Below are 115,343 nucleotides of genomic sequence, written 5' to 3'. Positions count from 1 at the left end.
GTCATCTTCGGGGATCGCTTTCGAGCCTAACAGGACGCCCAACTTGCTGCCTCCGATCCGGGCTTTTGTAGCCCGCCCGTCATGCGAGCGTTGACGGGGTCGCCGGCCGTCCGGGTTGCCATCGCTCGCCGGGGCCCGACGAAGATCGAGCGGAGACAAGCGAGCTTGTTCTCCCGAGGTCAAGGAAGGGCTGAGGCGCGAATGCACCGGTCGAGAAAAGATAGGCTCGCTTCCCGGCAACCCGGTCGTTCGGCTCAGGACTTGGCTGCAGGACCATTCACCAACACAACCCTCGGGTACCCTGCCCAGGGCCACGATCAGCCCTGGGGACGCAGCAGCGGGAAGAGGATCGTCTCGCGGATGCCGGCGTCGGTGAACAGCATGATCAACCGGTCGATACCCATGCCCATGCCACCCATCGGCGGGGCACCCTGCTCCAGAGCAGCGAGAAAGTCCTCGTCCAATTGCATGGCCTCGGGGTCGCCCGCGGCCGCGGCCAACGACTGGGCGGTCAGGATCTCGCGCTGGATGATCGGATCGATCAGCTCGTTGAAGCCGGTTGCCCGCTCCACACCGCCGATGATCAGATCCCACGCCTCGATCAGGCCGGGCTTCGAGCGATGCCGGCGGGCCAGCGGCTGCGCCACCTCGGGGAACTCGCAGACGAAGGTCGGATTGATCAGTCCAGGCTCGACCAGGTGCTCATAAAGCTCCATGGCGAGCTTGCCGTTCTCCCACGCCGGGTCGTATTCGACCTCGTGCGCATCCGCCACTTTGTGCAGGTGCTCGACCGGCGTGGTGACCGTGATCTCTTCCCCGATGGCCTCACTTACCGACCCATAGATGGTGATCCACTGCCACTCGCCATCCAGGTCGATCACCCGGCCGTCCCCGCGGGTGATCTGATGCTTGCCCGCCACATCGGCGGCATTCATGATCATCTTCTTGGTGAGCGCGGCGATCGTCTTGTCGTCGCCCCACGACTGGTACGCCTCCAGCATGGTGAACTCGGCCGAGTGCGTCGAGTCGATGCCCTCGTTGCGGAAGATGCGTCCGATCTCGTAGACCGATTCGGTGCCGCCGACCATCGCGCGCTTGAGATAGAGCTCCAGCGCGATGCGTAGGGTCATGTCGATGTCGAAGGCGTTCAGGTGGGTCTTGAACGGACGCGCGGCCGCCCCGCCGTGGATCAGCTGCAGCGTCGGGGTCTCGACCTCGAGAAAGCCATCGCTGTCAAGAGTCTCGCGGATGCTCCGGGTGATCGCCGAACGCAGCCGCACCATCTCGCGCGCCTCGGGGCGGGCGATCAGGTCCGCGTAACGCCGGCGCACCCGAGATTCTTCGGACAGCTCCTTGTGAAGTGCCGGTAGCGGACGCAGCGCCTTGCTGGCGATCTTCCATTCGCTGGCCATCACCGACAGTTCGCCGCGCTTGGACGAGATCACCCGGCCGCGCACCCAGATGAAATCGCCCAGGTCGACGTCGGCCTTCCAATCGGTCAACGCCTGCTCGCCGACCTCGGCCAGCGAGATCATCACCTGCAGCCGCTCACCGTTGGAGTCCTGGTTGAAACCGTCCTGAAGCGTGGCGAAGCACAGTTTTCCCTTGTTGCGCAGGAAGACGATGCGTCCACCGATCTCGACCACATCCTGGGTTTCTTCCCCGGGCTCGAGATCGGGCCACCCGGCGCGCACCTGGGAAAGCGAGTGGGTGCGGTGCATATCGACGGGATAGGGTTCGCGATCAGTGCCGAGCATCCGGGCCCGCTTCTCGCGGCGCACCTGCTGCTGTTCGGAGATCTCCGCCTGCTCGGCGAGATCGATGTCTGTGCTGGCTTCGGCTGACTGGTCACTCACCCGGGTGATTCTAGCCGGGCCGTTCAGTCGCTGCGGTGCGCGTCCTGCGGACCGCGTCCGAGTTCGGGGACCCAGCCGGTCAGCCGATCGTCGATCCAGTGCGCCGTGCCTTGCTGGCCGCGGGTCAGGACCTCCGCTTGGCTGGGCGTGGCCATCAGCTCGCGTTGATGACCATCAGGAAACTGCACCTTGACCCAGTGCTGATTACCGGATTGGCCGGCGATCTCGCGCACCGAGACTATCTGGGCGCGAGACGACAAGACGCCGGCCGGCAGGTTCTTATTGCGGGAACCGACCAGCCACGCGACCGCGGCCAGCACCCCAAACCCCATGACCATGGCGACCATGACTATGAACATGACGGCCATCGTCTGCTCCCTTCCTCTTCTCGCTGACGGGTTCCCGCGCCCGAAATCGAACGACGCGCCAGGTATCTCGGGCGCGGGAGCAGATTTCGGGCGCATCTGAATCGTTGCCGCCGGGGCGGCTCCGCGCAGCCGAGGCCGCTCAGGTAAGCGAACCCCGGGTGGCCGGGCCCCGGGCAAGCCCGGCGGCTCGGCCCGCAGCACCCACCGGCGACCCAGGCCCGAACCTCAGGCGTTTGCCAGGATCAGCGCCGCGTTCTCGTCCAGCGCCGCGAGCTTCTGATCGCCGGGCATATCGACCGGACGCAACGCCACCTTCAGGCCGTAGGTCACGTCACCGGCGGCAGCGATCGTGGCTTTCACCTCGGCCGCACCGAGCAGCGAGCCCTCGGGAGCGGCCGCCGTGCCGACCAGCGGCAGATGCTGATCGGCCCATGGCCCGCCCCAGGGGCTCTCGATGCCGGCGCAGCTGGAGAAGCCGATATGGCGCAGCCACCCGGATGCGGCCGCGGTCTTGACATGCTCGAGCGGCAGAGCGGCGCCGCGTCCCTCAATCGCGCTGCGCGCCCAGTTGAGCACCAGGCCCCAAGCGATCTGCGGGGCCTCTTGGGAGACCTTCTCGAGAACCGCGATCTCCTCGTCCAGTTTCAGGTAGCCCTTCTGCGGCTCCTGACCCTCGATAAAGGCATCGCAGTGCTCCACCCACAGCTGCACGCCACCCCAGTCGAGACCGGCCAATTCGAGCAGCGACTCGGCGAACTTGGCAGCGTCCGCCTTGCCCTTGGGTGCCGAATGCAGCTGAACGGCCTTGATCGGATGCCCCTCGGCCACCAGCTCCGCGACGGCGGCTGCCTCACCGCGGGCCCATTCGAGGGCGCGCTGGCGTCCGGCCTCATCGGGCGAAGCGAGACCGAAATCGGGATCGGACGCGTTGTGGCCGGTGGTGCCGGGCACGCCGCTGACGATCGCCGGCAGGTCCGCCGGAGCACCCTGAGGCCAATCGAGCGAATCGGCATATCCCAGTTCCAGGCCACCGACCCAGTCGCGCTCGGTCAGCCCCGAGACAAAAGCCTCGCGCTCGGCCTCATCGGCCGGCCAGGTGTTATATGCGGACGAGAACAACTTCATGTGAGACTCCTCGATCTACGGTGACGCGTATTAGGCACAAGTCTGGCACGAACGCTCCGGGCCGCCGACAACCGTGTTGCCGTCCGACCCGGGCGGATTCTTGTGAGTGAGCGCTCACTCAGTTACAGTTGGACGCCGTGCGCAGAGCTCAACCCATGTCTCCCGACGAACGCCGGCAAGCAATCATCGAGGCTACCCGGCCTCTGCTGGTAGCTGGCGGCGGGCAGTTCACCATCAAAGAAGTCGCCGAAGCCGCCGGCATCGCCGAGGGCACGATCTTCCGTGTCTTCGACTCGAAGCAGGACATCATCCATGCAGTGGTTGCCGACGTGCTCGACACCGAGTCGCTTCGCCACAAGATCGCGGCGCTCCCGGACGAACCGGACTTCACGACTCATCTGGCGGCGTTGATCTCCCTGTTGACCGCCGACACCGATGTGACCCATGCCGCCTTCACGGCGGCCCGACTCGCCAACTGCGAGGCAAGCCCGGGGCTGGCGCCGCCGGCGTCCACCCCTATCCCGGCGGTTGACGGCACCTCGGCAACCGCCGACGTTCCGGCGCAGACACAGACTGAAACGCCCACGCGCACCTCTGCTTCAACCCCCACCCAAGCGTCCACGGGGAATCCGGAAACTGTCCACAACCCGAGCACCGGCCGGCACCACCAGGAGTGCCCGCCTCCCCCGGGCCACGGGCACGGCGAGATGAGCGGCTTCCAGCAGCGCACCATCGAGGTACGAGCGGCTATCATCGCGTCCCTGGAGCCCTGGCGATCCCAGCTGAGGCTGTCGATCGAACAATGCGCCTTCCTCATCCAAAGCGCCGCCTTCAGCGCGCTGCATTTCGTCTTCGACGACACACTGCTATCCGATCCAGCACTGCTGGCCGACACTCTCGCGCACGGCATCTATAAGGACTGACATGCTTTTCAAACTCATCGGCCGATACATCCGGCCTTACCGCAAGCAGATCCTCGCGGTACTGATTCTTCAGCTGGTGGCCGCCATCGCGTCCCTACTGCTGCCCAGCCTCAACGCGCAGATCATCGATGACGGCGTCGCCAAGGGCGACACCGGCTTTATCGTCAGCCACGGCGGAATCATGCTGAGCGTCGCCGCCGTCCAGGCCATCTGCCAGGTGGCCGCCGTCTACTTCGCGGCGCGCACGTCCATGGCATTCGGACGCGACATTCGCGCCGGTGTCTTCGATCGCACCTTGTCGTTCAGCATCCGCGAGGTGAACAAGTTCGGCGCACCGTCGCTGATCACCCGCAGCACCAACGACGTCCAGCAGGTGCAGATGCTCGTGTTGATGACCTGCGCATTCATGGTCTCGGCACCCATCACGATGATCGGTGGCATCATCATGGCGCTTCGCGAAGACCTCGGGCTGAGCTGGCTGATCGTGGTTGCGGTCATTCTGCTGGGTTCGGTGGTCGGGTTCATCGTGAGCCGGATGACTCCGTTGTTCCAGAGCAACCAGCGCAGGATCGACAAGCTCAACGAGGTCGTCCGCGAGCAGATCGGCGGCATCCGGGTGATCCGCGCCTTCAACCGCGAGCCGCTCGAACGCGAACGGTTCCGCGGCGCCAACGATCAGCTGATGCGCTTGGGATACGCCATCGGCGGCCTGTTCGCGGTGCTCTTCCCCTTCGTCATGCTGGTGATGAACCTGGGCAGCGTCTCGGTGATGTGGTTCGGTGGGCTGCGTATCGACGCAGGTCAGATGCAGGTCGGGTCGCTGACCGCCTTCCTGCAATACCTCATGCAGATCCTGATGAGCGTGATGATGGCGACCATGATGGCTATGATGGCGCCGCGCGCGGTCGTCTGTGCGGAACGCATCATGGAGGTGCTCAACACGGAATCCACCGTCGTGCCGCCTGCCAATCCTGTCACCGAGCTTCCGGAGTCGGGCACGGTGCGCTTCGAGGACGTCGAGTTCTGCTATCCGGGCGCCGATTCACCGGTCCTGTCGGACATCAACTTCGAGTTGCGTCCGGGCCAGACCACCGCGGTGGTGGGTTCGACCGGTTCGGGCAAGTCGACCCTGATCAACCTCATCCCGAGACTGTTCGACACGACGGGCGGACGCGTGCTGCTCGACGGGGTCGACGTGCGCGACATCGATCCCGATGTGCTGTGGTCGAGGATCGGTTTGGTGCCCCAAAAGCCCTACCTGTTCAGCGGCACCATTGCGTCCAATATGCGTTATGGACGCCCGGACGCCTCCGACCAGCAGATCTGGGAGGCCATCACCACGGCTCAGGCGGCCGACTTCGTGAGCGAGATGGACGGCCAGATCGACGCCGAGATCGCCCAGGGCGGCACCAACGTTTCAGGCGGGCAGCGGCAACGGCTGTCGATAGCCCGGGCGCTGGTCAAGCACCCCGAGATCTATGTCTTCGACGACGCGTTCAGCGCGTTGGATGTGGCCACCGATGCCAGGCTTCGCGCGGCGCTGGCCGCCCAGACCAAGAACGCGGCTGTGCTGATCGTCGCGCAGCGCATCTCGACGGTGCGAGGTGCCGATCAGATCATCGTGCTCGACGCCGGACGAATCACCGGCATCGGCACCCATTCAGAATTGCTCGACAGCTGCCAGACCTATCGGGAGATCGTCGAGTCTCAGCTCAGCATTGAGGAGGCGGCGTGAGCGCCACCGACAACCCGGGCGCCGCGAATCGTAGGCGTCCCGAAGACAAACCCGATCTAGCAGAACCGGCGTTGGCCGCCGAAAACACCACCGGCGCCCAGGCCACGAGCACCAAGGACCAGATGAGCACGCAAGCGGACGCGCCAAAGGCAACGCCGGCAAGGGCGAACAAGCGTCCCAAGAATGTTCCGCAGCATGGCCACGGACCCGGAGCCGGTGCCGCCCCGACCGAGAAAGCGGTCAATTTCGGACCGTCGCTGAAGCGCCTGCTGGGCTTCATGAAACCCGAACGGTCACGCTTCATCGTGGTGGTGGCCATGGGCGTGCTGTCGGTGATCGGCTCCGTGGTGGGCCCGAAGATCTTGGGCAAGGCAACCGACGTGCTGTTCACCGGCGTGATCAGCAAGCAGCTGCCGGCCGGCGTCACCCAGCAGCAGGTCATCGACATGCTGCGCGCGGGTGGCCAGGATCAGCTTGCCGACATGATCTCGGGCATGACCCTCACCCCTGGCCAGGGCATCGACTTCACCTCGCTCGGGCATTGGCTGATCCTCGCGCTCGGCCTCTATTTGGTCGCGGCCGCGCTCAGCTTCCTGCAGAACTACCTGCTGAACCGCGCCGTGCAGCGCACCGTGTTCCGGATGCGCGACCGGATGCGCGCCAAGCTCGACCGGCTGCCGCTGCGCTACTTCGACTCCCAGCCGCACGGCGAGCTGCTGAGCCGGATGACCAACGACATGGACAACGTGCAGCAAACCCTGCAGCAGACCCTGGGCCAGTTGCTCAACTCGATCCTGATGCTGATCGGCGTGACGATCATGATGCTGACAGTAAGTCCGTTGCTGACCCTCATCACGGTTCTGATTATCCCGTTGGCGGCCGTGGTGTCCGCATTCATCGGCAAAAAGGCACAGGTGCAGTTCGTCCGCACCTGGGACACCACCGGTGAACTGAACGGCCAGGTCGAGGAGGCCTACACCGGTCATTCGCTGGTGAAGGTCTTCGGACGCCAGCGCGAGGTCGAGCACGTCTTCGATCAGACCAACGAGAAGCTGTTCAATGCCTCGTTCAAGGCGCAGTTCATCTCGGGCATCATCATGCCGGTCAATTTCTTCATCGGGAACCTGAACTATGTGGCCATCGCGGTGGTCGGAGGTCTTCGGGTGGCGAGCGGCCAGATGCCGCTCGGCAACGTGCAGGCATTCATCCAGTACTCGCGCATGTTCACCCAGCCGATGACCCAGATCGCGTCGATGGCCAACCTGCTGCAATCGGGCGTCGCCTCGGCAGAGCGCATCTTCGAGGTGCTGGACGCCGAAGAGATGACCTATGAGCAGACCGGCAAGCTGCCCGCACCGATCCGGGGCGAGGTCGAGTTCCACGATGTCGACTTCTCGTACACGCCCGACCGCCCGCTGATCACCGGGCTAAATATGAAGGCACTGCCCGGCCGGACGGTCGCGATCGTCGGGCCCACCGGCGCAGGCAAAACGACGCTGGTGAACCTGCTGGAACGCTTCTACGACATCAACGGCGGCGCGATCACCATCGACGGCACCGACATCGGGTCGGTCTCGCGTTCGGCGCTGCGCGAGCCGCTGGGCATGGTGCTGCAAGACACCTGGTTGTTCGGCGGCACGATCCGAGACAACATCGCCTACGGCCTGCCGGGCGCCACCGATGAGCAGATCATCGCCGCCGCCGAGGCCGCGCACGTCGACGAGTTCGTGCATCGGCTGCCCGCCGGTTACGACACCGTGATCAACGACGAGGGGACGAACGTCTCCGCGGGCGAGAAGCAGCTGATCACCATCGCCCGGGCGTTCATCAAGCAGCCCGAGGTGCTGATCTTGGACGAGGCGACCTCCTCGGTCGATACCCGCACCGAGTTGCTCGTCCAGCAGGCGATGGCCAAACTGCGCTCGGGACGCACCAGTTTCGTGATCGCGCACCGGCTGTCGACCATCCGGGACGCCGACCTGATCCTGGTGATGAACCAGGGCGCGATCGTCGAGCAGGGCAACCACGACGAGCTGATCGCCGCCAAGGGCGCCTACTACGACCTCTACCAGTCGCAGTTCGCCGCGGCCATCGAGGAAGGGTAGGTCTGTGACCCGCACGCGAGCAGCGGATGTCCTGGCGCGAGGTGGGTGAAGCGATCGGCACCAGCGGTGAAGCCGCCCGCCAACGCTACAGCGCCGCCTGACCCTGACCGGCGCTCCCCACGACTGGCAGTATGGACGGCGTGGACTCACAGATCTTGATGGCGGAGCGTCAGTATTCCGCGCAACGCCGGCGCAAGGGTACGACGGGCTACTGGGGCTTGATCGCGGGGATTGCCATCGTCCCGGGCCTCGTGATGCTCGTCGTATTCCCCCCGATGGGCCTGCTCTACCTGCCCATCGTCGGCGTCGCCGCCGTGCTGGGGATCGGCGTCGCCGCGGTGATCAACAAGACCAGCACGGCTCAGCAGGCGGGTGCCGCCTCGTCCGGCCCCGTTTCGTTCGGGCAGGTCTACACCATGGCTCCGCCGGCTCAGGTCTGGCCGGCACTGCAACAGGCGGCCGCCACCCAGGGCCTGTTCGGAGGGATGATCGGCCCCACCACCATGCAGGTCAACCGTGCCATGGGTGTCGTGACGCCGAGTTCCAAGGTGCTGATCGACGTGAGGCCGTCGTACGATCGTCCGGGCATGGGCGTCGTGAGCATCCTCGCTGAGCCGACCCTGCCGGTGGCCTCGGTCGACTATGGACGCCACCAGGGCATGGTCAACGCGCTGTTGTTCGCGGTGCCACAGGCCGGTCCGGCGATCGGTCCTGGCTTCACCACGTACTGAGCCCGAACCCGCCCAGCCTCCCGATCTCGGTGAAGTCGGCGCCGTTCTGTGTGTCTGCGCCGTTGCCGTACGACGACGGTTCGTGAACTGCCCGGCACCGGCGTCCGAGCCCAACCCGGGGTGAGCGATTCTGACTGCGGTACGCGTCGGACGCCGGCTCGGCAGCAACCCGGCACATGGTTGCCAATGACCCCGGGAATCCTGGCGAACGGACGGTAATCTGGCTGATCGTGGAACCTGAAGTCCTGCGCGACGCCGACATCTTGGCCGATGAGCGCCGCCGCAACCGTAAATACAGCCGCGTCTACCGGATCATCACCGCGGTTTTGCTGCTGGCGGCAGGCATCGGGCTGGTCTACGCGGGATTCCAATCCAGTACCCGTTCGGGCTGGATCGTGCTGATCGGGCTGGTCGCCGTGATCGGCGTCGTCTGCTTCATGGTCTGGAAGATGGACCGCAAGCGGCCCGAAGATCTCGTCACCACCGGCCCGTGGTCGTGGGGCCAGGTGTATTCCGGCTCGCAGACCAGGGAGATCTGGAACTCGATGTCTCCCATCCTGATGCGTTACGGCATGGGCATCACCCGCATCACCCCCACCACCGCAATGCTCGACCGCAAGGGCAGCTTCTTGTATCGCAAAGGAATTCACCTGGTCGACGTGCGCGATTCGATCGAACATCCTGGGTGGTTCGTGGTGACCGTGCAGTCGGCGCCCGATCTGCCCACCAGCCTTACCGACCTGGGACGGGGACACGGCATCAACACCGAGCTGTTGAGCGGGATTCCCGGCTATCGTAAGCCGGACGACGCTGATCTGATGGTCGGCTGAAGCATGCCCGGCGACACAGCCGGGTGGGGCAGGATAGAAGGCATGGAATCTGAGTTGCTGGCCGGGCGCTACGAGCTCATCGCCCAGGTCGGCGAGGGCGCGACCGGACGAGTGTGGCGTGGCTTCGACACGCTGCTCCGGCGCTCCGTGGCGATCAAAATCGTCGACCTCGCCGCAGCGACCGATCCTGCCATGGCCGAGCGGTTCCGCCGCGAGGGCGTCGCCATCGCCGGGGTCAGCGATGACGCCATCGTGAAGGTCTGGGACACCGGCACCGACGACAAGCGCGGCTGGCTGGTGATGGAGCTGCTCAGCGGCCCGAACACCAGCAAATTGGTCAAAGAAGGCGGGCCGCTCAGCTATCAGGTGGCGCTGCCGATGCTGGCCGACGTCGCCGATGGCCTGCAGGCCGCCCACGACGCAGGCATCACGCACCGCGATGTGAAGCCCGCGAACATCGTCCTTGATGCGCAGCCCGACACCGACGGCACGCTTCCCGATCTGATGGCTCACCCCGAATTGGGACGCCCGGTCCTGGTCGATTTCGGTATTGCCCGCATCGTGGATGAAGCAGGCAAGCAGCTGACCCGCCCAGCCACGGCCATCGGCACGGCCGCCTATATGTCGCCCGAGCAGGCCCGCGGCATGGATGTCGGATCGGCGTCCGACATCTACTCACTGGCCTGCGTCGCCTACCACCTGATTCTCGGCAGGCCTCCCTTCGTCGCCGACAGCTCCATCGCGGTCGCGCATGCGCAGGCGTTCGATACCCCGGTCCCGCTGCTGGAACTCAGCCCCGATATCCCCCCGGCCCTCGACACCTTGATCACGCGGATGCTCGCCAAGGACGCCACCGTGCGTCCGAGTGCCCGCGAGGTGGCCCACGAATTGCGCGCCATCAGCGTGAATCCGCAGATGGCGCCGACCGTGCCGCTCGATCCCGGCGCCACCCAAATGATGGAACCCACCGCCGAGACTCAGCTCATCCCGGGGGGCCGCCGTGCGGTGACCCCGCTCGCCGAGACCCGGATGATGACCTCGGGAAAAGACCTCGCCTCGTCCCCCGACGAGTCTGCGCCGATTCCGGACACAGACTCGATCGCCGGCGAGCAGGCCGGTGACGCCCTGGAACCTTCCGGAGATGACTCCGGATCGGGCGGCCGCAAGTCCGGCATCACCAAGCATTGGGGACGCTGGCTCGTCGGCCTGGTGATTCTTCTGTTGATCGCCGCTCTCGTCTACTCATGGACGAGGACGAACGCCGAGCCGCAGTCGAGCCCCACCGTCACCCTGACCTCGACCGCGACCGCCGCCCCGAGCACAACCGCTCCGGCACCGACGACCAGCTACCCCACGACCCAGGCGCCGCCTGTCACCACCTACGAGCCGCCGCCCACGTATGCGCCGCCCACCGTCACGGTTCCGCCGACGACCATCCAACCGACAATAACGAGCAGCACTGGGCCCAGTGGGTCAACGACCACGACAACCACCAGTCCGCCCACTGAAACGACCGAAGAGGCTACCGAGGGGACTTAGTGACAGTCGCCATCGCGAGCAGCCCCGTTGCTGCCCTGTAGACCTCTGTTGACCCGCCATCCCTATGTGGCTACCCCCCTTGGGCCCGTCTGCCAAGTTCTTACCAGTCGATCCCCCCAACGCGCATGGGCTGGTGCCCGCCGCCACGCGACGACAGCGCAAACCGGTGATCGTCTGCGGTGCTCAAACAAATGGTCGGCCGAAGCCGAACTACTGGTTCCGGCTAAGATGCTGCGTGCTCGCTGATTGAAGCTGCACGCCGTGCCGGACGCGACTTTGCACTGCCGCGGGCATGACGAAAGGACCCTTGTGGAATCCCATTTGACGAACGTCTATGAACAGATCATTGCCCGCAATCCCGGCGAGGCAGAGTTCCACCAAGCGGTGCGCGAGGTCTTCGACACTCTGGGACCGGTCATCGAGCGCAACCCGCAATACACCGAGGCCGCCGTGCTGGAACGTATCTGCGAGCCGGAACGCCAGATCATCTTCCGCGTGCCGTGGACCGACGATGCCGGCAAGGTGCAGATCAACCGTGGCTTCCGCGTCGAGTTCAACTCCGCGCTCGGCCCCTACAAGGGCGGGCTGCGCTTCCACCCCTCGGTCTACCTGGGCATCATCAAGTTCCTCGGCTTCGAGCAGATCTTCAAGAACTCGCTGACCGGCCTGCCCATCGGCGGCGGCAAGGGCGGCGCCGACTTTGATCCGCACGGACGCTCGGACGCCGAGATCATGCGGTTCTGCCAGTCGTTCATGACCGAACTGGCCCGCCACATCGGCCCGCAGACCGACGTGCCCGCCGGTGACATCGGCGTGGGCGGCCGCGAGATCGGCTATATGTTCGGCCAGTATCGCCGCATCACCAACCACTACGACGCCGGTGTACTGACCGGCAAGGGCCTCACCTGGGGCGGGTCGCTGGTGCGCACCGAGGCCACCGGATATGGCCTGGTGATGTTCACCAAGCGGATGCTCGCCACCCGTGGGTTGGAGTTCGAAGGCAAGAAGGTCGCTATTTCAGGTTCGGGCAATGTGGCGATCTACGCCACCGAGAAGGCCCAGGCCCTCGGCGCAAAGGTGATCACCAGCTCCGATTCGTCCGGTTATGTGATCGACGAGCAGGGTATCGATCTCGAGCTGCTGAAGCAGATCAAGGAGGTCGAGCGTGGACGCATCTCCGACTACGCGATTCGCCGCGGCGGCTCGGCCAAGTTCATCGCCGGCGGTTCGGTCTGGGATGTCCCGGTCGACGTCGCGCTGCCCTGCGCCACCCAGAACGAGCTCGACGGGGACGCCGCCCAGACGCTGTTGGGCAATGGAGTCGCGGCCATCGCGGAGGGCGCCAACATGCCCTGCACTCCGGAGGCGATCCTGGCCTTCCAGAAGGCCGGGGTGCTGTATGCGCCGGGCAAGGCGTCCAATGCCGGTGGTGTGGCGACCTCGGGCCTGGAGATGCAGCAGAACGCCTCGCGCGATTCGTGGAGCTTCGAGTACACCGAGAACCGGCTGTCCGAGATCATGACGAACATCCACGACACCTGCGCCCAGACCGCCGAGGAATACGGTCATGCGGGCGACTACGTGATGGGCGCCAATATCGCGGGCTTCACGAAGGTCGCGGACGCAGTTATCGCCCAGGGCCTGATCTGATCGCAGGTTCCGGCGGAGCCGGTGACCGTCATCCCCGTAGTCATCGGGGGTTTCGGGGATGGCGGCCCGCGCTCTGCCGGATATGCAAAGTCATCCCCCCGGTCGCCGGGGCTTCGGGATGGCGGCCCACGCTCTGCTCCGCCCGGTATGCAGAGCCATCCCCCTGGTCGCCGGGGGTTTCACAGGCGGCAGGTCACGTCGGGACGACTGCCTGCGTCCCGCGAATGGGCAGGCTTCTTGCCAACCGAGCCGCTTCATCAGTGGCATCGGGCAATCGAAATATTCCTGCAGATTTCCCTTACACCCGGTTATCCCTTGTGGCCCCGGCGACTCGTTTGGTTAGGATGACCAGGTGATCTTCAAACGAGTCGGCGAAGACAGGCCCTACCCCGATCACGGGTACACCCAGCGCGAATGGGCATCGATCGCCCCGCAGCAGGTGCGCCTCGATCAGCTGGTCACCACCAAACGCACCCTTGATCTGGATGCTCTCTTGGAGGAAGATTCCACCTTCTTCGGTGATCTGTTCGCGCACGTCGTGTCATGGCATGGCGACTTCTACCTCGAGGATGGCCTTCATCGTGCCCTGCGCGCCGCATTGCAGCAGCGCCAGACGGTTCATGCCCGGGTCCTGGATCTCGACGATCCTTCGAGTGAAGTAAACTAACGCCAATCCACCCGGCCTGCGGGCCCCAGCATTTCAGGAGCAACTGTGAGGAGTTCGGTTCGCCGGTGGGCCACCCCGATAACTTTGCTCGTCCTTCTGGCATTGCTCGGATTCGGATTGTGGTGGGGCTGGGGGCAACTGACGAGACCGGTCGGTGACCAGCCCGAACCGTGCGTCACCCAGTCGGCATCGACGCTGACCAGTACTCAAGTGACCGTCACCGTGCTCAACGCGGGAGGGACGGCAGGCCTGGCCGGCCAGGTCACCGAGCAGCTCACCACCTACGGATTCCAAACCAAATCACCGGGCAACAGCAGCGAAGAAGCCAGCCAGACGGTCGTCGTCGGAGCCACCGCGGACGCACCGGAGGTGCAGTTGGTGACGGGGTTCTTCACCGACGCCGAGGCGCGAGGAGACGATCGGACCGACGGCACCGTCGATGTGATTCTCACCGACAACTACGCAGGTTTCAACAACGATGCACCCACCGAGATCGAGGTATCCGGCGGCGTCATCTGCGTCCAGGAATCTTCGGCGCCACCTTCGGACGAGGCGACCACCGAAGGCTGAGCCAACAGGTAGCGCTCGCATTGCGATCATCAGCGCTGCCGCTACCCGCCCCGATCAGCCCATCGGAGCGTGGACGATCGTCGGACCCGACGGGTCCCATGAGACGACGAGGCCGTCCACGATGGTCATGTTCGTGTCTCCGCCGCCGAAGTCATCCACTTCGTTGCCATCGCGATCGTAGATCTCATAGCGTCCGTACTCGACCTCGGCGGCGAGCAGTGACCCATCGGCTGACACGGCAACGACCGACCCATCGGTCGGCAGCTTATGTCCGGACGGCTGGAGGACGGTTCCGTTCGCGTAGTCGGCCACGACCGTACCGTCGGCGTCCACGGCCTGCACGGTGCCTCCCATCATGAGGTCTTCGACCGTGAAGAACACGCGATTGGTCGACGAGGGGGTCAGCGGCTCACCTCCAGGACGCACCCGGCCCACCTCGTTCTGGTTGAAGTCGAACACCGGGCGTTCTTCGTTGTCAAACCAGCCTTGTGGGAGGGTGTAGCCGTCCCAGACCCACACCACTCTCTCCTCGTCAGAGGTGTTCAGATCCTGCTGAACGGTGAACTCTCCGGTGGACGCGTCCACCACACCGAATGCCGTGCTTGTGTAGCCGGAGCAGCCGATGTGGGTGCTCAGCAGATAGCAGTCGACGCCCACCTCGGGATAGACCGTTTGCCAGTTGATGATCCCGGAGCCGTCCAGCGCAATCGACAACAGCCGTGTCCCGCCCGGATCACCTGCTGCCAAGATCACGTTGCCGTCGCGTTCTCCGAGTGGAGTGACGGAATGGATGACTATCGGCGCCGCGTAGAAGGCATCCACCGAGCCGGTGTCGAGATCGATCCGCAGCAGCGCGCTTTCGGTATCGGTGTATTCGACGCAATATGCGTTTCCGTCAATGACGGCACCGTCTCCACAGATGGCCCCGTCGACGCGCCAGAGCTCCTGCCCGGAGCTGAGATCGAGCCCGGCGAGCGCGTCATCCGACGACAGCGCGACGACCGACCGGCTGAACGAAACTCCCGCCATCAGTCCGTCCGCCGACCAGGAGGTGCTTCCTCCCGCGTACCGCTCATCGAGCCAGGCATTTGCCGGGCCATTCGGGTGAAAGATCAGGTTCTTGTCGCTGTTCCATGGACGCACAAAGGCCACCACGATCACGACCACGGCCACCAGCAGGACAGCAGCGCCGCCGAGCACGATCGTCCGTCGCTTCTTCGGGTTCGCGCCGACAGGTCCCGGCTGCTGGGGACCGAAACTAAAAGTATGCGGGCCCGGCTGCTGCTGCCAGGGCGGGGGCGATGGCTGATAGGGCTGTCCTCGGTAGGGCTGCTGAGGGCCCGGCGGTGTCTGCCCTGGGTATGGCTGTCCCGGCTGCTGATAGCTGAAGCCTTGCCTCCCCGCGGGTGGCGCCGGTGACTGGTGTTGGCCGAACCAGGGTGGCTGATCGGCAGGATACGGCGGACGCTGATCGGCAGGATACTGCGGGTGCTGATCGGACCATCGGGGATCACGGCCCTGATAGGGCGGGGGATTGCTCATGCTTACCTCCAGCTCTCCTGCCCTGATGCGGCTTCGTCACCTCATCAGAGGGCATGCCGAACATCTTATCGGTCAGGCAGGCCGCCCCTTGCCGCAGGCACCAAGGCTCAATTCGTCGGCGTGGCAGGCGCTTCGGCTTCGTGGATCATGAGGCGCGCTCGTCCGGGTCATCGGATTCCCGGCCGGGTTGCATCGCAGCCTCCCCCGGCCTGATCTCCGGCTGAGGCCCGATGGCCGGAAGCTGCTCGGTCCCCCAGATCGCCGAGGCCAGCTCCACATCGGGAGCCTTTGGGTCTTCTTCGTCCGGTTTGAAGTCGCCGGTGTCGGCGAGCACCGCGCGCGCCTGGGCCATCGACAAGCCCGTGAGTTCCAGCATGTCCACCAGGACGGCACGCAGCATCGAGGTCATCGCCGCGCTGCGCCAGTCTTCCGGGTCCTCGACCAGGGTTGAGGGTCCGAGGGTGCTGGCCAGCCGCATCGCCTGGTCGCGAGCCGATGTCGGACGCTTCCAGTCGGCGATACCCTTCGATATCTGCTCCAAGAGATCGGCGGCGTGCCACATCGGTGCGGCGATCTCCACCATCGGCCCCACCTCGGTGACCATGCCGCGTCCCTGTCTTTGCATCATCGACAAGGTGACATGCATCCGCTCGACCAACCCGAGCATGCGGTCGAGTTCAGCCAACGCGCCTCTCGACCCGAAAGCACGCGGGCTGACGGCAGCCGTCTCCTGAGCGGTGGTGAGAGCCCGCCTGCCATCATTGAGCAGCTCACGCAACGAGGCGAGACGCCCGTGCAACTGCGAGATCTCTTCGAAGTCGCCGTTCAGCAGACCCTTGCTGAGCCGGCGGGTGATCTTGGACGCCTCCAGGATCGCATAGGTAACGTAGCGCCGAGGCCTGGTCATCACGTTGGTCGGCAGGATCACCGTCGCCGAGATCGCGAATACGGCTCCCACGACCGCGCTCAGGAACCGGTCGAAAGCCGTCACGGTCGACGACCCGGAGTTCATCAAGGCGATGGTGGCGGCCACAACCATGGATTGAATGGCCATTTGGAACGCGACCATCTCGGAGCGATCGATCAGGCGTCCGATCAGGGGGCAGATCAAGAAGAGCAAGAAGAGCTGCGGCGCACCGAACCCCCAGTACTGGCCGACGAGGCCCCCGATCAGCACGCCGATGCTCGCCCCGGCACTCATCTCGACGGCTTTGCGCAGCTCACGGTTGCGGCTCAGGCCCATGGAGACGAAGGTCACGATGGGGGCAAAGATCGGCGCCGGATCATTCAGCACGTAGTAGCAGAACACCCACGACAAGGTTGCGAAGAACGCCGTCTGCAAGGTGGGAATCGCTGCACCCTTGACGCGGATCCGGCCTGCGCGGACATTCGCACCAATGTAAGACGCCCAACGGTCCCACCAATGCTCCATGCGCGATTCACTCACTGGGACAATGCTACTCGGCACGCGAGGCTCGCTGAGTCTTGCAGCAGGCCCGGCGGACGATAACGTTGGGGACGCCGGGAATCGGGGCGCGGGTCAACCATCTCGATTTCGATCAAGGAGAGAAAACAATGACACCGAGTACAGCGGGCATGGCCACCGGAGTGGTGGGAGTCATCGGCGTCCTCGCCGAGATCGCCCTATTGGCGTGGCTGATCTTTTCGTCGCACAGCACGGCCCGCAAGCTGGCCATCATCGGCATGAGCCTGTTCATCGTCGGACGAATCGTTGCCGCCTTTCTGCCGATGGCCGCCGCCTCGCTGGGGATCGGCGTGATCGCCTTGAACTCGGTGATCACCGGCGGTCTGTGGATCGCGGGAATCGTCTGCCTGCTGATGGCGTTCATGCGATTGGACGCGATGGTCACCGGCCACGAGCATCAGCCCGGATCCGCTCCCCGGCAGCAGCACTGGGCGTCCGGCCCGCAGGACAGCTACCGTCCTTATCAGGGCAACGCACCCCGAACCGACTACGGTCCCGAGCAGGGCGACAATCCGGGCGGCCCCCAGAACTATCGTCCCGGCCCCTGGTCCGGCCAGTAACAATACGGACGGCCACGCGCGCCGAGGTTCCACTGTGTATCCGGAGCACGGAAGCCGGCCGACGGCGTCCATGCTGGTTCTCGAACCGAGAAACTCCAGCGATCGAGCGTCGCTGATGGGGTTCTCGCCATCTCAGATCAAAGTGATCGGCTACCGCCGCCGAGACGAGCCTTCGCGTGGCTAGCTGTGGGCAACCGGACGAGGATGATGGGCGAGGTCTTCGGGACGACGCTTGCGGTGCACGGCGTAGCAGATGCCGAGCATGATGAACCACACGGGCGTCGCGATCAATGCGATCCGGGTATCGGGTTCAAAGGCCAAGATCACCAGCATGCCGACGAAGAACACCAGCACCAGCCACGACAACCCGACACCGATCGGCATCTTGTACACCGACGCTTCGTGCAGTTCGGGATTACGGCGGCGGAAGACGAGATAGCTGGCCAAGATGATGCTCCACACGAAAATGAAGAGCACCGACGACACCGTGGTGGCGATGGTGAAGGCGCCGATGATGGTGTCGGACAGGTAGAGCAATGCGATTCCCGGGAGCAGGCAGCACACCGAGAAGATGAGGCCGTTCGCCGGCACCTTGTGACGGGTCAGGCGTCCGAAAGCGCCCGGGGCCTTGTCGTCCAATGACAGGCCGAAGAGCATCCGGGAGGTGGAGTAGATGCCCGAGTTGGCCGATGACGCGGCCGAGGTCAGGACAACGAAGTTGACCACCGAGGCGGCCGCACCGAAGCCGACCATCGCGAAGACTGAGACGAAGGGGCTCACGTTCGGGTCGATGGACCGCCAGGGCATCACCGCCATGATCGCGGTCAGCGCCAGCACGTAGAACAACATCACCCGCAGCGGGATGGCGTTGATGGCCTTCGGCAGCGTCTTCACCGGATCCCGGGTTTCGGCGGCGGCCGTGCCGACCAGCTCGATGCCGACGAAGGCGAACAGCGCGATCTGGAATCCTGCCATGAATCCCTTGCCGCCGGTCGGGAAGAATCCGCCGTCGTTCCACAGATTCGCGACCGAGGCGTGGTAGCCCTCGGCCGAAGTGAACCCGACGACGACCATCACCACGGCGACGGCGATCAGTGCGACGATCGCGACGATCTTGATCATCGCGAACCAGAACTCGACCTCGCCGAACAGCCGGACCGCGATCAAATTGAGCCCCAGCAGCAATAACACGAGGCAGGTCGCGGGCAGCCATTTCGGGACTCCCGGCCACCAGAACTGCACATACGAGGTGACGGCGATCAGGTCGGCCATGCCGGTGACGATCCAGCAGAACCAGTACGTCCAGCCGGAAAAGAACCCGGCCCACGGTCCGAGCACATCTTCGGCGATGTCGCGGAACGACTTGTAGTTCAGGTTCGACAGCAGAAGCTCACCCATCGCCCGCATCACGAAGAAGAGCATGATGCCGATGATGGCGTAGACGAGCAGGATGGAGGGCCCGGCCAGTGAGATGGTCTTGCCGGACCCCATGAACAAGCCGGTGCCGATGGCGCCGCCGATGGCGATCAGCTGAAGATGCCGGTTGGCGAGTCCTCGCTCGAGGGTGCCATCCGATTGGTCGTCGGACGACCCGGTCCCCGGGGCCGAAGGGCTGGTCTGTTTTTGTTCTGTACTCACGTGGGCTCTCCTTTGTCTCCGATCGACCCGGTGCCGATGAAGACGGGGGTAGGCGCCTTACCTACTCGGGGAGAGATTACTCGCGTGCCTGTGAGCCGGATACAGCCACCCCGGATTCTTGCTGCGGGTCACAGGGACGAGGCGCCGGATCCAGGACGAGCCGGTCAACCAGATGCTCATGGCAATGGTTGACCGGCTGCGACCGGCGGATCGCTAGCTGCCCGGTACCGGCGGTCTCTCCCGCTTTGCGGTTTCCACGACCACTCGCAGATCGTCGTCAGTTGTCCAGGCGCCGTCCGGCTGATCGTCCCAATCGTCCTCGGTCTGCGCCGTGATATCGGCCTCTTCTGGGGCTCGGACGCCCGCGGGAGGCGCGGCGTCGGCTGCCCCATCGGCAATCTCGTCACTAAGGACGAACTCGTTCGCGAGCACCGAGTAAGGCGGCATGGTCGCAGGCTCGTGACCCTTGCGGACATCGTCGGGGTGCCGTTTGCGATGCACGGCGTAGGCGATGCCCAGGGCGATGAACCAGATGGGTGTCGCGATCAGTGCCATCCGGGTATCGGGTTCGAATGCCAAGATCACCAGCATGACCACGAAGAATGCCAGCACCAGCCACGACAGCCCGATACCGAACGGCATCTTGTAGGGCGATGCCTCGTGTAGCCCGGGGGTACGTCGCCGGTACACCAAGTAGCAGCACATGATGACGCTCCACACGAAGATGAACAGCACCGACGCCACCGAGGTCGCGATAGTGAACGCTCCGATGATCGAGTCCGACAAGTAGAGCAGGACCACCCCAGGCACCAAGCAGCAGCAGGAGAAGATGAGCCCCTTGGCCGGTACCTTGTGCCTGGTCAACTGCCCGAAAGACTTCGGCGCCTTGTCGTCCAACGACAGCCCGAAAAGCATTCTCGAGGTGGAGAAGATGCCCGAGTTGGCCGACGACGCAGCAGAGGTCAGGACGACGAAGTTGACCACTGCAGCAGCTGCGCCGAAGCCCGCCAGCGAGAACATCGAGACGAAGGGGCTCACGCTCGGATCGATGGAGCGCCACGGCGTGACCGCCATGATGGCTGCGAGAGCGCAGACATAGAAGAGCATGACTCGTAGCGGGATGGCATTGATTGCCTTCGGCAGGGTCTTCACCGGATCCTTGGTTTCGGCTGCGGCGGTGCCGACCAGCTCAATGCCGACGAAAGCGAAGAAGGCGATCTGGAATCCGGCCATAAACCCCATGCCGCCAGTTGGGAAGAACCCGCCATCGTTCCACAGGTTCGCGATCGTCGCCTGATGCCCCTCCGGAGAGGTGAACGCGGCGATGAGCATGACGACCGCCACGACGATCAACGAGATGATCGCGACGATCTTGATCATCGCGAACCAAAACTCGACCTCGCCGAACAACCGGACCGCGATCAAATTCAGGCCCAACAGCAACAGCACGAGACAGGTCGCCGGTAGCCACTTCGGCACGTCTGCCCACCAGAACTGCACATAGGCGGTGACCGCAGTCAGGTCGGCCATGCCAATGACGATCCAGCAGAACCAGTAGGTCCACCCGGAGAAGAAGCCGGCCCAGGGGCCGAGGATGTCTTCGGCGATATCGCGGAAAGACTTGTATTTCAGGTTCGACAACAGCAGCTCACCCATCGCCCGCATCACGAAAAAGAGCAACGTGCCGATGATGGCGTAGACAAGCAGGATGGAGGGCCCGGCCAGCGAAATGGTCTTGCCGGATCCCATGAACAAGCCGGTGCCGATGGCCCCGCCGATGGCGATCAGTTGTAGATGCCGGTTGCCGAGACCCCGCTCGAGGGTCTCGTCCGGCTGTGTCGAGGTTTGTGCGACCGGGGGTCTGTCTGATTGATGACTACTCACGAGGGAACTCCTTTGTTTCCAAGCAGAAATTTTCGAGGCGGCAATGTCGATCGATGCCGGCGCCCGCCCGGATGGGCCCGGGAGGAACCGTCCCGATCGCGTTCGCACAACCGGTCGTGATTAAGACGGCCTCCCGGGGCGCCTGCTCAAGGTGCCTTGGTCAAGACCCGGATTCACCGATGCCAGCGATGCGCGTGATCGAAGAGTCTTCGAATCCGATTCCGACGATTTTCGCTACTGCGTGTCCATATGGCGTGGATCCGAGCTTGGTCCGAGCCGGGTACAGACCCGATCAGGCCGCCAACACGTGTGCGGCGGAGGTGAAGCTGTGGCCCCAGGCCAGCGCAACCGGCTCGCTGGTGAGCTCGCCGGCAGCCGTCGACAGGCCGCGAGCCAGGGTCTTGTCGCGGCACAGCGCCTCACGCCAGCCGAGGTCCGCCAGTTTCGTCACGTAGGGCAACGTCGCGTTCGTGAGCGCATAGGTGGATGTGACAGGGACGGCGCCGGGCATGTTCGCCACGGCATAGAAGATGCTGTTGTGCACCTGGTAGGTCGGCTCGGCGTGAGTGGTCGCATGGGTATCGGCGAAGCAGCCGCCCTGATCGACGGCGATGTCGACGAAGACCGAACCGGGCTTGGCTGCCGCCACCATCTCGTTGGTGACCAGCTTGGGCGCCCTGGCGCCAGGAATCAGCACCGAACCGATGACCAGATCAGCGTCCGCGATTGCGTCGTTGATCGCATATGAGGTGGACGCGACAGTCGACACCGAACCATGGAATTCGGAATCGAGCTGGGCGAGCCGCTCAAGATTCACATCGAGAACGGTGACCTGGGCGCGCAGGCCGTGGGCCATCTGAGCGGCGTTGTAACCGGCCGTGCCGCCACCGATCACCACGACTTTGCCGGCCTTCACGCCAGGCACTCCCGAGATCAGCGTGCCGTCGCCGCCGTGGTGCTTGAGCAGGCATTGGGAGCCGACCAGCGTCGACAGGCGTCCGGCCACTTCGCTCATCGGAGACAGCAACGGAAGCCCGCCGCGATCGGTCTGCACGGTTTCGTAGGCGATCGATACGGCTCCGCTCGACAAGAGTGCGTCGGTCTGTGGCTTGTCGGCGGCCAAATGCAGGTAGGTGAACAAGGTCATATCCGGACGCAGGTAGCCGTACTCGGACTCGATGGGCTCTTTCACTTTCAGGACGAGGTCAGCCTGGCCCCAGGTATCGGCAGCCGAACCGATGAGTTTCGCGCCGGCGTGCTCGTAAGCCTCGTCGCTGATCGCCGATCCGAGCCCTGCACCTTTCTCGACGAGGACGTCGTGGCCATGCTGAACCAGTTGATGCACGCCGGCCGGAGTTATGGCGACGCGTGATTCCTGACTCTTGATTTCTGTGGGAACACCGATTTTCATGATCTGCCTTCCGTTACGGAGGCCTGCGCCGTTGCAAGCCCCACGTGAAAAGCGTTCTGGAAATCTGGCCTTGGTGACACCCGTGCGCGTTTTATGCTGAGGATCCTTCGAGATAAGTTTTTCCAATGAGTCGCGATGTCGATCATGCAAGGGCCAAAGCGCCGAAGGATCCGCGTCACCTAGATGCCACCGACCATCTGATTCTGCACATCCTGATGGCTCGTGGACGAATACCCAACAGCACGCTCGCGCAAGCCGTCTCGGTTGCGGAGTCGACGGCACACGCCCGGGTACGGGCATTAATGGACTCGGGAATCATCAGAGGCGTCCACGCAGACTTCGATCTATCCGCCCTCGGACGCCCCCTCGAGGCACTCGTGCAAGTTCAGATCCAACGGAGCTCTCGCGACAAAATAAAATCGGAAGCCTTACGGCTCGCCGAACGTCCGGGTGTTATTGCGATCGACTTCCTCGGAGGCGACTACGACTTGCTGGTTCGGATCGCAGCGAAGAACTCGGCCGATCTGAGCGATTTCGTTCTCAACGAACTGAATGCACATCCCGAGATCGCCAAGACCAAGACGCTCACGGTGTTGGAGCATTTTCGCGGCCGACAGCCGTTCGGCGCGCCCACGTGAAGAGCGGAGGCCATCGTCGCGGCCGCGTAACTGTTTACCACGTGCTATCGGGACCGTCACTCTAATCGTCCGGATGCCACTTGTCGTCATCGCCCTTGGAGTACTTGTCCTTGACGGCTGCCCAGGCCACACGATGAGCGGCTTCTTCGCGGGACTCCTTGCCACGGCGCTTCGATGGGCTCTCGTACTGATCCCAGGCGCTGTTGTAAGCCGCCCGGTAGATGTCTTCGGCGTGTTTGGGGAGTGCTTTGCGCACGGCTTCAGGAAGGTCTTCATTACGTGAGTACGGCATCTTCGTTCCTCCTCATCGAGCGTCCCGACAGGACCTGTGCGTCTCAAGGCTATGCCTGTCGCGCCGGCCGTCAAGTCTGCGCGATGCCACATGGAGCAGCAGTCCACGCCGGAGGCCGGCGACGCATGCGGCACCAGAACGAGAAAAGTCCCGCAACATCACGAGTCGTGATCACTGCTTGTTCTTTCCGGGTGGGCCGAGCAGAGGTTGTTCGCGGCCACCATCAGCCCCGATCGCGACTACCAACCCGGAACAACACAAATAGGGTGAACCCACTAACCGAGGGTTCACCCTATTCCAACGTCCTGCGACATCACACCGCGGTGTTCGACGCGTTGCGTCTCGACCGCTTCGTTAGCTTCGGGAAAACAAGCAAGCCTGATTTCCTCTCAGCCTTCCTCGCGGTATTCGAAGTTTCTCGACCGCTTCGTTGGCCTCGGAAGAACGAGCAAGCTCGTTCTTCTCTCGGCCTTCCTCGCGGTGACGGAGGGATTTGAACCCTCGGTGGCTTGCACCACACTCGCTTTCGAGGCGAGCTCTTTCGGCCGCTCAGACACGTCACCGTCGACTAGGGTACGGCATCGGTCGCCCCAATTTCCAATCGAGCGGGCTGACGAAGCAAGGCCGATACCAAAAGCGGGGTCGCCGTTCACGCAGTGACGGAGGGGTTTGCACCTGCGAGCGGTCGACGATCAACGGCGAGACTCGAAAAAGCCCTTCAACTGCGCCTCTGCTTCGTCCGCAAGGACGCCAGAGACCACGTCGACACGATGGTTCAACCGAGGATCTCGCACCAGATCCCACAGGGAGGTCACCGCGCCTGCCTTCGGATCGAAGGCCCCGAAGACCAATCGCTCGATCCGGGAAGCCACGATCGCCCCTGCGCACATCGCGCACGGTTCCAAGGTCACCACGAGAGTGCAACCGGGCAGCCGCCAACCGTCACCCAGCACACCGGCGGCCCGCCGCAGCGCCACGATCTCGGCGTGCGCGCTGACATCGGCATCTAACTCGCGCTCGTTGCCGCCGACAGCGAGCTCCTCCCCCGCAGCCGACAACACAACGGCGCCAACCGGTACGTCTCCGCTCTCAGCGGCCAAGCCGGCGACCGCCAGCGCGCGCCGCATCGCGCCATCCCACCTACTCACGCGGGGTCAGTTGACGGCCTGCTCGAACGCTTCCCGAACCCTCATCAGATCGACGATCTGGCGCACCAGCTGATCCGAATCCTCGTCGGGGTCACTCGCGATCTGTTCCATGTCGAACTCGCTGACCCCTTGATCGGCGAGCATGTCGAAGTCACCGACCGCATCGGAGTCATCGTCCGGGTCAGGCACCTCCATGCCGAGGTAGTCGATCACATCGCGCGCGATCGGCCAATCGTTGGACTCGATCGAATCACTCAGCAACACCTGAACCGTGCGTCCGCGCACCCGGCACAGCACGAAGAACTGTCCCGCGACCGAGACCAGCCCCAGCGCGCCGGCATCGCCGGGCAATCTGCGCAGTTGATCGCATAGTTCGTCCAGATCGTTGGCCAGCGTCCATGACAACTCGGTGGCTACCGCCACACCGTCCTCACGATAGAGCGCGACGACGAAGTCGACCTCATCTTCGGTGGCGTCTTCATAGTCATCGTCGTAATCGTCATCATCGTCATCGAAATCGCCGTCGTCCTCTTCGTCATCGAGTTCGTCGTAGTCATCGGGCACGATGCCGCCGTCGAGATCGGCATCGTGGTCGTCGAATTCTTCGCCCAGATCATCGGTATCAACGGATTCAGCATCTACGAACTGCTCGTCATCAGCGCTCATATTCTGGCTCCTCACCTGGGCGTACATCACCCATGGTGGCAGATGCAACCGCGCATCGAAAGTCAGGGGTCACTTTGCCACCCCGTCTATGACTTCTCTTGGAGCTGTGCCAAGGTAAGTGCCGTGGATCTTAAGGTACTCGACCACCCGCTGGTGGCCCATAAGCTGACTTGTTTGCGCGATATCAACACCAAGAGCCCGACCTTCCGCGATCTCGTGGACGAGCTGGTCACGCTGTTGGCCTATGAGGCGACCCGCGGCGTCCGGGTGCGTCCGATTACTATCCAGACCCCCGTCTCACAGGCCGAGGGAGTCGCTCTCCAGGACCCGAAACCCCTTGTCGTGCCGATCTTGCGGGCAGGTCTCGGGATGCTGGGTGGCATGACCCGGCTGATGCCGACCGCCGAAGTCGGCTTCGTCGGCATGGTCCGCGATGAAGAAACCCTCAAGCCGTTCACCTACGCCGAACGGCTGCCCCACGATCTTTCCGGACGCCAATGCTTCGTCCTCGACCCGATGCTCGCCACCGGCGGATCGCTGAGCGGATGCGTCGAATTCCTGGCCGAGCGCAAGGCGGACGACGTCACCTGCATCTGCCTGCTGGCCGCACCCGAAGGCGTCGAAAAGTTCCGCCAGCTGGTCGACAAGCTGAGCATCAAGACCACGCTGGTCGTCGCCGCCGTGGATGAGAAACTCAACGAGCACGGCTACATCGTGCCCGGTCTGGGCGACGCCGGCGACCGCCTCTACGGCATCGTCGACTGATCGTCGACCACCTCACAACTGCCGGCCCTGCTGAGGTGCGGTTGATCTGGCGAGCGATGGCCGATGCCGGCCGCACAACTGAGTGCGGCAGATCCGGCCACCGCTCTGGACGCCGCCCAGAACTTGGCTACCTAAGCGGTAGCCAAGCCGTCCCGCGAGCTCGCCGGACCATACCTCAATGAGGGGCCGCATTCGACCCTTCGACCGGACGATGCAGCCAACCGCAGGTCGCCGCCTCGCGATAGGCGGTCAGTTCTGGACGACGGGTTCCTCGTCCGCGGCCGCGTCAGTCTCGGCTGCATCCGCCGCATCGGCGTCCACCTCATCCTCGTCCACATCTTCGGACTCGACCGATTCCTCGGCCTCCAAGGCCTCCTCGGCTTCTTTCTTGGACGCCCAGTCTTCGGCGGTCCGGGGAGTCAGCGGGTCGATGAAGTTCTGCGGCGAACCACCGAGCGTGCCGAGCATCTGACGAACGTTCGACAGCTGCGCGGTGATCGAATCGCGCCTGGCGGTCGCAGCCGCCAACTCGCGTTCCGAATTCTGCCTGATCCCCTCGGCCCGCTGCTTGGCGTCGGCCAGCAACGTGTTGGCCTGATTCTGTGCCTCCCGGACGATCTGAGCCGCCTGTTCGCGAGCCTCAGTGGTCGCGCGCTCGGCATCGGCCCGCGCCTGATTCAGCTGCTCGGTGGCAAGCTCGACCTCACCGGTCTTCTTGTCCAGGGCCGCATTCAGTTCGGCCATCGCCTCGGTTCGCCGCTGGGTCAGCGTCTGCTCGAAATCGGTCGCGGCCTGAGCCGCCTGGGCACGCTGGGCCTCATAGACCGCCTCCGCCTCTTCAAGCCTGGCGGTGGCCTCGCCATCGGCGGCTTCCTTGAGCTGATCGGCCTGCTGCTTGGCCTGCTCCACGGTTCGGGCGGCCTCGGTCTCCGCGTCCGAGCGCAGGTCGGCGGCTTCCCGCTCGGCATTCGCCACCACGTCGGCAGCCTGCTGCGTGGCGTCCGAGGTCAGCTGTTCGGCCTCGGATTGAGCGTCGGCCCGCAGCTCGTCGGCCTCCTCCTGAGCGAGCGTCAGCATCTGCCCGATCCGCGATCCCAGGTTGTTGAAGGTCGGCGGGACGCCGTTGTCGCGCTCGGCGCGAGCGTCCTGTAGCGCCTGCTCCAGCATCTCAACTCGGGCAGACAGATCGTCGCTCGACTGGCGGAGCTTCGCGTTCTCCACCGTCTGAACGGCGTTGTCATCGTGCGCCCGGGTCAGGTCGGATTGCAGTTGCTGAATGTTCGATTGCAGCTGGCTGATCCGTTGCTCGACCTCGCTGGGCTCGTAGCCCTTACGGACAAGGCGGAATGAGGCCTCCGTCATCTTTGATCTCCTTGGCTATTCGGCGGTGTCAGGGTTATTTTCACGGTCGTCATCTGTAACCGTGGGTACAGGTACGGCCAGCGCCTCGATGACACCCGACAGGTGCCCCAGTTCGCTGGTGATGTTGTCTCTGCGGGCGGCAAGCCGCGACACTTCGGCACGTGCTTTCCACAGCATTTCGTCGGCCTCTTTGCGTACCCGGTCTGCGTCGTTGCGCGCCTCGCGCAGCAAGTGGACGGCTTCGGCCCGGGTCTTGCTGGTTTGCTCGAAGGTGTCTTGACGCAGCTTGGTGAGGTCGGTATTCACTCGCTCGCGGATTCGCTTGGCGCTGTCTTCGGCCTCCGCCTTTTGCGCCTGCGCCCTCGAGACTACGCCCTCGGCTTCTCGGTTCGCCGATTCGACCTTGTCGTTGGCGGCCTGCTCGGCCTCGGTGCGGGTGCGCTCGGCATCGGCCTGGGCAGCGCGCAAGGTGGCTTCCGCCTGAGACTTCAGGTCGACGCTGAGAGCGCGCGCGTCCCTGACCTGAGTACGCAAGGTGTGGGTTTGCCGGGCGATCAGCACTTCCAGTTTCTGATGCACCTTGCGGGAGTGCTCGGACGCCGCGGCCCGCGCGTTCTCCTCCGTTTGCACGGCCTCTGCCTTCGCACCGGCCAGCAGGTCGCTGACGACCTTCTTCGTCCAATCGAGCTGCTGCTGAGCCTCTGCCGTGATCCGCTCGTAGTCGGCCTGGGCCGCTGCCCTGGTTTTCTCGGCTTCGGCCTGGCTCACGTCGACGATCGACTGCGCCTCGGCCTTCGCCTGGGCAACCTGCTCCGCGGCCTGCGCAGTGGATTCGTCTGCTGCCCGCTGGGCGTCCTCGACGATGCGGGCTGCATCGGCCTTCGCCTGCTCGATGAGCTTGCTGCACTGCTCGTCCACCTCGGCCTTTTGAGCCGTGAGCCGCTCGTTCATCTCCCGGGTATCGGTGGCGATGGACGCACGCGCCGCGTCCAGCTCGTGTTCGGCCTGTTCGCGTAGCTGCTTCGACTCGGCCTCGGTGCGCGAGACCAGATGCTCTGCCTTGTCCTTGGCGGCCGCCGTGATCTGATCGGCCTCGGTGAGCGCCGCGGCGAGGGCGTCATTCGCCTGTTGCTCGGCGGTCGCCGTGATCTGGTTCGCCTGCGCGAGCGCGTCATCCATCCGCGACTCCGCATCGCTGCGGGCCTGATCCCGGGTGCGCTCGGCTTCTGCTTTCAGCTCGACTGCCTGCTGATGCTGACGGGAGATGTCGCCGTGCATGCGTTCGATGTCGACATTCGCGTCGTCGGCGTCCTGCTTCTTCTTGACCGCGTACTCGTCCGCCTCACGGCGCACCTGATCGGCAAAGTTCTGGGCGACTTCCAAGATGCGCGAGGCGCGACGGCCGATGTCACCTTCGAAGGTGTCCTCACCGTCTAACTCAGCCATGGGGTCCATTCTGCCATCACGCTTCGTTCCCGCTTTCATCGAGTCATCCGAATGAGCCTGCCCGGTTTCACAGGGCCAACGCGCTTCAGTGCACTCCAAATGCATCATCGGATGCACCATCACCGGTCGTAGCGCAATCTGGCGCACAACCAGGCGCGTAGATCGGCCGCCGAGGTCGGGAATATCGATTCCCTGCGGCCTTGACACGCTCCAGCGTGCGCCAGATGAACTATCCAGCGCACGATCAACGGTCGCACTGCAATCTGGCGCACAACCAAGCGCGTGAACCCTCGCAGTCGACATCGATCCTGCTCACTTCAGCACCACCAACGCGCTTCAGTGCACTCCAAATGCGCCACGAGACCCACAATCACCGTCCCCGCGCAATCTGGCGCACAACCAGGCGCGTTATGCGGCGGCCGTGGACGCTGAACTCACCGGCCCACGTACACCGGTTCAGTAGTAGTAGGGGTAGTCAGACCAATCCGGAGGCCGCTTGTTCAGGAATGAGTCGCGTCCCTCGACCGCCTCGTCGCTCATGTAGGCGAGCCTCGTCGCTTCGCCTGCGAACAGCTGCTGGCCCATCAGGCCATCATCGGCAAGGTTGAAGGCGTACTTGAGCATCCGCTGCGCTGTGGGTGACTTGCCGCAGATCTTGGCAGCCCAGGCGAGCCCTTCGTCCTCGAGCTCCGCGTGCGGGACGACCTTGTTCACCATGCCCATCCGGTAGGCGTCGTCGGCCGAGTAGGTGTCGGCCAGGAAGAAGATCTCGCGGGCGAATTTCTGGCCGACCTGACGGGCCAGGTAGGCCGAACCGTAGCCGCCGTCAAAGGACGCGACGTCGGCGTCGGTCTGCTTGAATTTGGCGTGCTCCTCGGAGGCGAGCGACAGGTCGCAGACCACATGCAGGCTATGCCCGCCCCCGGCGGCCCACCCGTTGACCAGGGCGATCACCGGCTTCGGCATAAATCTGATCAGCCGTTGCACTTCGAGAATGTGCAGCCGTCCGGCCCGGGCGCGGTCGACCGTGCTGGCGTCCTCACCCTCGGCGTATTGGTATCCGGCCTTGCCGCGGATCCGCTGATCGCCACCGCTGCAGAACGCCCAGCCGCCGTCCTTGGGGCTCGGCCCGTTTCCGGTGAGCAGCACGCAGCCGATGTCGGCCGACTGCCGGGCATGCTCGAAGGCCAGCAGCAGCTCGTCCACGGTGTGCGGACGAAAGGCATTGCGTACCTCCGGACGATCGAATGCGATGCGCACTGCCGGCACGTCCTTCGCCTGGTGGTAGGTGATATCGGTGAACTCGAAGCCGGGCACCTCGTCCCACAACTCGGGGCGGAACGGATTCGCTGTGGTCTCGTTGCTCATGGGCAGAACCCTATGCCACCAGCGGCGGCATGCGCGGACCAGTTGGCTCGACAGATAACAGCCGGGCTGCCCGGCAAAACAGCTGCTGCAACATTGATGCCCACGCCCGCAGACACCCCCATACACTGGCTGGCGAAATAGCTGATGGCTGGCGACCTGGACACGACGTTGCCTGGCACTATGGATCTGAACTGATTCCAGTCGTCTATTTCACCAGCCAACGCCGCCGAACGACCGCACGTATGGTCGTACGCGTCGGCCGCGCGAGCCGCACCACTTGAATGCACCCAAGGAGTCTTTGATGCACCGCTGCGCCGTGATCGGCAGCCCGATCGCCCATTCGCTGTCACCGCTGCTGCACCGCACCGCCTATACCGGGCTGGGCATCGCCGACCAGTTCAGCTATGACGCCTTCGAGGTGACCCCGGATACCCTCGGCGACTTCATCGCGAGCCTCGGGCCCGAATGGGTCGGACTTTCGGTCACCGCCCCCAACAAACAGGCCCTGCTGGCCTATGGCTCCCCCGATCCGATCGCCGCGGCTCTGCAATCGGGAAACACCATCATCTTCGGACGAGATAAGCTCCCCGGATCGATCGCCCCCGGCCAGGCAGGCCGGCCGACAGCGGTCGGCAAGCACGATCAGCAGGACTATCCTGCGGCACCGATCAACCGGGCAACCGGCAGAATCACCGCTCGGGCCAGCCGCGTGTACAACACCGATGTCACCGGCATGCTCGCCGCTCTTGGACGCATCGGTGTGCGCTCCGCCTCCACGGCGGTGGTGATCGGCAACGGCGCGACCGCGCGCAGCGCGTTCTGGGCGCTCGGCAAGTTGGGCGTCCGCGAGGCAATTGTGCTGGCGAGAAACCCGGAACGGGCACACGCCAGCCTGGACGAGGTAGCGCAGCTTGCCGGAATCTCATTCGAGGTGCAGCCCTACGGGCAGCCGGCACGACTCCCAGAGGCATGGGTTGAAGCGCCAACGGACCAACCCGGAGGCTCAGTGAGCGCAGCGGACTCGGCTGCACCCAAGGCCGACCTGCTGATCTCGACCGTCCCCGTCGAATCGGACGACGAGCTGGCCGCCGCGCTGGTGGCGCAGTCACGGACGGTGTTCGAGGTGGTTTACAACAACTATCCGTCGGCCTTCGACCGCGCCGCGCAGGCAGCAAAGGTGCCCTCGCTTGATGGCCTGGATCTATTGGTCGGCCAGGCGATCGACCAGATCAAGCTGATGACCGGACGCGACGCCGACCCCGAACCGCTGCTGGAGGTCTGCCGGGCCGAGGTACTGCGCCGGTCATGAATGCGGGCGATTCGTCCAACTGGTCGATCACGATCGCGGCCACGTTCATCGGCTCACCTAGAATTGGCCCGTTCGTGCACGACGCACAGACAACTGCGCTGGCTCGGACCAGGAAGCACCCGTTCGGATCGTCCGACGGAGCGCGAGTGCGCTCTCACCCGGACGCGTGGCGGAAGGAAGGCATGAAATAGATGGCCAGGACGCATAAGAAGCAGCGGCCCAAGCTCTCGTTGTATCCGTCGCCCCTGCTTGCGCTCGGCACGACCGCGGCGGCGCTCGTGTTGTTCGCGATCACGTGGCTGTCACGCGATGACGGCTGGCCGGCGCTGGTGTGGGCCATCCCCGGCGTCTTCATCTTCTGTCAGCCGATTACCGGTTGGGTGCGCGGCGAGGCCACCCAGCTCCGGGTGGGATTTCGGAAGTTCGATTTGAGCAAGCTGCACAGAGTCACGATTTTCAATCGCAAGCAGCTGGGATTCAGCTACTCGGTCATGGTGTTGAAATCCAATCAACGGGTTGATCAGGTCTCGGGCGCCTTTCTGACCAGTAAGTCATTCACCAAGCTGGTGGATTGGGTCGGTATCTCTCCGGAGGTTCTTCAGGGCACCTGGAACGATCGCGCGTTGGCCGCCACCCGCCCGGATCTGACGCAGACCCCGCTCGGACGCTGATCTCGGCCGTGAGGTCGGCACAGGGCGGGGCCAGCGCCCGGCGCACCAAAGCGCCCAGAGCTTCGGCCAGAACAAGTTCATGACCTGACCGAAGGAAGGAGCAATCGTGTTCGATGACCTCGGCGCACCGGTGGACCTGTCGTATCCACCACGCAGAGTCGTGTCCCTGGTCCCGTCGCTGACCGAGGCCATCGCGCTGAGCGTGCCGGGCGTCCTGGTGGGAGCGACCGACTGGTGCGTCCGGCCGCCGGGCCTGCAGGTCGAGCGGGTGCGCGGCACGAAGAATCCAGACCTTGCCAAGATCCGCGCCCTTGAACCAGACCTCGTGGTTGTGAACGAAGAGGAGAACCGCAAACTCGACGTCGAACGGCTGCGGGCCTCCGGCGTCGACGTCTGGGTGACCAAGATCGACAGTGTGGACGAGGCCGTGGCCAGCCTGGAACGGTTTTTCACCGAGGCGCTCGGCCTGAAGGAGACGCCTGCGTGGCTTCGAACGGCGCGCAAGGTGTGGGATGTGTCGGGAATCGATTCAGAAGGCCCGGCTTTCCCTCCATCAAATCTGGGACGGTTCAATGCGCCTACCGCTCGTCCATCGACGCAGCTGAGCTCTCCTGCCACCATCAATGGCTCCGGTCTGCGGGTGGCGATCCCGATCTGGCGCGATCCATGGATCTGGGTGGGTGCGGGGACCTATGCGTCCGACCTTGTCAGCAGGCTGGGCTGGACGAGCGCCGGCGCCGACTTCGGTGAGCGTTACCCACATGCCGATGTGGCGGAGGTGCTGCACACCTCGGGTGGGGTGGACGCAGTCCTGCTGCCCGATGAGCCTTACGCCTTCGGGCCGTACGACGGGCCTGACGCATTTCCGGAGACGCACACCGTGCTGGTGCCCGGACGATCGCTGTTCTGGTATGGGCCCGCGATGTGTGACGCGCGGCAAGCATTGGAGGCCGCCGTCAGGTCGTGACCCGCCGCCAACCCACGCATAGTGCATGACATGGCCGTGCAGAATCTTCCGTAACTTGCAGTCCGCACCGATCCGGCCAGTGCTTCGCGGCCCCGCGGCTACCGATCGCGGAAGGTTTCGCACGCTTGAGCCACAAACAGCCTTCACCCGACTGCGGCCGAGGGTTCCCGGCTATGGGACGCGATAATCAATGGTTTCGGGGATGCGGCGCAGCACCACGCAGGCCAGCGGAATCAACATCACCATCGCGATCACCGCAAGCGTCGCGAAGCTGGTCGCCGCCATCAGCGGGCCGGCCAGGAAGGCCATCGTCGCGCCACACAGATTTGCCAGGGCATCGATACCGCCCTGAGACGAGGCACGGACCTCGGTGGAGACATTCGAGGTGAACAGCGCCGAGCCGGCCACGTTGACGAACGACCAGCCGACACCGAGCAGGATGAGCGAGGCCACAACCCAGTGGCTTTCGTCCGAACGCAGCACTGCGAAGGCGAGCGAGACCACGAAGATACCGATGCCTGCCCAGATGGCGAGTCGGGAGCCGCAGCGGTCGGTGATCCAGCCGACCAGCGGTGCGAGCGCGTACATGCCGACGATGTGCAGGCTGATCGTGATGCCGACCAGGTTCACGGTGCCGCCCTGATGCACGATATGCACCGGTGTCATGGTCATCACCGTCACCATCACGATCTGCGCGACCAGGATGGCGATCACTGCGATGCGGGCGGGTTTGTTGCTGCGGATCTCTGCGAGGATTCTGCGGATTCCACCGCGCCTGCGGGTGGGCAGGGTGGACGCGTCCGCCAGGCCCGACTCGGTGAGCAGCAGCAAGGGGTCCGGACGCAGCAGCACGAAGACCACCGTTCCCGCGATGCCGAGGCAGATGGCAGCGATGAGGAAGGCTCCTGCGTACACCGACAGCCCGGTGGCGTCGCCGACGAGGGTGCCGGGCGCACCGAGATTCGGCCCGATCACCGAGCCGAGGGTGCCCACCCAGACGATCAGCGCCAGCGCTCGTGCTTTGTGCCCGGGGTTTGCCAGGTCGGTTGCCGCGAATCGCGATTGCAACGCCACCGCCGACCCGGATCCGATGAGCAGCAAACCGAGGAACAGCGGGACGACCAGTTTCAGCTGCGCGGCCGGGACGAGGATCGCGGCACCTGCCGCGGCCAGCCACCAACCGGTCGCGAGCGAAAAGCGGCGGCCCCTCCGGGCAGCGAGGTTGCCGAGCGGCAGGCCGAGCAGCGCGGCCCCCAAAGTGGCGGTGGTGCGGGCCAGACCCGCCCAGGTCTCGTTGTGCAGCACGTCTGAGGCGAGCAGCACGCCGATGGACGGCGCCACTCCCGTCCCGACCGTCCCGACGATCTGCGTTACCACCAGCACACCCATCGTCCGCCGCTGGACGCGGGCGAAGCGATCGTTCCAATCCGGTTCGACGGATCGGAGGTTGATATCGGGTGTGTTCGTCATCAAGGTCCTTCGTGGGACGCACTGCGTTGCGCCCAAATGCTGCTGTGGTCATCCCGAGTTTAGGGGCTCCCCGCCGGCCTGCCTGGCTGCGCCCACAGGAGAGGCGCCGCTCCGAGGCCGCGTCGAGCCGGTGCCGGATAGCGAGACGTACCGTCCGCCACCACGACAAAGGTCCCGAGACTCATGTCTCGGGACCTTCACTCCGCGCGCCTGGAGGGATTCGAACCCCCAACCTTCTGATCCGTAGTCAGATGCTCTATCCGTTAAGCTACAGGCGCCTATTCTCTTTTGGACGCGAGCCGCTAGCTCGCGCGATTGACCACTTTAGCGCAGTGCCACCCCAACCCCCAAAACATCGGTTGCTCGCCTTGCCGAACCTCGGCGTCCAACGAGTCCCGGTGACGGGCCGCTCGGACCGTCACCAGCGGTTCAGGGCTCGCCGACCTCCATACTCGAGCACCACGACGGACCAAGCCGCGGCGCCGCAGTGATCGTCCAACCGCTGGCAACATCTCTCTCACACCGTGCAAGTTCACACTCGCTTCCTGATGTAATATTTTTATTACGTAGTAGGGGGATTGGCATGAAACTCAACAGCAAGGGCCAGGTGACGATTCCCGCCTCCCTTCGGCACCAATACGGCTTCTTTGAGGGCGATGAGGTTCAGGTCATAGCGGACGGCAGCACGCTGCGCATCGTCCGTACCGCACCTGAGCTTGGCCGTGGAGACCGGTTGATCGAACAGATGCGCGGGCGCGCCACCACGAAGCTGTCCACAGACGAACTGATGGCACTGTTACGCGATGAGTGACGTGACCTTGGTCGACTCGAATGTACTGCTCGACATCTTCACCGAAGATCCTGATTGGTCAGCCTGGTCGGGCGCCGCTTTGCGGGATGCGGCAAATCGCGGTCTCGTCTGCATCAACCAAATCATCTACGCAGAGGTCTCGGTCGGCTTTGACACGATTGAAGAACTTGAGGATGCACTGCCTGCGAGCTATTTCGCCCGAGAAGCTCTTCCTTGGCCAGCAGGATTTCTCGCAGGCAAAGCTTTCCTCAAGTATCGGCGTCTCGGGGGCACGCGAACGAGCCTGCTTCCGGACTTTTACATCGGGGCTCACGCCGCGGTTACCGGATACCGGCTACTCACACGCGATCATGGGCGCTACTCGACCTATTTTCCAACGGTCAGACTGATCGCTCCATAAGCATGACAGCTCGACAAGGGTGACCACTACACCGGTCAGCAACGTCAACGGGAACTGGCGAGCTTTCGACACTCAGCTGAGCCTGTCCATCAATGGTCGTTGACGATTTCCTCATTGCGCTGGCCCGCGCAAGCGTCCCGAAATTCGCCGAAGCAGCACGCGGCGTGTCCGGCGGAGGTGTTCGGCGCACTTCGTGCAGCTTGACCTCGGAAGAACGAGCAAGCTCGCTCTTCTCTCGGTCTGGGCGGAGGTATTTAATTCGCTTCGCGAATCTCGACCTCACTTCTCGCCCTCGGAAGAGAAAGCAAGCTTTCTCTTCTCTCGGGCTTCGGCGGAGGTGGCGAGATTTGAACTCGCGATGGGGTTGAGCCCCAAACCCGCTTAGCAGGCGGGCGCCATAGACCTGACTAGGCGACACCTCCAGGCGGCCGGACGCACACACTCCATCCAGACGACTTTCCCAAGGGTAGCGATAACTGACCCCATCCGCAAAAGCCCGGCTTGCCTCAGCTAAAAGGTCCGGGAACGTTCACGCGTGCCTCAGATGAGAATGTCCGCTTGGTTGATCGTTTTCCCTGACCATGTGAGCAAGGAGTTGTCGATGGCTGCCCCAGGCGAGATCACCAAGAAGTACGCCCGCGACTACGCAAGGGGCCGACAGGATGGCTCACAGATGGTCCAGATGGTTAGTCGAGTACGCCCGCGACTCGCAAGAGCCGGCAAGGTGGAGAATGGCCGTCTGATAGACGCGGCATCCGCCACCCTCTCCTCCAACCCGTCCGCAACGGCTACGCATTCTGAGAAATTTTAAGCCTCTGGTCGGATGTCTGGATTCCAGCACCGGACTACCCTTCGGTAAGGTTAACTGCATTGAGCCCTCTCATTGAAGGGAAGTTTGATCTTGCCGCAGCCGGGAGACGACGAACGGCGGGCAACCCGAGCACGACGCGGATATTCCGAAGACGCGCGGGATGCCGCTAAGGCCAACTCGCCCGAGAGCCAGCCGCCACGCGCAGCAGATCCCGATCGTGCCCGTCGTGGTGCTGCGTCCGCCGACCAAACAAGTCAATCGTTCTCAAGTGAAGGCGCGCAACGCGTCCAGCGCGCCGCATCGCAATCAGAAGAGCCCGCCCCGGGTTCCCTTCCCAACGCTCCGGACGCGGCCGACCTGGCAGCAGACGCCGCTCCCCGCGCCGGCGGCACCTATGGAGCGAGCCGTGCAGAAGAACCGCCCCCCGAGGTTCCCCGGCACTCCAAGTCGCGCTCGTCCCAGTCTTCCAGCACCAAGCCACCAGCTCCTCAGAAACCCGATCGGCGATTTCGTGGCTCGATCATCCGGACGATCGGCAGCACGATCCTTCCGGGCGTTGGTCTGATAGGCACCAGAGCCCACCGACTGGGCGTCATTCTGGTGACCGCGATCGTGGCCTGTACCGCCGTGCTTGCCGTCGTCGTCCTGCGGGACCCGTTGGGCGTGGCCGGAAACATTCTGCAATCCGGCTTGATACGAACCATCGCTTTCGCACTCATCGCAGTAGCCGCGATCTGGGTCGCCATCATCTTGGGCACCTACCTCATCTCGCGTCCGTCCAAACTCACCTCGAAGCAGCGGACTCTCGGCGGCATCGCAGTCGCCTTGCTCACGTTCCTGGTGAGCGCACCGCTCGGTGTCGCGTCCGCTTATTCATTTGAGACCGCCCGCGTCTCGGGCAACGTCTTCGGCTCGGAGGGCGATTCCAAATCCCAGACCCGGCCGACGCTCGAGAAGAACGACCCCTGGGCCGACAAGCCACAGGTCAACATCTTGCTGCTCGGTGGCGACTCAGGTGCCGGACGCGATGCAGACGAGGGCGTGCGCACCGACACCATGATGATGGCGACCATCGACACCGCCACCGGCGCGACCCTCATCACCCAGCTGCCCCGCAACCTTCAAAACCCGATCTTCACCGCCGACTCCCCCCTGGCACAGGTCTATCCCTACGGCTTCGACGATGGCGGCGACTCGTTCCTGAGTTCGGTCTGGCACGATGCGCCGATCAACTATCCCGAGTACTTCCAGGACACCGACTACGCCGGAGCTGACGCCTTGAAATGGGCGTGGGAGGGCGTCACCGGCCAGAAGATCGACTACTTCGTCCTGGTCAACATCGACGGACTGGTGAACCTCATCGACGCCATGGGTGGAGTCACGGTCAATGTGAACTTCCCCATCGCCAAAGAGGGCAGTTCGTCCGACTATGACTGCGGCATCGGCGGGTATATCCCCGAGGGCCCCGATCAACACCTCAATGGCACGGACGCCATGTGGTACGCCCGCAGCCGTTGCAATTCGCCGAACGGCGATTTCGGACGCATGCAACGCCAGTCCTGCCTGGTCAACGCCGTCATCAACCAGGCCGACCCGCCGACCATGCTGACCCGCTACGAAGACATTGCTTCGGCGGCCGGGGACATGGTCTCCACCGACATTCCGCAAGAACATCTGTCGGCCATGGTCGACCTGGCCGGCAGGGTTCAGGCCGGACACATCGTCAACCGCATTTCTTTCGTCCATGAAGAGAACGGATTCAACGCCGCATACCCCGATTTCAATCTGATACAGACACAGATTTCGGACGCAATTGAGTCGACGAAAGCCGAAGCCGCGGCCAATGATGAGCCGGAGCAACCTGCTGAACCCGAAACCACGACCGCGCCCGAGCCTGCAGAGACGACCGAGCAGGCCCCGGAGGTCCCGGAGGAGACGGCGGCCGAGGAACCCACCGGCGGGCAAGCGGAGAACGTCGCCGATGCATGCGCCTACCAGCACGAGGAGCCCGAAGGCGACTGGGTGATTCCGGATACGGTGCCGGTTTATACACCTCCGGAATCAGAGCCCGCACAGACCGGCCGCTAACCGGGCGGCCACCTGCAGACTCCCCGAACCAGACTCCCCGAAGATGGTTTGCCTTCCGCGCGCAGTTGGCGGACTAGTGGCGGCTGTCGTTTCGCACTCACTCGGCCGCGAAACCGCAGGCAGATCAATCTCGAAGCAACACCGCCGGGACGTACCAGTTGACCTGACGACGTCGCTGCACCAGATCACCTGTCAACCGCTGACGCAGATCGCCCAGAACGCTCAGCAGTGCAGTCACTACACAAGCAGCCATCGGGCTTAGGACATGCGATCCAGGTCACCGGATGACGATCATGAGGCAGACCCGAATCAGCTGCCCTGCGCTCGCAGCCGGGTAGCGATGTCGTCTGTGAGCGCTTTCATCTGCTCGTCGGCGATCCCACCGGGCGCTTGAATGAAGGTGCGCTCGACGTGACCTTGTCCGATCACCAGGCGCGAACCATCAGGCGTGGTCGAAACCGAATCGACATCGATCCATGCTCCCGATTTGTGATACCCGGGTCCGCTCACCTCGAAACCGTCGGGTGACAAGGTGACATAAAGCGTGCTGTTCGACACGAAGGTGAGAGCCGCGATTCCCATCACCACACCCAGCACGGCGACGATGGACCCCACCACGATCACCACGGTATTGCGGGTGTCCCCGGCTCCGAGCCCGGCCCAGATGAGAGCTGCACCACCCAACACGAGGATGACCGCGATAACCCATGCTCGTACCGGATGCTGTGGTTTCAATGCATAGCGGCTGGTCCGATCGGTGCCGGCAACGGTGTCGCTCATGGAGTGGCATCTCCTTCCACTGCAGGTACGGGCTCCTGCGCACAGGCGATGGCGCGGACCCGGACGTCCGAGAGTCCCGCCTGCCTGAACTCTGACCGGAGCCGACAGCCAGCAGCCTCGGAAATTCCGAGGCCCTCACCGCGAGCTCCTGCGCCGGGGCGGCGAGAGTGGGATTCGAACCCACGGAGGTTTCCCTCGGCCGCTTTCAAGGCGGCTGCACTCGTCCACTATGCGATCTCGCCCGAGGCAAGACCATGGTAGCCCACCGTCCGTGGCCCGCGGTCCCCGGGCGAATGAGGACGCCGTGCCAAACCTTCCGCGATCCGCGGCACGCATCGGCGTGCCGCAACTGAAGAACGCCATACCGCGCCAAGTGCGGAAGGTTTCGCATGCACGGATCGTCTCCGGGTCCTCGTGCCGACGACGAAGTTGCCAGCGGCTCTGGTGAACCTCGGAGGAGTGAAGCCCTGACAGATGAGGTGCTCGACCACCGAAACGCTATGCAGCGATGATTCTTGGAAGGCTCAGAGAACTGGAACAATACGCATCAGTGGCCCCGACACATAAGGAATGGCAGGCTGGATACATGCATGCGATCACTCTCGAGGGTTTCGGTGGGCCGGAAAAGATGCGTTGGACGCAATTACCCGATCTCGAGCCCGGCCCGGGGCAAGTACGAATTCGAACCGTCGCGGTCGGCGTCAACCGAGCCGACCTGTTACAGCGGCAGGGCTATTACCCACCGCCCACCGGCGCGTCCGAGATTCTCGGGCTCGAGTGCTCGGGTGTCATCGACGCGATCGGCGAGGGCGTCTCCGGCTGGCAGATCGGCGACGAGGTCGTCGCACTGCTCGAAGGCGGCGGCTACGCCGAGCAGGTCGTGGTCGCGGCCGGTCAGGTGATCAAACCACCCGAGGGCATCGACCTGGTGAGCGCGGCCGGAGTCATCGAGGTCGCCGCGACCGTGCTGTCGAACCTCGACCTCGTCCATCTTCAGAAGGACGAATGGTTCCTGGTGCACGGCGGCGCCGGAGGTATCGGCACGTTCGCCATCCAGTACGCCAGGGCACTGGGCGCGCACGTTGCCACAACCGCGTCCGCGGCCAAGCTCGATCATTGCCGCCAGCTCGGCGCGGAGATCGTCATCGACTACGCGGACGACTGGCTGACCCAGCTGATGATGGCCACCGAGGATCGCGGTGTCGATGTGATTCTCGACATCATCGGAGCCAAGTATCTCGCCGACAACGTGGCCGCGCTTCGCGATGACGGACGACTGGTCATCATCGGCATGCAGAAGGGCACCAAGGGCGAGTTGAACATCCAGAAGCTGCTGAACAAGCGCGGCACCATCGCCGCCACCAGCCTGCGGCAGCGTCCGACCGAGCAGAAGGCCGAGATCTGCCGCCAGGTCGAAGAACGCGTCTGGCCGCTGATTGCCTCGGGTCAGATCAAGCTTGCGCCCGAGACCCGGGTGAGCCTGCAGGAGGCGGCCGAGGCGCACCAGCTGTTGGCGTCCGGCGATGTCATCGGCAAGGTCATCTTGACGGTTTGAGCGGCGGCAACCAGGTCAACGGGCAACCCACACAGACCTGAGCCGGACGGCCTGGTTGCCGGACAAGCGATCCTATCTTTCGCTGTTCTCGGATCGCGGCGGCAACCAGGTCAACGGGCAACCCACACAGACCTGAGCCGGACGGCCTGGCTGCCGGACAAGCGATCCTATCTTTCGCTGTTCTCGGATCGCGGCGGCAACCAGGCCGGCAGGCGACCCGAACAGCGACCCGACGTAGGGCCGATACCCGAACAGCGGTGACGCAAGCCACCGGCATAGTTATTCGTTCGCTCGAATAGTCTTGTTACTTCACTCGGTGAATCTCGGCTTTCAAATGGCATAACTTTCAGTTATTCTGGTGAATGTGTCCAAGGTTCTGACTTCACTTCCGGCCGGCGAACGCGTCGGCATCGCCTTCTCGGGAGGCCTCGATACCTCCGTCGCCGTCGCATGGATGCGCGAGAAGGGCGCTATCCCGTGCACCTACACCGCGAACATCGGCCAGTATGACGAGCCCGATATCGACTCGGTGCCGGGCCGCGCACTGGCGTATGGCTCCGAGATTTCGCGGCTGGTCGACTGCCGGGCGTCCCTGGTCGAGCAGGGACTGGTCGCGCTGCAATGTGACGCGTTCCACATCACTTCTGCCGGCAAGCCCTACTTCAACACCACTCCGATCGGACGCGCGGTCACCGGCACCATGCTGGTGCAGGCGATGGCTCAGGACGATGTCTCGATCTGGGGCGATGGGTCGACCTACAAGGGCAACGACATCGAACGGTTCTACCGTTATGGCCTGATGGCGAACCCGCAGCTGCGCATCTACAAGCCGTGGTTGGACGCCGACTTCGTCTCCGAGCTCGGTGGGCGCGACGAGATGAGCCAGTGGCTCACCGAGCGCAAGCTGCCCTACCGCGACTCGAAGGAGAAGGCCTACTCCACCGACGCCAACATCTGGGGCGCCACTCACGAGGCCAAGACCCTGGAGAGCCTGGACGTTTCACTGGAGTCGGTCGAGCCGATCATGGGCGTCAAGTTCTGGGATCCTGCTGTCGAAATCGATCCTGAGGTGATCACCGTCGCCTTCGAGCAGGGCTACCCGGTGTCCATCAACGGCGAGCGCTTCGACGATCGGGTGGCGCTGGTCATGAAGGCCAATGAGATCGGTGGACGCCACGGTCTGGGCATGAGCGACCAGATCGAGAATCGCATCATCGAGGCCAAGAGCCGCGGCATCTACGAAGCACCCGGCATGGCGCTGCTGTATATCTGCTACGAGCGGCTGCTGAACGCGGTCCACAACGAGGACACCCTCGCCAACTATCACAATGAGGGACGCCGGCTCGGGCGGCTGCTCTACGAGGGCCGCTGGTTCGACCCGCAGTCGCTGATGATCCGCGAATCGCTACAGCGCTGGGTCGCTTCGGTGGTGACCGGCGAGGTCACGTTGAAGCTGCGCCGCGGCGACGACTACACGATTCTTGCGACCGACGGCCCGAACTTCAGCTACCAGCCCGAACGTCTGTCGATGGAGCGCGTTGAGGATGCGGCGTTCGGCCCGCTGGACCGGATCGGTCAGTTGACCATGCGCAACCTCGACATCACCGATTCGCGCGGCATGCTGGAGCAGTACGTGCAGCAGGGCCAACTGGTCGGTGGCGACACCCAGGACCTCATCGGGCAGTTGGAGACCGGGGCGGCTCACAAGATTTCGGACGCCCGCCCGACCTCGGACGAAGAGGCCGCGCTCGACCGCGCCGCCATGGAGTTCGGCGTCGACTAATCGGGCGTCTGCCCACTACACCGGGATTGTGTAGATCTGGCGCCCGACACAGGCGCTGCGTCTACACAATCGGCGAGGTGGCTGATAACGCAAACAGTGCGGGGCTCTCGGGTTTTCCCGGGAGACCCGCACTGTCGTCTGCCCAGGATCGTGTAGATCTGGCGCCCGTCAGGGCCGGTCAACCTACACGATCATTCGCCGAAGGTGGCGCGGGCGAGTTCAGATGACAGCGGTCGGCAGTTCCTGGCCGGCGAAATGCGCGGTCAGATTGTCGCGCATCAGCTGGCCCATCGCCTTGCGGGTCTCGATGGTTCCGGACGCCTGGTGTGGCTGCAGCAACACATTGTCCAGGGCGACGAAGCGCGGGTTGATGTTCGGCTCGCCGTCGAAGACGTCCAGGCCGGCGGAGCCGAGCTTGCCGGATTCGAGGGCGTCGAGCAAAGCCTCCTCGTCCACATTGGACGCGCGGGAGACGTTGATCAGGATCCCGTCGGGGCCGACCGCCTCGATGACTTCCTTGTTGACGATGTGCCGGGTCTCGGCCGATGCCGACAGCGTCACAAAGAAGAAATCCGAACGCAGCGCCAGTGCGACCGGGTCGGCGATGAACTCCCAGTCGGGGGCGTAATCCTTGGCCGAGATGTCGCTGTAGGCGATCTCCATGTTGAACGCGGCGAGCCGCTTGGCCACCTCGAAACCGATGCGTCCGAGCCCGAGCACGCCGGCCCGCTTGCCGGTCACCTTGTGCTGCAGCGGGTACAGACCTTCGGAGGCCCACTTGCCGCTGCGGGCCCAGGCCTCGCCGCCCACCACGCCGCGCGAGACGGCGAGCGCCAGCGCGACTCCGAGATCGGCGACGTCATCGGTCAGCACGCCAGGGGTGTTGGTGACCCGGATGCCACGCGCCTTGGCGGCGTCCAGATCGACGGCATCGTATCCGACACCGTTGATCGCGATGATCTCCAGCTTCGGCAGTGCGGCGATCAGTTCGGCGTCCGCCCCGAGCTCTCCGCGGGTCGCGATGGCGCGGATATTCGGGCCGACCTCGGCCAGCAGCGCGGCCTTGTCGTCCGCCTCAAAGTACTTGTGCACCACATACGACTCGTCCAGCGCTGCCTGGTCCCATTCCGGGTAGGGGCCGATCTGCAGGAGTTCGGGTTTGCTCATTGATCCTCCGAAGGCTAAGACGCCGAAGCCGGCAGGGCTTCCCTGTCGGCGCTGGCGGTAAGGCTGAAACGTCCGCCCCCAAACTTATCCTGCGGCTGCGCCGCATGTCATCGGTGTTGGCGTCACTTGCCAGTGGCCCGTGAAGCCAGAGGTGTGCTGCCGGCACATGCCAAAACTGGATACATCGAGCGGCTTTACGGCAGCTGAATGGCCATTCAGAGCGCAAATGGCGCAATAGGCCTGCATCGCTCACCGCCGTCATGAAACATCTACCTTGCTGCCATCGTCCGCCCATGCATCACAGAGACCCGGGGGCTTGTTCTTCCTGCGCCTACTGATTGATACGGACTAGGTTCGAAGTGTGACACGCACTATCAATGATCCGCTCGATACCCTCACCAGCTGGCTTGCCGGCTCCCGCTCGACCGTCTTCTTCGGAGGTGCCGGAGTTTCGACGGCTTCTGGTATCCCTGATTTTCGTTCGGCGGCCGGCCTGTACGCCACCCAGCGGGGTGACGGACGCTCCCCCGAGTACATGCTGAGTCACGAGTGTCTGGTTGACGAGCCGGAGGAGTTCTTCAAATTCCATCGCACCAATCTTGTGCACCCCGACGCCAAACCCAATCGCGCCCACACCGCGCTGGCCGAACTCGAGAAGGCAGGTCGTCTCGCGGCGGTGATCACCCAAAACATCGACGGGCTGCACCAGATGGCGGGCTCCAAGACCGTCTATGAACTACACGGATCGGTTGAACGCAACTATTGCATGGGCGCCGCCCACCATTTCTATCCGCTCGACGAGATTCCGGACGAGCCGGTCGTCCCCATCTGCCCGAAGTGCGGGGCCATCGTCCGGCCGGATGTCGTGCTCTACGGCGAGATGCTCGACCCTGCGACCATCGACGCGTCCATTGAGGCGATCGAGCGAGCCGACGTGTTGATCGTCGGCGGAACGTCGCTCAACGTCTACCCCGCCGCTGGTCTGCTGCAGTACTACCGCGGACGCAAACTCGCGCTCATCAACCTGTCGACAACCCCGATGGATTCGCGTGCCGATCTGGTCATCGCCGACCGAGTGGACGAAGTGCTCGGCGAGGTATGCGATCGCGTGCTGCAAAGCTGACTCGTGGCGCACGCCACCGCGCTAGCCGCCTCTGGCTAGCACCGACAGCCGGTATTTCACGTGATTGAGAGCCCCGCCGCAGGGTTCTGAGTTGGCCGGTCGTGTTGACGTCGCCGTGGCCATAGAGGTCGATGACGGCCTGATCTTGCTGCAGGTCCTGAACCGGCCGGTTGTGTTGCCGGACCACCCAAGACAGGTGCCAAAGCCAGATGATCCGCGGACGGAGATGCCGACGAACACCTTGCCCAGGCCAAAGCGAGCTCACTGCCCCTGACCCTCACTCCGGTTAGGGTTTACCCCTAGGAGGCTCGCATGAGCGTCCCTTCTGCTGTGCTACTCACCACTGAGTACTCATACCTAGCGCATGGCGTGTACTTAGCCTTACCCCTGAAACCAGTAGTCAGACGCTATCGACAAGATAGTCATCGCTGAAACTCTAGATACATCGCGAAACCGCCGGTGAACACTCCGGTGCGATGAAGAAGGAGACAGAGATGACGACCATGACTATTACCGACGACCTGCTTGCTTGCGTCGAGAACGATGACGTGTTCCAGGACACGCTGCTGGAGGAGCCGGCAACGGTTCAGACCACCACAGATCGCCGCCGTCAGCAGATTCTGCTGAACCGAGCCGAGAGCCTCTGCCTCGATTGCCCGCTGATGATCAACTGTCTCTACCGCGCCGTCGTCCAGTATGATGTCGCCGGTTTCTGCGCCGGCACCACGGCTCGGCAGCGTCAGGAAATGCGCAAAATCTTGGGCATCCACGTCGAGCCGGAGAACCTCGACAGCTTCGCCGGCGCCAGCTCCACGCACCAGATCGATCACGACGAGGTCTTGCGGTTGCGCCGCTCAGACCCCACCGCATCACTCGAATCCATCGCTCAGCAGCTCGGCTGCTCGCTTTCGACCGTGAAGCGCCACCTGCGCAAGGCCCGTCGCGGTGAGCAGGTCGGACGCCCCAAGGTCAGCGTCGTCCCGCCGAGCGTCGAACAGGTCCTCGACGCTTACCGGATGGTCGTCGCTCGCGGACGCGCCCAGCAGCCCGTGCGCAAGGCGGCCTGACGGACACCGCGCACGTGACGGATAGGGCGCTTCACACCGGCCGACCACCCGATCGTACAGCCAATCATTCGCCGCCCGGATCAGCAGATCAGCTGATCCGGGCGGTTTCACGTGTCCAGCTTGCCGCTGGGCGAATCATCCCTCGACGACGACCGCTCCGGTCTCCACATTCACGCTCACTTCGACCTCGCGGCCGTTGTCTGCGCCGATGTCGAACTCATAGGTCGTCATTCCGTCGTCCCATTCGAGCTTCCAGCCGCTGATCGGTCCGTCGACCTCCGCGGTGGCGAGGTCCTGTGCCTGTTGCAGCGTCATAGGAGTATTGAGGTCGACCTGCTGCTCCTGATCGCTCGTCTGCTCCTGCTCGTGGTTCACGACCTCCGCCGAGTCGGCGTTGATCTCCACCTCGTGATCGACGCCATCGACCAGAATCTGAATATCCCACTCCCAGATTCCTCTGGATTCGGAGTAGTCGATCTCGATCTGATGCACGATCTGATCCGCGCCGGCCTGCTCGGTGGCGATCTGCACGGCGTCCTCGGGCGCGACGGCGAAGGTGACCTCGCGCAGATCGGCGTCTGCCTGGGTGATCGAGGCGTCCATTTCAGGGGCAGGCATGGAGGTCTGGTCGGACGGGGTGTTTGCGCCGGATGCGTCCGAGGCGCTCATCTCGGTGCTCGGTGAGGTTCGGTCCGAACCATCGCTGCTGCAGCCCGCCAGGCCGAGCGCAAGCACCGCCGCCACGATCGCTGCTGTTCGTGCCTGTCGCCATCCGCGTGCGTCAGCCATATCCATCGTTGCTCCTCTCAAGTTCCGCGCGTCGAGGCGGACGAAATCACGTCCCGTGCCCCAGCTAGGTTCGCCAGATCAATTGGGACGCGATAAGGGCATTCGTCCCTTTTCGCTTGGAGATCGGGCGGATAGATCGGCCACCGTGGTCAATCCCCCGCACGGTCTCTTGCCTCATTCGCTTTCATCCATCAAAGCACGGAACTCGGCCAAGCCTTAATGGATTCGGGCTTGAGGACGTCGGTGACTCCGGGCGGGAAGGGGCACCTCAACCTGCCCGGCGCCCTTCTCCGCCGGCCGCCGACGGCTCCGGGCGCGCAAGAGCAGCTACTTGGTTTCTGGGGGTCGGCCCAGCCACGCCGGGCCCTCATCTCAATGTCGTCGCAGCTACTTCGTTTCTGGGGGTTGGCCGGTTCGTCGCTCCGGTCAGTATGCAGCTTTCCGCTGGGCCTTCAGCCACTCCTGGACGCCCGAGCTCGCCTTGAGGAGAAGGCGCGGACTGGCAAGGACGCGTCCATCAAGGGTCATGAAGATCGTGTCGAACTCCGGATGCGCCTGATCGAGCAGCAGTGCAGCGTCCAGTCCCATGGCCAGATAGGCGGACGAGTATGCCTCGCAGGCCATCCCATCAGCGCCGCACACCACCACGCCGGCCAGATCCGTCACTGCGGGCGAGCCTATTGCCGGGTCGAGCAGGTGACTGCGCTGGCGTCCGGCGCGGATACGGCTGCCCGGATCTGCCGAAACCGAGAGCGATCCGGACGTCAGCTCAAGCGTTCCGAAGTTCTCCCAGCCTTGCCAGGGGCTCGCCAGTCCAACCTTCGCCGGTGTACCGGCTATCGCCATGGAGGAACCGCCCAGCGAGATCAGCACATCGGTGGCGCCGAGCGACACTGCCAGATCGCGTAGCTGGTCGGCCGCGTACCCTTTGGCGATCGCACCGAGGTCGATGGAGAATCCTGTCGATCTTGAGGACGTGCCGCCTGCATCACCGCCTTCCGCCGATTTGGACGCCTGCCGCGGCATCGCGGCAACCATCGGCTTTTGACGTCGGCCACCTGCGACCCCTCCATTAAGGATTCGGGCAGGGCCTCTTGCCACCGATTTTCCTTGAGCTGCTTGATCGATGCGAGACCCATGCTCGTCGGCCGGATGGCTATCGGAGAACCCTCCGGCCACCCGCGCCAAATTGCCGTGGACTTCGATACGGCCATCGGCCGGGCACGCATCAGGTACCGCGGCCAGAAAGCCTGTGGCCAACTGCTCCCACGCACGCACCTGATCGCCGAGCAGCGGATTGAACCAACCGTCCGTTTCTGTCTGCAGCCGGGACGCGGCGCGCAGCACAGTGGCGGTGTCTTCGGAGACCGAGCACCAGTTGCCGGACGAAGGATCCCGGCTATCCGGTGCAGTGCATGATGGCGAACTCGGGTCTGGTGCGGGCAGAGGCGGCGGCTTGCTGTGAGAAGCCAGCCGCGAGATCTCCGAGTCGTCCCGGAACCTGGTCAGCTTGTGCTCGATCTCGTCGGCGCGGGCCGCCAGCAGATGCCCGATGTCCAGCCCGGGCGGTGACCAGGACGCATACCCGAGAGTGCCCATCGTCCGAAATGTGAAGGACGCGCCCGGCCGGCTAGACATGGTGGCCCAGGCGGAGACGGCGGCCATCTGCGGCGACGCGACCTGCTAGAGACATCAGGGCATCACCTGGTGGCCAGCCGCGGCCGAAATCTACTCCCGCGCCAGGTATCTCGGGCGCGGCTGCAGATTTGGGGCGCGGGAACCAGTCTCGGCCAACACGGATTCCGGGATGACCGCAACAGACTTGCCTATCCGCGCGGTCTCTAAGCGTCCGCATTGGCGATGGCGTCATCGATGGCGGCGCGGAACAGCCGGTACGACAACGATGCTCCGGCGATCGACTCCACCTGCTCCTGGTCGCCGGTCTCCTCAAACTCGCTCACGTAGTTCTTTTCGGCAGCGATGGCGTTCTGGGCGCGCTGATAGAACTGCTCGTCGGCCGGAGTGCCGTCAGATCCGAGACCGTAGTTCTCGTCATGCGCGGTGCCGTCGGCGTCGTAGACGACGAAGCTGGCCGCGCTCACCGCGCCGCTCGACACGGTGAAGTTCACCACGCCGTAGGAGCCGTCGGATTCGGCCTCGGTTTGCCCGGAGTAGTCGCCGTCGGGCAGCGTGTTCGCCGCAGGGGATGTTCCGCCGCCGCAGCCGCTCAACACGATCGTCCCGATCAGCCCGGCGAGTGCCAGCCCCATCTTGGCAGGGCGAGCGTAGGCCGCAGAACGCGAGCTTATTAGTTCAAGTGAGCGACGGCGGCCACGACCGCCTGTCGATTCGCTAATGGCCTCGGATGCCGTGGTCTCGCGCTCATGCATCATGGCTGGTCACCGGCTTTCCTTTGGTGGGTGTGCTCGCCACATCGGTCACCTCGCGGGCGATGCGTCCATGCTCGAGAATGATCTGGCGCTGGCCTTGCGCAGCCACCTCGGCATCGTGGGTGACCACGATCAGCGTCGTCCCCGCCTCGTGGAGCTGGTGGAAGAAATCGATGACGATCTGCTCGTTGGCCTCGTCCAGGTTTCCGGTCGGCTCATCGGCCAAGATCACGTCCGGATGGTTGATCAGCGCCCGGGCGACGCAGACGCGCTGCTGCTCGCCCCCCGACAGTTCTCGTGGCAGGTGAGTGGCGCGATCGGCCATGCCGACCCGCTTTAGCGCATCCAGCGCCTCCTGCTCGTCCGGCAGCGAGTGGTAGTACTGAGCGAGCATCACGTTCTCGACGGCGGTCAGGTGCTGGACGAGATGGAACTGCTGAAAGACCAGCCCGATCTTGTTACGCCTGACGTTCGCCAGTTCTGGCTCGCCCATCTTGTCGAGCCGGTCACCTTCGAGCAGGACGATGCCGTCGGTCGGGCTATCCATGCAGCCGAGGATGTTCATCAGTGTGGATTTGCCCGAACCGGACGGCCCGACGATCGACAGCCACTCACCGGCGCGGATATCGAGGCTGACATTGTCGAGAGCGGCCAAATCGCCGTAACGGCGGCTGACTCCTTGCACCGAGTAGATGATCTTTTCGCCAGGCCCTGAATTGGCCTGTGCGGTCGCGGTCTGGGTCATTGTTATTCTCCACCTAACACATCGACGGGGTTGATTCGTGAAATCCGGCGGGCCGGCAGCAAGCTGCCCACCAGCGCGATGATCACCGAGAAGACCAAGGTGATCGGCACAACCCACCAGTTGACGTCCAATTGAATGGCGAATGCCTTCATCGAAACGAAATTGGCGATCCAAATGCCTGCCGCCACACCCATGGCACCGCCGAACAATCCCAGCAATATCGACTCACCGATGAATTCGCCCATGATGTCTCTCGGCACCGCTCCGAGCGCCTTTTTCAATCCGATCTCACGGGCGCGTTCAGAAACCACCGCATTCAACGTCGCCGTAATCGCGATCAGCGTCAGAAGGCAGATAATGACGCTGACAATCCAGATCAGTGTTTGCAGGGTCTGGGCGATGCCGGTCTCGGTCTGGCTGATCCTGCGCACGACTTCGGCTTCCATGCCCGAATCGGAATCATTGATATTGCCCACCAGAGCATTCAGCTTCGCCTGATCGCCGTCGATCGAATATTCGATGATGTTGAATTCGCCTGTTCCGCCGGTGAATTCGGCAAGAGTATCCAGATTCATCACGATCAGATCGTCTTCGGCGCCTCCGGTGCGCAAGATGCCCGAGACGGTCAGCTGCTTGGCGGTGCCGTTCTCGGTGGTCGGCTCGGTCAGGCCGACCTGCTCCCCGACCTCGAACCGGTAGGTTTCGGCAACACTCTCGCCCACCAGTATCTGGTCGGCACCTGCGGGCAACTCCCCGTCCACCTGCCAGTACGGACGCACGGCCAGAGCGTCGTCCGGCATGGTGCCCATCACGGTCAACGCCTGCTGGTTGTACAGCAGATTCGTGTACTGGTAGGGCGCACGGTTCAGCGCAGCACCAGCGAGGAGTTCATCTGCCGTAGCCAACTGTCCATTGGTCAGCCCATCCGAGCCGTCAGGGGTGACCACGAAGTTGGCGCCGTAGGACCGCAATTCCTTGGTCATCTGCGCGGGCACGGTGTAGGCGACCAGCCCGAGCCCCGACAAGGTTGCAGCACCCACGGCGATCGACAGCGACGCGATGATCACCCTCGACAGCCGGTGCCAGAACGACTGGGTGATCATCCGCAGGTACATCGTGCGATGGCTGTTCATCCGATCACCTCCCGTGCAGCACCTGGGCGGGCTGCAGCTTCAGCAGATATCTCATTGAGGGCAGGCATCCGATCACCACGGTCGCCAAGATGACCAGTGCCATCAGCGGCGCAACCATCGGCCGGATGGTGATCGCCGAGCCGAAGACCAGTTGGCCGATCAGTTGAGACAATCCGATACCCACGCCGAACCCGGCGAGCCCACCGATCAACGCCACGATGAACGTCTCGGTGAGGATTGTCAGCACGATCGATTTGTTGCGGGCACCGAGCGCTTTCATCAAACCGACTTCCTTCGACCGCTCCATCACCGAGGCCGTGACCAGATTCGCGATGCCCAAAGCGGCGGCAACCATCGCGAAGATCGCGACAACCGACATGATCAGTTGGGTCTTGCCCAAGATGACGCCTTCGGTGTCGGCCACCTGCCGCACCGGCTTGGCCGCCGCGTTGCTCATCGCCTCTTCGATCTGGTAGGCGATCGAGCTCACATAGGCGGTGCAGTACCAGGTCTCCCAATCGTTGATCGACAAGGTCGATGGGTCGCGGGCCGCACGCTCGGCCAGTTCGTTGTCGGGGGTGGTGATGGCGCGCACCTCTACGCGTCCGACCTCACCCGGACGAGCGGATAGCTGCTGGGCGAGCGCCAATGGCGCGAAAAGCTGCTTGTCCTCGTCCGAACCGGAGCTGAAGACCCCACTGACGGTCAGCTCGGTGTCGCCGGCCTCGGTTGACACGGTGATCTGGTCGCCAGGAGCCCAGCCGTGTTCGGACGCGAGCCTGCTGCCGACCATCACCTGATCGCTGCTGCCCGGCTCAGGCCACGACCCGGTGACCTCCCACCAGTCCCGCAGATTCTCGATGCCGGTGTTGACCTCTTCACCTGTCGGGGTGGTCATGGTCTGGTCAAACCAGGTGCCGACGACCGGAATCTCGGCACCGTCAGCGGTGGCATCGACGTCCAGGAAGGGCGCGAAATCCTCGATGTTGTGCGCCCAGAAAATGGTCTTGAGATTCGGCAGCTCGTCTTCACGCAATGCCCCGGCGTTTGCAGAGGTATCGACATCGTACATATCCGAGACGATCGAGGCCCCTTGCGGAAGAACCTGGATATTCGCTCCGAAAGAGCCGAGTTCGGCCTGTACCTTGTCGCTGACATCGAGCATGACCGCGAACATCGATGTGGTCAGCGACGAACCAAGCAGAATAGTGAGCGCGATCATCAGGCGCTTACTCAATTGCCGGCGAAGAGCTCGTCCGATCATTCTCCAAAAGAACATGTGGGCCTACTTCTTGAATACCGAGGCGTGGCTTTCGAGCTCGGCCACCGAGAAACTCAGTTTGTCGGCCGACACTTCGTAAGCGATCGGAATGGGATTGCAACCACCTTCGAATCCGATGGTCAAAATGTTCATCATGACACCGCACCGGGCACAAATCACCTTGCCCTTATCTTCGTAATAGCCGGAATCACCGCAGATTTCGCATGCATCCAAGCCCGTCCCGAAGGCGGTCTCATTCTTCTTGATAACGATGAAGCGCACCTCGGTGCTATCGGACGCCTGGTAGGCGAACCGGTGCAGATGGCCATCGCTGACCAGCTCGCGGGAGACCGTGACGTAGTCTCCCTCGACCACGGATTTCTCGATGGGCGACAGCTCGGGCACGTAGTCGGCGCGGCGTTTGCCCTCGGTCAGTGTCGCCACGAAGACAGCCGAGCCGACGACCGAAAGGGTGAGGAATTTGCGGCGCGAGATCTGGCCGGCCCTGCGCAGTCTGGCCTGAGCAGGGTTCGCGGTCGTGCCGCGAGGATGCGTCCACAGCGCGACGATGCCGGGCACCGCGATCAGGATGGCCAGCCACAGTTGAGTGGTGGCCTCGTGTGCCTGGATCCACAGCACCCAGTCGAAGATCAGGCTGGATTTCGGCACCATCCGGCGGGTTGCGAATTGCTGGTAGAGCAGCACCATCCGCGGCCCGATCATCGCGAGGAAAACAACCGAGGTGATGGCTGTGCGCACGAACCAGGGCACCCGGGCGGCCGAGACCACATAGCCCCAGGAGGCGATGATCACCAGCAGTGTGCCCAGCGCGTATCCGGCGAGCCTGAGCAGGCTCTCGGTCTCGGTGATGGTGGAGCCCATGGGAGTGACCGCGTTGACATTGAAGAAGTACGTGAAGCCGTAGAAGACCGTGGTGGCCAACAGAGCGGCCAGCGCTGTCACGGTGAGGAAGCGGTGCTTGCTGGTCTGAGTGATGTCGTGTAGGTCGCGATCCCCGAAGATCCAGACCGCGATCAGGAAGACGACGACCGCTGCGAAGGTGATCGGCCCGGCGATGGAGTTGAAGGTCGGCACATCGATCTTCGTCGAGTTGAGCCGCAGCCAGGCGATGGCTGCCGCGCTCGCGAGCCCGACGAGCGCAACCGCCCAGGTGATACGCGCGAGTGTGCGGCGTTCCCTGGGCGAATGCGCCCTGCTCGCCAGCAAGATGGCGATGGCCAGGCATAGCGGTAGCGCACTTTGAACCGATGAGACGAATAGTTGCAACATGATCTGGCGCTCGATCAGATCAGATGAGCTGGCCGTCCCATTGCCAGTTCTCGAACTCGAAGGTGAGCGGGTCGGTCCAGAAGCGTCCGGAGACACCCGAGGAGTCCTTGCCGGTGTGCAGCATGAAGTCATCGGCCGGAGACGGAACGGTCACGGTCACGTTGTAGTTGCCGGGCTCCAGCGAGATGTTGTTGCCGTAGTGCGGGCCGTCGGAGGCGATCATCGGCATCATGGTGCCCAGATCGATGTCTTCATCGGTGTCGGTGTTGTGTGCGACCACGTCGATCTGCAGGTAGGGCAAGAACTGGTCGGCCTCGTAGCCCCACTCGGTGGCCTTCTCATTGGTGGCCACGTCGATTTCGAAGTGCATATCCGATTCGGAGGCGGCGGGCATCGCCATCGAGCCGTGCTCCAGATCGACTGCCTGGAAGTAGACGAGGTCGACGGTCAGGGCGTCATTGGTCTGCGGGCCGGAGTCGCCGACGGGCAGTTCGTTGATGCCGACGGTGTCCTTGGTCTCCTCGGCCGTGGCACCGGCTTCGGTGGTGGCTGTGGAGTCGCTGGTCGATTCGGCGGTCTCGGATCCGCTGCCGCATGCGGCCAGCGAGAGGGCCAGGCCGATCGCAGCGATCAGGGCAAGAGGCTTTTTGGTCACCTTCTGTTTCCTTTCATTTTTCTGCTTGGGCAGGGGCGGCGTTGGTCACGGCCTGCTGCCTTTCTGACTTGGCTTTCCGGTATTGGAGGACGCCAAGAGTCACCAAGATGGCGATGATGATGAGCTGGGTGAGGAGGGTTTCCACTGTCGGATACAGCCCGAGTACGGTGACCTGCGGGACGCCGTCGAGTCCGTGCGCGGAGACGAGTGCCGCGTCCTGGAATTCCTTGACCGCGCCACCGGCGATGGTGACGGCCAGGATGCCCAGCAGGATCGACGTCCACTTGAAGAACTGCTTCATCGGTAGCCGAACGCCGAACACCCAAACCAGAGTGAACAAGACCGCCAGCAGCACCACGGCTGCGCCGACGCCCATCCAGATCTTGGCGTGGTCCGCGCCGGTCTTCGCGCCGGCCATGATCGGGCTGAAGAAGAGGATGGTCTCGGCGCCCTCACGCAGCACGGCGAGGAACGCTACCGAAGCCAGCGCGAAGACGCCGCCGGTGGCCGTGCCCTTTCCTGCGGTGCGCGCGATGTATTCGTCCCACTTCTTGCCGCTGGACTTCGACAAGATCCAGTTCGATACCCAGATCAGCATTGCAACGGCCAGCACGCCGGTGATGCCTTCGAGTAGTTCTTGGCCCTGGCCGGTCGCGGCAGAACTGGTCAGCTTGCTGAACAAAAAGGCGAGAGCGATGGAGACCGCGAGCGCGGCGACGACACCGACGATGATGCCGAAGCGCTGATCTTTGCGTCCGGCTTTCATCGCGTAGGTCATCACGGCGGCGACCACCAGCAACGCTTCGGCGCCCTCGCGCAACAACACCAGGAAGGACGCGACGAAGCCGCTCCAGCCGAGTTCGGCCGTCGAGGTGAGCTGGTCGAGTTTGGTGGCGTCCTCGGTGATCTTGGACGCCAGGTCGTCGGCCTTCTGGTTGTATTCGTCGACCGATACCGAGCCATCCTTGGCGGATTGGCGTAGCTGACCGAACATGGACTCGAGCTCTGAAACCCTGGCTTGGCCGAGGTACGAGATGGTCGCCTTCTCCAGGCCATCTGCCTCGTAGTGGGCGAGATAGGCGTCCTTGGCGGCATTGGCCGCGGCATCATGGTCGCCCGACTGGTAGGCCTGCTTGGCCTCATCGAGCTTGGCGACGACGCGCTCGCCGACGCGCGTCCATTGGTCGTTGAGCTCGGGGGTGGCGATCAGCTCGGTGATGTCGTCGCGCAGTAGCTGGGCGGTGTCGGCAACTGCCTGATCGACGTCTGCCTGGGCGGCGGCATCGCGCGTCAGGTCGCGGATGGATAGCAGCTGGGTGACGAACGCATCGGCGCGCTCGTCACCGAGACGGTGGTTGATCTGAGCTTCAAGGCCGGAGACCTGATAGATCTCGTAATAGGCCTGCCGAATCGATTGCTCGACGCCTTCTTGGTCGGCGTTCGCATACTGATCGGGGATCTGCTCGATGACGGCGATCATCTGCTCGCCGACGCTGGTCCAGTCCTTTTCGTCGGCCTGGGCGGGCGCACTCATCATCAGGGGAAAGATCGCGCCGAGGCAGAAGATCAGCAACAGCGCACGGACCCAGCGCGAGCCCGCCGGCGAGCGTCGCGCGGCAGACGCGCATCCCTGGACCCGGGGTACGGGGAATGCCGGCCAAGACTGTGTGACTGCAGTGTTCACGTCGTGTATCTCTGATCCTCGATTTATAAAGCTAGATCAGGATAGCCTTAGCTATTCTCGAAGTGAACAGCGACCCCCTCTTGACTTTTCAGTCCTCCGATAGATTGTGGTTTGACAAGGAATAACATCTAGCCCGATTGCCTGGATCGGCGAGATCGTTGAGGTCACCTGTTCGCGCACCGCTGAACCTCACGCGCGCGGCCAACCCTAGTGCCCACTCGTCCCGAGGACGATTTGCGGTGCGGCATGTAGTCCGGACAGAGCCCCTGATCTAGCCTTCGTCCTCTTTGATTCGGTCGTCACGTTGCCGGTGCAACGTGAGGAGCATCCGCAATTGGGCGGGAGCGATCAGGCGGGGCCTAGCGCCATCGAAAGCCGCAAGCCGAGCAACCTCTGAACTCTGCTAACGCATCGGATGCCACGCCACATTCATTCCGTCGCTGGATCGTCGGTATCCAGCAGCGCCCCGATCTCTGCGAACTAGCTGATCGCCTCGAAAACCTCGCGTCCACCCAGATACGGACGAAGCGCCTCGGGGATGGTCACCGAGCCGTCGGCGTTCTGGTAGTTCTCCAGGATCATCAGGATCATCCGGGCCATCGCGCACAGCGTGCCGTTCAAGGTGGCGAGCGGCTTCGGACCCTTCTCGTCGCGGAACCGGATGCCCAACCTGCGGGCCTGAAACTCGGTGCAATTCGAGGTGGAAGTGATCTCGCGGTAGCGCTGCTGGCTCGGCACCCAGCCATAGCAGTCGTACTTGCGGGCGGCGCTCAGCCCGAGATCACCGGAGGCGACGTCCAGTACCTCGAAGGGAATACCCAGCGACGAGATGAACTCTTTCTCGTAGCCGAGCAGCCTTTGATGCTCGGCTTCGGCGTCCTCGGGGCGGCAGTAGACGAACATCTCGAACTTGTCGAACCAGTGCACCCGGAAGATGCCGCGGGTGTCCTTGCCGTAGGAGCCGGCCTCGCGGCGATAGGCGGGGCTGAAGCCCGCATAGCGAATCGGCAGCTTCCCGCCGTCCAAGATCTCGTTGGAGTGGTAGGCCGCCAGCGGCACCTCGGCGGTACCCACCAAGTACATGTCGTCGCGCTCCAGCTTGTAGACATCCTCGGCAGCTTGGCCGAGGAAACCGGTGCCGTCCATCGCCGACGGCTTCACCAGGGCCGGCGGAATCATCGGGGTGAATCCCCACTCCAACGCCTTGCTCAGCGCGTACTGGATCAGCGCGAATTCGAGCAACGCACCCGGCCCGGTGAGGAAATAGAACCTCGAACCCGACACCTTGGCGCCACGCTCCATGTCGATGCCGCCGATGATCTCACCGATCTCCAGATGATCGCGGACTTTGATGCCCTCGGCCTCGAAGTCGCGGGGGGTACCGACGGTGTCGATGACGTAGAGGTCGTCCTCGCCGCCGGTGGGCACGCCGTCGATGACGATGTTTCCAAAGCTCTTCATGACCTCGTCAAACCGGGCCTCGGCGGCGTCCACCTGAAGCTGCAACATCTTGACCTGGCCCGACAGTTCCTTGGTGCGCGCCAGCAGGGCGGCCTTCTCGTCCCCGGTGGCCTTGGCGACCTGCGACCCCAGCGACTTCTGTTCGGCACGGGCGGACTCGAACGAGCTGATCGCAGCGCGACGCGCCTCATCGGCTTCGATAGCGGTGTCCACCAGTTCAACGGACTCACCGCGAGCCTGCTGAGAACGGCGAAGACGGTCAGGATCGGTGCGCAGCACCTTAGGGTCGATCATGAAACCAAGCCTAGCGAAATCGTCCATGGACGCTGACCGCGACCGAGCCAGGGACGGACGCTGACCCAACAGAGGGCTGAGCCGTGTCCGGTCGGTACCGGCAGCACTCAAGCACCACACCGACCAGAGATCGTCGGCGCTTTCGGCCACGTGACGAAGGATGCGCGGGCAAAGCGGGCTCCTTCGATAGTCTGTAATCACGAAGTCGAGCGGAAAGCCACTGTCTTCATCTGCGTGATCTCCATTCACCCAGTAGAAAGCCGAGAATGACGACCAGCGTTGAACCAGCCCCTGTCCCGGGGCGCCGCGCGGCCGTCGTCTATAACCCGATCAAGGTGGACGAGCGGGCTTTCCGGGCGCTGGTCAACGCCAAGGCGTGGGAACATGGTTGGCCGGAACCGGTGTTCTATGCGACCACGCTCGCCGACGCCGGTCAGGGCGCGACTCGCCGGGCTGTCGCCGAAGGAGCCGAACTCGTACTGGCGGCAGGCGGCGACGGTACCGTCCGGGTGGTCACCACAGCCCTGCGCAATACCGGTGTGGCAAGCGCGATCGTTCCGGTTGGTACGGCCAATCTGCTCGCCCGCAATCTCGGTATCTCACTCGACATTCCCCGCGCGCTCGACATCGCCTTCACCGGCGAGCCCCGCGAGATCGATCTGGCGCAGCTCGTGGTCGATGGCGATGAGGCCAATCCGGTGTTCTTCACCGGCATGGCGGGTGTCGGATTCGACGCCGCGCTGATGCGTGACACGGACGCCCGGCTCAAGAAGGTCGTGGGGTCGGCTGCCTACCTCGTCGCATTCGCCCAGCAGCTGGGTTATCGTCCTCGCCAGGTGAATTACCGGGTGGACGACGGCCCGAAGGCCGGGCGCAAGGCGGTGCTGGTTTTGGTCGGCAACACCCGCAGCCTGCAGGGCGGCATCGAACTCTTCCCGGACGCAGTCGTCGATGACGGCAAGATCGATCTGCTACTCGCCTCGCCGCGCACCCTGGCGGGCTGGGCCAGAGTTCTGGCCACCGTGCTGCACAAACTACGACGCAGCAAAGCCGTCGAATACCACGGGGGCCTGCGTTTTGTCATCGATCTCGAATCGGAGGCGCCTTGGGAAGTGGACGGCGACACCGAAGGGGTCGGCCGGCATTTCGAGTTCAGCGTGCTGCCGGGTGCGCTGCAGATCGTCACCGGCCGCTAGGCAGGGCGGGAGCAGTTCACCACCGGCCTGAACGGCCGCAGGCACTTATTGTGATTGATTTTGATGCGTACAGACGCAAAATCAATCACGATATCCGTCGTCTGGCGGCCATCGGGACAGTTGTCTGACGGTGGCCGAGGCCAGCGTTTAACATCTCGGACCTAGCTACCGGCCGTTGACGGGCTACCGGCCGTTGACGGGCACCTTTACCCCGTCGAGCGAGTGGTCATAGGGCAGCCGCGGGATCTCAGGGTTGACCTCCCGCAGCCAATCCAGAGCCTCTTGGTAGTCGAAGTCCTGGCCGCCGACCGGCACCTTCGGTTCTTTGCCGTCGGCTCTGGGATAGCTGCCCAAGAAGACCACCTGCTTACAGACCCGGTGCAGACCCATCAGAGCCTCGGCCATCCGAGCGTCCGAAACATGACCCTCGGCATCGATCGAGAAACAGTAGTCGCCCAGCGTCTTCTTGGTCGGACGCGACTCGACCCGGCACAGGTTGACACCGCGCGAGGCAAGTTGCTGCAAGATCTCGAGGAGGGCGCCCGGCTGATCCTGGCGCATGTAGGCCACCAACGTGGTCTTGTCGTACCCGGTGCGCTCCGGGCTCGGGCCGGGCGTGGTCACCAGGACGAACCGAGTCGCCGCGCGATCATTGTCGCTGATATTGGACGCCAGGCTCTCCAGCCCGTACAGCTCGCCGGCGACCTTCGCGCAGACGGCCGCGTCGAAACCGGAATCCGGGTTGGCGACGGTCTCGGCCGCACCGGCTGTCGAGCCTCGTTCCACCACGACCGCGCTGGGCAGCTGGGCGTCCAACCAGCCTCTGACCTGGGCAATGGCGTGCGGGTGGCTGATCACCCGTTTGATGTCGCTGAACTGGGTGCCGGGGCGCACGCACAGGTCGAAGGAGACGGGAATGACCACCTCTTTGACGATCTGCAGCGGCGACTCGATCCGCGCGAGATAGTCGAGGGTCGCGCTGACTCCCCCCTCGACCGAATTCTCGATCGGGACGAGCGACGCACTGACATCGCCGGCACGTACCGCGTCCAAAGCCCGGGCGACGGTCGGAAATGCGAGAGCCGGGGCGTCTCCCAAAGTCAGCAAAGCTTGATGGGTGAAGGTGCCCTCCGGCCCGAAGAATCCACGCATGCCGATCAGAATAACCCGGGCTGCTTGAACGCCGTAGAGCGGTCCACGCCCGGTGATCCGGTATCACTCCTGTCGGCCGGTAATGGTTCTTCCCACCGCACCTTGGGAGAGGAGAGCTCGCACCAGAAGTGGGCAGGCAGATGCCCGCCGGTGCGTCTTATTAATGCTGTACGGAATGGTCGGACGACGTGCGCTCAGTTACCGAGGTAATCGAGTTTGCTGGGGAACCGGCGTCGGCTCGCTTACCGCAACAGTTTGCTCATCCTGCGGTCTGCGAGGACTTTGCCCCCGGTCTGGCAGCCGGGGCAGTACTGCAGCGACGAGTCGGCGAAGTTGACCTGGGCGATCGTCGAGCCACAGATCTCGCAGCGCTCGCCGGCGCGTCCATGTACTTTCATCGCCTGTCGTTTATCGTCTTTCAGCTTGTCGGGCGGTAAACCCTGGCAACGGTCGAGTGCCTCGGCGAGCACCGCATTGATCTGGTCGTACAGCATCCGGCGGCCTTGCCCATCGAGGTTGGACGCCGGCATGAATGGGCTCAGTTTCGCCGCATACAAGATCTCGTCGCTGTACGCATTGCCGATTCCGGCGATCCGGTGCTGGTCGCGCAGCACTCCCTTGATCTGCGACCTGCCCGCGTCGTCCATGATCTGATCGAAGACCCCGAAGGTGAACTCGGACGACAGGGGGTCGGGGCCGAGTGAGGCAATCTGCTCGATGGAAGCAGGGTCATCCGCAACCCAGATCGCGAGCTTGCGCTGGGTTCCGGCCTCGGTGAGATCGAAGCCGGACCCATCGTCCAGGGTCAACCGGAAGCTGAGCGGTCCCTTGCCCGGACGCGCCGGAGCGGCAGGTTGCTCCGGTTTCCATTTCAGCCAGCCGGCTCGCGAGAAGTGGACGATCAGATGCTCGCCCTGGGCGTCGATGTCGATCATCTTGCCGTGCCTGCCGACACCATTGATCTCCAGGCCGATGAGCGCGGCCAGCGGAGGTTGATAGGTCTTGAGCGCGGAGAAGTCGGTCAGTTGGACGCCCGCGATGGCGTGCCCCGCGAGCTGGGCGTCCAACCAGCCGCGCAGTGCCTCGACCTGAGGTAGCTCTGGCATCTCGCCTCCTTGGTCCCGGTCCTGCTACCTATTATGGCCGCGCGCTGACCCTGCTCTCCACTATGGGTTCTGCTCTCGTCACCTAGCGGAAGCAAGCTCCAGAACGGGCGCGAGGAGAACGATGCATGGATACAGGTTCCTAGCCCCGGCTCCCGCTATGTACCCCGGGTCTCCATTTGGCTCTCACTATGGATGCTCGTCCCGATCCGGCTCGCACTATGTACTTTGCTCCCGCTGTAACACGAGCGAGAAGCTATAACGGAAGCCGGATTCACAACGCCAGCAACAGCGCCCATTCAGACGACCAACCAGATGAGGCAGACCGCACCGAAACCGACGAGGCTGCAGATCGCGGTGAGCAGCGTCCAGGTCTTGAGGCCGTCGGCCACGCTCAGACCGAGATACTTGGTGACGATCCAGAAACCGGAATCGTTGATGTGCGACAGGCCGAAGCCGCCGAACCCGATCGCCAGCGCGATCAGCACGATCTGAATCTGGCTGAAGCCGCCACCCTGCACCGCCGAAACCATCAATCCGGCCGTGGTCAGCAGAGCAACGGTCGCAGATCCCTGCGCAGCACGCAGCGCCAATGCGATCACATAGCCCATCAGCAGCACCGGCATGCCGAGCCCGACCAGCAGGTCTGACAGCGCGGCACCGACACCGGTCTCGACGAGAACGTTGGCGAAGACACCGCCCGCTCCGGTCACGAAGATGATGATGGCGACCGTGTCGAGCGCCGAATCAAGCACCGAGCTGCGTTTGGACAGATTCCACCTCTCTTTCGATCCGATCAACAAGTAGGCCAGGGCCACGCCGACCAGAAGCGCGGTGATCGGCGCGCCGCCCAACGACAGCGCCCGCTTGGCCAGCGAGCCGTCCTCGACGAACAGTGCACCGGTCGTCCCGACCATGATCATGGCGAGCGGAATGAGAATGATCGTCAGCACGGTACCGGCACCAGGGCCCGGACGCGCAGTGATCTCTTCGACGCTGCCACGCATGGCCGAGGCCGCCGGCGAGGCACCGATCTTGATCTTGTCGAGTTTCATCCGCTTCGATACGAGGTAGCCGACGACGGCCATCGGGATGCCACAGACGATGCCGATGATCGTCATCATGCCGAGATCTGCGTCCAAAGTGGCGGCGATCGCGACCGGGCCGGGATGTGGCGGCACCGATACGTGCACGGCCAGCAGCGCGACGCCGACCGGCAGGCCGATCTTCAGCGGATTGATGCCAGCCACCTTGGCAAAGCCGAAGATGATCGGGGCGAGAATGATGAAGCCGACATCGAAGAAGACCGGTATGCCCAAGATGAAGGCTGCCGCGGTGACGGCCATGATGACCCGTTTGACGCCGAGTTTGCCGGTGAAGGCGGCGGCCAGCCGTTCGGCGCCTCCGGATTCTTCGATCATCTTGCCCATCATCGCCCCTAGCCCGACGATGATGGCGACCGATCCGAGGGTCTTGGCCATGCCATCGGTCAGCGTGCTGATGACCTGATCGAGCGCCAGCCCGCCGGCGAGCGCGGTGCCGATCGATACCAGCAGCATCGCCACGAATGCCGACAGTTTGAGCACGATGACGAGGACGAGCAGCACGGCGATCGCCACCACCGCCAGCCCGAGAAGGTATGCCTGACTCACCGGTTCACCTCCCACGCAGGGGAATCTCCGGCCTCGAGAATCAGGAATGCGCGCGAACGTCGCTCCGGCGCCATCATCCGCCGACGGAAGCGGTGTCCATGTCTGGTCTTGCAGCCACTCATCTCATGCCTCCTCGGGAGCAACCACGGTGATCACCGACGAGTCGTCCTGGGCTGCCTTGCCCTGGGCCTCACCCAACAGGTAAAGCTGCCCGGCGGCCGCCGCGACCGGTGCAGCCAGATGCGCCGAACGGCAGGCGTCGGCGACGATACCCATGTCCTTCACGAAGATGTCGAGCCGGCTCTTGACCTCGGCGCCATCTTCGTCGTACGCCTGCAGCATCCGCTGCCCGCGGTCGCCCAGCATGAACGAGGCCGCCGCCCCCGACATCAGCGCATCAAGGGCTTTCGCCTTGTCGAGGCCGAGTTTTCCGGCGAGCGCCAGCGCCTCACCGGCGACCGCGATATGGACGCCGCAGAGCAGCTGGTTGACCGTCTTCATCTTCTGGCCGTCGCCCGGTTCGTTGCCGATGCGCACCAGGTTGGACGCGAGTGTCGTCATCACCGGCTCGGCCAGCGTCCAGCCCTGCTCGGTCGCGCCGACCGTCATCAGCAGATCGCCCTTGCCGGCGCGGACCGGGCCGCCGGAAACCGGGGCGTCGATGAGTTCGAGGCCGTCCGCGGCCAGCTTCGCCGCCACAGCTTGCACGGCCTGGATACCGACCGTCGAGGTCACGACGATCGCCGCGCCCTTATTGAGTTCGGCCGCGACCCCGGTCTCGCCCCAGAGCAGGTTCTCCAGCTGCGGCTGGTTGCGCACCGCGACCAGCACCAGATCGGCGTTCTTAACGGCCTCGGCACCGGACCCGAAGGTCGCGACTCCGGCCTTTCTGGCGAGCTCGATTCGAGCCTCGGCGATATCGAAGGCCCGCACCGGGTACCCCTGCGAGCGGAGCCAGGTTGCCATCGGCAAGCCCATGGCCCCCAGCCCGAGGACGGCGACGGTACGTGTGTTTTCGGTTGGCATGGTTGATCTCCTGTGATCGATTGCGATGGGATCGCCATCTGGCGTCCACCATTGAGGTGTTTTGTTGATGTGGATATGGCTGCAGGCCGAATTGCCGCGCCCGAAATCCGCCCGCGCGCCCGATATACCTGGCGCGGCTTCCGATTTCGTGCGCAGGAAACAACGACGAGAATGATGTTGCCCGGCCGGGCCCCCGGCTGCGCGCGGAAGCGGAAGGCCTAGCGGGAGAGCTTGTCGGTGACTTCGGCTAGCGATTCTTCGTCGCCGACGTTTCCGGCGAAGACGATGTAGGGGATGCCGCGGGCGGGGCCCTCGACCGGCTCCCACAACGACACGATGCCCGGCAGCATGGGGCCTCGGACGAATGCCTTGGCCATGCCGAGGCCGCGCGCTGCGACATCGCTGGAGGTGATGCCACCCTTGGCGATCACGAACCGCGGCGGATACTCGGCGATCGTGCGCTGGACGATCTCGACAACTGCGTCCGAGACCGCTCGGGCAATGGCCAGCGAATCCGCTGCGTCCTGACCGGTGACAAGCGTCCGTGACGTCCGGACGACGACATTCCCCTCGGCGAGCCCCGCGACGACCTGCTCGACTATGGCGTCCAGGTGCTCGTCGCGGCCGGCCGTCAGCACGACCGGCACGTCGATCTCCACCTCGAACGGCCGACGCCGGGCACGCAGCGCGTCCAATTGCCTGGTGGTCTGCTGGACGTGCGAGCCGACGACGATGAGCCCTCCGACCGCGTCCTCGGCGAGCCCGCCTTGCCGGATCTTCTCCAGATCGTCACGTTCGAGGGGCGGATGGACATCCTGGCCGATGCGAGCCCGGACGAAGGGCGGCCCGACCCGGTAGATGAAACGCTTGCCCGCGTCTTCGGCCTCCTGCAAGGCAAGCGACAACCGACGAAGGTCGTTCTCGTCCACGATGTCGGGGACGATCGGTTGTTCGGCACTGGCCCGCTTCAACCGGTCCACGACCGCCGGTAGATCGGTGCGCAACTCGGCCAGCGGAATCTCGATCACCGATGACGCAGCCAGCTCGCCGCCGCTCTTCTCTTCGACCCAGTCGGCCAACCGGGAACTGCGGTAACCGAAGGTGGCGTCGCGGGCGAACTCGGTCTCGCCGACCGGGGTGAAACCGTCGGCCATGCTGCCCGCGTAGTGAATCCCGTCGACCGTGATACGCCCGGCATCGCCGAATGCCGGTACGATCACGATGCCGTCGACGCGGGTGCCGTCGTGGTCGGCGATGCAGCCGGCGAGCACTTGGGGCTCGAGCGGGAAATGCCCGCGCAAGGTGGAGTCCGAGCGTGACACGAAGTCAACCCGGATTCGGGTGCGATCGGAGGCTTCGAAAGCCGCGGCAGCGACCTCTCGGTTGCGCTGGGCGGCGTCGTCCGGATCGAGGCTGCGCGAGTTCGTCATTACGTAAACGGCCGGACGATCCTGAGTGAGCGCCCACTCCATGGACTCGGGAGTCCAGTCGGTGAGCACCGGCAGGTCGGCGACAGACTGTGTGCCGGTCGGATCATCGTCGAGGACGACGAAAACCCGGGACGCATCGCCTGCCGCGTCGCGAACTTCTTGCGCTGGGGTTTGGGCGGTCGGCGGCTGGCCGGCCAGCAACCGTTCGAAACTGATGGGCATCGACTCTCCTATGAGTTAATCATCAGATATCTGATGTCTGGATCATAAGGGACGCGGCAGTCATGCGACAAGAGCGCGGCGCGATACAGCAACGCGCCTGAGCGTGCGCCAGATTGCAATTGGCCGGCGAGCCACGGTCCAGTCCGAAATCTAGAGTGCACTGAGGCGCGTTCCCACACCTTGCCGAGACAGAACCTCAGCGCGACAGCACGTAGGTTTCCAGGTCGCGCTGGGTCTGATCCATGTGGGAGGTCATCGCGCGGCCAGCTGCCTCCGGATCGCGGGCGACGATCGCGTCCAACACGCCTTGGTGCTCGGCGATCGCATGCTCGCGAATGTCGGCGACCGACGAGGTCTGCGTCCGGGAGAACTCCAAGGTCGGGCGCATCGGGTCGAAGATCGCGGCGACGAAAGGGTTTCCCGTTCCTTGCAGGATCGTGTCATGAAAATCGATGTCCGCGTCCACGAACGTGTCGACATCGCTGTCTTCGGCGGCGGCGCGCATCTTCTGGACACAGCATTCCAGCGTTTCGAGAACCGAGTCGGGGCAACGGGCCGCGCACAATTCGGCGGCGCCGATCTCGATCATCCGGCGGACCTCGATGAGCTGGCGCGATACCCCGGTGCCCTTGGGGTCGAGGCGCTGTAGCCGGGCGATGGCATCGATGTCGCGCCAGTGCTCGGCCGGCACCACGAAGGTTCCCACACCATGGGCGACCCGGATGACTCCCCGTTGCTCCAAGCCCTTCATCGCCTCACGGACGGTCAGCCTGCTTACCCCACACTCACGGGCGAGGGCTTCCTGGTTGGGAAGTGCACCATCGGCAAAGTCACCGGCCAAGACCCGGTCGATCAGCGCGGAGGCCGTCGCGTCCACCAGGTTCTCGCGACTCATCAGGCCTCCCAGACTCTTCAACCGCGTTCAAGTGAACTCGGGTGGCCAGCGTCTCCCATCCAATGGGTCGGCCCTGGCTGAGGAAAAGATTAGCGCTCTCGCGCGAGCCCAGCTCTTCGTCATTCTGGATCAGTCCGGGCCGATACCGCGGAAGGCGTCATGCGGACGACCGAAAGCCACGTGCTTGGGCCGCCGCGGATCGGATGGAAATAGGCGAGCTATGCCGTGCGTTGCATTCGCCAGTCGCCCGGCAGCCTCAGGGCAGACCATACGGTTTGCGGCTCCTGCAGGGCGACATCCAGGCGTTCGAGGTAGTCGGCGCGCGATATCTCGCTTGCGCCGAGGCTCGCCAGGTGATCGGTCAGCCACTGCACATCGAGCAAGGCGGTGCCGTCGGGCCGGCCGCGCAATTCGTTGATCAACCGCACCAGAGCCACCTTCGAGGCATCGCGTCCACGCTCGGGGTCGTGGAACATCGATTCCCCGGCGAACAGCCCCCACAAGCTCACCCCATACAGACCGCCGACCAGGCGTCCGGACGAATCCCAGGTCTCCACAGAGTGGACGACGCCTTCGTGGTGGGCCTGGGTGAAGATCTCGCGGATGTCGTCGTCGATCCAGCCGAACGGACGCGACGGTTCGGCGCAGCGCTCCAGAACCTCATCGAAAGCGGCATCAATGGTCGTCGTGTAGTGGCGTGCCGATTTGAGCAGGCTCTTGGTCACCCTCAGATCGTCCAACTCGATGATGCCTCGCCGCATGGGCGACCACCATCCCATGCGGGCGTCGAAACTCGCGTCGTGTAGCGGCATCGGGAACGCGCCCGAACAGTAGGCGGCCAGTGTCATCGGCAGGTCGAACTCGTCGCTGAACGCGATGAGGTCCTGGCTCGGCCACGTACTTGGTGGACCGAAAGCCTGCATCGACATGTTTCCAGTGTGGCACCCGGCACTGACACTCAGCGTGCGTGCCGCGGCACCCACTCCCTCTTCTCGCTGCCCACATAAAGCTGGCGCGGACGATAGATCTTCTGACCGGGATTGTCGTGAATTTCTTTCCAGTTGGCGATCCAGCCGGGCATGCGTCCCATCGAGAACATGACCGTGTACATATTCAGCGGAATACCGATGGCGCGCAAAATGACACCGGAATAGAAATCGACGTTCGGGTAAAGCTTGCGTTCGACGAAATAGTCGTCGTTCAACGCGAGATCAGCAAGTTCTTGCGCCATACCCAACAGAGGATCATCGATCTTCATCGCCGTCAGCAGACGATCGGCAGCACCGCGCAGAATCTTCGACCGTGGGTCGAAGTTACGATAAACCCGGTGGCCGAAGCCCATCAGACGCCGATTATTCTTCTTGTCCTTGACCTGATTCAAGAATTCCTGGGGTGAAATACCCTCACGCCGCATCCGCTGCAGCATCGTGACGACCTCGGTGTTCGCGCCACCGTGCTTGGGGCCCCACAAGGCCACCACACCGGCCGAGCATGCCGCGTAGAGGTTCGCTTCGCCCGAGGCGACCATCCGCACGGTGGATGTCGAACAGTTCTGCTCATGATCGGCATGCAGCACCAAGAACATGTTCAATGCATGGCTGACTTCTGGGGATGCTTCGTATTCCTTGTAGGGAAGCGAGAACATCATGTGTAAGAAATTGTCGACGTAGCGCAGGTCGGGACGTGGGTAGATGATCGGCTGGCCGATGCTCGACTTGTATGAAGCAGCCGCAATCGTCCGGATCTTGCTGATCAGCTTGGCCGCGTAGATCTCCAGCGCCGCATCGTCTCCCGGCTCGATCTTCGGACGCTCATGGGTCGACAACGAGTTGATCATCGCCGACATGATGGCCATCGGATGCGAATTGGTAGGGAAAGCATCAAAGTGCTTCATCATCGATTCGTGCAGCGCCGAGTATTCGGTGAGTAAATCGCTGAAATGCTCGCGTTCGGCCTGGGTGGGCAGGTGCCCGAAGATCAACAAATAAGCTGTCTCGACAAAACTCGAATGTTCAGCGAGGGTTTCGATGGGATATCCGCGATAGCGCAAAATTCCCTCATCGCCGTCGATGAAGGTAACTTCGGACGAACACGAACCGGTATTTCCGTAGCCGTCATCGAGGGTGATCAAGCCGCTTTGGGTGCGAAGCTTGCTGATGTCGACGGCCCGCTCCCCCTCGGTTCCGGTGAGAATGGGTAGCTCATAGACGTGCCCGTCGACTTCGAGTCGCGCGTATTCAGCCATGCGGGCTCCTTTCGTTCGGTTCCATGGTGGCCTTTCAGGGGCGGGCCAAGGCACCGATATCAGACTGCGATGCATCCTAGCCGGAATGCGAGAGCGTGATCTTATCGGGCCAGGTCAGTTCCACTCGGCCATATAGGTCGCCCGACGAGGTTGAGCACGCCCGTGCGCGCACTATTCACAGTATTGGGCACAGCGATCGCGATAGCGATAGCTCGAAGAATTAACGCTACCCGCATGACTGCTCGTCCGATCTGATGAACCCGGGCGAAATCGGGGAGGCAGCATTTCGGCCCGTGGCTAGCACGTACTAGCGTGGTGGCAGTTGGACACGAGTGGGAGCATGGCCCATAACCACCTATCGAGCAGGCACAAGTCAACAGGCCATGTGGACGCAATGGCCCGCGCGGTCTTTACGAAACAGCGGGTGACGACCGCGCATGAACGGGGAGCACATCATGGCCGAGAATGACGGATTCGGGAAATCGATCATCGGCGCCGCACCCATCGACGCACCAGATGTCACGGCTCGCCTGCTCCGCACGCTCGTCGGCTTCGCCATCGACGGAACCGACTGGTTCCCCGGCGCTCGGGCCGCAGCCGGTAAGCAGCTGCAGAACAAGGGATCGGTCGAGGCCGCGATCTCGTCCGTCACGACCGGCCACGTGACCCTTTCGGGTGCGCAGGGATTCGTGACCAACCTCGGCGGCATCGCGACCCTGATCATCGGGGCCCCCGCCAACCTTGCCGGTGTCGCGTTGGTGCAGACCCGCATGGTTGCGGCGATCGCTCACCTTCGCGGCTATGATCTGGACGACTCGCGGGTCAGGCATGCCGTTGTGACGACGCTTCTCGGCCAGCGCATCGTCGATGAGCTGGTGGCTCACGGCGACCTGCCCGGCAGCCCGCTGGTGCTGGCCACCGCGCCCGGCATCGATTACCGGCTCGAACAATTGATCTCACAACGGGTGATGACCGCGCTGCTCACTTCGACCGGCGGCAAGCAGGCCATCGGCCTGGTCGCGAAGCGCATTCCGGTGATCGGCGGCGGCGTGGGAGCAGCTACAGATTCCTGGAACACCGCCGCGATCGCCCGCTACACCCGCGCCCAGTTCGTCAGCCGCCGCGGCTCGCGCTGATTTTCACTCACTGACCTTCCCGGCTGCTTCGATGACCTCGTCGATCTGCTCGCTGAGGCGCTCGGTTTCGGCCCGATGCCGGGCCACCACTTCCTCAAACGAGATCCCGTAGTAGGCCGCTTCCATCAAGATCTTCATATCCTCCAGCATCGGCATCCGCGGGTTCGCCGGAGCACACTGGTCTTCATAGGCCGCCATCGCGAGATCGTCGAGTCCGTTGATGAACGTCTCCTCGTCAACGCCCTGATCACGGAAAGAGCGTTCAATGCCGACGCGGTCGCGCAAGTCCTCCACCGCCCGCGCGTAGCTTTCGACGCCCTCGGCGGGAGTCGAGGCCGGCAGACCCAGATGGACCGCGATCTCCTGGAACCGCTCGGGGACGATATATCGCTCGTACTTCGGCCAGCTGTTGAGCTTCGTGGGTACCCTGCCGTTGTAACGGATCACTTCGGGCATGTATACGGCATTGGTGCGGCCGTGAACGAGATGATATCTACCTCCGGTCGGGTGCGACATCGCGTGCACGATGCCCAAGAAAGCGTTGCCGAAGGCCATGCCGGCGATTGATGCAGCATTGTGCATCTTCTCGCGAGCCTTGATATCGGCTGAATCAGTGCTGTTCGGTGGGGCCTTGGTGCTGCGCTCGATATTCTCGAAGATCAGCTTGATCGCGTGCAGGCAGAGTCCATCGGTATAGTCATTCGCGTAGACCGAGACATAGGCCTCGGTAGCGTGGCTGAGGGCATCGAAACCGGCATCGGCCACCAGGAATCCCGGTAGTTGTTTGGTCAGCACGGGATCGATGATTGCCACAGCCGGCGTCAGCGCGTAGTCGGCAAGCGGGTACTTCATGCCAGTCTGGTCATCGGTGATGACCGCGAAGGGGGTCATCTCCGAGCCGGTGCCCGAAGTCGTCGGGATGCAGACCAGCTTCGCCTTCTTGCCAAGTTCGGGGAACCTGAACGCCCGCTTGCGGATGTCGAAGAACTTCTCGCGCATATCGGAGAACTGGGTCTCGGGGTGCTCGTAGAGCAGCCACATGACCTTGGCCGCGTCCATCGGTGAACCGCCGCCCAAGGCGATGATCGTGTCCGGGCCAAAGGCACGGATCTCTGTCGCCCCCGCCTCCACCTCGGATACCTTCGGTTCGGCGCGCACTTGGTTCAGCAACTGTACGTGGACGTGATTCTCACGGCGGTTCAGTATGCCGGTGATCGCATCGACATAGCCGAGATCGGTCATCGTCTTGTCGGTGACGATCGTAACGCGCTCGACACCGCGCATCTCGGCGAGATAGCGGATCGCATTCGGCTCGAAGTAGGTTCTGGCCGGTACCTTGAACCACTGCAAGTTGTTGTTTCGCCGTCCCACTCGTTTGATGTTCAACAGGTTCACCGCCGATACATTGTTGGAGACCGAATTGCGTCCGTAGGAGCCGCAGCCCAGCGTCAACGAGGGCATGAAGGCGTTGTACATGTCACCGATACCGCCATGGGACGACGGGGAGTTCTCGATGATTCGGATCGCTTTGACGGCCTTGGCGAACGCGGTGATCGTCTCCCGATCGCTCGAATGGACGACGGCAGAATGACCCAGACCGTCGAAAGCGACCATGGCCGCCGATAGTTCGATGCCGTGCTGCACGCTGCTCGCGCGCAGTACCGCGAGCACCGGGGAGAGCTTCTCGCGGGTCAGTGGCTCCTGCGGGCCGACGCCGCTGACCTCGGCGAGGATGATCGAGGTGTCCTCGGGCACCCGGAACCCTGCTTGCTTGGCTATCCAAACCGGAGACTGGCCCACTATCGTCGCATTGAGCTTCGCCTGATCGCAGTCATCGCTCCCCGCGGCCACTCCGAAGATGAACTGCTCGAGCATGCGCTTCTCAGCCGCATTCACCCGATAGGCGTGCAGCCTGGCGAACTCGGCCAACGCCTGCTCGGCGATCGGCTCGTCCAAGATCACAGCCTGCTCGGATGCACAGACCATGCCCATGTCGAACGCCTTCGACAACACGATGTCGTTGACCGCACGTTCGACGTCGGCGGTGCGTTCGACGAACGCCGGGACGTTGCCGGCACCCACACCAAGTGCCGGCTTGCCACATGAGTAGGCGGCCCGCACCATGGCGTTGCCGCCGGTCGCCAGGATGAGAGCGACCCCGGGATGGTTCATGAGCTCCCCGGACGCCTCCATCGACGGCTCCTCGATCCACTGGACGCAGCCTTCCGGAGCGCCGGCCTCGATGGCCGTGTCCCGGACGATCCGAGCGGCTTCGGCCGAGCATTTCTGCGCCGCAGGATGGAATCCGAAGATGACCGGATTACGGGTCTTCAGGGCGATCAGCGCCTTGAAGATGGTCGTCGACGTGGGATTGGTGACGGGGGTCAGCGCACAGATCACACCGATCGGTTCCGCGATCTCGGTGATGCCGCTGATCTCGTCGTGGGAGATGACCCCGACGGTCTTCTGGTTGATGATCGAGTTCGTCACATGCTCGCAAGCGAAGATGTTCTTGACGGCCTTGTCCTCGAAGATGCCGCGACCGGTCTCCTGCACCGCCAGCACAGCCAGCGGGCCGTGATTGTGGAGCGCCGCAACCGACGCCTTGCGGACGATATGATCGATCTGCTCTTGGGTGAATGATGCGTATTCTGCTAGCGCACTCTGCGCCTTTGAAACCAGCGCATCGATGTCGTTTGTCATTGGGGCTCCTCCCCGATGCGGACGACTTCGTCCACATCTTTGCTGAATGAAGTCCTGACGGGAAATTACCTTGCGGCCAGCCTATCAATCACCGCCTGGGCGAAGATCTCGGCGACCTCAGGAATGATGTCCGCGAAATACGCCGGCTCGAAGGCCTCGACCTCGAGGATCTGAGGCTGGGTGCCCGCGGCCATCGCCACGTCGATCCGAGCGTAGAGCGGCGTCTGTGCATCGCTGGAGAAGCCGCGACCGCGACCGATCGTTTGGATCGCCGCCATCACCTGGTCACCCACGGCGATCTCCGCCGCGGTCGGGTGGCCGCGTGAAATGTCCTCGATGTAGTGGCCACCGATGTAGCCACCGCCGAAAGTGAGGATCGGGCCTTTATGGAAGGACGCGGCGAACTCGCCGTTGAAGTAGATCAGTGCGTTCTCGCCGTGCCGGGTGACGTGCTCGATGGCAGGCTGCACCATTACTGTCTTGCCAAGAGCGAAGATCTGGCGAGCCAACGTCAGCGCCGACGGGTCGTCGCTGGCGAACCATCCAGTGTTGGCGGAGGCCACCGAGACGGTGGGTTTGACGATCACGCTGGCGGCCTTACAGTTCGCGATCGCCTCGCCCACCTGTGCCGGTCGGGTACAGAACTCAAACGGGGCGCAGGGCACCCCGGCATTCGCCAGATCCTGCAGATAACGTTTGTCCATATCCCACTTGATCAATTCGGGCGGGTTCAAGACGCGCACCTGCTGAGTGACCTGGTCGAGCCAGTGCATGAACTCTGCATAGCGTCCCGGGTAGTCCCACGGTGAACGCATCACTGCCAGATCAAAGCCCGACCAGTCCACTTGCTGGTCGTACCAGATCGGGGTCTCGACCTCGAATCTGCGGGTCTTCAGCGCAGACACCAGCGCCTCGATATCACGCTCCTCATCACCGAGGAATTCGGCGTCGGTGGTCACCAGAGCAATACGTTCCCCGGTCATGGGTTCACTCCTGTTGCTCGCCGACTGCTGTCGTCTGCGTAGCGCCAGGATTCTTGAGTCGCCGCGAATGGAAGAAGTAGGCCACACCGATGACGACGAACCAGATCGGCGTGACGAACACTGCTTGGCGTGTTTCCGCGTCAAAGCAGAGGATTACCGTGCTGATCACGAAGAAGGCGATGACCGCCCATGCCGCCACGATGCCACCAGGCATCTTATAGATGGACTTTTGGTGCAGTTCGGGGTACTTGCGGCGGTACACCAGATAGCAGACGACGATGACCGACCAGGTGAAGATGAAGAGCACCGCGGCGATCGAGGTGACCAGTGTAAAGGCTTCGATGATGGTATCCGAGGTGTAAAGGAACGCTACGCCACCCATCAGCATCACTAGCGAGACGATTAGTGCGTTCTGCGGCACGTTACGTTTCGACAACTTGCCGAATGCCTTTGGCGCCTGCCCGTCGAGCGCTAAGCCGTACATCATACGCGAGGTCGAGTACATACCGGAGTTGTCAGATGATGCAGCAGCGGTCAGCAGGACAAAGTTCATCACCGAGGCAGCCGCACCGAAGCCGGCCAGACCGAACATCGACACGAACGGGCTGATACCGGGAACAACCGAACGCCACGGGATGACGGCACAGATGGCGGCCAGCGCCAGCACGTAGAAGAGGGCCAGGCGAACCGGGATCGCGTTGATCGCACGCGGCAGGTTGCGCTCGGGGTTTCTGGTCTCGGCCGCGGCGGTGCCGACGACTTCGAGACCGACGAAGGCGAAGAAGGCGATCTGGAAACCACCCAGGAAACCGAGAGCGCCGTTCGGGAAGAAGCCGCCGTCATTCCACAGGTTCGAGATCTGTGCGGCGTTGCCCTCCGGGGAGACGAAGCTGCTTGCCAGCAGCCAGGCCGCGACAATGATCAGCGCGCCGACCGCCACGAGCTTGATCAAGGCGAACCAAAACTCGGCCTCACCGAAGAAGCGCACCGCCAGCACATTCAGCAGGAAGAGCACGACCGCTAACGTCGCCGATGGCAGCCAGAGCGGCACCTCCGGCCACCAGTACTGGGCATAACCGGTGATGGCCGCCAGGTCGCCCATGGCCGCGACGATCCAGCTGAACCAGTAGGTCCAACCGACGATGAAGCCGCCGGCGGGACCGAGCATGTCCTCGGCGATATCGCGGAATGACTTGTACTTCAGATTGGCCAGGAGCATCTCTCCCATGGCGCGCATCATGAAGTAGAGGAAGAAACCGATCAGAGCGTAGACCAGCATGCTGGAGGGGCCGGCGACGTTGATCGTCCGGCTGGATCCCATGAACATGCCGGTGCCGATGGCACCGCCGAGGGCGATGAGTTGCAGGTGGCGATTGGAAAGGCCGCGTTCGAGTTCGCGTTCTTCGATCGAGGCTTCGGCCAATAGGTCAGCCTCAGGTGTTATCTCGGTATCACTCACGTGTGAACTCCCTTGTTCGTGCACTGCCGGAGCCTGCCGGGCGTCACCACACACGCCCGGCGAGCTATTGGTGGAGGTGGGTTCGTCTTGATGAACGGTTTTCAGCCGACCAGGACGTCGTCGGCCGGGACGTACTGGGCGGCGAGACCAAGGTCACGGGCTACCGGCAGGCTGGTGAGCTTGCCCGCGGAAGTCGACAAGCCACGGGCCAACACATGATCGGCGTTTAGTGCCTGGCGCCAGCCGTTGTCTGCCAGTTCGGTGATGTATGGCAAGGTCGCATTGGTCAGTGCATGGGTCGAGGTGACAGGCACCGCACCGGGCATATTGGCAACTGCGTAGAAGACCGAGTCGTGTACCTGGTAGGTAGGCTCCGCATGCGTCGTCGCATGGGTATCGGCGAAGCAGCCGCCCTGATCGACGGCGATGTCCACAAAGACCGAGCCTGGCTTGGCGTTGGCAACCATCTCGTTGGTGACCAATTTTGGTGCCTTGGCGCCCGGCACCAATACGGCGCCGATCACCAGGTCGGCCTCGCGCACCGCCTCCTGGATCGCATATGCCGTCGACATCCGGGTCTTGACCTGACCGTCGAACTCGGCGTCCAGAGCGACCATGGTTTCCGCGTCGATGTCAAAGATGGTGACATCTGCTCGCATACCGTGAGCCATCTGCGCGGCGTTACGTCCAGCGGTGCCACCGCCGATCACCGCAACCTTGGCCGGCGCCACACCGGGGACTCCCGGTACCAGTACGCCGCGCCCACCGTTGTGTTTCATCAATGCCTGGGCGCCCACCAACGTCGAAAGCCGGCCAGCCACTTCGCTCATTGGCTGCAGCAGCGGAAGCCCGCCGCGATCGGTCTGCACGGTCTCGTACGCGATCGCCAAAGTGCCCGCCTGAAGCAGGGCCTGGGTCTGCGCCTCGTCCGCGGCCAGATGCAGGTAGGTGAACAGCACCAGGTCATCACGCAGGAAGCCGTACTCCGAAGCGATCGGCTCCTTCACCTTCACCAGTAGCTCGGCCTCGCTCCAGGCATCGGCCGCGGTTGGGACGATGGACGCGCCAGCCGCGCGATAGTCCTCATCGGTGATCGCGGATCCGAGACCGGCGCCGGACTGGACGAGTACCTGATGTCCGCGCGCAACCAAGTGATGCACGCCTGCCGGGGTCATGGAGACGCGATGCTCCTGGTTCTTCACTTCTGCGGGAACTCCGATTTTCATCTGCCTTTTCTCCTTTGAATGGGTCTTGTTCAACTGTTTTTGGGTGCTCTGACGCGGTCTTGAGGGTTGGCTGTTCTCTCGTTCGACTCGGCTGTCAGTGCCGAATTGAGTCGTTCTGTCGGCTGCAAACCGATCGCGTGTCAGCAGGCGCGGACTGCCTGCTTGTGTACGTACGGTGAAGTGCTGGCGGCCAACAAGGCGGCGTAGTTTGGCGAGAAGCTCAGCTCACTGCCCAGCCGGACCTCGCTACTCGCGTCGGTGACGTCGAGAATCAGGTGGTCTGAGCTGGCGCCAACCACAATGATTCCTGGGTCTTGAGGGGTGAGACCGTCAGGAGACGCATCCTGACGGCCCAGATTGCAAATTGCCCGCCAGCGTGTGCCCCTATCCACCACAACGGGATACTGTCCGAAGGCGTCCTGACCTACCTCGCCGACTGGTACTGACGGCTTGCGCTCCAGTTCTATTACCTCGGCAACCACTCGTACAGCGTCTTGCCGAGTACCTCGCCAAGGTTTGCGGTCGAGAGTTTCACGGCCGAGGATGATGGACTCGCCCAGCCGAAGGTGGTTTATCTCGTCTGGCATGGCCCCGCTGGCCAGCAGATTGAGATTGGCGCTATTGCCACCCGAGAGCAGGTCCAGCGACAGCCCGGTGGCCTGGCGGCATTGCTCCCGCAGATCCACCAGCATGGCCATCTTTTCTGCACTCGGCAGCACTCCGCCGTAACACGCCAGATTGGTCCCCAAACCGGCCAGTTCGATCTGCGGCAACGACGCGGCCTTCGCAACCTCATCGATCACCCGATCGGGCCAGATGCCCTCACGCAAGTCACCGACATCAACCATCATGATCACCGCGTGTCTGGTTTTCTGCTCGACCGCCGCACGGGACAACGCAGCCACCGTCTCGGCCGATGAGTTGAGCGAGTAGTCCGCCCACCGCACAGCACGAGATGCCTCGCTTGGCGACGGTGGCCGCAGCAACAGCCGTGGCGCACGCAGCCCGAATTCAGTGACGCGCACGAGGTTCGCGATCCGCGAGTCAGCCACCATCGCCACTTCTGCGTCCGCGAATGCTTCCAGGACGACCGGATGGGCCTGCATAACCTTGCTGACCGCGGCCACCTGAATGCCGTGCGCGGCGCATTCGGCAATCAGTGCCCGAGCGTTCCCGGCAATCCGCTCCGGATAAATCTCGAGTCTGGGTGTGCAAGTAGTCATGGGTTCACTCCGTCACTTCTCCGGCGGTTTGCTCGATAGCCAGAGCGGCTCCAGATTTTCCGGTCGTCGAAGCAACCCAGTCGACGAAGGTCGCGGCGACCTCATCGTGGTAGACCTGCGCCAGCGTGCCCAGGGCCGAGAAGCGATAGTCTCGATCGATGAGAATGCTCGCCTCAGGTGGCGGCAGCAGCCGGGATCCCGCTCCGAGTCGGATACCTGCCAAGATCTCCTCGCCGCCGGGCACTCGGGTTAGCGCACCGCCCGTGCCCACGATCCAGCGCACTGCGGTCAAATCCTTGCCTCGCACGATTTGCACTTTCCCGGTGGGTGTGAACAAGTCGTTCACGCTCCCGGCGTGCCGGCGGATCCCGGCTTCCACCGCATGCTCAGTCAGCCAGTGGGTCAACCTCACTTCTTGTTCGGCTGCGGGCATAGCCCGCAAGAACTGGAATCTCTCCTCGTCTCCGGTATCGCCGGTCAAGGCCGCGATCCGGTGGGCATTCACGTACACGCCCAGATCGCCCTCGACCGTGCGTTTGGCCCTCGGCTCAGGATCGATCGTCCGACTTGTCCATTCGAGAGTGCCGTCGGTGACGCTGTGAATGTCGGTAGTGGCACCACCCACATCGATCACTAAGGCATCCCCGAGGGCATCTGCAAATATCTCGGTAGCCAGCAGCACCGCGCCAGGCGTAGGCAGGATATCGAAAGTAGAGATATCGGCTAGCGCCGTCATACCTGGTGCCTTCGTGATGTGTTCGTTGAACACCTCGTGAATGAGCGCCCGGACCGGTTCGATATGCAGTACGTCGACATCCGGAAAGACGTTGTCGGCGCACATCAGCTGGATACCGGCATCGGCGAAAATGCCTCGCACGCGGCGACGTACCGCGACATTTCCGGCATATACCACCGGAACATCAAGACCAGCCCGCGCGATCATCCGAGCATTGTTGACGACGATGTCCTTTTCGCCGTAATCCACACCGCCGGCAAGCAGAATGATATTCGGTTGAGCTTCCCGCAGATCATCGACATCGTACGAATCAATCGACCCGGCCGTGGTCTGCACGACGATCGCGCCGGCACCCAAAGCCGCCTCCTTGGCGGCGCGGGCGGTCATGCCAGCCGTCAGCCCATGGACGCTCATCCGCAGCCCACCAGCGGCCGAGCTGTTCACGAATGTCTCGACGCCACTGGTAGGGACATCCGACGAGGAGCGCATCTGGTCGATGGCCGCCGCCACGCCGAGGCCGACATCGCCTTGCTTCACCGAGGTAGAGGCGAACCCCTGGCCGATATGCGTGAACCGGCCATCAGCCAGGTAGAACGCGTTTGCCTTGGTGATCGTGGAGCCGATCTCCAGCGTGACGACGGTCTTCATCGCCTACTCACTCACCTTCAGCATGTCGTGGTCGCGCATCGTACGTACGATCGCGTCCAGCACATCAATGCCTTTGGTTCCGCGCCCGAAGGTGGCGTCCAAGCCGGTTTCGGCAGCCATGTCGCGGCTAACTTGAGTACCGCCGGCGATAAGCACCATCTTGTCGCGGACGCCTTTTTCCGCGGCGATCTCGGCCAGCTTCTTCATCATGGTGCGGTGCACCTCGTTATGGCTGATGATCGTCGAAATCAAGATGGCATCTGCGCCCGTTTCGATCGCGGCATCGACCATTTTCTCGACGGGCACCGAGGTGCCGAGATAGCGATATTTGACGCCGTACTTCTCGATCCCACCGTGCTTGATATCGAGAATCTCACGCATACCCACCGAATGCTCGTCCTCTCCGACAGTGCCCGCGACGACCGTGATGCCGTTGTCGTTGACGGCCTCACGCAATTCAGTCTCCGGGAGCAACTCGTGTTTCTCGGGAATGACCAGAGTCGTCTTGTCGATATCGAATCCGACATGGCCCTTCACCTCGACGAAACAGCCCTCGGCCGGCTGCAAAACCTGCAGGTTAACGACCTCCGGCTCGCTCAGTCCCATCTTCTTGGCCATCTCGAGAGCAGCCTCGCGCGCGATCTCGGCATTGTCCGGGATCATCAGCTGTACCAAGGCGACTCCATCACCGGCCCATTCGGCTTCGGGACGAAGCAAGTCGCCGGTGCGGTACTGCTCGGTCTTGACCAGCCGCTTCTCCACGCTGTCTTCAGGGTCGAGTTCGTCGATGTAGACGATCTTCGACGGATCACAAAGCGTGCAGCCGCCGATCAAGTCGCAGGCCTTGTCGATGCCTTCGGGCAGTGCGTTGTTGCCGAAGTGGTCGCAGACCGGCGCCAGATAACCGGGATCCCGTTCGACCACTGTGCCGGTCGCGGTGCCGCCGTCGCTCGCCCGGGCAATGCCGTCGTGATTGCGTTCGGGGAACTCGGCCGAATCGACGAAGAAGCCCTGCTCGACAGCTGCGAAGTAGCCACCGGCATGCAGCATTTCGGCCAAGAAACCGATCGCGCGCTCCTTCAAATCGCGGACCATGTCGCCGAGAGGACCTTCGCGGTTGATGGTCAGCAGCTCTTTGATGCCGTCCAGCGCGGCCCAGGTCTGCTTGACGGTCTGCAGGCCTCGAATCGAGTTGTAGTGCCAGGGCAGGTTACGTCCCTCGTCCGGGGTGATGGTCGACTGGATATCGGCGCTGGTCAGCATCGAGATCATGGTGTCGACCACGTGGGTGCGGATCGCCTCGGGAATGTCCGACTCGATGTAGCGGGTGTTCTGCTGGGCGCGCATCTTGTAGTCCGAGAAGAAGTCGCGCAGCGCCACCGCGTAGGGCAGGTCGTACCACAGCTTGGGCACCGGCGGTGCGCTCGGCGGCACGGTCGACAGGCCGATCATATTCGTGGGCATGCCGGCCATCTTCGAAAAGATCGAGTTCAAGCCGTGCTGCACCATCAGCTCGGGCATCACCTTCCAACCCTGACGGGCGGTCGCGTTCGCATTGTGTGCGCCGTCGATCTGGAAAATACGCGCTCCGGCCATCACGCTCTTGGCCTCGGCAGCGTCCACGAAGCTGCGGTACATATTGATATTGCGATAGAGCACGTTGTATTGCGGATCCTGGTGGGCGCCGTTGACGCCTTCCTCCGCGAAGAGCACCGCGACTTCGGGCCCAGCCACACCTGAGACATAACTGTGGAAGTTGATCGGCCGGCCGACTTCATCCTCGATCAGGTCGCAGGCCTTGCGACTGGCGCGCAGCTGCTTGCGGGTGATCGGCACACCACCGACGCCCTCGGGGGTTCCTTCCATCAAGCCATCGATGTGGCTCTGGCCCGTGGTGCGGATGACCATAATGTGATCGGCACCGTTCCAGGCTGCCATTCGCATGCGACGGATGTCGTCCTCGAAACGACCGGAGGCGATCTCGGAGGTGACAACGCACGATGGCTGTGGATCGATGCCCTCGAAGTATTTTGCCGCCGGCATCGGCACGCTGCGCTTCAGCGGCGTCGACATGTCGCGGTAATGGAAGGCGCCCATATCGATGCCTTCTTTGGGGCAGTCCCGCCAGGTCCAGCCCTTGCGCGGCGGGTGATAGTGCTCCAGGTCGCTGATGATTTCTTCGACGTCGATCTTGGCTTGCGGATCGAGATGCTCGCTCACTTCGTGCTCCCCTCGAAGAGACCGTCGAGCACGGCCGGATCCTCGGCGATCTGCGCGGCGGCGGCGCGGATGTCGACGCCATCACGGCGGGACAGCCGAAGTACGGCATGCCCGGCACCTTTGCCGAGCAGGCCGGCCAGATAGAGGTTTTCGACAACCGCATGGGTGGTGCTCGAATCGATACCCATGCGCAGCAGTACCGAGCGTTCGATGGACGCGGTAGTGTGGGTGCGCGCCAAATCCACGACGGGCGTCATCACCTGCTCGCACAGTTCCCAGAAGCGGGCCTTGAGTGCGGTGTCGTCCATATCGGCCAGTTCGGCACGCAAGGCGTCGAAGCGCGCCACTCGGGCGGTCTCCTCGCTTTGCTCTTCAGTCATTTCTGCAGTCCTCCCTTGTACTGAAATTCGTGATGCAGGGCGTGGTCAGGCGAGTTCGGCCGCGAACTCGCGCACTTTGTCGACCGAGGCGTTGATATCGGCGGCCAGGAACTCGACATCTGTCGGGGTCCACTCCCCTACCGGATGGGCTTTGGCGGCCTGCTTGATGTAGCTGCGGCGTAGCCGCTCCAGATCGAGTGGCTTGCCAGCCACCTGGTTGAGCCGTTCGGGAATCACTATCGCCTTGCCCGGGACATTGTCCGCGGGGTCGCCCCGGCGCACCTCGATGCCGCGACTGCGAGCGAACGACAGCTGGCTGTTGTGGTGCTTACCGGCTCCGGTGTACTCGGTCTCCTGCACCACGACGATCTGATCGCGATCCATCGTGCAGGCCAGCGCGACAGCCGCCGTGAGACTGGTATTGCCGGCAGGACCCCGCTCCAGGCCCTCCAATTTGGTCAGCAGTTCGGTGATATAGAAGACCTCACCTTGGGTAACCAGCTGGTAGCCGTCCATGTAGCGCAGCGCGCGGGCAGCGTTCTTGGGGACGTCCACTCGATCCGGCCAAGTGGTGAACGGCACTCCAAAGCCGGTGTGACCCGTGGTAAACGACTTATTGTTGAAGTCGGTATCCGAGGCCATGTGCAGCCCGCTCAGATCGACCGAGACCGCGATCACCTCGGTCTTCTCGCAGCCCGTCTGGCGTAGCCCGCGGGCGGTTCCGGTCAGGTTACCGCCTCCGGCATTGGTAACCACCACCGCATCCGGTTCCTTGCCGTAACGGGTGCGGACCTGCTCACCGATCTCGGCGCCGAGGGTTTCGATGCCGAGAATTCCGAACGGAGTGTACAAGCTGGCGTTGAAGAATCCGGTGTCCTCCAAGGTGCGCAATAGCACGTAGAAGAGCTCCGGGCCTACGGTCAGCTTGAGCACCTCGGCGCCATAGGCCTCGCATGCGCGGGCCTTCTCCACGATCTCTGGCTGTCCGACCTTGTGTGAATCGAAGATCTCCTGAACCACGATGCACTTCAGGCCCCGCTGGGCTGCTTGCGAAGCGACTGCGGCTCCATAATTGCCACTGGTCGCGGTCACCATGCCCTGATATCCCTTCTTCTGGGCCTCATAAGCACTGATGGACGCGCGGCGGGCCTTGAAGCTGCCGGACGCATTGGCGGCCTCGTCCTTCAACAGGATGGTGGCTCCCTTACCCGGCTCGGAGATCTCGCGCACGGCTTCTGTCAACCGGTGCAACTCGTGAAGCGGCGTATCGCCGACCTTGCTATCTCGCTGGATGGTCGCAACATCGTCCAAGCTGTAGCCCGAGGACGCCATCATGGCCTCGTAGTCGAAAGCGATCGGGCTCTGCACGAACTGGTCGTAGTCGAGCCCCAGCGCCTGGCGCATGATGTCGTTCTTGCGGGCCATGACAGCCGCGTAGGAGTTGTCTCGGCTCATGACTCGTACTCCGTCCCAATCGTCAGGATTTCGCGCACCGTGGTGCCGAAGCTGTGCGAATAGCTCGGATTGATCCGACTCAGAGTTCCGGTATGCGCGCGGCCGATGATCGACCGGATGGTGACCTCATCGCCGACCTGCGCGTCGGCGACCAAGAAGCCGTCGACCCACTGAACGAGCGGGGTGGCCGCGGTATCGGCCGGCAAACCAGCCGCCCGCTGCTGCGGCGTGAGGATAGTTCGCTGGATCTCGACCCAGGTCCCCGCCGAGGCTGTGTCGTTGGTTGTCGTAGTCATCTACCTGTAACTCCTATTCGTCAAACCGGCCGAGGTTCAGCGACGCACGTAGGCGGACGGGCCCATCAAGGCGCTCGGCGACGGCAAATCGATAATCCGTTTGAGGCCTGGAGTGGCGGCAAAGATGCGCGGAATGGTGTTCACTGCGATGCCCTGAGTGGCAATACCGCCGGCGATCTCCGGACCGGTAGACATGGTGATTTCGGGCACGCCGTGGATAGTGACGTAGTCGCCGGTGGATTGGCCTTCCGCCTCGGGGGAGACCTGCTGCGGATGGATCAGTTCAATGACCACCTCGTCGCCGCGGTAGCCGAGCGCCGAATGCTTGCAGCCGGCAACTTGACCAGGTTCAATCACCCGGTCACGAGCCTGCCTGCGTACCGATGAAACGATCGGCTCGATGGTCTGCTCGACCCGGTCGACGCCCAAGCCAAGCGCGTCGCTGATCAGTCGCACCGATTCGGGGAAGCCGACGTGTCCGACGATCGACCCGTCAGCGACTCCCGCTGCGAACTCCTCGGGAGTGGTGCCCACGCCCTGGGTCTGCAGCACGGTCACGCCGTATGGGCTGAGATCGTTGACGCGACTGGCCTCTATCTTGGTGACCGTCTGGCTTCCCGCGGTGAGCACAACAACGAGATGGTCGAGCACGAAACCCGGGTTGACGCCGACGCCTACGATCGACACGTCGTTCGCCGTGGCGAGTTGGTTGAGTTCGGCTGCGAGCTCGGGGTTCTGGGCCTCGGGCGCCGCCATCTCCTCGGCGATGCTGACGACGTTGACGCCCGCCGACAAGATGGTCTTCAGGTCCAGCAGCTGCTTGGCCACCCACGAGGTGGTGCAGATGGTGACCACGTCAACCTTCTCTGGGTCGAGAATACTCGCCGGATCGGTGCTGATCCGGACTCCGCTCGGCTCGGTGCCGAGCAGAGTGCCCAGGTCGCTGCCATTGAGTTCGGGATTGATGTCGATCGCGCCGACCAACTCCAGGCCTTCCTTGGCCAGGATCAGTTTGGCGACCCCTTGACCCATGGCACCCAGGCCCCATTGCACAACGCGGATTCGTCGCTGATTGTCGTTCACTTCGCTCCTTTGTGGGTTTGCTGATCGTGCGGAGATCTGATTTTGGGTAGCGTCGGGTAAGGTTGGGCACGCGGAAAACGCGTCCTGTCCGTTCGAGATAACAAAATCGCCGCCTAATAAGAGCGGGCGGCTCGACTGATGCCCGGCTTACCGGCTCAATTGGTCCGGGGCGAGATGAGATCGTTCGCTCGTTGCCCCTCGCCGCGCAGTGGCTGACCGCGGCCTCTTGCGGCAGTGCTATTCAATGCCATAATGTGCTCCCGAAGTTTCGTTGAACATCCAAACTCCACGACTGCATGCTCAACGCACCAACTGTCTCGATGAAGTCACCGATGACTTCCTCCGTTAAAACTTTCGCACGACGAGCCCACAGCTAGCAGCACATCGCTCGAATCGGTCACCCTTGGGGCGATGGGTTGGTGAATCACTCATGGCGGTGTGCACAAGCTGTGAAGGTTCCCGTATGAAGATGACGGAAGGGGCGGACATGCACGACGAAGTCGACCTGCGGCTGGTGAACATCCTTCAGATCGATCCACGCATCCCGTGGGCACGGGCCGGTGAGATCCTCGGGATCTCGGCGACGACCGCGGCCAATAGATGGCGCCGTCTGAACGAGGCCGGGCTGGCGTGGATCAGCACTTATCCCAATCTGACCTGCCAATTCACTGCCACCGTCGAGGTGGACTGCCGCACCGAATTCTTACCGTCTGCGATCAAGGCGTTGTGTGAGAACCCGCTGATCGTCAACGTGGACGAGACCACCGGGACGCGCGATCTACTGCTGATGGTCATCGCGCCCGACATGGACACTCTCACCAGACTGATCATCGACTGGATAGGCGGCCTGAACGGGGTTTACGGCACGCGGAGTTCGCTGGTCACCGAGGTCATTGCCAGTGGCGAATCGTGGCGCGTTAACGCGCTCAACCGGGAACAGGTCCGCAAAGCCACGCTACAGCTGACGCCCGATCGAGCGATCACCCACAACAGCCTCGACGTGTCGCTGTCGGAAGCGCTGGCGCGGGACGGTCGGGCCAGCGTGGCATCGCTGGCTCAATTGCTCGACGAGCCGCCCAGCACCGTACACCGGCGCCTACAGAAGCTGCGCGGCAATCGCCAGATCATCATGCGTTGCGACCTCGCGCCCGAACTGGCCGGCTGGCTGCTCGAATACACTTGGCTGACCACGGTGGCGTTCAGTCATAAACAGCGAGTGATCGAATTGCTGCGCGGTCAGCCGTCACTGCGCTCGTGCATCTGGACGACGGGCGCGAACAATCTCAGGGTGAACTTCCGGGCCAATCATCTGGGTGGGCTTGGTGGTTTTGAGTCAGCGATCGCCAGCTCCCTACCCGGGCTGGCACCTGCGGAAACCATCATTCACATGCGCAATCACAAATCCATGGGCTGGCTGCTCGCGAACAGAGGCCGCTGCACAGGTGAACTGGTGACACCGGTCTTCAGCACCAAAGAGCCCAGCTGAACCGGAAATCTCAACAGATTGGACGAGTTCAACCCGCTTCAGTATCAGGCAGGATAGGTCCGTTCGACCCGCTTGTTGATGAGGCAGGTGACCTCGTAGCTGATCGTCCCCATAAGCTCGGCCAGCTCGTCCGCATCGATCGATTCCGTGCCTTGCCTGCCGAGCATGACGACCTCGTCTCCTGCCTTCGCCGGGGCTGGTTCGCCATCGATCACCGGGCCCAGGTTCAGCATCGTCTGATCCATGCAGACCCGGCCCACGATCGGATACGAGACCCCACCGACCAGCATGCGTCCGCGATTGGAGTTCAGCCGGGAGTAGCCATCTCCGTAACCGACGGGCACGGTCGCGATCCACGAGTCGACGGGCGCTGTCCAGGTGCGTCCGTAGCTGACCGTGTCGCCGGCGGCGACCTGTTTCACGTAGCTGAGCTGAGATTTCCAGCTGAGCGCGGGCCTCAACTCGACCGGACGAGGAGTCTCGGCGTCCGGATAGTAGCCGTAGGCCATGATGCCCGGCCGCACCATGTCGAAGCCTTGGGTGGGGTGCCCGAGCACGGCCCCCGAATTGGACGCATGCACCAGTTCAAGCGGGGCGAGACCGGCCCGGTCGCGGTCGGCTCGGATCTGGTCGGCGACATTGAGCAGGCTCGTCATCTGGCCTGCGGTGAACTCATTGCCGACCGGCTGATCGCTGATCGGGAAATGAGTGAACAGGCCTTCCAGCTTCAATGCCGGGTCGGCGCCGATGGCTTGGGCAAGCGCTGGCGCGTTCACCGGACTGGAACCGATTCGGCGCATGCCCGTGTCGATCGCCAGATGCACCGGATAGCCGGTGCGTCCGGCTCGGGCGGCCGCGGCCGACGCGGCAGCTATGGTTGCCTCGTCGATCACGGTAGGGGTGATGTCGGCGGCAATGGCGGCGTCCAATTCGTCATCACTCAGACACGGCGAGAGCTTCAGAATCGGTTGGGTGATGCCCGCATCGCGCAGTTCGATGCCCTCGGGCGTGGTCGCCACCCCGAACCAATCGGCGAGTCCCAGTTTGGCAAGATGCCGGGCGACCGGCACGGCACCGTGGCCGTAGGCGTCCGCCTTCACCGCCACCAGAGTCTTGGCGTGCGGTGCCAGCTTGCGGGCCTGCTCGACGTTGCGGGCTATCGCGGAAAGATCGACCTCGGCATGTGTGACGTACAGCACATAAGCATGCTAGACCCGCCGCCACCGGTCCGCCCGCCGTGCCTGTTCTGCCCGATGCGAGTCCGAAGAATCCACGAAATCTGAGTTTGCACCGGATGAAATTCGCGGATTCTCCCGTGATCGCAGCTGCTCGCACCGGACGAGCGTGCGAATCCTTCCGTGATTGACGAGAGATCCTGATCCGATAGCCCATTTAGGCAGGTCAGCCCCGCGATCGTGGAAGGTTTTGCACACGTGAGCCGCGTGAACCAACCTGATTCAGCACCAGTGCGACCCCGGACGCCGATAACTCACAAAAATCGCCTATCCAGCCGGCCGCCACTTCTGATGGAACAGCGCGCACCCAGCGGATCGGGCCGATGACCATCCGCAGCCGTCAGAATAGGAGCGACAGCTCGGGAGATTCCAGCACGGTCGAGATATCGCCCAGGAACTGCGATCCCTGTTCGCCGTCGATCAGCTGGTGGTCGAAGCTGACGGCCAGCGTCGTGACCCAGCGCGGCACGATCTGTTCGTCCTCGCCGGAGCCGACGACCCACGGACGACGCTTGATCGCGCCCATCGCGAGAATGCCGGACTCGTCCCCGTTGATGATCGGGGTACCGGTGTCGATACCGAAAACCCCGACATTGGTAATCGAGAAGGTGCCGCCCGAGTAGTCGGCGGGCTGCAACTTGCCGTCGCGGGCGGTCACCACCAACTCGTTGATGGCCCGGCACAGCTCGACCAGGTTCATCTTGTCGGCGCGCCTGATCACCGGGACGAGCAGCCCGCGCGGGGTCGCTGCGGCGATACCGAGGTTGACCTCGTCGTGGTAGATGATCTCGCCGGCTTCGCCGTCCCAGGTGGCGTTCAGCTCGGGATGCCTGGCCAGCGCCAAGCAAACAGCCTTGGCATGCAACAGCAGCGGGGATACGTGCAGATCGCGGAACTCACGGCGCTTCTTCAGCTGCTCGACCAGGGTCTTGGTGGCGCTGATGTCGATCGTATTGAACTCGGTGACGTGCACATGCTTGGCGATCGATTCAGCCACATTCTGCGCAGTCGCCTTGCGGACGCCCTTGATCGGCGCAATATGGTCGACCAGCGCCGATCCCGGTCCGCCCGCACTCTCGGCCGGGGTGTGTCCACCGATACCGGCAGCCGCCTCGACGTCTTCCCTGCTCACCGTGCCGCCCGGCCCGGTGGGACGAATGCTGGCGAGCTTCACCCCGAGATCACGGGCGAGTCTGCGTACCAGCGGTTTGGCCAGCACCTTGCCGACCGCAGTGGTGATGGGCCCCGGCTCAGACGGTGTTTGCGCCTGTCGGCTCCCGGCTGGCTCGGCGACCGCGGCCCTATGGGCCGTAGTACCTGGGCCGGCACCACCGGCAAACCCACTACCCGCGCGCCCCGGTGCGTGAACCGCGTCTCCGGAGGACGCCGAAGATCCGGCCGCTCCGGTCCGATCCGGATTGGCGGTCTCGGCACTCCCGCCATCACCATGGGCAACAGATCTCACGCCAGCGACGTCAACCCCGCGCGACACAACTCCGTTCGCTGCCCCACCCGGCTTGCGCAACGCTGATCCCAAGTGCGGACGACGGCGGCTCTTCGGTTCGGGCAATGGCCCCGAACCCACCAGCGACTTCGGTTGCCCCTCGGCTTCGTCCGTGTTCTCGTCGACCGAACGCTGTGCCGCGGATTGCCCACCTGCGGAACCAGTCGTCGTGGCATCTGCAGCCTCATCGGCGTCACCACGGGTTGATGCCAAAGACTCGGTGTTCTGCCCTCCAACGACTCCCGTCCCCGGCTTGGAACCGGGAACTGGTGAGTGCTGAGGCGCGCTGCTCGGTTCTGCTTCCAGACCGGAGTCGGGCTCATCGGCCGACCCGTCGTCGATCTCGATGATCGGGGTGCCGACCTCGACGGTCTGGCCGACCTCGGCGAGCAGCCGCCGCACCGTGCCGGAGACCGGGCTCGGCAATTCGACGAGTGACTTGGCGGTTTCGATCTCGACGAGGATGTCGTTGACCCGCACCTCGTCGCCGACCGAGACCAACCACTGGGTGATCTCGGCCTCGGTCAGGCCTTCGCCGGGGTCAGGAAGCTTGAACGCAAACATCTATCGTCCTTGTCAGTAAGCCATTGATTGATCGACGGCGGCCAGCACGCGATCGAGATTCGGCAGCCAATCCGACTCCAGCTTGCTGGGCGGATACGGCGTGTCGTAGCCGGTCACGCGCAGCACGGGAGACTCCATGACGTAGAAAAGTTCTTCTTGCAGCCGGGCCACCAACTCGGCACCCGGCCCGTAATTGCGTTGCGCCTCATGGACGACAACCGCCCGCGAGGTGTGCTCGACGCTGCGGGCGATGGTCTCGAAGTCGAGCGGCTGCAGGCTGCGCACGTCAACCACCTCAATGCTGCGTCCTTCTTTTTCGGCAGCTGCCGCGGCGTCCAGACAAGTTCGCACCATCGGACCCCAGCAGATCAGCGTGAGGTCGGTGCCCTCGCGCACCACCGCCGACTCGTGCAGCCCGTATGCCGGGGCGTCCAGTGCCACGACGCCCTTCTCGTGGTAGCGGCGCTTCGGTTCGAGGAAGATCACCGGATCGGGCGAGGCGATGGCCTGCTGGATCATCCAGTAGGCGTCGTTCGCGTTCGACGGCGTGACCACGGTGAGCCCGGGGGTGTGCGCGAAATAGGCCTCGACCGACTCAGAGTGGTTCTCGATGCTGCCGATGCCGCCGCCGTAGGGGAACCGGACGACCACCGGCAGCTCCACGCGTCCCTGTGAGCGGAAACGCAGCTTGGCGAGCTGTTGGGTGATCTGATCGAAGCCCGGAAAGACGAAGCCGTCGAACTGCAATTCGACGACCGGACGATAACCCCGCTCGGCCATCCCAATAGCGGTGCCGATCAGGCCGGATTCGGCGAGCGGCGAGTCGAGCACGCGATCATCACCGAACTCGGCTTGCAGACGCTCGGTGACCCGAAAGACCCCGCCGAGCGACCCGATGTCCTCGCCGTAGAGCAGGACTTTGTCGTCGGAGGCGAGCGCGGCGCGTAGCCCGGCGTTCAGCGCCTTGGCCAGCGTCATCGTCTTGGTGAGCTCGGTCTGCTCTGCTTGGGTAGTGCTCACAGCGCCGCCTGCTCCCGGATTGTCGTGATATGCGGCTCGGCGCTCACTACCTTGGCCAAAGTCATCGTGGTGATCTCGCTGATCTGTTCGGCTTGCACAACGCTCACAGGGCAGCCAGCTCCCGGACGACCTGGTCACGCTGGGCCACCAAGTCGGGCGTCGGGGCGGCATAGACGCGGTCGAAGATGTCTTCGAGTTTGGGAGTGACGACGTTGTTGACGGCGTCGCGCACCTGCTCGCCGAAGGCCTCGGCCTCCTGGTCGAGCCTGGCCTGATCGGAGTCTTCCCACAGGCCCTCGGACCGAAGCCAGGCTTCGGTGCGGGTCAGCGGATCCTTGATCTCCCACTCGGCCGATTCGTCCCTGGTGCGGTACTTGGTGGGGTCGTCGCTGGTGGTGTGGGCACCCATCCGGTAGGTATAGGCCTCGATGAAGCTGGGGCCCTGGCCGCTGCGGGCGCGCTCCAATGCCCAGGTCATGGCCGCGTGCATCGCGAGCACGTCGTTGCCGTCGACCTGGACGCTCGGGATGCCGAATCCCCAAGCCCGCTGGTAGAGCGGAACTTGTGATTGGCGAGCCGCAGGTTCGCTGATCGCCCACTGATTGTTGACACAGACGAAGACGGCCGGCGCCTGATAGGCAGCCGCGAAAATGTAGGCCTCGTTGACGTCGCCCTCACTGATGGCGCCATCGCCGTGGAGAATCACCGAGACGCCATCGTCAGCGTTCGGATCGGTTTGCCGGTCGCGGGCCTGGCCCATCGCGTAGCCGACACCGTGCAGGGTGTGACCGCCGATGACCATGTTGAGGTGGTGAAAGCGGGTCTCTTCCGAATCCCAGTCACCGGTCTCCTTGCCGCAGAAGATGCCGAGCAGCCGCTCGATCGGCAACCCCATCAGCATCGCCATGCCGGTTTCGCGGTGGCTCGGGAAGACGTGATCGTTTTGGCCCAGCGCCGCAACTGCGGCCACCTGGATGGCCTCCTGGCCGAGCCCCGGAGCCCACAACCCCAGCTGTCCTTTGCGCTGAAGTGCTGTGCTCTCGGTATCGAAACGCCTGATCAATGTCATGTCGCGGAGCATCTGCGCGGCCTGCTCACCGGTGCACACCGGAGCAAAATCCGGGTCTTCGAGCAACGTGCCGTCTTCGCGGAGCAGTTGTACCCGAGCCTCTTCGACGGGCTGCGGGGGCTGGAATCTACTCGATTGAGCAGCAAGCCCGGCAGTCGGCCATCCGACAGACATCGCAGTATTCACCGTGGTCCTCCTGGCGTCCGTTCGTCACAACCTACTGAACCGTAGGTTTGTTGCCAGTATCAGGTTACCCAACCGTAGGTTTCTGCGCGAATCTTCTGGTGAACTGATAAACCGCGTGTCGTTTGTCCGGTTTTCACAACGAGGCAGGTCGAGAGCAGCCGAGCTTGCTCGAGCTGCCGAGACCAACGAAGTTGTTGACGAGCGCGCAGCGCGAGGAACACAAGTTGCGCAGGTCGAGCGTGGCCGAGCTTGCTCGAGCTGCCGAAGCCGAGGAAGTTGTTGAGCGGCATCAGCCGCGAACGCAACGAGGCAGGCACCCGTATTGTGTCGATTCAACGCCTGTGACGGGCGCCTAACCTACACGATCCGGGACCGCGGCGTTGCTCGGCCCATCGAGGAACCGATCGTGGGTAGCGAGGGCCCATGACGGGCGCTAGAGCTACACAATGCGCGAGGCCCCAGAACGGGCCAGGCTGTTGACGAGGACGCTGAGAGAAACACCGAGCGACAACCGCGCTCGAGCCTCGCCAACCGGAAGCGCGCCTGACTACGAGGTTCGAGGGAAACAACAAGCGACGAGCTCCCCTAGCATCACTCACCCAAAGTGGCGACCATCACCGCTTTGATCGTGTGCATCCGGTTGCCGGCCTCGTCGAAGATGATGTCGGCATTGGCCTGAAAGACCTCATCGGTGATCTCGAGGGCGTCCATCCCGGTCTCGTCATAGATCTGACGCCCGACCGTCGTGCCGAGATCATGGAAGGCCGGCAGGCAGTGCATCACCTTCACGTTCTTATTACCAGTCAACCCCAGGAGCGCGGCATTCACCTGGTAGTCGCGCAGCGCCGCGATCCGCGAAGTCCACGCGTCCTTCGGCTCACCCATCGAGACCCAGACATCGGTGCAGATGACATCGGCTCCCTTCACCCCGGCGGCGACGTCGTCCGTAATGGTGATCTCGGCCCCCGACTTGGACGCCAGCCTCTTGGCGGAAGCGACAATCCCGGCGTCCGGCTGAAAGTCGGCGGGGGCGACGATGCGCACATCGGCACCCATCAGCGCGCTGGATACCAGGATCGAGTTGCCCATGTTGTAGCGGGCATCACCCGCGTAGGCGATCGACACCTGGTCGATGTCGCGGCCGACGTACTCGCGGATGGTCAACTGGTCGGCGAGCATCTGGGTGGGATGCCATTCGTTAGTCAGCCCGTTCCACACCGGCACACCGGCATGACGGGCGAGCTCTTCAACCCGGGCCTGCTCGAAACCTCGGTATTCGATGCCGTCGAACATCTGGCCCAGCACCCGGGCAGTATCGGCGACAGATTCCTTGTGCCCGATCTGCGACCCGGACGGATCAAGATAGGTGCAATGGGCGCCTTGATCATGTGCCGCAACCTCGAAGGCACAACGGGTGCGGGTCGAGGTCTTCTCAAAGATCAGCGCGATGTTTCGTCCGCTCAACCGCTGGGGTTCTCGGCGCTCCTGCTTCGCAGCCTTGAGCTCGGACGACAAGTCGAGCAGGTAAAGCCACTCGTCGCGGGTGAAATCGAGCTCTTTGAGGAAATGGCGCGCATGCAGATCCGGCATGCCCGAAATCTTAACCTGAATTGCTGGATTCACACTTGCGGGTGGTCCACCCAACTGATCTCCACTCGTCGCACTCGGGATCACTGCCCGGCTGAATCGCTGGATTCACACTTGCGGGTGGTCCACCCAAAGCTTTCTATCGGGCCGATTCGTCCGCTGGGCTGCTTTGGGGCAATTCATCGTCCGCCCAGGCCAATGCCACCCGGTGTGCAGCCAGGCCGTATTTCAAGGTGGCGCGTTGATATGTCGCCACATCTTCGAAGCCATCGGCAACCGATGCCGCGCGAACCTGCACCTCGAGACGCTCCAGCCGATCGAGATCCTCGCCGATGCGGCGCCGGATCTGCTCAGCGACCTGGCTGCGCTCGGCGGGTTCCAAAAGCCCCAGGAAATACACTCTGGCAAGCATCTCGGTTTCCATACCACCGGTGTCGAGGTCGTCGAGCATCCAGCTGCGGAACTGGGCTCGTCCGGCAGCCGTGATGCGGTACGGCCGCTTTCCACGAGGCCCGGTCTTTGAGTCCACGGTGATCTCGCCATTGGCCAACAGCTTGTCGAGTGCGCGTTTGATGCTTCCGGTGCTCGCGCTGTAAAACAGCGACACCCCTGCTTGGAAGTTTTTGGTCAGCTCATAGAGGGTCTGCGGCCACAACATCAACAGCCCGAGGATGACATGTGCCATGGAGTTCAGCGTAGCCCTTGACAACTCCATGCACCATCTTCTTAGATATATCTAGTAGATAGTTCTCATAGACATACTCGTGGAGGACGTCATGACCATTGAAACCGACACCATCAGGCCGACCCAGCAGCTGAAGGTTCATCGCCCTGTCTCCTCGCCCGCGAATCCGATCGTCTTGGTGAGCGGCCCTGAGCTCGAGTGGGCGAGCGGTGATCCCGATCAGCCGTTCTGGGTCGCGAGCATCGACAAAGTGTTCATCGCAACGTTGATCGCGCAGCTATTCGACGACCTGGCCTGCGGGCCCGAAACCCCGATCGGCGACCTACTGCCCACCAGTGAGATCGCACCGTTTCAAGCAGCACCCGGCGTCGACAACGCCCGCGACATCACGGTGCAACATCTGCTCTCACACACCTCCGGGCTGTCCGACATCATCATTCCCCCGCGCGGCCACCACACCGAATGCTCGATGGACCAGTTGATAGCCCACCCGCAACGCATCTGGACACTGCGTGAACTCCTCCATCAAGGCGAGGGGCTGCCTGCATTCTCGGCTCCGGGTGAGAGGTTCCGCTACTGTGACACCGCCTATCTGCTTCTGATGCGCATCATCGAAGAAGCCCGTGGCACCGGATTCAGCGAGCAGATCCGCTCGCGAATCTTCGAGCCCTGCAAGATGGCCGACACCTCCGCCTGGGTGGACGCACCACCCGAGCGGCTGGCCCGACTGACCTCGAATCTCGCCCCCTTCAGGCTGGGCAGATCGCGCCGCGATACGCGACGCGAGTTCGCCCCGAACCTGACCTGGTCGACCGGGATGGGTGGCCCTGCCACGGCGCACGACCTCGTCCGATTTCAGCGCAAGCTGCATGCGGGCGAACTGTGCGACCCGAGGTGGGTCGATCTCTTCGGCACGCCCCTCAACCGACTCCGACCGGGCATCTACTACGGAACAGGCATGGTTTCGCTCCGGTTCAAAGAGTTCTCGCCATTGCTGCGCGACTCCCCTCGGCCGATCGGCGGTCTCGGATACACGGCGACCCACATGTTCTACTACCCGGACGAGGACACCCATGTGATCATCAACTTTTATTCGCACCGCGCGATGGCGTCCAGCTTCAGGACGCACATCCGGCTGGCCGGCCTGATCAAGCAGCACCGTTGACGCTACCGACAAGCTCGCGGCGAGGCTCGTGGTCTGGATAGGCTCGACAGGTGACCAAACTCATCACCTTTGTCTGCACCGGCAATATCTGCCGCTCCACCATGGGCGAGCAGGTTGCGCGCGCCAGGGCGTCCGAGCTCGGCACCCAGGCCCGCTTTGATTCGGCCGGTATCAGCGATGAAGAAGAGGGCAACCCGATCGACCCCAGGGCGGCACGCACCCTGCGCGCACACGGCTACCCGGTTGGCGATCATCGCGCCAAACAGGTCACCCGCGCATTGATTGAATCATCCGATCTGGTGCTGGCCTTCGAACCGGTACAACTGAACCGGATGAAGCGCCTCGCTCCCGATGCCGAAAACATCTGCCTGGTCACCGATTTCCATCCAGCGGGGGCCACCGGCTCGGGCATCGAAGACCCCTGGTATTACGGTCAAGAAGCCTTCGAGCAGACCCTTGAGGCCATCGAGGAAGCAATGCCCGGGCTGTTCCGGATGATCACCGAACAGGCAGCGCGCTGATTAACGGGCAGCCATCGACTTGTTCGGGCAAACCATCCGGGTTCGCGGCCACCAAAACCTCGGCCATTGCCGAGCACAGGTGAATCCGGCGACTCGCACATCGTTTCCCAGGGGTATTTCGGGCGTCCCGAACATACCGAGCAGAGCGTAATCGTCCCCGGAAAGCCTGCTAAGCCTGAATCCGTTGATGGGCGCCGTTGCGAGCGGCACCTGAGGGGTGCGATGGCAAGTCGAGTCGCGCGAGGGCAGGCTGGAAGCCTGTTGAGCGTGGGAGACGCAGCAAGCGTGCCTCGCAGGGGACGCGCAGTAGGCGGAAATCGGCGGATCCAGGCTAAGCCCCGTATGGTTCCGTCGATCCGCCACTAGGCTGGAGGCATGACGTTGTACTTGGCTGGTGGTAATCCTTCACAGGCTCTCGCGCCGGTGCTCGACGCCTTCGTCAAGGAGGTTCGCGGCCGAGGCGACAGAGTGGCGATTGCCCTGCTCGGCTCACCGGACGAAGCGGCCGGTGTCCTGGACACGTATGCCGACCCGATCAGTTCCCGGTTTCCCGAAGCACTTATCGAACCGATCTGGCTGACCGACGAGGACGACGAACCGATCCAGTGGCCGGCTGACCCCGAGAACCTGGCCGGGCTGGTGGTGGCCGGCGGCTGGGCTCCGGGCTATCTGGAGGCACTCACCTCGTGGCGCGAGATGATCTCGACTCTGGTGCGCCGAGGCGTCCCCTATCTCGGCTGGTCCGCCGGTGCCTGTGTGGTCGGACGCCACGCTGTCGTCGGTGGCTGGCAGTCCGGCGGCAGGCAGATCGCACCCGAGATCTCCGGCGAGGGCTCGACCGAACTCGATATCCGCGACGGATTGGCGCTGATCGGCCCGACCATCGAGACCCACGCCGACACCCAGTTCCTGATCGGACGAGCGCTCGCAGCCTTGCGGCAGGGCCCCATGCGTTCGGTCGCCGTAATCGACGAAGGTGCCGCGCTGGTGGTGGACGCCGCGTCCGGGCGCACCTCGATATTGGGGCGAGGTCAGGTCACCTGGGCGTCGAACGAGGACGAGCGGTTCTTCGTCCGATTCGAGCCTCGCGAGCAATCTGCGCCGACCAAGCAGTGACCTGATCCAATTGAGGTGGCGCTTGGTTCGTCCTCACGAACGCTGAAGAGTCATACGAAGTTCCTTGCGGGCCTTCGAGATCGTGGGTGCGAATGAGCATGAGCAGCGCAACCGGACCCGATCCCAGGCGCGCCAGGCAGCAGAGGTTTCTTGGAGGGCGAAGCCTGCGACCCGCATGAAGATCACATGTGGCAATCTATAGGTATGCAGATCCTTGTTGTTGACGACGACCAGGCCGTTCGCGATTCTCTGGCTCGATCTCTTCAATATGGCAGCGGTTACGAGGTCAGCACCGCCGAGGATGGCTTGGAGGCACTCGCCAAACTGTCGTCGGCCCGCCCGGACGCCGTCGTGATGGATGTCATGATGCCCCGACTGGACGGGTTGGAAACCACAAGGATGCTCCGGCAATCGGGCAATGACGTGCCCATTCTTATCCTGACCGCCCGCGATGCCGTCGGTGACCGGGTCGACGGTTTGGACGCGGGGGCCGACGACTACATGGTGAAGCCCTTCTCCTTGGAGGAGCTCACCGCGAGGATCCGCGCTTTGACCCGGCGTTCTCGTCCGGACGCCGAGGCCACCACCGAAATCTTGTCCTTCGATGATCTACAGATGGACACCTCGTCTCGCGAGGTGACCCGGCGGGGCAGGCGCATCAGCCTGACTCGCACCGAATTCGCCCTGCTGCAGACTTTCATGGAGCATCCGCGCCACGTGCTGGAGCGTAGCTGGCTGCTCAACGAGGTCTGGGGCTTCGACTTCCCGACCACAGCGAACTCACTCGAGGTCTACATCGGCTATCTGCGCCGCAAGACCGAACAAGATGGCGAGCCGCGGTTGATCCACACGGTCCGGGGAGTCGGATATGTCCTGCGTGAAACCGCCCCGTGATTCGGCGTTTGGCTGACAAGCTGCGGCAGACCGAGCGCGGCTCGCTTCAACTGCGGCTCGCCTACCTGACCGCGATCGGCGTTGCGTTGTCGGTGCTTCTCATCGGCATGCTGACCTATGTCACGGCGCGTAGTTCGATGTACAGCCAGCTCGATCAAGAACTGCTCGAGGTCGCCAGTTATGCGTCCGAACCGATCAGCACCGACGTCGAGGGGCTGGGCGGGGTCAACGCGTCCGCCCTGCAGGCCACCAATGTCACGATCTTGCTGGTGCGGGCCGACAAGTCGGTGGTACGCGTTCAAGGCATCAGCGCCAGCATCGATCCGGGCCCTGACGAGATCGCGATCGCGCGCACTCAGACCGGAAGCTCGACCCGGTCGACCATCGGCACCGATGAGCAGCCGTATCGCGTGGTTGCGGTGCCGCTGAGCACCGAGACCGGACGCTACGCGATCGTGCTGGCCCGGCCCCTGACTCCGACCCTCGCGACGCTGCGCGATATCGGCCGGTTGGTCGGTGTCTGTGGCGGCGTGCTGGTGCTGTTGAGTGCGTCCATGGGCTATCTCACCGGACGCCGGCTGATGGCGCCGCTGCGCGAGCTTTCGAATGCGGTCACCCGAGTCTCCGAAACCGACGAGTTGGCGCCACTCGGCCTCGCCGGGTCGACCGGTGTCTACAGCACCGATGAGATCGGCGATCTCTCGCGCAGCTTCGACACCATGATGCATTCGCTGGCCAGCTCCCGAGACCGGCAACGACGGCTCATCGCGGACGCCGGGCACGAGCTGCGCACGCCTTTGACCTCAATGCGCACCAACATCGAACTGCTGGTGGCGGACGAAAAGTCGGGCATGCTCCCGCCCGGCGCCCGCGCCGAGATCCTGACCGATGTGGCGGCCCAGCTCGGCGAGTTCACGTCGCTGGTGGGTGACCTGGTGCAGCTCAGCCGCGACGATGTCGTGATGCCGAGCCGTGAACCGCTGGACTTTGCTGATGTGGTGGCGGCGGCTGTCGAACGCGCGAAGCGGCGCGGTCCGGGCCTGGATTTCGATGTCACCCTGCAGCCGCATTTCATCGTCGGCGAGCCCGACACGTTGGAGCGGGCGGTGACGAACCTGCTCGACAACGCGGTCAAGTTCTCTCCCGATGGCGGCACGGTGCATGTCAAGATAGCCGGCGACGAGCTGACGATTTGGGACGAAGGCCCCGGCATCGCAGCGGAAGATCTGGATAAGATCTTCGACCGTTTCTACCGGTCGAACAAGGCACGCAATACCCCAGGCACCGGGCTTGGGTTATCGATCGTCGCACACACCATCAACGCGCACGGCGGCACGGTGAGCGCTTCGAACCAGGAGGGTGCCGGCGCGAAATTCACCGTCGTGCTGCCGGCCGCGCCTCCGGAGACCCTCGCCGAATACGACGACTGAGGATCCTCCAGAGAAGAACCAGGTCGACCGGGACCAGATTCGGCAGACATCGTTCTGGTCGCCGCTACCGCGTGAACACTCTCGTTGACCATTGGAAGCCGCCTGAAACCGGGATGATGATCCCGCTCTGCTTCTAGGTTCTCCCCGCTCCAAGCCAGGTCGGGGGATTTCTCGCCGGTCCGCACCGTGGACAAGTTTGCTAGAAGATCACCTAGTCAACCAGATTTTAATGAAACAGCATGAGCTGTTTCCACACAGATGCGGATAACTCACCAGAGTTTTCCACAGATCGATCCACATCCTGGGGAAAACTACATCGGTGTAACTACGTCGCTGTCTTCTACACGAGCGATGATGGCAGCAAGATGATTCCCTCCTGGGCCGATGCCAGCCGTCCGCCATTTGACCGACTGGCCTCTTGACCGAGAAGTCGCACCGCCGCCGGATTCTCGTCGGTTTGAGAGCATGCGCGCCTGCCCTGGTCGCTCGACCGCAGCTGCCCAGGCGTTGGGTTCTGTGCGCTCCAGACGGATCAACAGGTCATCAGTACCGCGGTATTCGCCCGAATATCAGTACCCGAGAGACCGGGCGACATCGCGCAGCCGGATGGCGGAGCTTGTCAGGGCGTCCCTTTCGTCCATCGACAGGTAGGGCAGCAGACGGCGTCCGACACCATTGCGGCCCACGATGGTCGGCGTTGACATGCAGACATCGGTGATGCCGGCCCACTCGTTCAGCAAGGTCGAGACGGTCAGCACGCGTTGTTCGTCGTTCAGCACCGCCGCGATGATCCGGGACACCGCCAGTCCGACCGCATAGTTGGTGGAGCCCTTGCCCTCGATGATGTGATAGGCGGATTCCATCACCTCATGGCCGATCTTCGCCCGCAGGTCCGCATCGAACTCGCCGCCGCTGACCGTCTTTCCCCACCTGCTCAGCGGCACGTTGCCGATCTCGGCGGATGCCCACAGCGGAACCTCCGAATCACCGTGTTCGCCGGCGATGTAGGCGTGGATGTTCTGTACTGCGGTTCCGGTGTGCAGCGAGACCAAATAACGCAGCCGGGACGAATCGAGCACAGTCCCCGATCCGAACATCTGATTGGCGGGAAGCCCCGTCATCTTGAGGGACGCATAGGTCACCACATCAACCGGGTTCGCCACCATGATGTAGATCGCGTTCGGCGCCACCGACGTCAGACCCGGAAGGATCTTCTCCATGATCGAGACGGTCGCCCCGGCCAACTCCAGGCGCGACTGCCCCGGCTTCTGCCGCGCGCCGGCAGTGATCACCACGACATCGGCGTCACGGCAGATCTCCACATCGTCCGAACCGGCGACCGACGCGGCCGGAGTGAACTGAATGCCGTGCGCGATATCCATCGCCTCGGCTTCGACCTTCTCCTTGTTGATGTCCTGCAGCACGACCTCGCGTGCGACCCCACGGATCACACAGGCATAGGCGAGGGTCGAGCCGACGGCGCCGGCTCCGATGATCGCGACCTTCGTCGGACGGTTGTCGCCCTGCGTCGGGTACAGGGATTCGGGGCTATTGGTGGGTGTCTGCGCAGTCATCGAGCCTTCTCCAGATCGTGGATTACCGGACGTCCAAGGTCATTATTGCGTGTCCCACCCGCCGATTCATAGCACTTCGTTCGTCGAGTCGTCGTGGGCCCATAACCAGTTCCGGAAACGGTCCTGCCAGCGGGTCTCGAAATCACCCCGCTCGACCAGAGGGTGTGACCTCTAACGGGCCCGCCGCTCTGCTCTTGCCCGAGCCGATGCAATGCCAGGGTAGCCGTGCAAATCCTTCCGTGATCGTCTCCTTAGGGCCTGACGATAAATTAACGCGTCGCGTGGCGGTTTCTGGGCGGGATGCATGACAAGGCGGAGGCCCGCCCTCGTGCTGGTGGCACGTGGGCGGGCTGACAACGCAGTCAGGCGCCCGATCCAGGAAGCGACACGCAGCGGTAATTTATCGGAGGGACCTTAGATCGATCTATCATTTCGAATCGCCTTCCTGTGTCACCAGTTGTGGAACTTTTCGCACGGTCAGCTGTCAAGAGGCGATAGGAACAGGGCTCGGGCGCATCCTCATGGGATAGGCGATGCCAGGAGCTGCCGGATTCTGCAAGCCGCTGGCATGCCATACCGCGACATCCACCGCAAGCGAACGTCAACGCAGTGTGGCGAGCCGACGAAACACCCGCTACCGTCCTTCGCCATAAGCGAAGCCAGGGTGAACACCAACTCGTCAAAGAACCGTCGCCCGGCATCCACGCTGGCCTACCCTGGGCAGTGTGGACGCGATCGAAGGCCGATCGCACCGGTTGGGACGACGACTTGCGCGTCCCTTTGGCAGATGAGGAGAACCTCATGCAAACCGACCGCGAAGCGATCGAAGCGAACTATCGCGATCAACTCGGAGCGCTCGTCGACAAAGACTTCGACAAGCTCGATGAGCTTCTGACCGCTGGATTCACCCGCACTCACATCACCGGGAAGGTCCAGACCAAGGGGCAGTGGCTGAGCCAGCTTCGCAGCGACCAAATGGTTTATCACAGCTTCGACTTCCTCGACACCAGCGTCACCGCCGAGAAGACGACGGCCACCCTGGTCGGCAAGGTCTTGTCGGACGCAACCCTTTATGGCGAGCATCAGCAGTGGCACCTGCAGATTCGCCAGACATTCCTGAAGTCGGATGGTGTCTGGAAGGCCAGCAGCTCCGTGGTGACCCAGTGGTAGCTGCAACGCGGCCGGTGCCCGGCACGCGGAAGCGTGACAGAATCGTCACATGTCAACCAACGGCGGCAACCCGCATTCGCTGATACCCGATCTACCGGACGAGCTGGCCCGGCTGGCCGAAGGCCTGACGCTGCCTGATCCGATGGACGCCCCGCCATTGCGATGGGGAATCATCGGCGCGGGCGGAATCGCCAAAACCTTCGCCCGCGATGTGCCCGCCTACACGCGTTCGCGTATCGCGGCGGTGGCGGCGCGCGACGCGGACCGCGCCGAGGCATTTGCCGCCGACTTCGGAGCCGACCGGGCCTATGGCTCCTACGATCAGTTGGTCGCAGACCCGGGTATCGATGCCATCTATGTCTCGACCATTCACCCAATGCATGCCGACCACGCGCTGCTGGCGCTTCGGGCCGGCAAGCCCGTCTTGGTGGAGAAGTCGTTCACGATGACTGCCGACCAGGCTCGCGAGGTCACGGGTGCCGCTGGTCAGGCCGGATTGTTCGCGATGGAGGCGATGTGGAGCCGGCATCTGCCGCACTACCGTGTCATCCGGCAGATCATCGCCAATGGCGAGCTGGGGCACGTGGTTTCGGTGCAGGCCGACCACGGCCAATCGCTGCGCGATCGTGCACGTATGGTGCAGCCCGAGCTGGGTGGTGGCGCACTGCTCGACCTGGGCATCTATCCGGTGTCGTTCCTGCATGAGATCTTGGGCAAACCGACCGAGATGATCGCCACCGGACGCCTGCTTCCCGGCGAATTCGGCATCTCGTCCGACACCCATCGGGCGGTGCAAATCGACCAGGGCAGCGTTGCCGTGCTGAAGGTGGACCCTCAGGCCGGCAATGGCAGCGCGGCCGCACGTCCGGGTATCGGTCCTGATGGCGCTCTCGGCGTGGCACGCAGCAATCTGGACGGCCGCTCGGCCACCTCGGCTGAGATCGTCTTCGAACGCGGCGCCCTGGAACTTCCTTTGCAGTTCTACCGGCCCGGCGTGCTGCGGCTGCGCACTTTCGGCGAAGGTACCCCGAAGGATGGCGGCACCGTCGACTGGGATTCAACGGTGCCCGGAGGATTCCAGTACGAGGCCGCCGAAGTCGCCCGCTGCCTGGAGGCGGGGCTCACCGAATCACCGGACATGACCTGGCAGGACACCATCGAGGTCATGCAGATCATGGACGACATCCGCGCGCAGATCGGCGTCGTCTACCCCTGGGAGTGATTCTCGTCGTCGGCGTTTTCTGGCTGGGCGGAGGCCGGCAGCCGGGAGGGCGCGTCCACGTAATCCCCGATGATGCCCACTGCCGACTTCGGCCACGAAATGTAGCGGACGGCCATGTTGAGCATCGCGGAAATGCGGTTGCGGCCACCGAGCAGAGTCGCGATATGTACGAGCACCCACAGCAGCCAGGCCGGGAACCCGGTGATCTTGGCGCCCTGCGGCAGCTGGACGACGGCCGCATTGCGTCCGATGGTCGCCATGGTGCCCTTGTCGTTGTAGTGGAAGGTCTCGGTGACCCCGCCTTGCTTGTCGGCCATGATGTTGTGGGCCACCAGCTTGCCCTGCTGAATGGCCGGCTGAGCAAGCTGCGGCTGCGGCTCGGATTCGCAGATGCTGGCGTCCCCGGCCGCGTAGACGTCGTCGAAACCCACCACGCGCTGGTCGGGCTCGACCAGGATGCGCCCGCCGCGGCCCTGCGGTAGGCCCCAGTCCTTGACGGCCGGACGCACGCCCACGCCGCTGGCCCAGACCACGATGTCGCAGTCGAGCTTCGTCCCGTCGGCGAAGTCGACATGATCGGCGAACACCTCTTTGACGGCGGTGTTCAACCGCACATCGACGCCCAGCTTGGACAGTGACCGCTTGGTGTAGCGCTGCAGCCTGCGGTCGAATGGGCCGAGCAGCCGGTCGGTCATCTCGACCAGCACGACATGGAAGTTGTCGACACCGATCTCGGGGTAGAGCACCGGCAACGCCTGGGTCTTCATCTCGGCGAGCGCACCGGCGGTCTCGACGCCGGTCGGGCCGCCGCCGACGACGATCGCGGTGAACCTCTTGTTCGGGTCACGCTCGGCTGCCATCAGTTCGAGGCCGGAGAAGATGATGTCGCGCACCTCGAGCGCCTGGCGCCTGGTGTAGATCTGCTTGGTGTACCGATCGGCGCCCGGGATACCGAAGAAGTTGGCACCGACACCCGGGCAGATGAGCAGCTTGTCGTAGCCGATCGGCTCGCCGCGGCTGACGATGACCTTCTTGTTTTCGAAATCGATGCCGGTCACCGTCGCCCGGCGGAAGCTCGCCAAATGGCTTCGGTCGTTGGACGCCCAGCGGCGCAGCGAGTAGGTGACGTCGCCGGGGTTCAGCGCTCCGGTGGCCACCTGGTAGAGCAGCGGCTGAAACGTCGTGTACGCATGCCGGTCGATGATCATCACCTCATGACCTGCGCTCGTCAGCTCACGGGCAGCGTTCAGCCCCGCAAATCCCCCACCGATGATCACCACACGCGAATCAGCCATGTTCATATTCTCGCTGGTCCGATCGGGCGGACGAAAGTTTTCTCGCATTTGAATTGCGTAATTCGCTATGAGTGATCTACCCAACCATGCAGCTGCCGGCAGCAATGGGTTCGGAGTAGCCTGCGGCCGCGTCCAAATAGGAGGCCGTCGCGGCGTCGGTGAGCACGTACCCGGTCTGGGCGTCCATCGTCGACATCGCGAAAACCGTACCGGCGACCCGTCCGTCGTCGGTCAGCAGGGGACCGCCCGAATTGCCCGGACGCACCACTCCGCGAATGGCGTAGACCTCGCGTGAGATCCCCGGTCCGCCATAGATGTCGGTATCGGATTCGGTGACCGTGCCACGGATGCGGGATGCGCTCAACTGGTAGGGGCCGCCGTAGGGGAATCCCGCTGCCACGGCATCGTCTCCTGCCGTCTGGTTTTCGGGAGCGCGTTCCAGTGCAGGCGCGTCGAGTGCGGGGACCGCCAGGATGGCCAGATCGAGATCCTCGTCGAAGGCCACCACGCTCGTCTCCAATTGCGGTGAGGTGCCACCGACCGAGATGGTGACCGTCGAGGCCCCGGCCACCACGTGGGCGTTGGTGACCACGCGCTGCGGCGCAACCACCCAGCCGCTGCCCGCCGAATCGTTGCGGCAGTTCGGGGCGTCCGAGAAGACCTGAACGATGCTGGCGGCCGCCGCCTGCACCCCGGCGGAGTCGAGGGAGTCGGTGTCCGGCTCGGGGATCGGCAGCGTGGGCTCGTCGCCGCCGAAGACCTTCGGCAGCTCGGTCACCAAGATGTCGGCTGCCTGCCCGGGAAGCTGATCGAACTGATCGGGAACCACTTCGTCGAGCACCTGGTACGAGCGGGATTCCTCGATCGCAGTGCCGAGCGCCGCCGGGGCTATCGGACGCACTGCGGCAAGCGTGAACCAGCAGATGAAGGCCATCACCACAGCCGATGCGATCGCGCCCAAGAAGGCGTCGATGCCCTTCGGCTTCTTGCCGCGGCGAATACGATTCTTGATCCGCCCGGCGATCAGGTCGCCCAGCAGCGCGGCTATCCCCACCGCAGCGATGAGGGTGATGGTGCGGATCGCGCGGCCGGCGTCCAATGCCGGAATGAGTTCGATCAGCTGAGGGCCGGCCCACACGCCGAAAGCTGCGCCGCCGAGCACCCCGACCAGACCGATCACCCCGCCGATCAGCCCGGTACGAAACCCGGTGATGGCGCGTCCGATGATCGCGATCACGACGAGCAGGTCGATAACCGTGGCGATCTGCACACTGTCCCCTTTCCGGTCGATCCTGCGGCACAGCAAGACTGCCCGATCATCCTGTGCGCGCGCACAGGATGCCATAGACCCGCTTCCTGGTGACCGAATCCGTCATCGCCGTGGCAGCCGCCGCAAGGCTGTACGAGGTTTGCCGATGACAGCGACCAGAAGAGGCGGACGAATAAAGTCCGGTCCCGTTCCGCCTGCCACCAAAGGCGACCTGCGTGACGGGACCGGACCTGAAGCCCTTCGGAAAATCCTATGAGTAGTTGGTCTCAGACGGCTTCGGCGCGCTCGTCCAATGCGTCGAGAGCATCCCTGGACTCTTCAAGGATCATCGAATGCATGACCTCGAGCGCGTCGTCCTCGGAGATGTTGATGGCCAATGCGATCTCTGCGAGCAGCGGTGCCGAAGCTTCCTTCAGCAGGTCCTTCTCACCCAGCGACAGCGAACCGCGCTCACGGCGACGCACCAGGTCGCGCACGACGGCGGCCAGTTGCAGCGGATCGCCGGTGGCGATCGAAGCACGGTTGGCCTTGTACCGGCGGGACCACTGGGGCTCCTCGCCGACGGTCGGGCCACTCAGAACTTCTGCGAGCTTGTCGAGTTCGTGGACGCCGGCCACGTCGCGGATTCCGATCTCTTCGGCCTTGCTGACCGGGAGGCTGACCATCAGCTTGTTGCTGACGACTTCGAGTTCGACGTATTCGACCTGCTCGCCACGAACCTTGCGGGTCATGACCTTCGTCACCGCGGCTGGACCATGGTGGGGATGGATGACGGTCTGACCAACATGAAACTTCATTGAGTATCCTCGCAACGTTTTCTCGCCGCCAAGCCCGCAAGCCGTAACTCGCACCACCACCGCAAGTTGTGAACTTACGGTGAGAGCGGGGCCGTCCTTTGGTCCCGCAGGCCGGTAGTGCTAGTTTACCAGATTAGGAACGGTCCGCCCTTCCCCAGTTGCATCTCGGCTAGTCAGCCGATCAGAACCAAGCCGGGTCTTCGGCTTCTCCGCGTCCGAGCCAGGCAGCGTCCGAGGCATCGATCACGGCCGCCACGGCCGAGATTTCGACCAGGGCGCCCTTGCGGGCCAGTTGCTCGACGATCGAGACATTGATCACCGGGAGTGATTTCAAGTCGAGGTACCCGGACGCAGCCCGCTGGCACAATGCCAGATCGACACCGTCAACGGTGGTGATGGTGAGGCTGACGAGGTCGGCAGCCCTTGCCCCGACTGCTTCGAGACAGGCCAGCACGTTCTTCATCGCCTGAGAGGTCTGGGCCGCCTCATCGCCCAGCCCGATCCACGCGCCGGTGGCGTCGATCGCGTTCTGGCCACCGATATAAAGCATGGACGCGCCCGCCGGCACCAAGCTGGCCTGCGAATAGTAGGGAGAGCGTTCGCAGGCTTCGGGATTGATGCGCTGCACGGCCATCTCAGTCCTCCTCCGCCACCAGCCAGGTGACCAGGTCGTCGAGGGTGCTCTGCTTGAACGTGAACCCACTCTCCAAGAGCACCTTGGGAATCTCATTCTGGCTCGACAGAATGTCGCCGGCCAAACCGCCCATGGCCGCCCGCAAGGCTGTTTCGGGTAGCCGGAGCTTGGCCGGGCGTCCCAGGCCGTCGGCGATCGCCCTGATCAGGGCACCATTCGTGGTGGTCGCCGGGGACGCCAGGTTCACCGGGCCCGCGATCTCGTGCTCGATCAACCAGGCCAGTGCCCGCACCTCGTCGCGCAGGCTGATCCACGGCCAGATCTGCTCGCCCGATCCGAGCGGCCCGGCGACCCCGGCGCGCAGCATCGGCATCAGCGGCCCGAGCGCACCACCATGATTGGCCATCACCAATCCGGTCCGGGCCAGCACCACACGGTTTCCCGCCTCTTGAGCCGGTGAGGTCACCGACTCCCATTCCTGCACGAGCTCTGCCAAGAACCCGGTTCCGGGTTCGCTTTGCTCAGTCAACGGTTCGCGTCCGCGATCACCGTAGATCCCGACCGCGGAGGCGTTGATCAGCGTGACCTCGGGCCCGAGCTCGACGACGGTCCGGGTCAGCGTGTGCGTGGCCTCCAGTCGGCTCGAGACGAGTTCCTTGCGGTAGTGATCGGTCCACCGTTTTCCGATCGGGGCGCCGGAGAGGTTCACGACCGCGTTCACCTTGGCGCAGGCCGCCAGATGGATCTCATCGCGGGCCGGGTCCCAGCCCACCTCGTCGGGTTGGACGGCCGCCCTGCGCACCAGCCGCAGCACATCGTGACCGTCTGATTGCAGCAGCGCCACCAGCGCGCTGCCGATGAGCCCGGACGCCCCACTCACTGCAATCGTCGCCATGCCTCGATCGTAGGCGTCGCGCCGGGTCGGCGCAGCAGATCAGCCCTTGCGCTTTTGGATGGCCGCCCACTCGTCGCGGAGCCCCACGGTGCGGTGGAAATGCATCGGGCGGTCGGGGTCGGCGGCGAAATATCCCAGCCGCTCGAACTGCACGACTTCGCCGGGCCCAGTCTCGGTCAGCGCCTGCTCGACCTGGCAGTTCTCGAGCAGCTCCCGAGAGCTGGGGTTCAGGTCATCGAGCGGTTCGCCGGTCGTCTCTCCGGGGTTGGCGGCGCTGAACAGTCGGTCGTAGAGCGCCACCGTGGCCGCCACCGCGTGCGGACGCGAAACCCAGTGGATGGTCGACTTGACCTTGCGTCCATCAGGGGAATTACCGCCCTTGGAGGCTGGGTCATAGGTCGCCAGCACCTCGGTCACATTGCCCTGGTCGTCTTTCACCAGGTCGGTGGCGGTGACGAAATAGGCTCCCCGAAGCCTGACCTCGCGTCCGAGTGAGAGGCGGTAGAACTTGGGCGGCGGCACCTCGGCGAAATCGTCCTGCTCGATGAACAGCTCGCCGGTGAACGCGACCTTGCGGGTGCCGTCGTCCGGATTCTCGGGGTTGTTCATCACGTCGAAGTACTCGATCTGGCCTTCGGGCCAGTTCGTGATGGTCAGCTTGATCGGACGCAGCACCGCCATCCGGCGCTGGGCGACCTTGTTGAGGTCACGGCGCACATAGCTCTCGAGCTCCTCGATGGCATGCCGGGCGTTGGTCTTCGAGACCCCCATGTCGCGGCAGAACGCGACGATCGACCGGGCCGGATAGCCGCGCTTGCGCAGCCCGGCCAGAGTCGGCATGCGCGGATCGTCCCAACCTTCGACGGTGCCGTCAGCCACCAGTTTGGCCAGCCGGCGCTTCGAGGTCACCGTGTTGGTCAACTCGAGACGAGCGAACTCGATCTGTTTCGGCTTGTCATAGGGCAACGGCAGGTGACTCAGGCACCAATCGTAGAGGGGCCGGTGGCTGACGAACTCCAGCGTGCACAGCGAGTGCGTGACGCCCTCCAGGGCGTCCGATTGGCCGTGCGCCCAGTCGTAGGTCGGATAGATCACCCAGGCGTCCTGGGTGCGGTGATGATGGCCCCGGCGGATGCGGTACAGCACCGGGTCGCGCAGCTGCATGTTCTCGTGGTTCATGTCGATCTTGGCGCGCAACACCATCGTGCCGTCGGCGAACTCACCGGCCCGCATCCGGCGGAAGCGGTCGAGGCTCTGGTCGGCCGGACGATCGCGGAACGGCGATTCGATTCCGGGGTTGCCGTAGCCGCCACGCTGCGCCGAGATGGTCTCGCCGTCCTGCTCGTCCACGTAGGCCAGGTGTTCGCCGATCAGGTATTCGGCCCATTCGTAGAGCTTGTCGAAGTAGTCGGACGCATAGAACACATTCGCCGGGGTGAATCCCAGCCACTTCAGGTCGGCGATGATCGAATCGACGAACTCCGTGTCCTCGGTTTCGGGGTTGGTGTCGTCGAACCGCAGATTGCAGATGCCGCCGTTGTTCTGCGCCGAGTCGAAGTCGACGGTGATGGCCTTGGCGTGCCCGATGTGCAGCCAGCCGTTGGGTTCGGGTGGGAAGCGAGTCTGGACGCGTCCGGCATAGGTGCCCTGCTGGTTGTCGGCGCGGATGATGTCGCCGATGAAATCGGTGCTGCCCTGGGTGGACGGGGCTGAAGGTGCGGACTCGCTCATAGAGCAGAATCCTATCGTGGCCGCCGCGAGACGCGGTTGCGGACGTCCCAGCCCCGCTCCACCCGGCCAGCGGCAGATTCGACCTGGCCGCCCAACGTGACAGCTCACCGGCGCGGCAATCGCTCGCCTTCCTGCACAACGCTCACCGTGATTCGCAGCGCCTACCCAAACCTAGTTCGCTCGCGTTGCAACGGCGGCGAACTAGGTTTGACTAGGCGATATGCAGGCCGACGAGGCTCTGGAGGTTACGGTGGGCGGCTGAAAGCTAACGCGAGCATTCAAAGCCACGACGAGTGCTCAAGGGCTCCTGACCCCAACTGCTACTGGGAGCTCTTGTCGTTGGCGCCGGTCACACCATTGATCAACCCGCTGACGACGCTGATGATGATCGAGCCGATCAGCGCCGTACCCCAGCCGTCCACCGCGAACCCGATACCCAGCTGGGCGCAGATCCACGAACTGAGGATCAGCATCGCGGCATTCACGACCAGCAGGAAGAGCCCGAGTGTCAGCAGGATGAGGCATCCGCTCAGCGCTTGGGCGAGTGGCTTGACGATCGTATTGACCAGGCCGATGATCGCTGCGATCAGAATGAAGGTGCCGATCGCCGCCGCCTGGCTGCCCTGGGTTTGGACGGAGATTCCGGGCAATAGCAGGCTCGCAACCCACACGGCGATTGCTGTCGCGATGGTCCGCAAAATGAGGTTCACGTTTCAATTTTGTCCGGCGCGGCCAGAAGACCTAAGCCCTGCTGCGTTAGATTCAGGGACGAAGCAGGGAGGTTTTTATGGACGAGCGACCGCAGTCCCCTGGATCCGAGTCACCAGAGGACCGGGGTGGCCAGGAGCCGGGATACTCGGCAGACGATCCGGGCCCTGACACGCAGGCGTCCGAGGGGTGGAGCACTCAGGGTGCCGGCCAATCGGGGCCTGACTTCGCGGCTCCTGCCGGATATACCCCGATGCAGGGGTGGCAGCCCAGCTACGCCAATCCCAGCTACGATCGTCCGGCCTATGACCAGCCCAACTATGACCTGGAGTCTCGCCCTGGCGATGCCGGCGCTACCGACCAGCCGAATGCGGCCGCCCCACAGTCCGGCGAACCTGAACGTCTCGGCAACCTCGCGGACGTACCCCAGCAGACTCAACAGCAGCCCGCTGCGGCCAAGTTCCCTGCGGCAGGAGGATCGTCGGCGGAGCAACAATCCTCCGACACCTCGCATCAGCCCGGCCAAGGTGAGCCATCCACCGATGATGGACGCTACCGCCCCATCGGTCAGGCCCAGCCTTCATCGGGCCCCGGTCCGGCGTCCCAGTTTCCGGGAGCCGGGCAGCAGTACGCGTCACCCGCGCGGGTACCTCGTCCCACCGGCCAGCAGCCGGCGCCCGGCCAGGCATCCCGTCCGGACGGAACGCAATATTCGCAGCCACCATCGGGCGCGGGGCAGCGCCCGCCGTCGGGACCTGTGCCGCCCGGCAACCGACAGCCCGCAGGCGGGCCGGCAAATGGCAGCCAGAAGGTGGGGATCGCACCTGTCATCGGTGCGATCGCCATCGGCGTGGTGCTTGCCCTGGTCGTGTGGCTCGTGGCGCACCACGACCCTGAACCCGAGCCCGGTCCCGGACCGAGCGCGCAGACAACCGAGACCGACGAGCCCACCGATGAACCCACCGAGACCGAAGAGCCTGCGATCGCGAACCAGAAAAGTGACCGCACCACGCCCTGGCAGGTCACCCGCACCGAACCACGCACCGGCGTGGCACCCACCGCGCAGCTGGGCGAAGAGACCGAATACGTCGATCCCGACGGCATCGGCCTGGTCACCGTGATGGATGCCCAATGGGTCGATCCCGGCGGGCGTTCGATGCCGGACGGCTACGCGAGCCTCGCCGTCCAGGTGCGTTTCGAGGCCGTTCAAGGTGAGATCAGATACAGCCCGACCGGTTGCTATGCGACCGATTCCGATGGCGGACGCTACACCTTCGGCTACAACTCCCGGATCGAAGGTGACCACCCACAGTTCGATATCGGCACCGTACCCGAGGGCTACATGATGACGGGCTGGGTGATCTTCGAGGCGCCCACGAACGCGGATATGACGTTCGTTTTCGAGAGCTTCAGCGAACAGGCCGTCCGAGTGGACCTGCCCGGTGACGGACCGGTCGATCCCGTTACCCCGCCGATCGCCGTGAACAAGACTTTCGATGTCGACGATTACGGCGCCACGGGCACCCTGGCGGTCGAGGGAGCCGCCTGGTTCAGCGATCAGGGCACCTCCATGCTCGGCATCAAGGTGCGCGTATCAGCCAGTGCCGACCAGCTCTTCCTGTGCGACTCCGACTTCATTGCCCGCGACGAGAACGGAGTCGAGAACGAATACGAGCTGATCAGTGACGAGCCGGTCTATCGTCCGAACATCGACTGCACGTCGATCGTCGAAGGCGATCAGATGTCCGGCTGGGTCTACTTCGAGTTGTCCCAGCAGCCGATCACGATCGTCTACGACAACGGCTACGGCGAACGAACAGAGATCGAGATTCCCAACTGACCGATTCGACTCGGGCCGCCTCGGGCACGTCCTCAGGCTTTACACAAGATCATCCAACTAGGATGGCTAGGGCGTGAGGGTCCTTAGGGGCATCGGGAGGATTCTGTGAGTAAAGATCCGGTTGAGCCGACCGTCGACGATTCGGCTCGTTACGACACCACCAAGCACCCCGCCGTGCCCTCGTCCGGCCCCCCGGACACCGGGTCAGGCGATCCGGCCCATTTCGCAGCGGTAACCGGCACCCCCGATACCGGCTCGGGTGATCCCGGCCACTTCGCGTCGATAGCCGGCACCGCCGATGCCGCCTCGGATGATCAGGCCCGCTTCGCGTCACCTGATTTCAGCCATGGAACGCACACTGAGGTTTTCACAACTCAGCAATTCGACCTTGAGTCGGTCAATGTCGATACCGCGACCGACGAGCAGTCGTCCGATGAGCCGCCGGCGGATGACCGGGCAGCTGAACCCGATCCTTCGAAATCGGAGACCGACACCGGGGCGCTCGGCGGGCCGGACGAGACGTCTGCAGATAAGGACATCGCCCCGCCTGCGCCCGACGCGGGCAAGCAGAGCCAACAGCGTCCAGAAACCGCGACTTCGGACGGACGTCCGCCGTCCTTGGGTGTCACGATCGGATTGTTGGTGACCTTGTTGGTCTCGTCGCTGGTGATGCTGGTCGCCGGGTTGTCGCTTTTCGCGAGACTGGACGCCGCCTCCGCCGTCACCTGGACCTCCATCGCGATCGGCGGCAGCCTGCTGATCTGGCACCTATGGGCGCTGATCTCGGGTAGCGGACGCAAGACGGCGATGATCAGCCGCTGGCCCTGGATCGATCTCGTGGTGATCGCCGCATTCGGCGTGGCTACCGGATTCGCCTTGTTCGACACGCTCACCGGCGTGCGCAGTGCGCCAAGAATCGCGATGCTCGCTGCCGGGCTGGTCGGATTGATCGCCGCGCTGGTGGCGTTCGTCCGAGACACCGATCTGCGCGATCGCGGGTTGCTCACCGTGTCGCGGCCCAAGCCCGCGGCACCACCTGCTCCCCAGCCCGAAACCGAACCGGAGCCCGACGAGGTCTTCTTCGACCCGACCGGGGAATCGGACGAGTTGCGTCCGCGGGGCACTTGGCCGCAACCCAGGCGGGGCACGGCCGCAGATGCGTCCTTGTGGGACGAGCCCGAGTTCGAGGAGCCCGAGCCTCCGCGCAGGGCCGCCCGGCGCGCCGCCGAATAGGGCTCAGGCGCGGCCCAACCACTTCTTGATGGTGCGGATCCTCGAATCGATCTGCGCCGAGGTCGCCTGGCCGAGCGGAGGACCACCGCATTCGCGGCGCAACCCGGCGTGCACGTGGGAGTGCGGGGTGCCCTTCACTCGGGCGTACTGGGCGACCAGCGAGTTCAGTTCCTTGCGCTTGTCGGCCATCTGTCGGTGCAATGACTGCTCGGGCGGCACCTTCTGTTTGCGCTCGGTCCGCTCGTGGCGCGCGACCTGGCGGCGCTGCCGCTCCTGGAGCAGATGGGTCACCTGTTCGGGCTCCAGCAGTCCGGGCAGGCCCAGGTAGTCGGCCTCGTCATCGCTTGTCGGGGCCGCATACATGCCGTACGCCTGGGAGTCGAAGAGCACGTGGTCGAACTGGGCTTCGGAGCTGACGGCCTGGTATTCGTCGAGCAGATCGTCCGAGGCCTTCTCGTGGGCGTTGGCCTGCTCCATCAAGGCCTCGGTCTCGGCCCAGATGTCGACTGCCTCGTCCTTACGTTTCGGACGCCCCAGCACGTGATCGCGTTGCCGTTCGATGGAGGCCGCGTGTGCCAAGATGATCGGCACGGTCGGCAAGAAAATGGTGGCCAGTTCGCCACGCCGGCGGGCGCGGACGAATCGTCCGACCGCCTGGGCGAAGAACAGCGGCGTCGAGGTCGACGTCGCGTAAACCCCGACGGCCAGCCGGGGCACGTCGACGCCTTCGGAGACCATCCGCACGGCCACCATCCAGCGCGATTCGTCGCCCGAGAACTGCTCGATTTTGCCGGACGACTTGGCGTCGTCCGAGAGCACCACGGTCGGTTTCACACCGCAGATCTGTTCCAGAACCGACGCATAAGCCCTTGCCGTGCGCTGGCTGGAGGCAATCACCAGACCGCCCGCGTCCGGGATATGTCTTCTCACCTCAGTGAGCCTGCGATCGGCCGCCCGCAACACCGAGCCGACCCATTCGCCCGCGGGGTCGAGGGCCGTGCGCCAGGCCTGCGAGGTGAGATCCTTGGTCATCACCTCGCCGAGGTTGGCCGCGATTTCGTCGCCGCTGGAGGTGCGCCAGCGCATCGGACCGCCGTAGTTCATGAACACCACCGGACGCACCACATGATCGCGCAGCGCCTCGGCGTAACCGTAGGTGAAGTCGGCGTGGCTGATCAGCGAGCCGTCCGGCTGCTCGTCATAGCGGACGAACGGGATGGGCGTCTCGTCGCTGCGGAACGGGGTACCCGTCAGCGCCAGCCTGCGGGTCGCTTGGCCGAAGGCGTCCATCACGGCATCGCCCCAGCTGCGCGAATCTCCCGCGTGATGGATCTCGTCGAAGATGACCAGGGTGGGAGTCGCCAAGGTGACGGCCTCGTAGTGCCAGGCCCGCACCGAGACGCCCGCGTAGGTGACGGCGACTCCGTCGAACTCGCGGGAGCGTCCGCGCCGGTTGCCGGTGCCCGACGGATCGAGTTGAATGCCCACCTTGGCTGCCGCGTCCGCCCACTGGGTTTTCAGGTGCTCGGTGGGCACCACCACGATCACCCGGGAGACCGTGTGATTGTTCAACAGCTCGGCCGCGACGCGCAGCGCGAAGGTCGTCTTGCCTGCGCCCGGCGTTGCGACCGCCAAGAAGTCACGAGGTGCGCGATCCCGGTAGATCTGCAGGGCCTCGGCCTGCCAGGCGCGCAGCCGGGCCGAGGTGCCCCAGGGCGCACGCCTGGGGAAGGCCGGCGACAGCCTGTCGAATGCCGCCTCGCTCATGGACGCGCCGCCCAGTGCCGAGTCACTGAGGGCCGAGTCACTGAGGAACGCATGGTGAGCGATCCGGAGGTGAGGTTCGAGAGCGACATAGGTCCTTGACCTTAGTCCAGATTCGGCGGCGAGCGGGAGCAGAAAAGACGCGTGTTGCCGCAATGCCGGAGCATGCCCGCGGAACGGTAGGTCCCCGCCCACGATCCGGCCCCGGTCAGGATCACCTCGCATCTGACGTATATCTTTGAGCCATGACACTTATGCACGCCACCGCTA

The 115,343-nt window shown here is 63.6% G+C and carries 95 protein-coding genes, 4 tRNA genes and 1 pseudogene; 34 read left to right on the top strand and 66 right to left on the bottom strand.

Going from position 1 to position 115,343, the window contains the following annotated elements; all coding sequences use genetic code 11:
- Positions 1-317 precede the first annotated feature (317 nt).
- The 3 genes from lysS to QQ658_RS14890 form a co-directional block, all read right to left on the bottom strand.
- On the bottom strand, positions 318-1,799 hold the full coding sequence (lysS, locus tag QQ658_RS14900) for a lysine--tRNA ligase (RefSeq protein WP_286027133.1): 1,482 nt from the start codon (positions 1,797-1,799) through the stop codon (positions 318-320).
- Between the two features lie 80 nt (positions 1,800-1,879).
- A complete protein-coding gene (locus QQ658_RS14895) occupies positions 1,880-2,224 on the bottom strand; it encodes a hypothetical protein (RefSeq protein ID WP_286025617.1) in 345 nt (114 codons plus the stop codon).
- 225 nt (positions 2,225-2,449) lie between these two features.
- Positions 2,450-3,349 (bottom strand): DUF4862 family protein, encoded by a 900-nt coding sequence (locus QQ658_RS14890; RefSeq protein ID WP_286025616.1) that lies wholly within the window; start codon positions 3,347-3,349, stop codon positions 2,450-2,452.
- Between the two features lie 155 nt (positions 3,350-3,504).
- Between QQ658_RS14890 and QQ658_RS14885 the strand changes: the two genes are divergently transcribed.
- The 9 genes from QQ658_RS14885 to QQ658_RS14845 all read left to right on the top strand — a co-directional run bounded on the left by QQ658_RS14885 (position 3,505) and on the right by QQ658_RS14845 (position 14,099).
- Entirely contained in the window at positions 3,505-4,272 is a 768-nt protein-coding gene (locus tag QQ658_RS14885; RefSeq protein WP_286025615.1) for a TetR/AcrR family transcriptional regulator, read from the top strand.
- Position 4,273: 1 nt separating this feature from the next.
- Entirely contained in the window at positions 4,274-6,007 is a 1,734-nt protein-coding gene (locus tag QQ658_RS14880) for an ABC transporter ATP-binding protein (RefSeq protein ID WP_286025614.1), read from the top strand.
- Between the two features lie 122 nt (positions 6,008-6,129).
- Positions 6,130-8,112: an ABC transporter ATP-binding protein gene (locus QQ658_RS14875; protein WP_286027132.1), complete on the top strand. Its 1,983-nt coding sequence runs from the start codon at positions 6,130-6,132 to the stop codon at positions 8,110-8,112.
- Between the two features lie 140 nt (positions 8,113-8,252).
- Positions 8,253-8,843 (top strand): hypothetical protein, encoded by a 591-nt coding sequence (locus tag QQ658_RS14870; RefSeq protein WP_286025613.1) that lies wholly within the window; start codon positions 8,253-8,255, stop codon positions 8,841-8,843.
- A 230-nt stretch (positions 8,844-9,073) separates the two neighbouring features.
- Positions 9,074-9,673 (top strand): hypothetical protein, encoded by a 600-nt coding sequence (locus tag QQ658_RS14865; RefSeq protein WP_286025612.1) that lies wholly within the window; start codon positions 9,074-9,076, stop codon positions 9,671-9,673.
- Between the two features lie 42 nt (positions 9,674-9,715).
- On the top strand, positions 9,716-11,212 hold the full coding sequence (locus QQ658_RS14860) for a serine/threonine-protein kinase (RefSeq protein ID WP_286025611.1): 1,497 nt from the start codon (positions 9,716-9,718) through the stop codon (positions 11,210-11,212).
- Positions 11,213-11,521: 309 nt separating this feature from the next.
- Positions 11,522-12,862 carry an NADP-specific glutamate dehydrogenase gene (gene gdhA, locus QQ658_RS14855; protein ID WP_286025610.1) on the top strand — a complete coding sequence of 447 codons (1,341 nt, stop codon included), beginning with the start codon at positions 11,522-11,524 and terminating at the stop codon, positions 12,860-12,862.
- Positions 12,863-13,214: 352 nt separating this feature from the next.
- Entirely contained in the window at positions 13,215-13,529 is a 315-nt protein-coding gene (locus QQ658_RS14850; RefSeq protein ID WP_286025609.1) for a type II toxin-antitoxin system VapB family antitoxin, read from the top strand.
- Between the two features lie 45 nt (positions 13,530-13,574).
- Positions 13,575-14,099 carry a LytR C-terminal domain-containing protein gene (locus QQ658_RS14845; RefSeq protein ID WP_286025608.1) on the top strand — a complete coding sequence of 175 codons (525 nt, stop codon included), beginning with the start codon at positions 13,575-13,577 and terminating at the stop codon, positions 14,097-14,099.
- A 54-nt stretch (positions 14,100-14,153) separates the two neighbouring features.
- On the opposite strand, the gene QQ658_RS14840 is transcribed toward QQ658_RS14845, so the two are convergent.
- Positions 14,154-15,641, bottom strand: a complete 1,488-nt coding sequence (locus QQ658_RS14840; protein WP_286025607.1) for a PQQ-binding-like beta-propeller repeat protein — start codon at positions 15,639-15,641, stop codon at positions 14,154-14,156.
- Between the two features lie 145 nt (positions 15,642-15,786).
- Positions 15,787-17,088 carry an FUSC family protein gene (locus QQ658_RS14835; protein ID WP_286025606.1) on the bottom strand — a complete coding sequence of 434 codons (1,302 nt, stop codon included), beginning with the start codon at positions 17,086-17,088 and terminating at the stop codon, positions 15,787-15,789.
- Between the two features lie 128 nt (positions 17,089-17,216).
- Between QQ658_RS14835 and QQ658_RS14830 the strand changes: the two genes are divergently transcribed.
- The gene (locus tag QQ658_RS14830; protein WP_286025605.1) at positions 17,217-17,687 is read left to right on the top strand and encodes an MFS transporter; all 471 of its coding nucleotides are present in this window, start codon (positions 17,217-17,219) and stop codon (positions 17,685-17,687) included.
- Positions 17,688-17,867: 180 nt separating this feature from the next.
- Here the strand turns inward: QQ658_RS14830 and cycA (QQ658_RS14825) are convergent, their stop codons facing one another.
- The 3 genes and pseudogenes from cycA (QQ658_RS14825) to ald (QQ658_RS14815) form a co-directional block, all read right to left on the bottom strand.
- Entirely contained in the window at positions 17,868-19,325 is a 1,458-nt protein-coding gene (gene cycA / locus QQ658_RS14825) for a D-serine/D-alanine/glycine transporter (RefSeq protein WP_286025604.1), read from the bottom strand.
- Between the two features lie 474 nt (positions 19,326-19,799).
- Positions 19,800-21,209, bottom strand: a pseudogene (gene cycA, locus QQ658_RS14820) (D-serine/D-alanine/glycine transporter); the annotation flags it as partial.
- 292 nt (positions 21,210-21,501) lie between these two features.
- The gene (gene ald / locus QQ658_RS14815) at positions 21,502-22,620 is read right to left on the bottom strand and encodes an alanine dehydrogenase (protein WP_286025602.1); all 1,119 of its coding nucleotides are present in this window, start codon (positions 22,618-22,620) and stop codon (positions 21,502-21,504) included.
- A 125-nt stretch (positions 22,621-22,745) separates the two neighbouring features.
- Here ald (QQ658_RS14815) and QQ658_RS14810 point away from each other — a divergent pair, with 125 nt between their 5' ends.
- Entirely contained in the window at positions 22,746-23,258 is a 513-nt protein-coding gene (locus QQ658_RS14810; RefSeq protein ID WP_286025601.1) for an Lrp/AsnC family transcriptional regulator, read from the top strand.
- A 61-nt stretch (positions 23,259-23,319) separates the two neighbouring features.
- On the opposite strand, the gene QQ658_RS14805 is transcribed toward QQ658_RS14810, so the two are convergent.
- The 4 genes from QQ658_RS14805 to QQ658_RS14790 all read right to left on the bottom strand — a co-directional run bounded on the left by QQ658_RS14805 (position 23,320) and on the right by QQ658_RS14790 (position 25,364).
- A complete protein-coding gene (locus QQ658_RS14805) occupies positions 23,320-23,550 on the bottom strand; it encodes a ChaB family protein (RefSeq protein ID WP_286025600.1) in 231 nt (76 codons plus the stop codon).
- A 478-nt stretch (positions 23,551-24,028) separates the two neighbouring features.
- Positions 24,029-24,113: transfer RNA gene (locus tag QQ658_RS14800), tRNA-Ser, on the bottom strand.
- A gap of 129 nt (positions 24,114-24,242) precedes the next feature.
- A complete protein-coding gene (locus tag QQ658_RS14795) occupies positions 24,243-24,698 on the bottom strand; it encodes a nucleoside deaminase (protein WP_502928922.1) in 456 nt (151 codons plus the stop codon).
- Between the two features lie 6 nt (positions 24,699-24,704).
- Complete coding sequence (locus QQ658_RS14790; RefSeq protein ID WP_286025599.1) at positions 24,705-25,364, bottom strand: tRNA adenosine deaminase-associated protein; 660 nt, start codon at positions 25,362-25,364, stop codon at positions 24,705-24,707.
- Between the two features lie 123 nt (positions 25,365-25,487).
- On the opposite strand from QQ658_RS14790, the gene upp reads away from it, so the two are divergent.
- Positions 25,488-26,129 (top strand): uracil phosphoribosyltransferase, encoded by a 642-nt coding sequence (gene upp / locus QQ658_RS14785; protein ID WP_286025598.1) that lies wholly within the window; start codon positions 25,488-25,490, stop codon positions 26,127-26,129.
- A 249-nt stretch (positions 26,130-26,378) separates the two neighbouring features.
- Here the strand turns inward: upp and QQ658_RS14780 are convergent, their stop codons facing one another.
- The 3 genes from QQ658_RS14780 to QQ658_RS14770 all read right to left on the bottom strand — a co-directional run bounded on the left by QQ658_RS14780 (position 26,379) and on the right by QQ658_RS14770 (position 30,305).
- Positions 26,379-27,491, bottom strand: a complete 1,113-nt coding sequence (locus QQ658_RS14780; protein WP_286025597.1) for a coiled-coil domain-containing protein — start codon at positions 27,489-27,491, stop codon at positions 26,379-26,381.
- A gap of 15 nt (positions 27,492-27,506) precedes the next feature.
- Positions 27,507-28,937 (bottom strand): hypothetical protein, encoded by a 1,431-nt coding sequence (locus tag QQ658_RS14775; RefSeq protein WP_286025596.1) that lies wholly within the window; start codon positions 28,935-28,937, stop codon positions 27,507-27,509.
- 456 nt (positions 28,938-29,393) lie between these two features.
- On the bottom strand, positions 29,394-30,305 hold the full coding sequence (locus QQ658_RS14770) for a 1,4-dihydroxy-2-naphthoyl-CoA synthase (RefSeq protein ID WP_286025595.1): 912 nt from the start codon (positions 30,303-30,305) through the stop codon (positions 29,394-29,396).
- A gap of 301 nt (positions 30,306-30,606) precedes the next feature.
- Here QQ658_RS14770 and QQ658_RS14765 point away from each other — a divergent pair, with 301 nt between their 5' ends.
- The 3 genes from QQ658_RS14765 (at position 30,607) to QQ658_RS14755 (ending at position 33,252) form a co-directional block, all read left to right on the top strand.
- Positions 30,607-31,614 (top strand): shikimate dehydrogenase family protein, encoded by a 1,008-nt coding sequence (locus tag QQ658_RS14765; protein ID WP_286025594.1) that lies wholly within the window; start codon positions 30,607-30,609, stop codon positions 31,612-31,614.
- Between the two features lie 191 nt (positions 31,615-31,805).
- Entirely contained in the window at positions 31,806-32,285 is a 480-nt protein-coding gene (locus QQ658_RS14760) for a hypothetical protein (RefSeq protein ID WP_286025593.1), read from the top strand.
- A 106-nt stretch (positions 32,286-32,391) separates the two neighbouring features.
- Positions 32,392-33,252 (top strand): helical backbone metal receptor, encoded by an 861-nt coding sequence (locus QQ658_RS14755; RefSeq protein WP_286025592.1) that lies wholly within the window; start codon positions 32,392-32,394, stop codon positions 33,250-33,252.
- A 171-nt stretch (positions 33,253-33,423) separates the two neighbouring features.
- Here the strand turns inward: QQ658_RS14755 and QQ658_RS14750 are convergent, their stop codons facing one another.
- Together QQ658_RS14750 and QQ658_RS14745 are read right to left on the bottom strand one after the other, a co-directional pair.
- Complete coding sequence (locus QQ658_RS14750) at positions 33,424-34,722, bottom strand: MFS transporter (protein ID WP_286025591.1); 1,299 nt, start codon at positions 34,720-34,722, stop codon at positions 33,424-33,426.
- A gap of 205 nt (positions 34,723-34,927) precedes the next feature.
- Positions 34,928-35,000, bottom strand: a tRNA-Arg gene (locus QQ658_RS14745).
- 305 nt (positions 35,001-35,305) lie between these two features.
- Between QQ658_RS14745 and QQ658_RS14740 the strand changes: the two genes are divergently transcribed.
- Positions 35,306-35,533, top strand: coding sequence for an AbrB/MazE/SpoVT family DNA-binding domain-containing protein (locus QQ658_RS14740; RefSeq protein WP_286025590.1), 228 nt, complete (start codon positions 35,306-35,308; stop codon positions 35,531-35,533).
- Positions 35,526-35,933: a type II toxin-antitoxin system VapC family toxin gene (locus tag QQ658_RS14735; RefSeq protein WP_286025589.1), complete on the top strand. Its 408-nt coding sequence runs from the start codon at positions 35,526-35,528 to the stop codon at positions 35,931-35,933. Before QQ658_RS14740 ends, QQ658_RS14735 begins: the two co-directional genes overlap by 8 nt.
- A 332-nt stretch (positions 35,934-36,265) precedes the next feature.
- On the opposite strand, the gene QQ658_RS14730 is transcribed toward QQ658_RS14735, so the two are convergent.
- A tRNA-Ser gene (locus tag QQ658_RS14730) sits at positions 36,266-36,355 on the bottom strand.
- Positions 36,356-36,834: 479 nt separating this feature from the next.
- On the opposite strand from QQ658_RS14730, the gene QQ658_RS14725 reads away from it, so the two are divergent.
- Positions 36,835-38,832, top strand: coding sequence for an LCP family protein (locus QQ658_RS14725; RefSeq protein ID WP_286025588.1), 1,998 nt, complete (start codon positions 36,835-36,837; stop codon positions 38,830-38,832).
- Between the two features lie 309 nt (positions 38,833-39,141).
- Here QQ658_RS14725 and QQ658_RS14720 read toward each other — a convergent pair whose 3' ends face one another.
- Together QQ658_RS14720 and QQ658_RS14715 are read right to left on the bottom strand one after the other, a co-directional pair.
- Complete coding sequence (locus QQ658_RS14720; RefSeq protein ID WP_286025587.1) at positions 39,142-39,612, bottom strand: hypothetical protein; 471 nt, start codon at positions 39,610-39,612, stop codon at positions 39,142-39,144.
- 159 nt (positions 39,613-39,771) lie between these two features.
- Positions 39,772-39,854: transfer RNA gene (locus tag QQ658_RS14715), tRNA-Ser, on the bottom strand.
- Positions 39,855-40,198: 344 nt separating this feature from the next.
- Here QQ658_RS14715 and QQ658_RS14710 point away from each other — a divergent pair.
- Entirely contained in the window at positions 40,199-41,167 is a 969-nt protein-coding gene (locus tag QQ658_RS14710) for an NAD(P)H-quinone oxidoreductase (RefSeq protein WP_286025586.1), read from the top strand.
- A 355-nt stretch (positions 41,168-41,522) separates the two neighbouring features.
- Positions 41,523-42,950, top strand: coding sequence for an argininosuccinate synthase (argG, locus tag QQ658_RS14705; protein ID WP_286027130.1), 1,428 nt, complete (start codon positions 41,523-41,525; stop codon positions 42,948-42,950).
- A gap of 219 nt (positions 42,951-43,169) precedes the next feature.
- On the opposite strand, the gene QQ658_RS14700 is transcribed toward argG, so the two are convergent.
- Positions 43,170-44,117, bottom strand: coding sequence for a 2-hydroxyacid dehydrogenase (locus tag QQ658_RS14700; RefSeq protein WP_286025585.1), 948 nt, complete (start codon positions 44,115-44,117; stop codon positions 43,170-43,172).
- A 361-nt stretch (positions 44,118-44,478) separates the two neighbouring features.
- On the opposite strand from QQ658_RS14700, the gene QQ658_RS14695 reads away from it, so the two are divergent.
- Both QQ658_RS14695 and QQ658_RS14690 read left to right on the top strand, forming a co-directional pair.
- Positions 44,479-45,240, top strand: coding sequence for an NAD-dependent protein deacylase (locus tag QQ658_RS14695; protein ID WP_286025584.1), 762 nt, complete (start codon positions 44,479-44,481; stop codon positions 45,238-45,240).
- A gap of 494 nt (positions 45,241-45,734) precedes the next feature.
- Complete coding sequence (locus QQ658_RS14690) at positions 45,735-46,307, top strand: sigma factor-like helix-turn-helix DNA-binding protein (RefSeq protein WP_286025583.1); 573 nt, start codon at positions 45,735-45,737, stop codon at positions 46,305-46,307.
- A 135-nt stretch (positions 46,308-46,442) separates the two neighbouring features.
- Here QQ658_RS14690 and QQ658_RS14685 read toward each other — a convergent pair whose 3' ends face one another.
- The 10 genes from QQ658_RS14685 to serS form a co-directional block, all read right to left on the bottom strand.
- Positions 46,443-47,102, bottom strand: a complete 660-nt coding sequence (locus QQ658_RS14685) for a PepSY domain-containing protein (RefSeq protein ID WP_286025582.1) — start codon at positions 47,100-47,102, stop codon at positions 46,443-46,445.
- Between the two features lie 420 nt (positions 47,103-47,522).
- Positions 47,523-48,734: an FAD:protein FMN transferase gene (locus QQ658_RS14680; RefSeq protein WP_286025581.1), complete on the bottom strand. Its 1,212-nt coding sequence runs from the start codon at positions 48,732-48,734 to the stop codon at positions 47,523-47,525.
- Positions 48,735-48,937: 203 nt separating this feature from the next.
- On the bottom strand, positions 48,938-49,366 hold the full coding sequence (locus tag QQ658_RS14675; RefSeq protein ID WP_286025580.1) for an FMN-binding protein: 429 nt from the start codon (positions 49,364-49,366) through the stop codon (positions 48,938-48,940).
- A gap of 112 nt (positions 49,367-49,478) precedes the next feature.
- Positions 49,479-50,231 carry an ABC transporter ATP-binding protein gene (locus tag QQ658_RS14670; protein WP_286025579.1) on the bottom strand — a complete coding sequence of 251 codons (753 nt, stop codon included), beginning with the start codon at positions 50,229-50,231 and terminating at the stop codon, positions 49,479-49,481.
- A 2-nt stretch (positions 50,232-50,233) separates the two neighbouring features.
- Complete coding sequence (locus QQ658_RS14665) at positions 50,234-51,364, bottom strand: ABC transporter permease (protein WP_286025578.1); 1,131 nt, start codon at positions 51,362-51,364, stop codon at positions 50,234-50,236.
- Between the two features lie 4 nt (positions 51,365-51,368).
- Positions 51,369-52,586, bottom strand: a complete 1,218-nt coding sequence (locus QQ658_RS14660; protein ID WP_286025577.1) for an ABC transporter permease — start codon at positions 52,584-52,586, stop codon at positions 51,369-51,371.
- A gap of 63 nt (positions 52,587-52,649) precedes the next feature.
- Positions 52,650-53,915: a DUF2318 domain-containing protein gene (locus QQ658_RS14655; protein WP_286025576.1), complete on the bottom strand. Its 1,266-nt coding sequence runs from the start codon at positions 53,913-53,915 to the stop codon at positions 52,650-52,652.
- 19 nt (positions 53,916-53,934) lie between these two features.
- Positions 53,935-54,570 carry an iron transporter gene (locus QQ658_RS14650; RefSeq protein ID WP_286025575.1) on the bottom strand — a complete coding sequence of 212 codons (636 nt, stop codon included), beginning with the start codon at positions 54,568-54,570 and terminating at the stop codon, positions 53,935-53,937.
- A gap of 13 nt (positions 54,571-54,583) precedes the next feature.
- Complete coding sequence (locus tag QQ658_RS14645) at positions 54,584-56,107, bottom strand: FTR1 family iron permease (RefSeq protein ID WP_286025574.1); 1,524 nt, start codon at positions 56,105-56,107, stop codon at positions 54,584-54,586.
- 627 nt (positions 56,108-56,734) lie between these two features.
- On the bottom strand, positions 56,735-58,009 hold the full coding sequence (gene serS, locus QQ658_RS14640) for a serine--tRNA ligase (RefSeq protein ID WP_286025573.1): 1,275 nt from the start codon (positions 58,007-58,009) through the stop codon (positions 56,735-56,737).
- A gap of 266 nt (positions 58,010-58,275) precedes the next feature.
- On the opposite strand from serS, the gene QQ658_RS14635 reads away from it, so the two are divergent.
- Entirely contained in the window at positions 58,276-59,205 is a 930-nt protein-coding gene (locus QQ658_RS14635; RefSeq protein WP_286025572.1) for a diacylglycerol/lipid kinase family protein, read from the top strand.
- Between the two features lie 183 nt (positions 59,206-59,388).
- Here the strand turns inward: QQ658_RS14635 and pheA are convergent, their stop codons facing one another.
- From pheA to QQ658_RS14595, 8 genes are all read right to left on the bottom strand, one after another.
- On the bottom strand, positions 59,389-60,357 hold the full coding sequence (pheA, locus tag QQ658_RS14630; RefSeq protein ID WP_286025571.1) for a prephenate dehydratase: 969 nt from the start codon (positions 60,355-60,357) through the stop codon (positions 59,389-59,391).
- 242 nt (positions 60,358-60,599) lie between these two features.
- Positions 60,600-61,463 carry a DNA-formamidopyrimidine glycosylase family protein gene (locus QQ658_RS14625; RefSeq protein ID WP_286025570.1) on the bottom strand — a complete coding sequence of 288 codons (864 nt, stop codon included), beginning with the start codon at positions 61,461-61,463 and terminating at the stop codon, positions 60,600-60,602.
- Between the two features lie 296 nt (positions 61,464-61,759).
- Positions 61,760-63,112 (bottom strand): GntP family transporter, encoded by a 1,353-nt coding sequence (locus tag QQ658_RS14620; protein ID WP_286025569.1) that lies wholly within the window; start codon positions 63,110-63,112, stop codon positions 61,760-61,762.
- Between the two features lie 123 nt (positions 63,113-63,235).
- Positions 63,236-64,138, bottom strand: a complete 903-nt coding sequence (locus QQ658_RS14615) for an NAD(P)-dependent oxidoreductase (protein ID WP_286025568.1) — start codon at positions 64,136-64,138, stop codon at positions 63,236-63,238.
- A gap of 218 nt (positions 64,139-64,356) precedes the next feature.
- Entirely contained in the window at positions 64,357-65,790 is a 1,434-nt protein-coding gene (locus QQ658_RS14610) for a four-carbon acid sugar kinase family protein (RefSeq protein WP_286025567.1), read from the bottom strand.
- Between the two features lie 196 nt (positions 65,791-65,986).
- On the bottom strand, positions 65,987-66,685 hold the full coding sequence (locus QQ658_RS14605) for a FadR/GntR family transcriptional regulator (protein WP_286025566.1): 699 nt from the start codon (positions 66,683-66,685) through the stop codon (positions 65,987-65,989).
- Positions 66,686-66,903: 218 nt separating this feature from the next.
- Entirely contained in the window at positions 66,904-67,614 is a 711-nt protein-coding gene (gene aat / locus QQ658_RS14600; RefSeq protein ID WP_286025565.1) for a leucyl/phenylalanyl-tRNA--protein transferase, read from the bottom strand.
- 29 nt (positions 67,615-67,643) lie between these two features.
- Positions 67,644-68,993, bottom strand: a complete 1,350-nt coding sequence (locus tag QQ658_RS14595) for a citrate synthase (RefSeq protein ID WP_502928973.1) — start codon at positions 68,991-68,993, stop codon at positions 67,644-67,646.
- 392 nt (positions 68,994-69,385) lie between these two features.
- Between QQ658_RS14595 and QQ658_RS14590 the strand changes: the two genes are divergently transcribed.
- On the top strand, positions 69,386-70,066 hold the full coding sequence (locus QQ658_RS14590) for an EcsC family protein (protein WP_286025563.1): 681 nt from the start codon (positions 69,386-69,388) through the stop codon (positions 70,064-70,066).
- A 3-nt stretch (positions 70,067-70,069) separates the two neighbouring features.
- On the opposite strand, the gene adhE is transcribed toward QQ658_RS14590, so the two are convergent.
- From adhE to ord, 11 genes are all read right to left on the bottom strand, one after another.
- Positions 70,070-72,769 (bottom strand): bifunctional acetaldehyde-CoA/alcohol dehydrogenase, encoded by a 2,700-nt coding sequence (gene adhE / locus QQ658_RS14585; RefSeq protein WP_286025562.1) that lies wholly within the window; start codon positions 72,767-72,769, stop codon positions 70,070-70,072.
- Positions 72,770-72,834: 65 nt separating this feature from the next.
- Positions 72,835-73,752, bottom strand: a complete 918-nt coding sequence (locus tag QQ658_RS14580) for an ATP-grasp domain-containing protein (RefSeq protein WP_286025561.1) — start codon at positions 73,750-73,752, stop codon at positions 72,835-72,837.
- 4 nt (positions 73,753-73,756) lie between these two features.
- Positions 73,757-75,211, bottom strand: a complete 1,455-nt coding sequence (locus QQ658_RS14575) for an amino acid permease (RefSeq protein ID WP_286025560.1) — start codon at positions 75,209-75,211, stop codon at positions 73,757-73,759.
- Between the two features lie 101 nt (positions 75,212-75,312).
- Complete coding sequence (ald, locus tag QQ658_RS14570; RefSeq protein WP_286025559.1) at positions 75,313-76,437, bottom strand: alanine dehydrogenase; 1,125 nt, start codon at positions 76,435-76,437, stop codon at positions 75,313-75,315.
- Positions 76,438-76,577: 140 nt separating this feature from the next.
- Positions 76,578-77,660 carry an alanine/ornithine racemase family PLP-dependent enzyme gene (locus tag QQ658_RS14565; RefSeq protein ID WP_286025558.1) on the bottom strand — a complete coding sequence of 361 codons (1,083 nt, stop codon included), beginning with the start codon at positions 77,658-77,660 and terminating at the stop codon, positions 76,578-76,580.
- A gap of 4 nt (positions 77,661-77,664) precedes the next feature.
- Positions 77,665-79,044 (bottom strand): glutamate mutase L, encoded by a 1,380-nt coding sequence (locus QQ658_RS14560; protein ID WP_286025557.1) that lies wholly within the window; start codon positions 79,042-79,044, stop codon positions 77,665-77,667.
- Positions 79,045-79,047: 3 nt separating this feature from the next.
- Positions 79,048-81,264 carry a D-ornithine 4,5-aminomutase subunit OraE gene (gene oraE, locus QQ658_RS14555; protein ID WP_286025556.1) on the bottom strand — a complete coding sequence of 739 codons (2,217 nt, stop codon included), beginning with the start codon at positions 81,262-81,264 and terminating at the stop codon, positions 79,048-79,050.
- Positions 81,261-81,644 (bottom strand): D-ornithine 4,5-aminomutase subunit OraS, encoded by a 384-nt coding sequence (oraS, locus tag QQ658_RS14550; RefSeq protein ID WP_286025555.1) that lies wholly within the window; start codon positions 81,642-81,644, stop codon positions 81,261-81,263. The genes oraE and oraS overlap by 4 nt, the downstream gene beginning before the upstream one ends.
- 45 nt (positions 81,645-81,689) lie before the next feature.
- Complete coding sequence (gene ortB / locus QQ658_RS14545) at positions 81,690-83,099, bottom strand: 2-amino-4-oxopentanoate thiolase subunit OrtB (RefSeq protein ID WP_286025554.1); 1,410 nt, start codon at positions 83,097-83,099, stop codon at positions 81,690-81,692.
- Positions 83,096-83,395, bottom strand: a complete 300-nt coding sequence (gene ortA, locus QQ658_RS14540; RefSeq protein ID WP_286025553.1) for a 2-amino-4-oxopentanoate thiolase subunit OrtA — start codon at positions 83,393-83,395, stop codon at positions 83,096-83,098. The genes ortB and ortA overlap by 4 nt, the downstream gene beginning before the upstream one ends.
- A 36-nt stretch (positions 83,396-83,431) precedes the next feature.
- Positions 83,432-84,478 (bottom strand): 2,4-diaminopentanoate dehydrogenase, encoded by a 1,047-nt coding sequence (gene ord, locus QQ658_RS14535; RefSeq protein ID WP_286025552.1) that lies wholly within the window; start codon positions 84,476-84,478, stop codon positions 83,432-83,434.
- A gap of 487 nt (positions 84,479-84,965) precedes the next feature.
- Here ord and QQ658_RS14530 point away from each other — a divergent pair, with 487 nt between their 5' ends.
- Entirely contained in the window at positions 84,966-85,964 is a 999-nt protein-coding gene (locus QQ658_RS14530) for an Lrp/AsnC family transcriptional regulator (RefSeq protein ID WP_353057965.1), read from the top strand.
- A 44-nt stretch (positions 85,965-86,008) separates the two neighbouring features.
- On the opposite strand, the gene alr is transcribed toward QQ658_RS14530, so the two are convergent.
- From alr to QQ658_RS14490, 7 genes are all read right to left on the bottom strand, one after another.
- A complete protein-coding gene (alr, locus tag QQ658_RS14525) occupies positions 86,009-87,160 on the bottom strand; it encodes an alanine racemase (protein ID WP_502928972.1) in 1,152 nt (383 codons plus the stop codon).
- Between the two features lie 379 nt (positions 87,161-87,539).
- Positions 87,540-89,267: a 2-oxo acid dehydrogenase subunit E2 gene (locus QQ658_RS15465; protein ID WP_353057930.1), complete on the bottom strand. Its 1,728-nt coding sequence runs from the start codon at positions 89,265-89,267 to the stop codon at positions 87,540-87,542.
- A 12-nt stretch (positions 89,268-89,279) separates the two neighbouring features.
- Positions 89,280-90,245: an alpha-ketoacid dehydrogenase subunit beta gene (locus QQ658_RS14510; RefSeq protein ID WP_286027128.1), complete on the bottom strand. Its 966-nt coding sequence runs from the start codon at positions 90,243-90,245 to the stop codon at positions 89,280-89,282.
- A 145-nt stretch (positions 90,246-90,390) separates the two neighbouring features.
- On the bottom strand, positions 90,391-91,542 hold the full coding sequence (locus QQ658_RS14505; RefSeq protein ID WP_286025549.1) for a thiamine pyrophosphate-dependent enzyme: 1,152 nt from the start codon (positions 91,540-91,542) through the stop codon (positions 90,391-90,393).
- Between the two features lie 59 nt (positions 91,543-91,601).
- The gene (locus QQ658_RS14500) at positions 91,602-91,859 is read right to left on the bottom strand and encodes a hypothetical protein (protein ID WP_286025548.1); all 258 of its coding nucleotides are present in this window, start codon (positions 91,857-91,859) and stop codon (positions 91,602-91,604) included.
- Positions 91,860-92,133: 274 nt separating this feature from the next.
- Positions 92,134-93,132, bottom strand: a complete 999-nt coding sequence (argF, locus tag QQ658_RS14495; protein WP_286025547.1) for an ornithine carbamoyltransferase — start codon at positions 93,130-93,132, stop codon at positions 92,134-92,136.
- A 136-nt stretch (positions 93,133-93,268) separates the two neighbouring features.
- Positions 93,269-93,814: a PadR family transcriptional regulator gene (locus QQ658_RS14490; RefSeq protein ID WP_286025546.1), complete on the bottom strand. Its 546-nt coding sequence runs from the start codon at positions 93,812-93,814 to the stop codon at positions 93,269-93,271.
- A 91-nt stretch (positions 93,815-93,905) separates the two neighbouring features.
- Between QQ658_RS14490 and QQ658_RS14485 the strand changes: the two genes are divergently transcribed.
- From QQ658_RS14485 to QQ658_RS14465, 5 genes are all read left to right on the top strand, one after another.
- Positions 93,906-94,979, top strand: a complete 1,074-nt coding sequence (locus tag QQ658_RS14485) for a serine hydrolase domain-containing protein (RefSeq protein ID WP_286025545.1) — start codon at positions 93,906-93,908, stop codon at positions 94,977-94,979.
- Positions 94,980-95,029: 50 nt separating this feature from the next.
- Positions 95,030-95,500: a low molecular weight protein-tyrosine-phosphatase gene (locus tag QQ658_RS14480; RefSeq protein WP_286025544.1), complete on the top strand. Its 471-nt coding sequence runs from the start codon at positions 95,030-95,032 to the stop codon at positions 95,498-95,500.
- Between the two features lie 375 nt (positions 95,501-95,875).
- Entirely contained in the window at positions 95,876-96,616 is a 741-nt protein-coding gene (locus QQ658_RS14475; protein ID WP_286025543.1) for a Type 1 glutamine amidotransferase-like domain-containing protein, read from the top strand.
- A 204-nt stretch (positions 96,617-96,820) separates the two neighbouring features.
- On the top strand, positions 96,821-97,510 hold the full coding sequence (locus QQ658_RS14470) for a response regulator transcription factor (protein WP_286025542.1): 690 nt from the start codon (positions 96,821-96,823) through the stop codon (positions 97,508-97,510).
- Positions 97,510-98,940 (top strand): sensor histidine kinase, encoded by a 1,431-nt coding sequence (locus QQ658_RS14465; protein WP_502928971.1) that lies wholly within the window; start codon positions 97,510-97,512, stop codon positions 98,938-98,940. The genes QQ658_RS14470 and QQ658_RS14465 overlap by 1 nt, the downstream gene beginning before the upstream one ends.
- 569 nt (positions 98,941-99,509) lie before the next feature.
- Here the strand turns inward: QQ658_RS14465 and QQ658_RS14460 are convergent.
- A complete protein-coding gene (locus QQ658_RS14460; protein ID WP_286025540.1) occupies positions 99,510-100,514 on the bottom strand; it encodes an L-lactate dehydrogenase in 1,005 nt (334 codons plus the stop codon).
- Between the two features lie 801 nt (positions 100,515-101,315).
- Here QQ658_RS14460 and QQ658_RS14455 point away from each other — a divergent pair.
- Entirely contained in the window at positions 101,316-101,684 is a 369-nt protein-coding gene (locus tag QQ658_RS14455; protein ID WP_286025539.1) for a nuclear transport factor 2 family protein, read from the top strand.
- Between the two features lie 49 nt (positions 101,685-101,733).
- Positions 101,734-102,906 (top strand): Gfo/Idh/MocA family protein, encoded by a 1,173-nt coding sequence (locus QQ658_RS14450; protein ID WP_286025538.1) that lies wholly within the window; start codon positions 101,734-101,736, stop codon positions 102,904-102,906.
- Here QQ658_RS14450 and QQ658_RS14445 read toward each other — a convergent pair.
- From QQ658_RS14445 to QQ658_RS14415, 7 genes are all read right to left on the bottom strand, one after another.
- Positions 102,891-104,201, bottom strand: coding sequence for an NAD(P)/FAD-dependent oxidoreductase (locus tag QQ658_RS14445; protein ID WP_286025537.1), 1,311 nt, complete (start codon positions 104,199-104,201; stop codon positions 102,891-102,893). The genes QQ658_RS14450 and QQ658_RS14445 overlap by 16 nt on opposite strands.
- Before the next feature lie 76 nt (positions 104,202-104,277).
- Positions 104,278-105,471, bottom strand: coding sequence for a MarP family serine protease (locus tag QQ658_RS14440; RefSeq protein ID WP_286025536.1), 1,194 nt, complete (start codon positions 105,469-105,471; stop codon positions 104,278-104,280).
- Between the two features lie 266 nt (positions 105,472-105,737).
- A complete protein-coding gene (locus QQ658_RS14435; RefSeq protein WP_286025535.1) occupies positions 105,738-106,268 on the bottom strand; it encodes a CarD family transcriptional regulator in 531 nt (176 codons plus the stop codon).
- 181 nt (positions 106,269-106,449) lie between these two features.
- Positions 106,450-106,902 (bottom strand): RidA family protein, encoded by a 453-nt coding sequence (locus QQ658_RS14430; RefSeq protein ID WP_286025534.1) that lies wholly within the window; start codon positions 106,900-106,902, stop codon positions 106,450-106,452.
- A 1-nt stretch (position 106,903) separates the two neighbouring features.
- Positions 106,904-107,797: a TIGR01777 family oxidoreductase gene (locus QQ658_RS14425; RefSeq protein ID WP_286025533.1), complete on the bottom strand. Its 894-nt coding sequence runs from the start codon at positions 107,795-107,797 to the stop codon at positions 106,904-106,906.
- Positions 107,798-107,836: 39 nt separating this feature from the next.
- A complete protein-coding gene (locus QQ658_RS14420) occupies positions 107,837-109,528 on the bottom strand; it encodes a glutamine--tRNA ligase/YqeY domain fusion protein (protein ID WP_286025532.1) in 1,692 nt (563 codons plus the stop codon).
- A 320-nt stretch (positions 109,529-109,848) separates the two neighbouring features.
- Complete coding sequence (locus QQ658_RS14415) at positions 109,849-110,238, bottom strand: phage holin family protein (RefSeq protein ID WP_286025531.1); 390 nt, start codon at positions 110,236-110,238, stop codon at positions 109,849-109,851.
- A gap of 77 nt (positions 110,239-110,315) precedes the next feature.
- On the opposite strand from QQ658_RS14415, the gene QQ658_RS14410 reads away from it, so the two are divergent.
- Positions 110,316-112,076 carry a DUF6479 family protein gene (locus QQ658_RS14410; RefSeq protein WP_286025530.1) on the top strand — a complete coding sequence of 587 codons (1,761 nt, stop codon included), beginning with the start codon at positions 110,316-110,318 and terminating at the stop codon, positions 112,074-112,076.
- Positions 112,077-112,181: 105 nt separating this feature from the next.
- Entirely contained in the window at positions 112,182-113,309 is a 1,128-nt protein-coding gene (locus tag QQ658_RS14405; RefSeq protein WP_286025529.1) for a hypothetical protein, read from the top strand.
- 3 nt (positions 113,310-113,312) lie between these two features.
- Here the strand turns inward: QQ658_RS14405 and QQ658_RS14400 are convergent, their stop codons facing one another.
- Positions 113,313-115,076, bottom strand: a complete 1,764-nt coding sequence (locus tag QQ658_RS14400) for a DEAD/DEAH box helicase (RefSeq protein ID WP_286025528.1) — start codon at positions 115,074-115,076, stop codon at positions 113,313-113,315.
- Positions 115,077-115,343 lie beyond the last annotated feature (267 nt).

It is taken from the genome of Propionimicrobium sp. PCR01-08-3 (assembly GCF_030286045.1).
Taxonomy (GTDB): Bacteria; Actinomycetota; Actinomycetes; order Propionibacteriales; family Propionibacteriaceae; genus Brooklawnia.
The sequence above is the reverse complement of the archived record's forward strand: the minus strand, read 5'-3'. Positions and strand labels throughout refer to the sequence as shown.

Coding starts and splice junctions, on each gene's coding strand:
- QQ658_RS14410 (WP_286025530.1), top strand. CDS start 110,316: ATGGACGAGCGACCGCAGTCCCCTGGATCCGAGTCACCAGAGGACCGG.
- QQ658_RS14675 (WP_286025580.1), bottom strand. CDS start 49,366: ATGGGGCTGGCACTCGCCGGGCTGATCGGGACGATCGTGTTGAGCGGC.
- oraS (WP_286025555.1), bottom strand. CDS start 81,644: ATGACTGAAGAGCAAAGCGAGGAGACCGCCCGAGTGGCGCGCTTCGAC.
- QQ658_RS14450 (WP_286025538.1), top strand. CDS start 101,734: ATGTCAACCAACGGCGGCAACCCGCATTCGCTGATACCCGATCTACCG.
- QQ658_RS14710 (WP_286025586.1), top strand. CDS start 40,199: ATGCATGCGATCACTCTCGAGGGTTTCGGTGGGCCGGAAAAGATGCGT.
- QQ658_RS14890 (WP_286025616.1), bottom strand. CDS start 3,349: ATGAAGTTGTTCTCGTCCGCATATAACACCTGGCCGGCCGATGAGGCC.
- QQ658_RS14780 (WP_286025597.1), bottom strand. CDS start 27,491: ATGACGGAGGCCTCATTCCGCCTTGTCCGTAAGGGCTACGAGCCCAGC.
- QQ658_RS14775 (WP_286025596.1), bottom strand. CDS start 28,937: ATGGCTGAGTTAGACGGTGAGGACACCTTCGAAGGTGACATCGGCCGT.
- ortA (WP_286025553.1), bottom strand. CDS start 83,395: ATGACTACGACAACCAACGACACAGCCTCGGCGGGGACCTGGGTCGAG.
- aat (WP_286025565.1), bottom strand. CDS start 67,614: ATGTCGATGCAGGCTTTCGGTCCACCAAGTACGTGGCCGAGCCAGGAC.
- ald (WP_286025559.1), bottom strand. CDS start 76,437: ATGAAAATCGGAGTTCCCGCAGAAGTGAAGAACCAGGAGCATCGCGTC.
- QQ658_RS14720 (WP_286025587.1), bottom strand. CDS start 39,612: ATGAGCGACACCGTTGCCGGCACCGATCGGACCAGCCGCTATGCATTG.
- QQ658_RS14425 (WP_286025533.1), bottom strand. CDS start 107,797: ATGGCGACGATTGCAGTGAGTGGGGCGTCCGGGCTCATCGGCAGCGCG.
- serS (WP_286025573.1), bottom strand. CDS start 58,009: ATGATCGACCCTAAGGTGCTGCGCACCGATCCTGACCGTCTTCGCCGT.
- QQ658_RS14485 (WP_286025545.1), top strand. CDS start 93,906: ATGACCATTGAAACCGACACCATCAGGCCGACCCAGCAGCTGAAGGTT.
- QQ658_RS14605 (WP_286025566.1), bottom strand. CDS start 66,685: ATGAGTCGCGAGAACCTGGTGGACGCGACGGCCTCCGCGCTGATCGAC.
- QQ658_RS14740 (WP_286025590.1), top strand. CDS start 35,306: ATGAAACTCAACAGCAAGGGCCAGGTGACGATTCCCGCCTCCCTTCGG.
- QQ658_RS14680 (WP_286025581.1), bottom strand. CDS start 48,734: ATGTCTAGCCGGCCGGGCGCGTCCTTCACATTTCGGACGATGGGCACT.
- QQ658_RS14460 (WP_286025540.1), bottom strand. CDS start 100,514: ATGACTGCGCAGACACCCACCAATAGCCCCGAATCCCTGTACCCGACG.
- ald (WP_286025602.1), bottom strand. CDS start 22,620: ATGAAAATCGGTGTTCCCACAGAAATCAAGAGTCAGGAATCACGCGTC.
- QQ658_RS14615 (WP_286025568.1), bottom strand. CDS start 64,138: ATGCCAACCGAAAACACACGTACCGTCGCCGTCCTCGGGCTGGGGGCC.
- QQ658_RS14830 (WP_286025605.1), top strand. CDS start 17,217: ATGACACCGAGTACAGCGGGCATGGCCACCGGAGTGGTGGGAGTCATC.
- QQ658_RS14635 (WP_286025572.1), top strand. CDS start 58,276: ATGACGACCAGCGTTGAACCAGCCCCTGTCCCGGGGCGCCGCGCGGCC.
- QQ658_RS14885 (WP_286025615.1), top strand. CDS start 3,505: ATGTCTCCCGACGAACGCCGGCAAGCAATCATCGAGGCTACCCGGCCT.
- QQ658_RS14580 (WP_286025561.1), bottom strand. CDS start 73,752: ATGACCGGGGAACGTATTGCTCTGGTGACCACCGACGCCGAATTCCTC.
- QQ658_RS14765 (WP_286025594.1), top strand. CDS start 30,607: ATGCACCGCTGCGCCGTGATCGGCAGCCCGATCGCCCATTCGCTGTCA.
- pheA (WP_286025571.1), bottom strand. CDS start 60,357: ATGCGTGGATTCTTCGGGCCGGAGGGCACCTTCACCCATCAAGCTTTG.
- QQ658_RS14590 (WP_286025563.1), top strand. CDS start 69,386: ATGGCCGAGAATGACGGATTCGGGAAATCGATCATCGGCGCCGCACCC.
- QQ658_RS14420 (WP_286025532.1), bottom strand. CDS start 109,528: ATGAGCGAGTCCGCACCTTCAGCCCCGTCCACCCAGGGCAGCACCGAT.
- QQ658_RS14700 (WP_286025585.1), bottom strand. CDS start 44,117: ATGAGCAAACCCGAACTCCTGCAGATCGGCCCCTACCCGGAATGGGAC.
- QQ658_RS14560 (WP_286025557.1), bottom strand. CDS start 79,044: ATGAAGACCGTCGTCACGCTGGAGATCGGCTCCACGATCACCAAGGCA.
- QQ658_RS15465 (WP_353057930.1), bottom strand. CDS start 89,267: ATGTTTGCGTTCAAGCTTCCTGACCCCGGCGAAGGCCTGACCGAGGCC.
- QQ658_RS14840 (WP_286025607.1), bottom strand. CDS start 15,641: ATGAGCAATCCCCCGCCCTATCAGGGCCGTGATCCCCGATGGTCCGAT.
- QQ658_RS14655 (WP_286025576.1), bottom strand. CDS start 53,915: ATGTTGCAACTATTCGTCTCATCGGTTCAAAGTGCGCTACCGCTATGC.
- QQ658_RS14530 (WP_353057965.1), top strand. CDS start 84,966: ATGCACGACGAAGTCGACCTGCGGCTGGTGAACATCCTTCAGATCGAT.
- QQ658_RS14685 (WP_286025582.1), bottom strand. CDS start 47,102: ATGGATATGGCTGACGCACGCGGATGGCGACAGGCACGAACAGCAGCG.
- QQ658_RS14735 (WP_286025589.1), top strand. CDS start 35,526: ATGAGTGACGTGACCTTGGTCGACTCGAATGTACTGCTCGACATCTTC.
- QQ658_RS14445 (WP_286025537.1), bottom strand. CDS start 104,201: ATGGCTGATTCGCGTGTGGTGATCATCGGTGGGGGATTTGCGGGGCTG.
- QQ658_RS14645 (WP_286025574.1), bottom strand. CDS start 56,107: ATGATGAGTGCGCCCGCCCAGGCCGACGAAAAGGACTGGACCAGCGTC.
- QQ658_RS14610 (WP_286025567.1), bottom strand. CDS start 65,790: ATGCCCATCAGTTTCGAACGGTTGCTGGCCGGCCAGCCGCCGACCGCC.
- QQ658_RS14760 (WP_286025593.1), top strand. CDS start 31,806: ATGGCCAGGACGCATAAGAAGCAGCGGCCCAAGCTCTCGTTGTATCCG.
- QQ658_RS14690 (WP_286025583.1), top strand. CDS start 45,735: ATGACGACCATGACTATTACCGACGACCTGCTTGCTTGCGTCGAGAAC.
- QQ658_RS14565 (WP_286025558.1), bottom strand. CDS start 77,660: ATGACTACTTGCACACCCAGACTCGAGATTTATCCGGAGCGGATTGCC.
- ortB (WP_286025554.1), bottom strand. CDS start 83,099: ATGAGCCGAGACAACTCCTACGCGGCTGTCATGGCCCGCAAGAACGAC.
- QQ658_RS14400 (WP_286025528.1), bottom strand. CDS start 115,076: ATGAGCGAGGCGGCATTCGACAGGCTGTCGCCGGCCTTCCCCAGGCGT.
- adhE (WP_286025562.1), bottom strand. CDS start 72,769: ATGACAAACGACATCGATGCGCTGGTTTCAAAGGCGCAGAGTGCGCTA.
- QQ658_RS14625 (WP_286025570.1), bottom strand. CDS start 61,463: ATGCCAGAGCTACCTCAGGTCGAGGCACTGCGCGGCTGGTTGGACGCC.
- QQ658_RS14455 (WP_286025539.1), top strand. CDS start 101,316: ATGCAAACCGACCGCGAAGCGATCGAAGCGAACTATCGCGATCAACTC.
- QQ658_RS14660 (WP_286025577.1), bottom strand. CDS start 52,586: ATGATCGCGCTCACTATTCTGCTTGGTTCGTCGCTGACCACATCGATG.
- QQ658_RS14490 (WP_286025546.1), bottom strand. CDS start 93,814: ATGGCACATGTCATCCTCGGGCTGTTGATGTTGTGGCCGCAGACCCTC.
- QQ658_RS14790 (WP_286025599.1), bottom strand. CDS start 25,364: ATGAGCGCTGATGACGAGCAGTTCGTAGATGCTGAATCCGTTGATACC.
- QQ658_RS14860 (WP_286025611.1), top strand. CDS start 9,716: ATGGAATCTGAGTTGCTGGCCGGGCGCTACGAGCTCATCGCCCAGGTC.
- QQ658_RS14810 (WP_286025601.1), top strand. CDS start 22,746: ATGAGTCGCGATGTCGATCATGCAAGGGCCAAAGCGCCGAAGGATCCG.
- QQ658_RS14875 (WP_286027132.1), top strand. CDS start 6,130: ATGAGCACGCAAGCGGACGCGCCAAAGGCAACGCCGGCAAGGGCGAAC.
- QQ658_RS14880 (WP_286025614.1), top strand. CDS start 4,274: ATGCTTTTCAAACTCATCGGCCGATACATCCGGCCTTACCGCAAGCAG.
- QQ658_RS14430 (WP_286025534.1), bottom strand. CDS start 106,902: ATGGCCGTGCAGCGCATCAATCCCGAAGCCTGCGAACGCTCTCCCTAC.
- QQ658_RS14805 (WP_286025600.1), bottom strand. CDS start 23,550: ATGCCGTACTCACGTAATGAAGACCTTCCTGAAGCCGTGCGCAAAGCA.
- QQ658_RS14475 (WP_286025543.1), top strand. CDS start 95,876: ATGACGTTGTACTTGGCTGGTGGTAATCCTTCACAGGCTCTCGCGCCG.
- QQ658_RS14770 (WP_286025595.1), bottom strand. CDS start 30,305: ATGAGCAACGAGACCACAGCGAATCCGTTCCGCCCCGAGTTGTGGGAC.
- QQ658_RS14750 (WP_286025591.1), bottom strand. CDS start 34,722: ATGACGAACACACCCGATATCAACCTCCGATCCGTCGAACCGGATTGG.
- QQ658_RS14665 (WP_286025578.1), bottom strand. CDS start 51,364: ATGAACAGCCATCGCACGATGTACCTGCGGATGATCACCCAGTCGTTC.
- QQ658_RS14435 (WP_286025535.1), bottom strand. CDS start 106,268: ATGAAGTTTCATGTTGGTCAGACCGTCATCCATCCCCACCATGGTCCA.
- QQ658_RS14670 (WP_286025579.1), bottom strand. CDS start 50,231: ATGACCCAGACCGCGACCGCACAGGCCAATTCAGGGCCTGGCGAAAAG.
- argF (WP_286025547.1), bottom strand. CDS start 93,132: ATGCCGGATCTGCATGCGCGCCATTTCCTCAAAGAGCTCGATTTCACC.
- QQ658_RS14895 (WP_286025617.1), bottom strand. CDS start 2,224: ATGGCCGTCATGTTCATAGTCATGGTCGCCATGGTCATGGGGTTTGGG.
- QQ658_RS14470 (WP_286025542.1), top strand. CDS start 96,821: ATGCAGATCCTTGTTGTTGACGACGACCAGGCCGTTCGCGATTCTCTG.
- QQ658_RS14510 (WP_286027128.1), bottom strand. CDS start 90,245: ATGACGCTGGCCAAGGCGCTGAACGCCGGGCTACGCGCCGCGCTCGCC.